The sequence below is a fragment of the Enterobacter soli genome (assembly GCF_964208575.1).
In the GTDB taxonomy this organism is placed as follows: Bacteria; Pseudomonadota; Gammaproteobacteria; order Enterobacterales; family Enterobacteriaceae; genus Enterobacter; species Enterobacter soli_A.
On sequence record NZ_CAXOFU010000016.1, the window covers coordinates 1 to 111071 of the forward strand.

The 111071-nt window shown below is 58.2% G+C and carries 115 protein-coding genes (1 of these 115 running past the window's edge); 55 read left to right on the forward strand and 60 right to left on the reverse strand.

Going from position 1 to position 111071, the window contains the following annotated elements; translation table 11 throughout:
- Positions 1–12: 12 nt before the first annotated feature.
- The 12 genes from phnE to phnP all read left to right on the forward strand — a co-directional run bounded on the left by phnE (position 13) and on the right by phnP (position 8931).
- Positions 13–792, forward strand: coding sequence for a phosphonate ABC transporter, permease protein PhnE (gene phnE, locus AB6V08_RS16065; RefSeq protein ID WP_368543938.1), 780 nt, complete (start codon positions 13–15; stop codon positions 790–792).
- Positions 793–812: 20 nt separating this feature from the next.
- Positions 813–1538 carry a phosphonate metabolism transcriptional regulator PhnF gene (gene phnF, locus AB6V08_RS16070; RefSeq protein ID WP_368543825.1) on the forward strand — a complete coding sequence of 242 codons (726 nt, stop codon included), beginning with the start codon at positions 813–815 and terminating at the stop codon, positions 1536–1538.
- Positions 1539–1991, forward strand: a complete 453-nt coding sequence (gene phnG, locus AB6V08_RS16075) for a phosphonate C-P lyase system protein PhnG (protein WP_368543826.1) — start codon at positions 1539–1541, stop codon at positions 1989–1991.
- Entirely contained in the window at positions 1988–2572 is a 585-nt protein-coding gene (gene phnH / locus AB6V08_RS16080) for a phosphonate C-P lyase system protein PhnH (protein WP_368543827.1), read from the forward strand. Before phnG ends, phnH begins: the two co-directional genes overlap by 4 nt.
- Positions 2572–3636, forward strand: coding sequence for a carbon-phosphorus lyase complex subunit PhnI (locus AB6V08_RS16085; protein ID WP_368543828.1), 1065 nt, complete (start codon positions 2572–2574; stop codon positions 3634–3636). Before phnH ends, AB6V08_RS16085 begins: the two co-directional genes overlap by 1 nt.
- On the forward strand, positions 3629–4474 hold the full coding sequence (gene phnJ, locus AB6V08_RS16090; RefSeq protein ID WP_368543829.1) for an alpha-D-ribose 1-methylphosphonate 5-phosphate C-P-lyase PhnJ: 846 nt from the start codon (positions 3629–3631) through the stop codon (positions 4472–4474). Before AB6V08_RS16085 ends, phnJ begins: the two co-directional genes overlap by 8 nt.
- Entirely contained in the window at positions 4471–5226 is a 756-nt protein-coding gene (gene phnK / locus AB6V08_RS16095) for a phosphonate C-P lyase system protein PhnK (RefSeq protein ID WP_368543830.1), read from the forward strand. The genes phnJ and phnK overlap by 4 nt, the downstream gene beginning before the upstream one ends.
- A 148-nt stretch (positions 5227–5374) precedes the next feature.
- Entirely contained in the window at positions 5375–6055 is a 681-nt protein-coding gene (gene phnL, locus AB6V08_RS16100; RefSeq protein ID WP_368543831.1) for a phosphonate C-P lyase system protein PhnL, read from the forward strand.
- Positions 6052–7188 carry an alpha-D-ribose 1-methylphosphonate 5-triphosphate diphosphatase gene (phnM, locus tag AB6V08_RS16105; RefSeq protein WP_368543832.1) on the forward strand — a complete coding sequence of 379 codons (1137 nt, stop codon included), beginning with the start codon at positions 6052–6054 and terminating at the stop codon, positions 7186–7188. The genes phnL and phnM overlap by 4 nt, the downstream gene beginning before the upstream one ends.
- Positions 7185–7736 (forward strand): ribose 1,5-bisphosphokinase, encoded by a 552-nt coding sequence (phnN, locus tag AB6V08_RS16110; protein ID WP_368543939.1) that lies wholly within the window; start codon positions 7185–7187, stop codon positions 7734–7736. The genes phnM and phnN overlap by 4 nt, the downstream gene beginning before the upstream one ends.
- A complete protein-coding gene (gene phnO, locus AB6V08_RS16115; protein ID WP_368543833.1) occupies positions 7729–8163 on the forward strand; it encodes an aminoalkylphosphonate N-acetyltransferase in 435 nt (144 codons plus the stop codon). Before phnN ends, phnO begins: the two co-directional genes overlap by 8 nt.
- Before the next feature lie 9 nt (positions 8164–8172).
- Positions 8173–8931, forward strand: a complete 759-nt coding sequence (gene phnP / locus AB6V08_RS16120) for a phosphonate metabolism protein PhnP (RefSeq protein ID WP_368543835.1) — start codon at positions 8173–8175, stop codon at positions 8929–8931.
- 45 nt (positions 8932–8976) lie between these two features.
- Here phnP and yjdP read toward each other — a convergent pair whose 3' ends face one another.
- Together yjdP and rpiB are read right to left on the reverse strand one after the other, a co-directional pair.
- Positions 8977–9303, reverse strand: a complete 327-nt coding sequence (yjdP, locus tag AB6V08_RS16125; protein ID WP_368543836.1) for a DDRRRQL repeat protein YjdP — start codon at positions 9301–9303, stop codon at positions 8977–8979.
- A gap of 69 nt (positions 9304–9372) precedes the next feature.
- On the reverse strand, positions 9373–9822 hold the full coding sequence (rpiB, locus tag AB6V08_RS16130; protein ID WP_368543837.1) for a bifunctional allose-6-phosphate isomerase/ribose-5-phosphate isomerase RpiB: 450 nt from the start codon (positions 9820–9822) through the stop codon (positions 9373–9375).
- A gap of 350 nt (positions 9823–10172) precedes the next feature.
- Between rpiB and AB6V08_RS16135 the strand changes: the two genes are divergently transcribed.
- The 6 genes from AB6V08_RS16135 (at position 10173) to alsK (ending at position 16313) form a co-directional block, all read left to right on the forward strand.
- Positions 10173–11063 (forward strand): MurR/RpiR family transcriptional regulator, encoded by an 891-nt coding sequence (locus tag AB6V08_RS16135; protein ID WP_256068064.1) that lies wholly within the window; start codon positions 10173–10175, stop codon positions 11061–11063.
- A gap of 64 nt (positions 11064–11127) precedes the next feature.
- Complete coding sequence (alsB, locus tag AB6V08_RS16140; RefSeq protein ID WP_368543838.1) at positions 11128–12063, forward strand: D-allose transporter substrate-binding protein; 936 nt, start codon at positions 11128–11130, stop codon at positions 12061–12063.
- Between the two features lie 124 nt (positions 12064–12187).
- Positions 12188–13720: a D-allose ABC transporter ATP-binding protein AlsA gene (alsA, locus tag AB6V08_RS16145; RefSeq protein WP_368543839.1), complete on the forward strand. Its 1533-nt coding sequence runs from the start codon at positions 12188–12190 to the stop codon at positions 13718–13720.
- The gene (gene alsC, locus AB6V08_RS16150) at positions 13699–14679 is read left to right on the forward strand and encodes a D-allose ABC transporter permease (RefSeq protein ID WP_368543840.1); all 981 of its coding nucleotides are present in this window, start codon (positions 13699–13701) and stop codon (positions 14677–14679) included. Before alsA ends, alsC begins: the two co-directional genes overlap by 22 nt.
- A 10-nt stretch (positions 14680–14689) precedes the next feature.
- Positions 14690–15385 carry a D-allulose 6-phosphate 3-epimerase gene (gene alsE / locus AB6V08_RS16155; RefSeq protein ID WP_368543841.1) on the forward strand — a complete coding sequence of 232 codons (696 nt, stop codon included), beginning with the start codon at positions 14690–14692 and terminating at the stop codon, positions 15383–15385.
- Positions 15369–16313, forward strand: coding sequence for an allose kinase (gene alsK / locus AB6V08_RS16160; RefSeq protein ID WP_368543842.1), 945 nt, complete (start codon positions 15369–15371; stop codon positions 16311–16313). The genes alsE and alsK overlap by 17 nt, the downstream gene beginning before the upstream one ends.
- Here the strand turns inward: alsK and AB6V08_RS16165 are convergent.
- Entirely contained in the window at positions 16267–18543 is a 2277-nt protein-coding gene (locus AB6V08_RS16165; protein ID WP_368543843.1) for an ATP-binding protein, read from the reverse strand. The genes alsK and AB6V08_RS16165 overlap by 47 nt on opposite strands.
- 192 nt (positions 18544–18735) lie before the next feature.
- Between AB6V08_RS16165 and AB6V08_RS16170 the strand changes: the two genes are divergently transcribed.
- From AB6V08_RS16170 to AB6V08_RS16195, 6 genes are all read left to right on the forward strand, one after another.
- Positions 18736–20250, forward strand: a complete 1515-nt coding sequence (locus AB6V08_RS16170) for a sugar ABC transporter ATP-binding protein (protein ID WP_368543844.1) — start codon at positions 18736–18738, stop codon at positions 20248–20250.
- A 2-nt stretch (positions 20251–20252) separates the two neighbouring features.
- Positions 20253–21248 (forward strand): ABC transporter permease subunit, encoded by a 996-nt coding sequence (locus AB6V08_RS16175; protein WP_368543845.1) that lies wholly within the window; start codon positions 20253–20255, stop codon positions 21246–21248.
- Positions 21249–21278: 30 nt separating this feature from the next.
- A complete protein-coding gene (locus AB6V08_RS16180) occupies positions 21279–22220 on the forward strand; it encodes an ABC transporter substrate-binding protein (RefSeq protein ID WP_368543846.1) in 942 nt (313 codons plus the stop codon).
- A 125-nt stretch (positions 22221–22345) separates the two neighbouring features.
- Positions 22346–23032, forward strand: a complete 687-nt coding sequence (locus AB6V08_RS16185; protein WP_368543847.1) for a D-lyxose/D-mannose isomerase — start codon at positions 22346–22348, stop codon at positions 23030–23032.
- A 10-nt stretch (positions 23033–23042) separates the two neighbouring features.
- Positions 23043–23903, forward strand: a complete 861-nt coding sequence (locus tag AB6V08_RS16190) for a ketose 1,6-bisphosphate aldolase (protein ID WP_368543848.1) — start codon at positions 23043–23045, stop codon at positions 23901–23903.
- Positions 23903–24907, forward strand: coding sequence for a carbohydrate kinase family protein (locus AB6V08_RS16195; RefSeq protein ID WP_368543849.1), 1005 nt, complete (start codon positions 23903–23905; stop codon positions 24905–24907). The genes AB6V08_RS16190 and AB6V08_RS16195 overlap by 1 nt, the downstream gene beginning before the upstream one ends.
- Here the strand turns inward: AB6V08_RS16195 and AB6V08_RS16200 are convergent.
- A complete protein-coding gene (locus AB6V08_RS16200; RefSeq protein ID WP_368543940.1) occupies positions 24904–25635 on the reverse strand; it encodes a response regulator in 732 nt (243 codons plus the stop codon). The genes AB6V08_RS16195 and AB6V08_RS16200 overlap by 4 nt on opposite strands.
- Before the next feature lie 256 nt (positions 25636–25891).
- On the opposite strand from AB6V08_RS16200, the gene fdhF reads away from it, so the two are divergent.
- From fdhF to AB6V08_RS16215, 3 genes are all read left to right on the forward strand, one after another.
- Positions 25892–28039, forward strand: coding sequence for a formate dehydrogenase subunit alpha (gene fdhF / locus AB6V08_RS16205; RefSeq protein WP_368543850.1), 2148 nt, complete (start codon positions 25892–25894; stop codon positions 28037–28039).
- 323 nt (positions 28040–28362) lie between these two features.
- Positions 28363–28515 (forward strand): Hok/Gef family protein, encoded by a 153-nt coding sequence (locus tag AB6V08_RS16210; protein WP_368543851.1) that lies wholly within the window; start codon positions 28363–28365, stop codon positions 28513–28515.
- Positions 28516–28636: 121 nt separating this feature from the next.
- Entirely contained in the window at positions 28637–29311 is a 675-nt protein-coding gene (locus tag AB6V08_RS16215) for a tetratricopeptide repeat protein (RefSeq protein ID WP_368543852.1), read from the forward strand.
- A gap of 80 nt (positions 29312–29391) precedes the next feature.
- Here the strand turns inward: AB6V08_RS16215 and gltP are convergent, their stop codons facing one another.
- Positions 29392–30705, reverse strand: a complete 1314-nt coding sequence (gene gltP, locus AB6V08_RS16220; protein WP_368543853.1) for a glutamate/aspartate:proton symporter GltP — start codon at positions 30703–30705, stop codon at positions 29392–29394.
- Positions 30706–31128: 423 nt separating this feature from the next.
- Here gltP and acs point away from each other — a divergent pair, with 423 nt between their 5' ends.
- From acs to actP, 3 genes are all read left to right on the forward strand, one after another.
- Entirely contained in the window at positions 31129–33087 is a 1959-nt protein-coding gene (gene acs / locus AB6V08_RS16225; protein WP_368543854.1) for an acetate--CoA ligase, read from the forward strand.
- 192 nt (positions 33088–33279) lie between these two features.
- Positions 33280–33594 carry a DUF485 domain-containing protein gene (locus tag AB6V08_RS16230; protein WP_368543855.1) on the forward strand — a complete coding sequence of 105 codons (315 nt, stop codon included), beginning with the start codon at positions 33280–33282 and terminating at the stop codon, positions 33592–33594.
- Positions 33591–35240 carry a cation/acetate symporter ActP gene (actP, locus tag AB6V08_RS16235; RefSeq protein ID WP_368543856.1) on the forward strand — a complete coding sequence of 550 codons (1650 nt, stop codon included), beginning with the start codon at positions 33591–33593 and terminating at the stop codon, positions 35238–35240. Before AB6V08_RS16230 ends, actP begins: the two co-directional genes overlap by 4 nt.
- Before the next feature lie 34 nt (positions 35241–35274).
- On the opposite strand, the gene AB6V08_RS16240 is transcribed toward actP, so the two are convergent.
- On the reverse strand, positions 35275–35964 hold the full coding sequence (locus tag AB6V08_RS16240) for an LrgB family protein (RefSeq protein ID WP_368543857.1): 690 nt from the start codon (positions 35962–35964) through the stop codon (positions 35275–35277).
- Positions 35957–36367 (reverse strand): CidA/LrgA family protein, encoded by a 411-nt coding sequence (locus AB6V08_RS16245; RefSeq protein WP_368543858.1) that lies wholly within the window; start codon positions 36365–36367, stop codon positions 35957–35959. The genes AB6V08_RS16240 and AB6V08_RS16245 overlap by 8 nt, the downstream gene beginning before the upstream one ends.
- A 101-nt stretch (positions 36368–36468) precedes the next feature.
- On the opposite strand from AB6V08_RS16245, the gene AB6V08_RS16250 reads away from it, so the two are divergent.
- The gene (locus tag AB6V08_RS16250; protein WP_368543859.1) at positions 36469–37347 is read left to right on the forward strand and encodes a LysR family transcriptional regulator; all 879 of its coding nucleotides are present in this window, start codon (positions 36469–36471) and stop codon (positions 37345–37347) included.
- Positions 37348–37462: 115 nt separating this feature from the next.
- Here AB6V08_RS16250 and AB6V08_RS16255 read toward each other — a convergent pair whose 3' ends face one another.
- From AB6V08_RS16255 to soxR, 4 genes are all read right to left on the reverse strand, one after another.
- The gene (locus tag AB6V08_RS16255) at positions 37463–39109 is read right to left on the reverse strand and encodes a Na+/H+ antiporter (protein WP_368543860.1); all 1647 of its coding nucleotides are present in this window, start codon (positions 39107–39109) and stop codon (positions 37463–37465) included.
- 150 nt (positions 39110–39259) lie between these two features.
- Positions 39260–40609 (reverse strand): guanine/hypoxanthine transporter GhxP, encoded by a 1350-nt coding sequence (gene ghxP, locus AB6V08_RS16260; RefSeq protein WP_368543861.1) that lies wholly within the window; start codon positions 40607–40609, stop codon positions 39260–39262.
- Between the two features lie 302 nt (positions 40610–40911).
- Positions 40912–41583: a glutathione S-transferase family protein gene (locus tag AB6V08_RS16265; RefSeq protein WP_368543862.1), complete on the reverse strand. Its 672-nt coding sequence runs from the start codon at positions 41581–41583 to the stop codon at positions 40912–40914.
- A 367-nt stretch (positions 41584–41950) separates the two neighbouring features.
- Positions 41951–42409, reverse strand: a complete 459-nt coding sequence (gene soxR / locus AB6V08_RS16270) for a redox-sensitive transcriptional activator SoxR (RefSeq protein WP_368543863.1) — start codon at positions 42407–42409, stop codon at positions 41951–41953.
- Between the two features lie 98 nt (positions 42410–42507).
- On the opposite strand from soxR, the gene soxS reads away from it, so the two are divergent.
- Positions 42508–42834, forward strand: coding sequence for a superoxide response transcriptional regulator SoxS (soxS, locus tag AB6V08_RS16275; protein WP_003860277.1), 327 nt, complete (start codon positions 42508–42510; stop codon positions 42832–42834).
- Here the strand turns inward: soxS and AB6V08_RS16280 are convergent.
- Positions 42831–44408 carry an EAL domain-containing protein gene (locus AB6V08_RS16280; protein ID WP_368543864.1) on the reverse strand — a complete coding sequence of 526 codons (1578 nt, stop codon included), beginning with the start codon at positions 44406–44408 and terminating at the stop codon, positions 42831–42833. The two genes, soxS and AB6V08_RS16280, sit on opposite strands and share 4 nt — an antisense overlap.
- Positions 44409–44747: 339 nt before the next feature.
- Positions 44748–46151: a diguanylate cyclase gene (locus AB6V08_RS16285; RefSeq protein WP_368543865.1), complete on the reverse strand. Its 1404-nt coding sequence runs from the start codon at positions 46149–46151 to the stop codon at positions 44748–44750.
- A gap of 489 nt (positions 46152–46640) precedes the next feature.
- On the opposite strand from AB6V08_RS16285, the gene AB6V08_RS16290 reads away from it, so the two are divergent.
- Positions 46641–46922 carry a YjcB family protein gene (locus AB6V08_RS16290; RefSeq protein ID WP_368543866.1) on the forward strand — a complete coding sequence of 94 codons (282 nt, stop codon included), beginning with the start codon at positions 46641–46643 and terminating at the stop codon, positions 46920–46922.
- A 59-nt stretch (positions 46923–46981) separates the two neighbouring features.
- On the opposite strand, the gene AB6V08_RS16295 is transcribed toward AB6V08_RS16290, so the two are convergent.
- The 12 genes from AB6V08_RS16295 to AB6V08_RS16350 all read right to left on the reverse strand — a co-directional run bounded on the left by AB6V08_RS16295 (position 46982) and on the right by AB6V08_RS16350 (position 56497).
- Positions 46982–47503, reverse strand: a complete 522-nt coding sequence (locus AB6V08_RS16295; protein ID WP_368543867.1) for a hypothetical protein — start codon at positions 47501–47503, stop codon at positions 46982–46984.
- Complete coding sequence (gene parM, locus AB6V08_RS16300; RefSeq protein ID WP_368543868.1) at positions 47496–48545, reverse strand: plasmid segregation protein ParM domain-containing protein; 1050 nt, start codon at positions 48543–48545, stop codon at positions 47496–47498. Before parM ends, AB6V08_RS16295 begins: the two co-directional genes overlap by 8 nt.
- 80 nt (positions 48546–48625) lie before the next feature.
- Entirely contained in the window at positions 48626–49390 is a 765-nt protein-coding gene (locus AB6V08_RS16305) for a C40 family peptidase (protein ID WP_368543869.1), read from the reverse strand.
- A gap of 11 nt (positions 49391–49401) precedes the next feature.
- Positions 49402–50325 (reverse strand): putative lateral flagellar export/assembly protein LafU, encoded by a 924-nt coding sequence (gene lafU / locus AB6V08_RS16310; RefSeq protein ID WP_368543870.1) that lies wholly within the window; start codon positions 50323–50325, stop codon positions 49402–49404.
- The gene (motA, locus tag AB6V08_RS16315) at positions 50325–51188 is read right to left on the reverse strand and encodes a flagellar motor stator protein MotA (protein ID WP_368543871.1); all 864 of its coding nucleotides are present in this window, start codon (positions 51186–51188) and stop codon (positions 50325–50327) included. The genes lafU and motA overlap by 1 nt, the downstream gene beginning before the upstream one ends.
- A gap of 7 nt (positions 51189–51195) precedes the next feature.
- Complete coding sequence (locus AB6V08_RS16320) at positions 51196–51897, reverse strand: FliA/WhiG family RNA polymerase sigma factor (protein ID WP_368543872.1); 702 nt, start codon at positions 51895–51897, stop codon at positions 51196–51198.
- Positions 51898–51910: 13 nt separating this feature from the next.
- Complete coding sequence (locus tag AB6V08_RS16325) at positions 51911–52378, reverse strand: flagellar basal body-associated FliL family protein (protein WP_368543873.1); 468 nt, start codon at positions 52376–52378, stop codon at positions 51911–51913.
- A gap of 11 nt (positions 52379–52389) precedes the next feature.
- Complete coding sequence (locus tag AB6V08_RS16330; RefSeq protein WP_368543874.1) at positions 52390–53436, reverse strand: flagellar hook-length control protein FliK; 1047 nt, start codon at positions 53434–53436, stop codon at positions 52390–52392.
- A complete protein-coding gene (gene fliT / locus AB6V08_RS16335; protein WP_368543875.1) occupies positions 53433–53741 on the reverse strand; it encodes a flagellar protein FliT in 309 nt (102 codons plus the stop codon). The genes AB6V08_RS16330 and fliT overlap by 4 nt, the downstream gene beginning before the upstream one ends.
- Positions 53734–54129, reverse strand: coding sequence for a flagellar export chaperone FliS (gene fliS / locus AB6V08_RS16340; protein ID WP_368543876.1), 396 nt, complete (start codon positions 54127–54129; stop codon positions 53734–53736). The genes fliT and fliS overlap by 8 nt, the downstream gene beginning before the upstream one ends.
- A 16-nt stretch (positions 54130–54145) precedes the next feature.
- Positions 54146–55450, reverse strand: a complete 1305-nt coding sequence (gene fliD, locus AB6V08_RS16345; RefSeq protein ID WP_368543877.1) for a flagellar filament capping protein FliD — start codon at positions 55448–55450, stop codon at positions 54146–54148.
- Between the two features lie 198 nt (positions 55451–55648).
- Positions 55649–56497, reverse strand: coding sequence for a flagellin N-terminal helical domain-containing protein (locus AB6V08_RS16350; protein ID WP_368543878.1), 849 nt, complete (start codon positions 56495–56497; stop codon positions 55649–55651).
- Between the two features lie 697 nt (positions 56498–57194).
- On the opposite strand from AB6V08_RS16350, the gene AB6V08_RS16355 reads away from it, so the two are divergent.
- Positions 57195–58130 carry a transcriptional regulator gene (locus AB6V08_RS16355; RefSeq protein WP_368543879.1) on the forward strand — a complete coding sequence of 312 codons (936 nt, stop codon included), beginning with the start codon at positions 57195–57197 and terminating at the stop codon, positions 58128–58130.
- Positions 58108–58572, forward strand: coding sequence for a hypothetical protein (locus AB6V08_RS16360; protein ID WP_368543880.1), 465 nt, complete (start codon positions 58108–58110; stop codon positions 58570–58572). The genes AB6V08_RS16355 and AB6V08_RS16360 overlap by 23 nt, the downstream gene beginning before the upstream one ends.
- A 36-nt stretch (positions 58573–58608) precedes the next feature.
- Here AB6V08_RS16360 and AB6V08_RS16365 read toward each other — a convergent pair whose 3' ends face one another.
- From AB6V08_RS16365 to flgB, 12 genes are read right to left on the reverse strand one after another with little or no spacing between them, the layout of a single operon-like run.
- Positions 58609–59613 (reverse strand): hypothetical protein, encoded by a 1005-nt coding sequence (locus tag AB6V08_RS16365; protein WP_368543881.1) that lies wholly within the window; start codon positions 59611–59613, stop codon positions 58609–58611.
- Positions 59614–59618: 5 nt separating this feature from the next.
- Positions 59619–60539 (reverse strand): flagellar hook-associated protein FlgL, encoded by a 921-nt coding sequence (flgL, locus tag AB6V08_RS16370; RefSeq protein ID WP_368543882.1) that lies wholly within the window; start codon positions 60537–60539, stop codon positions 59619–59621.
- Between the two features lie 21 nt (positions 60540–60560).
- Entirely contained in the window at positions 60561–61931 is a 1371-nt protein-coding gene (gene flgK / locus AB6V08_RS16375) for a flagellar hook-associated protein FlgK (RefSeq protein WP_368543883.1), read from the reverse strand.
- Positions 61932–61934: 3 nt separating this feature from the next.
- Positions 61935–62327 (reverse strand): rod-binding protein, encoded by a 393-nt coding sequence (locus AB6V08_RS16380; RefSeq protein WP_368543884.1) that lies wholly within the window; start codon positions 62325–62327, stop codon positions 61935–61937.
- 9 nt (positions 62328–62336) lie between these two features.
- Complete coding sequence (locus AB6V08_RS16385) at positions 62337–63428, reverse strand: flagellar basal body P-ring protein FlgI (RefSeq protein WP_368543885.1); 1092 nt, start codon at positions 63426–63428, stop codon at positions 62337–62339.
- An 11-nt stretch (positions 63429–63439) separates the two neighbouring features.
- Entirely contained in the window at positions 63440–64105 is a 666-nt protein-coding gene (flgH, locus tag AB6V08_RS16390; protein WP_368543886.1) for a flagellar basal body L-ring protein FlgH, read from the reverse strand.
- A gap of 24 nt (positions 64106–64129) precedes the next feature.
- Positions 64130–64915: a flagellar basal-body rod protein FlgG gene (gene flgG, locus AB6V08_RS16395; RefSeq protein WP_368543887.1), complete on the reverse strand. Its 786-nt coding sequence runs from the start codon at positions 64913–64915 to the stop codon at positions 64130–64132.
- 17 nt (positions 64916–64932) lie between these two features.
- Entirely contained in the window at positions 64933–65664 is a 732-nt protein-coding gene (locus AB6V08_RS16400) for a flagellar basal body rod protein FlgF (protein ID WP_368543888.1), read from the reverse strand.
- On the reverse strand, positions 65664–66851 hold the full coding sequence (gene flgE, locus AB6V08_RS16405) for a flagellar hook protein FlgE (protein ID WP_368543889.1): 1188 nt from the start codon (positions 66849–66851) through the stop codon (positions 65664–65666). The genes AB6V08_RS16400 and flgE overlap by 1 nt, the downstream gene beginning before the upstream one ends.
- Before the next feature lie 12 nt (positions 66852–66863).
- Positions 66864–67559, reverse strand: coding sequence for a flagellar hook assembly protein FlgD (flgD, locus tag AB6V08_RS16410; protein WP_368543890.1), 696 nt, complete (start codon positions 67557–67559; stop codon positions 66864–66866).
- A gap of 3 nt (positions 67560–67562) precedes the next feature.
- Positions 67563–67988, reverse strand: coding sequence for a flagellar basal body rod protein FlgC (gene flgC, locus AB6V08_RS16415; RefSeq protein ID WP_368543891.1), 426 nt, complete (start codon positions 67986–67988; stop codon positions 67563–67565).
- A gap of 19 nt (positions 67989–68007) precedes the next feature.
- Positions 68008–68358 carry a hypothetical protein gene (flgB, locus tag AB6V08_RS16420; protein ID WP_006177433.1) on the reverse strand — a complete coding sequence of 117 codons (351 nt, stop codon included), beginning with the start codon at positions 68356–68358 and terminating at the stop codon, positions 68008–68010.
- Positions 68359–68445: 87 nt separating this feature from the next.
- Here flgB and flgA point away from each other — a divergent pair, with 87 nt between their 5' ends.
- The 5 genes from flgA to AB6V08_RS16445 all read left to right on the forward strand — a co-directional run bounded on the left by flgA (position 68446) and on the right by AB6V08_RS16445 (position 71592).
- Positions 68446–69231, forward strand: a complete 786-nt coding sequence (gene flgA, locus AB6V08_RS16425) for a flagellar basal body P-ring formation chaperone FlgA (RefSeq protein ID WP_368543892.1) — start codon at positions 68446–68448, stop codon at positions 69229–69231.
- A gap of 131 nt (positions 69232–69362) precedes the next feature.
- A complete protein-coding gene (flgM, locus tag AB6V08_RS16430; protein ID WP_368543893.1) occupies positions 69363–69635 on the forward strand; it encodes a flagellar biosynthesis anti-sigma factor FlgM in 273 nt (90 codons plus the stop codon).
- A gap of 2 nt (positions 69636–69637) precedes the next feature.
- A complete protein-coding gene (gene flgN, locus AB6V08_RS16435) occupies positions 69638–70075 on the forward strand; it encodes a flagellar export chaperone FlgN (RefSeq protein WP_368543894.1) in 438 nt (145 codons plus the stop codon).
- A 75-nt stretch (positions 70076–70150) separates the two neighbouring features.
- Positions 70151–71179, forward strand: a complete 1029-nt coding sequence (locus AB6V08_RS16440) for a CDP-glycerol glycerophosphotransferase family protein (protein WP_368543895.1) — start codon at positions 70151–70153, stop codon at positions 71177–71179.
- A gap of 20 nt (positions 71180–71199) precedes the next feature.
- Positions 71200–71592: an adenylyltransferase/cytidyltransferase family protein gene (locus AB6V08_RS16445; protein ID WP_368543896.1), complete on the forward strand. Its 393-nt coding sequence runs from the start codon at positions 71200–71202 to the stop codon at positions 71590–71592.
- A 32-nt stretch (positions 71593–71624) separates the two neighbouring features.
- Here the strand turns inward: AB6V08_RS16445 and AB6V08_RS16450 are convergent, their stop codons facing one another.
- The 9 genes from AB6V08_RS16450 to AB6V08_RS16490 are packed head-to-tail and all read right to left on the reverse strand — an operon-like array spanning position 71625 to position 80599.
- The gene (locus AB6V08_RS16450) at positions 71625–72563 is read right to left on the reverse strand and encodes a hypothetical protein (RefSeq protein ID WP_368543897.1); all 939 of its coding nucleotides are present in this window, start codon (positions 72561–72563) and stop codon (positions 71625–71627) included.
- A 31-nt stretch (positions 72564–72594) separates the two neighbouring features.
- Positions 72595–73971, reverse strand: a complete 1377-nt coding sequence (locus AB6V08_RS16455) for a glycosyltransferase family 2 protein (RefSeq protein WP_368543898.1) — start codon at positions 73969–73971, stop codon at positions 72595–72597.
- 4 nt (positions 73972–73975) lie between these two features.
- Entirely contained in the window at positions 73976–74419 is a 444-nt protein-coding gene (fliJ, locus tag AB6V08_RS16460) for a flagellar export protein FliJ (protein ID WP_368543899.1), read from the reverse strand.
- 6 nt (positions 74420–74425) lie between these two features.
- Positions 74426–75745, reverse strand: coding sequence for a flagellar protein export ATPase FliI (fliI, locus tag AB6V08_RS16465; RefSeq protein WP_368543900.1), 1320 nt, complete (start codon positions 75743–75745; stop codon positions 74426–74428).
- Entirely contained in the window at positions 75738–76484 is a 747-nt protein-coding gene (gene fliH / locus AB6V08_RS16470) for a flagellar assembly protein FliH (RefSeq protein WP_368543901.1), read from the reverse strand. Before fliH ends, fliI begins: the two co-directional genes overlap by 8 nt.
- Before the next feature lie 3 nt (positions 76485–76487).
- On the reverse strand, positions 76488–77522 hold the full coding sequence (locus AB6V08_RS16475) for a flagellar motor switch protein FliG (RefSeq protein ID WP_368543902.1): 1035 nt from the start codon (positions 77520–77522) through the stop codon (positions 76488–76490).
- Positions 77497–79161: a flagellar basal-body MS-ring/collar protein FliF gene (fliF, locus tag AB6V08_RS16480; RefSeq protein WP_368543903.1), complete on the reverse strand. Its 1665-nt coding sequence runs from the start codon at positions 79159–79161 to the stop codon at positions 77497–77499. Before fliF ends, AB6V08_RS16475 begins: the two co-directional genes overlap by 26 nt.
- A gap of 10 nt (positions 79162–79171) precedes the next feature.
- A complete protein-coding gene (fliE, locus tag AB6V08_RS16485) occupies positions 79172–79546 on the reverse strand; it encodes a flagellar hook-basal body complex protein FliE (RefSeq protein ID WP_368543904.1) in 375 nt (124 codons plus the stop codon).
- Between the two features lie 21 nt (positions 79547–79567).
- Positions 79568–80599, reverse strand: coding sequence for a sigma-54 interaction domain-containing protein (locus AB6V08_RS16490; protein WP_368543905.1), 1032 nt, complete (start codon positions 80597–80599; stop codon positions 79568–79570).
- Positions 80600–81077: 478 nt separating this feature from the next.
- On the opposite strand from AB6V08_RS16490, the gene AB6V08_RS16495 reads away from it, so the two are divergent.
- Genes AB6V08_RS16495 through AB6V08_RS16525 form a run of 7 tightly spaced genes read left to right on the forward strand, consistent with a single transcriptional unit; the run spans position 81078 to position 87376 of the window.
- Complete coding sequence (locus AB6V08_RS16495) at positions 81078–81959, forward strand: FliM/FliN family flagellar motor switch protein (protein ID WP_368543906.1); 882 nt, start codon at positions 81078–81080, stop codon at positions 81957–81959.
- Positions 81952–82353, forward strand: coding sequence for a FliM/FliN family flagellar motor switch protein (locus tag AB6V08_RS16500; RefSeq protein WP_368543907.1), 402 nt, complete (start codon positions 81952–81954; stop codon positions 82351–82353). Before AB6V08_RS16495 ends, AB6V08_RS16500 begins: the two co-directional genes overlap by 8 nt.
- The gene (fliP, locus tag AB6V08_RS16505) at positions 82350–83102 is read left to right on the forward strand and encodes a flagellar type III secretion system pore protein FliP (RefSeq protein WP_368543908.1); all 753 of its coding nucleotides are present in this window, start codon (positions 82350–82352) and stop codon (positions 83100–83102) included. The genes AB6V08_RS16500 and fliP overlap by 4 nt, the downstream gene beginning before the upstream one ends.
- A 2-nt stretch (positions 83103–83104) precedes the next feature.
- A complete protein-coding gene (gene fliQ / locus AB6V08_RS16510; RefSeq protein WP_095442794.1) occupies positions 83105–83377 on the forward strand; it encodes a flagellar biosynthesis protein FliQ in 273 nt (90 codons plus the stop codon).
- Between the two features lie 6 nt (positions 83378–83383).
- The gene (gene fliR, locus AB6V08_RS16515) at positions 83384–84157 is read left to right on the forward strand and encodes a flagellar biosynthetic protein FliR (RefSeq protein WP_368543909.1); all 774 of its coding nucleotides are present in this window, start codon (positions 83384–83386) and stop codon (positions 84155–84157) included.
- A complete protein-coding gene (gene flhB, locus AB6V08_RS16520) occupies positions 84157–85293 on the forward strand; it encodes a flagellar biosynthesis protein FlhB (RefSeq protein WP_368543910.1) in 1137 nt (378 codons plus the stop codon). The genes fliR and flhB overlap by 1 nt, the downstream gene beginning before the upstream one ends.
- Positions 85280–87376 (forward strand): flagellar biosynthesis protein FlhA, encoded by a 2097-nt coding sequence (locus tag AB6V08_RS16525; protein ID WP_368543911.1) that lies wholly within the window; start codon positions 85280–85282, stop codon positions 87374–87376. The genes flhB and AB6V08_RS16525 overlap by 14 nt, the downstream gene beginning before the upstream one ends.
- A gap of 11 nt (positions 87377–87387) precedes the next feature.
- Here the strand turns inward: AB6V08_RS16525 and AB6V08_RS16530 are convergent, their stop codons facing one another.
- Positions 87388–88389 carry a lysozyme inhibitor LprI family protein gene (locus AB6V08_RS16530; protein ID WP_439649891.1) on the reverse strand — a complete coding sequence of 334 codons (1002 nt, stop codon included), beginning with the start codon at positions 88387–88389 and terminating at the stop codon, positions 87388–87390.
- A 162-nt stretch (positions 88390–88551) separates the two neighbouring features.
- Between AB6V08_RS16530 and AB6V08_RS16535 the strand changes: the two genes are divergently transcribed.
- The 4 genes from AB6V08_RS16535 (at position 88552) to AB6V08_RS16550 (ending at position 92607) form a co-directional block, all read left to right on the forward strand.
- Positions 88552–88800: a hypothetical protein gene (locus tag AB6V08_RS16535; RefSeq protein WP_368543913.1), complete on the forward strand. Its 249-nt coding sequence runs from the start codon at positions 88552–88554 to the stop codon at positions 88798–88800.
- A 676-nt stretch (positions 88801–89476) separates the two neighbouring features.
- On the forward strand, positions 89477–90763 hold the full coding sequence (locus AB6V08_RS16540) for a diguanylate cyclase (RefSeq protein ID WP_368543914.1): 1287 nt from the start codon (positions 89477–89479) through the stop codon (positions 90761–90763).
- A gap of 86 nt (positions 90764–90849) precedes the next feature.
- Positions 90850–91611: an EAL domain-containing protein gene (locus AB6V08_RS16545; protein ID WP_368543915.1), complete on the forward strand. Its 762-nt coding sequence runs from the start codon at positions 90850–90852 to the stop codon at positions 91609–91611.
- Between the two features lie 75 nt (positions 91612–91686).
- On the forward strand, positions 91687–92607 hold the full coding sequence (locus AB6V08_RS16550; protein ID WP_368543916.1) for an EAL domain-containing protein: 921 nt from the start codon (positions 91687–91689) through the stop codon (positions 92605–92607).
- A gap of 51 nt (positions 92608–92658) precedes the next feature.
- Here the strand turns inward: AB6V08_RS16550 and ssb1 are convergent, their stop codons facing one another.
- Positions 92659–93189, reverse strand: coding sequence for a single-stranded DNA-binding protein SSB1 (ssb1, locus tag AB6V08_RS16555; protein ID WP_368543917.1), 531 nt, complete (start codon positions 93187–93189; stop codon positions 92659–92661).
- Between the two features lie 251 nt (positions 93190–93440).
- Here ssb1 and uvrA point away from each other — a divergent pair, with 251 nt between their 5' ends.
- Positions 93441–96263: an excinuclease ABC subunit UvrA gene (gene uvrA / locus AB6V08_RS16560; protein ID WP_368543918.1), complete on the forward strand. Its 2823-nt coding sequence runs from the start codon at positions 93441–93443 to the stop codon at positions 96261–96263.
- Positions 96264–96266: 3 nt separating this feature from the next.
- Here the strand turns inward: uvrA and AB6V08_RS16565 are convergent, their stop codons facing one another.
- The 5 genes from AB6V08_RS16565 to dnaB form a co-directional block, all read right to left on the reverse strand.
- The gene (locus AB6V08_RS16565; RefSeq protein WP_368543919.1) at positions 96267–96620 is read right to left on the reverse strand and encodes an MmcQ/YjbR family DNA-binding protein; all 354 of its coding nucleotides are present in this window, start codon (positions 96618–96620) and stop codon (positions 96267–96269) included.
- Between the two features lie 115 nt (positions 96621–96735).
- The gene (gene aphA / locus AB6V08_RS16570) at positions 96736–97449 is read right to left on the reverse strand and encodes an acid phosphatase AphA (protein ID WP_368543920.1); all 714 of its coding nucleotides are present in this window, start codon (positions 97447–97449) and stop codon (positions 96736–96738) included.
- 623 nt (positions 97450–98072) lie between these two features.
- Positions 98073–99266 (reverse strand): aromatic amino acid transaminase, encoded by a 1194-nt coding sequence (gene tyrB / locus AB6V08_RS16575; protein ID WP_368543921.1) that lies wholly within the window; start codon positions 99264–99266, stop codon positions 98073–98075.
- A gap of 117 nt (positions 99267–99383) precedes the next feature.
- Complete coding sequence (gene alr, locus AB6V08_RS16580; RefSeq protein WP_368543922.1) at positions 99384–100463, reverse strand: alanine racemase; 1080 nt, start codon at positions 100461–100463, stop codon at positions 99384–99386.
- Positions 100464–100472: 9 nt separating this feature from the next.
- On the reverse strand, positions 100473–101885 hold the full coding sequence (gene dnaB / locus AB6V08_RS16585; RefSeq protein ID WP_003860298.1) for a replicative DNA helicase: 1413 nt from the start codon (positions 101883–101885) through the stop codon (positions 100473–100475).
- Positions 101886–101950: 65 nt separating this feature from the next.
- On the opposite strand from dnaB, the gene AB6V08_RS16590 reads away from it, so the two are divergent.
- The gene (locus AB6V08_RS16590; protein WP_368543923.1) at positions 101951–102934 is read left to right on the forward strand and encodes a quinone oxidoreductase; all 984 of its coding nucleotides are present in this window, start codon (positions 101951–101953) and stop codon (positions 102932–102934) included.
- A 218-nt stretch (positions 102935–103152) separates the two neighbouring features.
- Here the strand turns inward: AB6V08_RS16590 and dusA are convergent, their stop codons facing one another.
- The 3 genes from dusA to AB6V08_RS16605 form a co-directional block, all read right to left on the reverse strand.
- A complete protein-coding gene (gene dusA / locus AB6V08_RS16595; protein ID WP_368543924.1) occupies positions 103153–104148 on the reverse strand; it encodes a tRNA dihydrouridine(20/20a) synthase DusA in 996 nt (331 codons plus the stop codon).
- A gap of 82 nt (positions 104149–104230) precedes the next feature.
- On the reverse strand, positions 104231–105496 hold the full coding sequence (locus AB6V08_RS16600) for a conjugal transfer protein TraF (protein WP_439649892.1): 1266 nt from the start codon (positions 105494–105496) through the stop codon (positions 104231–104233).
- A 215-nt stretch (positions 105497–105711) separates the two neighbouring features.
- Positions 105712–106200, reverse strand: coding sequence for a cupin domain-containing protein (locus AB6V08_RS16605; RefSeq protein ID WP_368543926.1), 489 nt, complete (start codon positions 106198–106200; stop codon positions 105712–105714).
- A gap of 114 nt (positions 106201–106314) precedes the next feature.
- Here AB6V08_RS16605 and zur point away from each other — a divergent pair, with 114 nt between their 5' ends.
- On the forward strand, positions 106315–106830 hold the full coding sequence (gene zur, locus AB6V08_RS16610; RefSeq protein ID WP_368543927.1) for a zinc uptake transcriptional repressor Zur: 516 nt from the start codon (positions 106315–106317) through the stop codon (positions 106828–106830).
- Positions 106831–106899: 69 nt separating this feature from the next.
- Here the strand turns inward: zur and AB6V08_RS16615 are convergent, their stop codons facing one another.
- The 4 genes from AB6V08_RS16615 to AB6V08_RS16630 form a co-directional block, all read right to left on the reverse strand.
- On the reverse strand, positions 106900–107109 hold the full coding sequence (locus AB6V08_RS16615; RefSeq protein ID WP_368543928.1) for a CsbD family protein: 210 nt from the start codon (positions 107107–107109) through the stop codon (positions 106900–106902).
- 118 nt (positions 107110–107227) lie between these two features.
- Positions 107228–108565, reverse strand: coding sequence for an MATE family efflux transporter DinF (gene dinF / locus AB6V08_RS16620; protein WP_368543929.1), 1338 nt, complete (start codon positions 108563–108565; stop codon positions 107228–107230).
- A gap of 64 nt (positions 108566–108629) precedes the next feature.
- Positions 108630–109238 carry a transcriptional repressor LexA gene (gene lexA / locus AB6V08_RS16625; RefSeq protein WP_368543930.1) on the reverse strand — a complete coding sequence of 203 codons (609 nt, stop codon included), beginning with the start codon at positions 109236–109238 and terminating at the stop codon, positions 108630–108632.
- A gap of 108 nt (positions 109239–109346) precedes the next feature.
- Positions 109347–109715, reverse strand: coding sequence for a diacylglycerol kinase (locus AB6V08_RS16630; RefSeq protein ID WP_368543931.1), 369 nt, complete (start codon positions 109713–109715; stop codon positions 109347–109349).
- Positions 109716–109869: 154 nt separating this feature from the next.
- Between AB6V08_RS16630 and plsB the strand changes: the two genes are divergently transcribed.
- Positions 109870–111071, forward strand: partial view of a glycerol-3-phosphate 1-O-acyltransferase PlsB gene (gene plsB, locus AB6V08_RS16635; protein WP_368543932.1) — the 5' end (the start) only. Its footprint extends 1219 nt past the window's final position; the window shows 1202 of its 2421 coding nt (coding positions 1–1202); it begins with the start codon at positions 109870–109872; its stop codon lies off the right edge, out of view.

Below are 111071 nucleotides of genomic sequence, written 5' to 3' on the forward strand. Positions count from 1 at the left end.
AAAGGAGCAAACATGCAAACCATCACCATCCCACCGCCGAAACGCAGCTGGTTCTCGCTCATAAGCTGGGCCATCCTGCTGGCGGTGCTTGTTATCTCCTGGAAGGGCGCGGAAATGGATCCGCTGCTGCTCTTCAAAGACTCCGGCAACATGGCGACCTTCGCCGCCGACTTCTTCCCGCCGGACTTCAGCCAGTGGCAGGACTACCTCGGCGAAATGGCGATCACCCTGCAAATCGCCGTCTGGGGCACCGCGCTGGCCGTCATTCTCTCCATTCCCTTTGGCCTGATGAGCGCCGAAAACATCGTGCCGTGGTGGGTCTATCAGCCGATGCGCCGCCTGATGGACGCCTGCCGCGCCATCAACGAAATGGTCTTCGCCATGCTGTTCGTGGTGGCGGTCGGTCTCGGGCCGTTCGCGGGGGTGATGGCGCTGTTCATCCACACCACCGGCGTACTCTCCAAGCTGCTCTCCGAGGCGGTAGAAGCCATCGAGCCCGGCCCGGTGGAAGGCATTCGCGCAACCGGGGCCAACAAAATCGAAGAGATCCTCTACGGCGTGCTACCCCAGGTGATGCCGCTTTTAATCTCCTACTCCCTGTACCGCTTTGAGTCCAACGTCCGCTCCGCGACGGTGGTCGGCATGGTCGGCGCGGGCGGCATCGGCGTCACCCTGTGGGAAGCGATTCGCGGCTTCCAGTTCCAGCAAACCTGCGCATTGATGGTGCTGATTATCATCACCGTGAGCCTGCTGGATTTCCTCTCTCAACGCTTGCGTAAGCACTTCATCTGAGAAGCGAGGCTTTGATTGATATGCACTTATCCAGACATCCGACCAGTTACCCGACCCGCTGGCAGGAGATTGCGGCAAAGCTCGAAGTGGAGCTGCGCACGCACTACCGCTGCGGCGATTACCTGCCCGCCGAGCAGCAACTTGCCGACCGCTATGAAGTGAACCGCCACACCCTGCGCCGCGCCATCGATCAGCTGGTCGAGCGCGGCTGGGTGCAGCGCCGTCAGGGCGTGGGCGTGCTGGTGCTGATGCGCCCGTTCGACTACCCGCTCAACGCCCAGGCGCGCTTTAGCCAGAACCTGCTCGACCAGGGCAGCCACCCGACCAGCGAAAAGCTGCTGTCGGTGCTGCGCCCGGCCTCCGGCCACGTGGCGGACGCGCTGGGCGTGCAGGAGGGCGATAACGTGGTGCACCTGCGCACCCTGCGCCGGGTCAACGGCGTGGCGGTATGCCAGATAGACCACTACTTCGCCGACCTGAACCTCTGGCCGGTGCTGCAAAACTTCGCCAGCGGCTCGCTGCACGACTTTTTGTTCGCCGCCACCGGGATCGCGCTTAAGCGTACCCAGACGCGCATCAGCGCCCGCCGCGCGCAGGCCAAAGAGAGCAAGGTGCTGGAAATCCCCAACATGGCGCCGCTGCTCTGCGTGCGCACCCTTAACCACCGTGACGGCGAGATCAACGCAACGGAGTACTCCGTCAGCCTGACCCGCGCCGACATGATTGAATTCACCATGGAGCACTGAATGCACTTCGATACCTCCACCCGCCAGCGCTGGATGCGCGTGCTTGCCCACAGCCAGCCCGACGCCCTGCGCGGACGCATGGCGGCGCTCAGCCTGGCGCCAGAGTACGAGGCCATCCGCGCCCCGGAGATTGGTCTGGTTCAGCTTCAGGCGCGCATGGGCGGCACGGGCGAACGCTTCTTCGCGGGCGATGCCACCCTCACCCGCGCGGTTGTCCGCTTAGCCAGCGGCACGCTCGGCTACGGCTACGTACTGGGGCGCGATAAAGCCCACGCCGAACGCTGCGCGGCAATCGACGCCCTGTTGCAGGAACAGCCTCACTTCCAGTCACTAATGGAAACCCTGATTGCCCCGCTGGAAGCCGACCGCGCCGCACGCATTGCCGCGCGTCAGGCTGAGGTAAACACCAGCCGGGTCGACTTCTTTACGCTCGTTCGCGGAGATAACGCATGACGCTTCAACCCGCTTTTCCCCTGGCCGTCCAGGATGCCCAGCACAGTTTTCGTCGCCTGCTGAAGGCGATGAGCGAGCCGGGCGTGATTGTCTCGCTGCACCAGCTTCCGCAGGGCTGGCTGCCGCTCAACCTGGCGACCACCAGCGTGCTGCTGACCCTTGCCGACACCGACACCCCGGTGTGGCTCTCCGCCGCGCTGGCAAACGACATTGCCCGTCAGAACCTGCGCTTTCACACCAGCGCCCCGCTGGTCGAGCAGCCGCAGCAGGCAGTGTTTGCAGTGGCGGACGAAAACATCAGCCTGGAGCAGCTTAACGCCCTGAGCGAAGGCACCGCCGTCGCCCCGGAGACCAGCGCCACGCTGATTGTGCAGGTTTCCAGCCTGAGCGGGGGCCGCATGCTGCGCCTCACGGGGGCGGGTATTGCCGACGAGCGCATGGTCGCGCCCCGGCTGCCGGAGTGCATCATTCACGAGTTGACCGAGCGCCCGCACCCGTTCCCGCTCGGCATCGATCTGATCCTCACCTGCGGCGAGCGCCTGCTTGCCATCCCGCGAACCACCCACGTGGAGGTGTGCTGATGTACGTAGCCGTAAAAGGGGGCGAAAAGGCGATTGCCGCCGCCCATGCCCTTCAGGAGCACAGACGACGGGGCGATGCGCAGCTTCCCGAGCTGAGCGTTGCCCAGATTGAACAGCAGCTGAGCCTGGCCGTCGACCGGGTGATGACCGAGGGCGGCGTGGCCGACCGCGAGCTGGCGGCGCTGGCGCTCCGGCAGGCCAGCGGGGATAACGTCGAGGCCATCTTCCTGCTGCGCGCCTACCGCACCACCCTCGCGAAGCTGGCGGTGAGCGAGCCGCTCAATACCGCAGAGATGCGCCTGGAGCGCCGCATTTCCGCGGTCTACAAGGATATCCCCGGCGGCCAGCTGCTTGGCCCGACCTACGATTACACCCACCGCCTGCTGGATTTCACCCTGCTGGCGAACGGCGAAACCCCGCCCCTTGCGACGTCCGACGCCCCGCAGGAGGCCGCCCCCCACGTCTTTAGCCTGCTGGCGAATCAGGGGCTGGCGAAAGCCGAAGAGGACGCCGGACGCGCGCCGGACGACATCACCCGCACGCCGCCGGTCTACCCCTGCTCCCGCTCCTCCCGTTTACAGCAGCTGATCCGCGGCGACGAGGGCTATCTGCTGGCGCTGGCCTACTCCACCCAGCGCGGCTACGGGCGCAACCATCCCTTTGCGGCGGAGATCCGCAGCGGCTATATCGAGGTGGAAATTGTGCCGGAAGAGCTGGGTTTTGCGGTCAACGTCGGGGAACTCCTCGTAACCGAGTGCGAAATGGTCAACGGCTTCGTTGCCCCGGAAAATGACGCTCCGCACTTTACCCGCGGATACGGCCTGACATTTGGCATGAGCGAGCGCAAGGCGATGGCGATGGCGCTGGTCGACCGCGCATTGCAGGCCCCGGACTACGGCGAGCACATCGCCGGCCCGGCGCAGGACGAAGAGTTCGTGCTGGCCCACGCGGATAACGTGGAGGCCGCGGGCTTTGTCTCGCACCTCAAGCTGCCGCACTACGTCGATTTCCAGGCCGAACTGGAACTGCTGAAACGCCTGCAACGGGAGCGCGAAAATGGCTAACTTAAGCGGCTACAACTTTGCCTATCTGGACGAGCAGACCAAACGCATGATCCGCCGCGCGATCCTGAAAGCGGTGGCGATACCGGGCTATCAGGTGCCGTTCGGCGGCCGCGAGATGCCGATGCCCTACGGCTGGGGCACCGGCGGGATCCAGATCACCGCCAGCGTTATCGGCGAGTCCGACGTGCTGAAGGTAATCGACCAGGGCGCGGACGACACCACCAACGCGGTCTCTATCCGCAACTTCTTTAAGCGCGTGACGGGCGTCAACACCACTGAAAAAACCGAAGATGCGACGCTGATCCAGACCCGCCACCGCATCCCTGAAACGCCGCTCGCCGAAGATCAGATTTTGATTTTCCAGGTGCCGATCCCGGAGCCGCTGCGCTTTATCGAGCCGCGCGAAACCGAGACCCGCACCCTGCACGCCCTGGAGGAGTACGGCATCATGCAGGTGAAGCTGTATGAAGATATCGCCCGCTTCGGCCATATCGCCACCACCTACGCCTACCCGGTGAAAGTCAACGGGCGCTACGTGATGGATCCTTCCCCCATCCCGAAATTCGATAACCCGAAAATGGACATGATGCCCGCGCTTCAGCTGTTCGGCGCCGGGCGCGAGAAGCGCATCTACTCGGTGCCGCCGTACACGCGCGTCGAAAGCCTGGATTTCGACGATCACCCGTTTACGGTGCAGGAGTGGGACGAGCCGTGCGCCATCTGCGGCTCCAGACACAGCTATCTGGACGAAGTGGTGCTGGATGATTCGGGCAAACGGATGTTTGTCTGCTCCGATACCGACTTCTGCCGCCAACAGAGCGAGGCGAAAAGCCAATGAAACCGCTGCTTTCGGTTAATAACCTGACCCACCTTTATGCGCCGGGCAAAGGCTTTAGCGACGTGTCGTTCGAGCTGTGGCCGGGGGAAGTGCTCGGGATTGTCGGCGAGTCCGGCTCCGGCAAAACCACCCTGCTGAAGTCCATTTCGGCGCGCCTTGCGCCGCAAAACGGCGAGATCCGCTACGAAGACCAGTCGCTGTACGCCATGAGCGAGGCCGAGCGCCGCCGCCTGCTGCGCACCGAGTGGGGCGTGGTGCATCAGCATCCGATGGACGGCCTGCGCCGCCAGGTGTCGGCGGGCGGGAACATCGGCGAACGGCTGATGGCCACCGGAGCGCGCCACTACGGCAGCATCCGCGCCACGGCGCAGCGCTGGCTGGAAGAGGTGGAAATCCCCGCCTCACGCATCGACGACCTGCCCACCACCTTCTCCGGCGGGATGCAGCAGCGTCTGCAAATCGCCCGCAATCTGGTGACCCATCCGAAGCTGGTGTTTATGGACGAGCCGACCGGGGGGCTGGACGTGTCGGTGCAGGCGCGCCTGCTCGACCTGCTGCGCGGCCTGGTGGTGGAGCTGAACCTGGCGGTGGTGATTGTCACCCACGATCTGGGCGTCGCGCGCCTGCTGGCGGATCGTCTGCTGGTGATGAAGAGCGGCGAGGTGGTGGAAAGTGGGCTGACCGACCGGGTGCTCGACGATCCGCATCATCCCTACACCCAACTGCTGGTGTCGTCCGTATTGCAGAACTGAGGTGGCCGGTGCCGGGTGGCGCTGCGCTTACCCGGCCTACGAACGCCGCATCTTTATGTCGGGCCGCCACCCGGTAAAACGAACAACGCACCCTGTAGGCCGGGTAAGGCAACGCCGCCACCCGGCAAGAAAACGCCACGAGGCCAACATGATCCGCGTACAAAACGTCAGTAAAACCTTTGTGCTCCACCAGCAAAACGGCGTAAGGCTGCCGGTGCTGCAAAACGCCTCTCTCGAGGTCGACAGCGGCGAATGCGTGGTGCTTCACGGGCATTCCGGCAGCGGAAAATCCACCCTGCTGCGGTCCCTCTACGCCAACTACCTGCCGGACGAAGGCCACATCCACATCCGCCACCGCGACGAATGGGTCGATCTGTTGCAGGCGCCGGCGCGCAAAGTGCTGGACGTTCGCCGCTCGACCATCGGCTGGGTCAGCCAGTTTCTGCGGGTGATCCCGCGGGTATCCGCCCTGGACGTGGTGATGCAGCCGCTGCTGGATCTCGGCGTGCCGCGTCAAACCTGCGCCGCCAAAGCCGCCAGCCTGCTGACGCGCCTGAACGTGCCGGAGCGCCTGTGGCACCTTGCGCCGTCCACCTTTTCCGGCGGCGAGCAGCAGCGCGTGAACATCGCCCGCGGCTTTATCGTCGATTACCCGATCTTACTGCTCGACGAGCCCACCGCCTCGCTGGACAGCAAAAACAGCGCCGCGGTGGTTGAGCTGATCGAACAGGCCAAAGCCCGCGGCGCGGCGATCGTGGGGATCTTCCACGACGAAACCGTGCGCAGCCGCGTGGCGGACAGACTGCATTCAATGGGGACACACGCATGATCGTCAATAACGTAAAGCTGGTGCTGGAAAACGAAGTGGTTGGCGGCTCGATTGAGATTCAGGATGGAACGATCCGCGCCTATGCCGAAACCCAGAGCCGCTCCCCAGAAGCGATGGACGGCGAAGGCGGCTGGCTGCTGCCGGGGCTGATCGAGCTGCACACCGATAACCTGGATAAATTCTTCACCCCGCGCCCGAAGGTCGACTGGCCCGCCCATTCCGCGATGAGCAGCCACGACGCGCTGATGGTCGCCAGCGGCATTACCACGGTGCTGGACGCGGTGGCGATTGGAGACGTGCGCGACGGCGGCGACCGCTTAGAGAATCTGGAGAAGATGATCAACGCCGTGGAGGACACGCAAAAACGCGGGCTGAACCGCGCCGAGCACCGCCTTCACCTGCGCTGCGAGCTGCCCCACCACACTACCCTGCCGCTGTTTGAAAAGCTGGTCGGGCGCGAGCCGGTCACCCTGGTGTCGCTGATGGATCACTCGCCGGGGCAGCGCCAGTTCGCCAATATCGAGAAGTATCGCGAATACTATCAGGGCAAATATTCCCTCACCCACGACGAGATGGCGCGCTACGAAGAGGAGCAGCTGGCGCTGGCGGCGCGATGGTCGCAGCCGAACCGCCTCGCCATCGCGGCGATGTGCCGGGACCGCAGGATCGCCCTCGCCAGCCACGACGACGCCACGCACGACCACGTGCGGGAATCGCACCAGCTTGGCAGCGCGATCGCCGAATTTCCCACCACGTTTGAAGCGGCGGAAGCCTCGCGACGTCACGGCATGAGCGTGCTGATGGGTGCGCCCAACATCGTGCGCGGCGGCTCCCACTCCGGCAACGTGGCGGCGAGCAAACTGGCCTCTCTGGGCCTGCTGGATATTCTCTCGTCCGATTATTACCCCGCCAGCCTGCTGGATGCGGCGTTTCGCGTAGCGGACGACGAGGGCAACGATTTCACCCTCGCGCCGGCGATTCGCCTGGTGACGAAGAACCCGGCGGATGCGCTGCGCCTGGCGGATCGCGGGGTGATTGCCGAAGGGAAGCGGGCGGACCTGGTGCTGGCGCATCGCAAAGGCGCGCATGTTCATATTGACCACGTGTGGCGACAGGGAAAACGGGTGTTCTGATGGGACGAGTGATCTGGTTAATGGGGCCTTCGGGCTCCGGTAAAGACAGCCTGCTGTCGGCGCTGCGCCAGCGGGAACACGCGCAGCTGCTGGTGGCGCATCGCTATATTACCCGCCCGGCGAACGCCGGCAGCGAGAACCATATTGCCCTCAGCGAGCAGGAGTTTTTCACCCGCGCCGGGCAGAACCTGCTGGCGCTCAGCTGGCACGCGAACGGCTTTTACTACGGCGTGGGCATTGAGATAGACCTGTGGCTGCACGCCGGTTTTGACGTGCTGGTTAACGGCTCCCGCGCCCATCTGGCGCAGGCGCAGGCGCGGTATGCATCGGCGCTGCTGCCGGTCTGTTTGCAGGTCTCCCCCGAGGTGCTGCGCAGCCGCCTGCAAAGCCGGGGACGGGAAAACGCCGTTGAGATCGAGCAGCGGCTGGCGCGCGCCGCGCGCTATACCCCTTCGGCGTGCCACGTCCTCAACAATGACGGAAGTTTGCTACAGTCAGTCGATAACTTTTTATCGCTTATCCGCCAGAAGGAGAAACAGCATGCCTGACTGCCAGCTTCGCCCCGCCACCGCCGATGACGCGCAGGCCGTCTACGCCCTGATCTGCGAGCTTAAGCAGGCAGAATTCGATCCTCAGGCGTTTCACGCCGGATACCTTGCCAATTTGCAGGATCATAATATGCGCTACCAGCTCGCGGAGCTGGACGGCCAGGCAATCGGTATGATTGGCCTGCACATGCAGTTTCATCTGCATCACGCCCGCTGGATCGGTGAGATCCAGGAGCTGGTGGTAATGCCCCAGGCGCGCGGGCTGAAAATTGGCAGCCGGCTGCTGGCCTGGGCAGAGGATATCGCCCGCCAGGCGGGTGCAGAGCTGACGGAGCTGTCCACCAGCGTAAAGCGCGTCGACGCGCACCGTTTTTACGTTCGTGAAGGGTATACGCAGAGCCATTTCCGATTCACCAAACCGCTGTAGAGGTGCGCTATGAGTCTGACTATCACGCTGACGGGAACCGGGGGCGCCCAGCTGGTGCCGGTGTTTGGCTGCGACTGCGCCGCCTGTCGCCGGGCGCGTTTGCAGGAGACGCATCGCCGCCGCCCCTGCGGTGGGGTAGTGAAATTCAACGACGCGGTGACGCTGCTGGACGCGGGCAGCCCGCGCCTGGTCGACGACTGGGCGGCGGGCAGCTTCCGGCAGTTTTTACTCACCCACTACCATATGGATCACGTCCAGGGCCTGTTCCCGCTGCGCTGGGGCGTGGGAGCGACCATCCCGGTCTACGGCCCGCCGGACGAGGCAGGCTGCGACGACCTTTTCAAACATCCCGGCATTCTGGATTTCAGCCATACGGTCGAGCCGTTTGTGATGTTTGAGCTTCAGGGACTGCGGGTGACGCCGCTGCCGCTAAACCACTCAAAGCTGACCTTCGGTTATCTGCTGGAGAGCGCCCACAGCCGCGTGGCGTGGCTGTCTGATACCGCCGGGCTGCCGGACAAAACCGTAACGTTTTTGCTCAACAATCACCCGCAGGTGATGGTCATCGACTGTAGCCATCCCCCGCGCGACGAAACGCCGCGCAATCACTGCGATTTGAACACGGTAGTTGCGTTAAACGCGGTGATTGGCTGCCCGCAGGTGATTCTGACCCACATCAGCCACCAGTTTGACGTGTGGATGATGGATAACCCGCTGCCGAAGGGGATTGAGGCAGGCTACGACGGGATGGTGCTGGTGCTGGATTAGTTTTCGCCCTCTCCCTTTGGAAGGGCTGAGGGCAACAGGCCGCACTTAACCTCGGTCGTAATCATCCTCTAACCGGCGCTCGTCATCTTCCAGCTGACGCCGGTCCTCATCAAGCTGGCGCTGACGCTCGTCCAACCGCTGACGCCTGTCGTCAAGCTGTCTGCGCCGCTCGTCGTACTGACGGCTGTCCGTGCGGCGATTATCGTTGTAGCGATCGTCATCATCGTTATTTCGGCTAGTGCTGCCGGGGTTATAGGCGTCGTTGATCGCCTGCTGAATGTTACCAATGGCATCATCAATAATATCGGCATGCGCCAGCTGGCTGGTTAAGGACAGCAGGCAAAATAACAGCGCGGTAGAGTAACGTTTCATAGAGCCAGTCTCGCAGGTGAGCTGGCTTTACGGTAATTAACGGGCGGGGGGAGGAGTAGCGGAGGAATCTCAAATTCTGGCGTGTTCAATCGCCCCTATCGCCTCCACCCGCGTCTGGTGCCGTCCCCCTTCAAACGCCGCATCCAGCCACGCATCAACGATCATTTTTGCCAGCTCCAGACCGACCACGCGCGAGCCAAAGGCCAGTATGTTGGTGTCATTGTGCTGGCGGGAAAGCTGCGCCGAGTAAGGTTCGCTACAGACGACCGCGCGAATGCCGGGAAATTTGTTGGCGGTGATGGAGATCCCCACCCCCGTGCCGCAGATCAAAATGCCGCTCTCCGCTTCTCCCGCGATAACGGCCTGCGCCACCGCGCTGGCGAAATGCGGGTAATCGGTTCGCTCTGGCGACCAGGTGCCTTTATCCACCACCTCAATTCCCCGGGCGCGCAGGTGCGCCAGAATGTCCTCTTTCAGGATAAAACCAACGTGGTCGCAGCCAAACGCAATCCTTCTCATATATGCCTCTCAGTGGGTTAACTTTACGAACTCGATGAGAGTTGTGATTTAAGACCGGTTTGTTGTGCAATAAAACCACAAAACTATCGAGTTCTGTGCGTGTTCTACACCCGTGCTTTTCCCTTTTCAAGCGCATCATTAGGAAAATCGTCCCGCTTCACGCAAAGCCCACAAAGAGTAACATATGATAATCACTTGATTTATAGTGATATTTAAAATAAACCCCAACGCAAAACTTCACAACACCAAAAACTTTATGAATTTATAATTATTGTGAAGTTGCCAGCATATTTCCCAGGATGAATGTGGTGATATAGTGTCGTCTTCATTTTTATGGACAAAAGAGAGCGATGAGCCAGTCAGAATTTGAAAAAGAGCTGCCTAACGGCATCGGCCTGGCGCCGTACCTGCGCATGAAGCAGGAGGGGATGACCGACAACGAAAGCCGCATCGTCGACTGGCTGCTTCAGCCGGGCAATCTGCGCGGCACCCCGGCGATCAAAGACGTGGCCGAGGCGCTGACGGTTTCAGAGGCGATGATTGTCAAAGTTGCGAAACTGCTGGGATTCAGCGGCTTTCGCAATCTGCGCGCCGCGCTGGTGGACTATTTTTCCCAGTCTGAACAGGTACTGCCTGCCGAACTTGCTTTCGATGAAGCGCCACAGGACGTGGTCAACAAGGTGTTTAACATTACGCTGCGCACCATTATGGAAGGCCAGTCGATTGTGAACGTCGATGAAATTCACCGTGCGGCACGCTTTTTCGCCCAGGCGAATCAGCGCGACCTGTACGGCGTGGGGGGATCGAACGCCATTTGTGCCGATATCCAGCACAAGTTTTTGCGCATCGGCGTGCGCTGCCAGTCCTATCAGGACGCGCACATTATGATGATGTCTGCATCGCTGCTGAAAGAGGGCGATGTGGTGCTGGTGGTCTCGCATTCCGGGCGCACCAGCGATGTTAAATCGGCCGTTGAGCTGGCAAAAAAGAACGGTGCAAAAATTATCTGTATTACCCATAGCTACCATTCGCCTATTGCCAAACTGGCTGATTATATTATTTGTTCGCCAGCACCAGAGACTCCCTTATTAGGGAGAAACGCCTCCGCGCGTATATTACAATTAACATTATTAGATGCTTTATTTGTTTCCGTGGCCCAGCAGAATATTGAACAGGCCACATTAAATATGCAAAAAACCGGCGCTATTGTGGATTTCTTCTCCCCTGGCGCACTGAAGTAAAAATAAAAGGTTGATCCCACATTCGTGGGATCAACAAAATGTACCCTACATTGAGAACACTGCTATGAATAAATATCTGAAATATTTCAGCGGCGCCGCTATGGGCTTAATGTTATCCACCAGTGCGTTTGCTGCAGCGGAATATGCAGTCGTATTAAAAACGCTCTCGAATCCATTCTGGGTGGATATGAAGAAAGGGATTGAAGATGAAGCGAAAACGCTCGGCGTGAGCGTAGATATTTTTGCCTCACCGTCCGAAGGGGATTTCCAGTCGCAATTACAGCTTTTCGAAGATTTGAGTAATAAAAAATATAAGGGCATCGCGTTTGCCCCGCTCTCCTCCGTCAACCTGGTCATGCCCGTCGCGCGCGCCTGGCAAAAGGGGATTTACCTCGTCAACCTCGATGAAAAAATCGATATGGATAACCTGAAAAAAGCGGGCGGCAACGTGGAAGGATTTGTGACCACGGATAACGTCGCCGTAGGCGCTAAAGGGGCGGATTTTATTATCGATAAGCTCGGTGCCGAAGGCGGTGAAGTGGCGATTATCGAAGGCAAAGCCGGGAACGCATCCGGTGAAGCCCGCCGTAACGGTGCGACGGAAGCCTTCAAAAAGGCCAGCCACATCAAGCTGGTTGCCAGCCAGCCGGCCGACTGGGATCGCATTAAGGCGCTGGATGTGGCAACGAACGTATTGCAACGTAACCCGAACCTGAAGGCCTTCTACTGCGCCAACGATACGATGGCAATGGGCGTAGCGCAGGCGGTGGCCAATGCGGGCAAGCTCGGCAAAGTGCTGGTGGTGGGCACCGACGGTATTCCGGAGGCGCGCAAGATGGTCGAAGCCGGGCAGATGACCGCCACGGTAGCGCAGAACCCGGCGGATATTGGCGCGACGGGCCTGAAGCTGATGGTGGATGCGGCGAAAACCGGGAAGGTGATCCCGCTGGAAAAAGCACCGGAATTCAAGCTGGTGGATTCGATTCTGGTGACGAAATAATACCGACTCGGTGCGGCCTGGTGCCCTCACCCCAGCCCTCTCCCACGGGTTTGGCTCGGTGCGGCCTGATGCCCTCACCCCGGCCCTCTCCCACGGGGAGAGGGAGTATTAATAAGGAGTTAACATGGTCACGCCATATATATCAATGGCGGGGATCGGCAAATCCTTTGGTCCGGTTCACGCATTAAAATCGGTTGATTTAACTATATATCCCCACGAGATCCACGCTTTATTAGGGGAAAATGGTGCCGGTAAATCAACCTTAATGAAAGTATTGTCGGGAATACATGAACCGACCAAAGGCACCATTACTATTAAAGAAACAAAATACGACAAACTCGATCATAAACTGGCGGCCCAGCTCGGCATTGGCATTATTTATCAGGAACTCAGCGTAATTGATGAATTAACCGTGCTGGAGAATCTCTATATTGGCCGCCACCTGACGAAAAAAGCGTTCGGCGTCAATATTATCGACTGGAAAGAGATGCGTATTCGCGCAGCGATGATGTTATTGCGCATCGGCCTGAAAGTGGATTTAGATGAAAAAGTGGCAAATTTATCTATCAGCCACAAACAGATGCTCGAAATAGCCAAAACCCTGATGCTCGACGCCAAAGTGATCATCATGGATGAACCCACCTCCTCCCTCACCAATAAAGAGGTGGATTACCTGTTCCTGATCATGAACCAGCTGCGCAAAGAGGGAACAGCGATTGTCTATATCTCTCATAAGCTTGCGGAGATTCGCCGCATCTGCGACCGCTACACGGTCATGAAAGACGGCAGCAGCGTGTGCAGCGGCATGGTGAGTGACGTCTCAAACGACGACATTGTGCGCCTGATGGTGGGCCGCGAGCTGCAAAACCGCTTTAACGCCATGAAAGAGAGCACCGGTAACGTCGAGCGCGACACGGTGTTTGAGGTGAAAAACGTCACCAGCCGGGACAAGAAAAAGGTCCGCGATATTTCATTCAGCGTGAACCGGGGTGAAATCCTCGGCTTCGCCGGGCTGGTGGGCTCTGGCCGTACCGAGCTGATGGACTGCCTGTTCGGCGTGGATAAACGCAGCAGCGGTGAAATCCGTCTTAACGGCAAAACCATCTCCCCGCGCTCGCCGCTGGATGCGCTGAAAAAGGGCATGGCCTACATCACCGAGAGCCGCCGGGAAAACGGCTTTTTCCCGAACTTCTCTATCGCCCAGAACATGGCGGTCAGCCAGAGTCTGAAAAACGGCGGCTACAAAGGGGCGATGGGGCTGTTCCGGGAAAGCGAGGAGCGCAAAACCGCCGAAGCCCAGCGGCAGCTTCTGGCGCTGAAATGCCATAGCGTCGAGCAAAACATCACCGAGCTTTCCGGCGGCAATCAGCAAAAGGTGCTGATTTCCAAATGGCTGTGTTGTAACCCGGAGGTCATCATTTTTGATGAGCCCACCCGCGGCATCGACGTCGGCGCCAAAGCCGAAATCTACAAGGTGATGCGCGGTCTTGCCGACGAGGGCAAGGTCATCCTGATGGTGTCATCCGAACTTCCTGAAATTATCGCCGTCTGCGACCGCATTGCCGTGTTCTGCGAAGGGCGACTCACGCAAATCCTGACCAATCGCGACAACATGAGCGAAGAGGAGATCATGGCATGGGCATTACCACAAGAGTGAAAGGCGATATGGCCGAGAAGAAGCCGTTTAACTTCGCGCTGTTCTGGGACAAGTACGGCACCTTTTTCATCCTCGCGATCATCGTGGCCATCTTCGGCACGCTGTCGTCTGAATATTTCCTGACCACCAACAATATCACCCAGATTTTTGTGCAAAGCTCGGTGACGGTGTTAATCGGGATGGGCGAATTTTTTGCGATTCTGGTGGCGGGCATTGACCTCTCCGTTGGCGCGATCCTTGCCCTCTCCGGCATGGTGACCGCCAAGCTGATGCTGGCGGGCGTCGATCCCTTCCTCGCGGCGCTGATTGGCGGCGTGCTGGTGGGCGGCGCGCTCGGGGCCATCAACGGCTGCCTGGTGAACTGGACAGGGCTGCACCCGTTCATTATTACTCTCGGCACCAACGCTATTTTCCGCGGGATTACGCTGGTGATCTCCGACGCCAACTCGGTGTACGGCTTCTCGTTCGAGTTTGTGAACTTCTTTGCCGCGAGCGTGTTGGGCGTCCCCGTGCCGGTGATCTTCTCGCTGATTGTGGCGGTGATCCTGTGGTTCCTCACCACCCGGATGCGGCTCGGGCGCAATATCTACGCCCTCGGCGGCAACAAGAACTCGGCGTTCTACTCCGGTATCGACGTGAAGTTCCACATTCTGGTGGTGTTTATCATCTCCGGCGTATGTGCCGGACTGGCGGGCGTGGTCTCTACCGCGCGTCTGGGGGCGGCGGAGCCGCTCGCCGGAATGGGCTTTGAAACCTACGCCATCGCCAGCGCCATTATCGGCGGCACCAGCTTCTTCGGCGGCAAGGGCCGCATCTTCTCGGTCGTCATTGGCGGGTTAATTATCGGCACCATCAATAACGGACTTAACATTCTCCAGGTTCAGACCTATTACCAGCTGGTGGTGATGGGCGGGTTGATTATCGCCGCTGTCGCCCTCGATAGACTGATCAGTAAGTAAGGAATTCACCATGAAAATCTCTCCCTCTTTGATGTGTATGGATCTGCTGAAATTCAAAGAACAGATCGAATTCATTGACCAGCACGCGGACTACTTCCATATCGACATCATGGATGGCCACTTTGTCCCGAACCTGACGCTGTCGCCGTTTTTTGTCGGCCAGGTGAAAAAGCTGGCGACCAAGCCGCTGGACTGCCACCTGATGGTGACCCGCCCGCAGGATTACATCAGCCAGCTGGCGCAGGCGGGGGCCGATTTCATCACCCTGCACCCGGAAACCATCAACGGCCAGGCGTTCCGGCTGATTGAAGAAATCCGCCGCCACGGCATGAAGGTCGGCCTGATCCTCAACCCGGAAACCCCGGTTGAGGCGATGAAATACTATATTCACAAAGCCGACAAAATTACCGTTATGACCGTTGATCCGGGCTTTGCCGGGCAGCCGTTCATTCCGGAAATGCTGGATAAAATTGCTGAGCTGAAGGCCTGGCGCGAGCGCGAAGGGCTGAGCTATGAAATTGAGATCGACGGCTCCTGCAATCAGGCCACCTATCGTAAGCTGATGGCCGCAGGGGCAGACGTATTTATCGTCGGCACCTCTGGCCTGTTCAATAACGCAGAGAATATCGACGAGGCGTGGCAGCAGATGGCGCGGCAGATCCTGTCGGCCAGAGACGAGGTAATGCCCCATGCAAAAACAGCCTGACGTGGTCGCCGGAGTGGATATGGGGGCGACCCATATTCGCTTCTGCCTGCAACGCGAAGACGGCACCGTGCTGCACTGCGAAAAACAGCGCACGGCAGACGTGATTGCGCCCGGCGTGGTGCAGGGCGTGGCGGCGCTGATTAACGACCAGCTTCGGCGCTTTCAGGTGCGTTGTCGCGGGCTGGTGATGGGCTTTCCGGCGCTGGTGGGCAAAGACAAGCGCACCATTATCTCGACGCCCAACCTGCCGCTTCAGGCCAGCGCGCTGTGCGGTCTGGCAGATCGTCTGGAGGCCGCCCTGAGCTGCCCGGTGGAGTTTTCCCGCGACGTTAACCTGCAGCTCTCGTTTGACGTGGTGCAGCAGCATCTTCAGCAGCAGCAGGTGCTGGCGGCCTATCTGGGCACGGGAATGGGCTTTGCCATCTGGCTGAACGGCGCGCCCTGGACCGGGGCGCACGGCGTGGCGGGGGAGCTGGGGCATATTCCGCAGGGGGAGATGTCTCTTCGCTGCGGGTGCGGCAACGCCGGATGTCTGGAAACCGTCTGCTCCGGCATCGCCCTCAAGCAGTGGTATGAGCAGCGGCCGCGGGATTACGCGATGGGCGACATCTTTACCGCCGCCCGCGACGAACCCTTTGTGCAGCACCTGCTCGCCCATGCCGCGCGCGCCATCGCCACCAGCGTCAACCTCTTCGACCCGGATGCGGTCATTCTCGGCGGCGGGGTTATGGATATGCCCGATTTTCCGCGCGACGCGCTGATCGCGCAGATTAAACAGCATCTTCGCCGTCCGCTGCCCTATGACGCGGTGCGCTTTATCGCCGCATCGTCGTCGTCCTTTAACGGGGCGCAGGGCGCGGCGGCGCTGGCCCGCCGGCAGTTTATGTCATCACCTTCCGTAGCGCCTGCGCCAGCTGTACACGGCTGAACGGCTTGCGCAGGAGCGGGACGTCCGGCAGCTGCGGGTTGTGCGCCGGACGCAGATCCTGCCCGCTCACCAGCAGCACCGGAAGCTGCGGGTAGCGGGTGCGCACGTGGTTAATCACCTCCGCGCCGCTTAAGCTGCCCGGCAGCATTAAGTCGCTGATCAGCATACCGATATCCGGCGAGGCGTCGAGCATGTTCAGCGCCTGCTCGCCGCTTTCGGCCTCAAGGGTCAGGTAGCCAAGCTGGTGCAGCTGCTCGCACAGGGTCTGCCGCACGTCGGCCTCGTCCTCCAGCACCAGCACCAGCCGCTCGCTCTGGGCGGCATCGTCGGGGGCGTCGGTTTCCGGCCTGGAAACCGGGGCCTGGGTCGAGCGCGGCAGCTGCAGGCGCACGGTGGTTCCCTGCCCCGGCGCGCTTTCTACCTCCACGCGCCCGCCGGACTGGCGCACAAAGCCGTAGACCATCGACAGCCCTAACCCGCTGCCGCTCCCGGTCTGCTTGGTGGTGAAGAACGGCTCAAAGACCCGGGACTTCACCTCCTGAGACATCCCGCCGCCGCGATCAATCACCTCCAGGGCGACCATATCCTGCCTGCGCCCGTCGCTGCGGGTGACGCGCTGGTTCCAGGTGCGGATTTTAATCACCCCGCTCTGCCCCTCCATCGCGTCACGGGCGTTCATCACCAGGTTGATAATGGCGTTCTCCAGCTGGCTTACGTCGATCCACGCGGGCCACGCCGGGGACTGGGCTTCGATCTCCAGCGTAATGGTGGCGGGCAGGGAGTGGCACATCAGCTCGCCGAGGTTTTCCAGCAGCGGCTTCATCTCGACGGCGTGCGGGTTCAGGGACTGCTTGCGGGAAAACGCCAGCAGCCGCTGGGTCAGCAAGGCTCCGCGTTCGGCGGCCTTCAGCGCCCGGGTGATGCGGGGCGCGTCCTTCGAGGCGGACTCGGTGAGCTCCAGGCTGCCGATAATCACCGCCAGCAGGTTGTTAAAATCATGGGCCAGCCCGCCGGTCAATTGCCCCACGGCCTTCATCTTCTGGCTGTGCAGCAGCGCCTCCTCCAGCCCCTGCCGCTCGATGCGGTCGATCTCCATCTGCGAGGTTTTTTGTTTCAGCAGGCGGGTGGTGTGCTCCAGCGACGCGGTATTGCGGGCAAAAACGTTAAAGGCGCGCGCCAGCTCGCCCAGCTCGTCGCGCCGCTGCAGGGCGGGCACGGAGACATCCTGCTCGCCGTGGGCGAGGCGCGACATCGCCCGGGAGATGGCCGTCAGGTTGGAGCCGAGATTGCGGTAGATATACCAGCAGGCGCAGCCGGTGATGATCAGCGCCAGCAGCGCGAACACGCTGATAAACACGCTTATCGAGCGCAGCTCCTGGTGGCTCTGGGCGGTGCGCAGGGTGGAGGCCTGCGCCACCTGCGCCACGTACTGATTGATGTCGCTGTTCAGAATCGCCACCAGCGCCTTGATGTGGAACATATACCAGCTGATGGACAGGTCGCTCTCCTCCAGCCGCTTCGACAGCGGGGCGAGCTTGCGCAGCTCGGCGCTAAAGTCCGGCAGCACGACGTCCACCACCGGCTGGGTGGCGCTGCGGGGCAAGGCCGCCGTCACCGCATCGAGCTGCTGCACCGTGGCGCGCGGCGACGGGGTGTCGATGGCGGCGGCGATCAGCCGGTCCATTTCCGTTAGCTGCCGCGCGTCCGGCACGTTGCTGCCGTAGCGGCGGTTGATGTCCTGCAAATGCCGAAGATAGCTCTGGCTCTGGTAGAGCGCGCTGAGCAGCGCGTTGCGCTCCAGATGGCGTTGCTGACCGCGCTCCAGCATTCCCGTCACGCTCTGCTGTAGCTCATTGCTGCGACGAATGATCCGCGCCACCAGCGCGGGCTCCTGCTGCGCCAGCGGGGCATCGGCCAGCCGTTCGAGGGACTGGCGCAGCGCCGTCTGGGTTTGCTTGAGCCGCTCGGCCTCGCCTTTGTACTCCAGCGCCCCCACCACCTGGGAGAGCCGCACCGCCGCCGTGGCGACGTTCGCGGTGTCGCGCGCGAGGTTCATGCTGCCGGTCATGTCGTTCAGGGTCTGCTGCTGCACCTGCTCCTGGATCCGGCTGGCGTGGCGAAAGCCGAGCACCGCCACGCCGCTGACCATTAACGTCACCGCCACCACCAGCAGATTGAAGATCAGCAGGCGACCGCGGGCGCTGGCGAAGAAGGGCGGACGTGATGGCATGACTGTCGCTCCTGTGCGGTTTTTTATGTCCCCTCACCCTAACCCTCTCCCCAAAGGGGAGAGGGAATAAAAGCGGGGAAATGTGACGACGGTTAGCTATTTATAACTATGACAAATATGAACGGCTTCTGACATTTTGCATTTACGAAGCTGTGATGAAGTGCGGATATCGACATTCACAGGAGATCCGCCATGAGCAGCACCCCGGTTTTAGAGATGCGCAGCATTGCCAAAACCTTTGGCAATTTCCACGCGCTCAAGGGCGTGAATTTGACGGTCTTCCCCGGTGAGATCCACGCGCTGATGGGGGAAAACGGCGCGGGGAAAAGCACACTGATGAAGATCCTCGCGGGGGCCTATACCGCCACCAGCGGCGAGATCCTGATTGACGGCCAGCCGTTTCACATCAGAGGGCCGAAAGACGCGCTGGCGGCGGGCATTACCCTGATTTATCAGGAGATGCAGCTTGCCCCGAACCTGACCGTCGCAGAGAACATCTTTCTCGGCAGCGAGCTGTCGCGCAGCGGGCTGGTGCAGCGTAAAGAGATGGCGGCCCAGGCCCAGGCGGTGATCGACCGGCTTGGCGCCCACTTCACCGCCACCGATCGGGTGATGAAGCTGACCATCGCCGAGCAGCAGCAGGTTGAGATTGCCCGCGCGCTGCACCGCAACAGCCGCATTCTGGTGATGGACGAACCCACCGCCGCCCTCTCCTCCCGGGAAACCCACCGCCTGTTCGAGCTGATTTTGCGCCTGCGCGACGAGGGGATGGCGATTATCTACATCAGCCACCGCATGGCGGAAGTGTATGAACTCTCCGACCGCGTCAGCGTCCTGCGCGACGGGCAGTACGTCGGCAGCCTGACCCGCGACAGGCTGAACGCCTCCGAACTGGTCAGGATGATGGTGGGCCGCCCGCTCAGCGACCTGTTCAACAAAGAGCGCGACATCCCCCTCGGCAGCCCGCGCCTCAACGTCCATCACCTCACCGACGGCAAAAAAGTGCTGCCCTGCAGCCTGCAGGTGCGCTCCGGCGAAATCGTCGGGCTGGCGGGTCTGGTGGGCGCCGGGCGCTCCGAGCTGGCGCAGCTGATCTTCGGCGTGCGCAAGGCCACGGGCGGGATGATCGAAGTGGACGGCGAGCCGGTGGTGATCCACTCCCCGCGCGCCGCCATCGATAACGGCATCGGGTTTCTCACCGAGAACCGCAAGGAGCAGGGGCTGTTTTTAGAGCTGGCGGCGCAGGAGAACATCACCATGGCGACGCTTGAGCGCGACGCCACCTTCGGCATGTTGAACCGCAAAAAGGCGCAGTCGATTTCCGACGACGCCATCGCCCTGCTCAATATCCGCGTGCCCCACTCCCAGGTGCGCGCGGGCGGGCTCTCCGGCGGCAATCAGCAGAAGCTGCTGATCTCCCGCTGGGTGGCGATTGGCCCGCGCATTCTGATCCTGGACGAACCGACGCGCGGCGTGGACGTGGGCGCGAAAAGCGAGATCTACCGCATCATGAACCAGATGGCGCGCAAGGGGGTGGCGATTCTGATGATCTCCAGCGAGCTGCCGGAAGTGGTGGGGATGAGCGACCGGGTGTACGTGATGCGCGAAGGCAGCATCGCGGGGGAACTGCTCGGGTGCGATATCACCCAGGAAAACATTATGACGCTGGCAACCGGCGTGAACGACTCACATCATCAGGCGGTGTAACCATGACAACTCCAACCCATCCGCAGCAGGTGGCGAAATCCGCCTCCGCGAAAAAAATGCTGATGAGCGATCTGATGCAAACGGTCGGTATTTTGCCGATTTTAATCCTGATTGTGGCGGTATTTGGCTTTATCGCGCCGAACTTCTTCACCGAAAGCAATCTGCTCAACATTACCCGCCAGGCGTCGATCAACATCGTGCTGGCGGCGGGGATGACCTTCATCATTTTAACCGGGGGCATCGACCTCTCGGTGGGCTCGATTCTGGGCACCACGGCGGTGGCGGCGATGGTGGTGTCGCTCATTCCGGAGTTCGCCATGCTGTCGATCCCGGCGGCGCTGATGCTCGGCCTGGTGCTCGGGCTGTTCAACGGCGCGCTGGTGGCCTTTGCCGGGCTGCCGCCGTTTATCGTTACGCTCGGCACCTACACCGCCCTGCGCGGCGCGGCCTACCTGCTGGCAGACGGCACCACGGTGATTAACTCCAACATCAGCTTCGAGTGGATCGGCAACAACTACCTCGGCCCGGTGCCGTGGCTGGTGGTGATCGCCCTGGCGGTGATTGCGGTGTGCTGGTTCATCCTGCGCCGCACCACGCTAGGGGTTCACATCTACGCGGTGGGCGGCAACATGCAGGCGGCGCGCTTAACGGGCATCAAAGTGTGGCTGGTGCTGCTGTTCGTCTACGGCATGAGCGGGCTGCTCTCCGGGCTGGGCGGGGTGATGAGCGCCTCGCGGCTTTACAGCGCCAACGGCAACCTCGGCATGGGCTACGAGCTGGATGCCATTGCGGCGGTGATCCTCGGCGGCACCAGCTTTGTCGGCGGGATCGGCACGATCACCGGCACGCTGGTCGGCGCGCTGATCATCGCCACCCTCAACAACGGCATGACCCTGATGGGCGTGTCCTACTTCTGGCAGCTGGTGATCAAAGGGGCGGTGATCATCATTGCGGTGCTGATCGACAAATACCGTACCCGACACCATCAAAGTGCATAACAACAATACCCTACGAGTGAGGAAGACAAGATGCGTTTTAAACCCTTAGTGACCGCGCTCTGTGCTGGCGCGCTGCTTGCCGCAACGCCGTTTGCGCAGGCGAAAGATCTGAAATCCATCGGCGTGACGGTGGGTGACCTGGCGAACCCGTTCTTCGTGCAGATAACCAAAGGTGCCGAGCTGGAGGCGCGCAAGCTGGCGGGCGATAGCGTCAAGGTGACGCTGGTCTCCAGCGGTTACGATCTGGGCCAGCAGGTGGCGCAGATTGACAACTTTATCGCTGCGAAGGTGGACATGATCATCCTCAACGCCGCGGACTCCAAAGGGATCGGCCCGGCGGTAAAACGCGCGAAAGAGGCGGGGATCGTGGTGGTGGCGGTTGACGTGGCGGCAGAAGGCGCCGATGCGACCATCACCTCCGATAACACCCAGGCGGGAGAGATGGCCTGTAAGTACATAACCGACCGCCTGAAAGGCAAAGGCAACGTGGTGATCATCAACGGGCCGCCGGTCTCTGCGGTGCAAAACCGCGTCGAGGGCTGTCAGACCGAGTTCAAGCGCCACCCGGATATCAAGGTGCTCTCTGACAACCAGAACGCCAAAGGCAGCCGCGAAGGCGGGCTGGAGGTGATGACCTCGCTGCTGGCGGCCAATCCGAAGATCGACGGCGTGTTCGCGATTAACGATCCGACGGCGATCGGCGCCGATCTGGCGGCGAAACAGGCACAGCGCAACGAGTTCTTTATCGTCGGCGTGGACGGCTCGCCGGACGGCGAGGAGGCCCTGAAGCGTGAAAACTCCCTGTTTGTGGCGACCCCGGCGCAGGATCCGCAGGTGATGGCGGCAAAAGCGGTGGAAATCGGCTATGACATTTTGCAGGGCAAGCCGGCCCCGAAAGCGCCCGTGCTGATCCCGGTGACGATGATCGATAAAAAGAACGTCGGGACCTATAAGGGGTGGACGGTTAAGTAACGGTTGTGCGGCCTGATGCCCTCACCCTAACCCTCTCCCACGGGGAGAGGGAACTTATTCCCCCTCTCCCTTGAGGGAGAGGGCCGGGGTGAGGGGGGGGTGGCAAAATAATCGAAGGAGTCCCCATGAAACGCTCCGACATCAACGAAATCCTCGGCCATACCCGGCAGTTCTTCTCCATGCACGACGTTCACCTGCCGCCGTTTGCCAGCTTCCCGCCGACAACATGGCAGCAGCTAGACCGGGCGGCGTGGCAGGAGGTGTTTGACCTCAAGCTCGGCTGGGACGTGACGGCGTTTGGCGGCAATCATTTCGCCGAACAGGGGCTAACCCTGTTTACCCTGCGCAACGGCTCCCCCAACGGCGTGCCCTATGAGAAGTGCTACGCCGAGAAAATCATGCACGTGCGCGACGGGCAGGTCACGCCGATGCATTTCCACTGGCGCAAGCGCGAAGACATTATCAACCGCGGCGGCGGGAACCTGATTATTGAGCTGTGGAACGCGGGGGCGCACGAAGAGACCGAAAACACCGATGTGACCGTCACCGTTGACGGCTGCCGACAAACCCACGCCCCCGGCAGCCAGCTGCGCCTGTCACCCGGGGAGAGCATCTGCCTGACGCCCGGCCTGTACCACAGCTTCTGGGGCGAGCGCGGCTTTGGCGACGTGCTGGTGGGGGAAGTGTCATCGGTGAATGACGACGAGCACGACAACCACTTTTTGCAGCCCGTTGCCCGCTATAACAACATCGAAGAAGACGAACCGGCGGTGCTGGTGCTGTGCAACGAGTACAACCTGTTTCGGATATAAGGAGTGAATGATGCCATTGATTTCTCTTGCCGAGGGTCTTGAGCACGCCCGGGAACACCGCTACGCGCTGGGGGCGTTTAACGTGCTCGACTCCCACTTCCTGCGCGCGCTGTTTGCCGCCGCGAAGCAGGAGCGTTCGCCGTTTATCATCAACATCGCCGAAGTGCACTTTAAGTACGTGTCGCTCGATTCCCTGGTCGAAGCCGTTAAATTCGAAGCTGCCCGGCACGCTATTCCGGTGGTGCTGAACCTCGATCACGGGCTGCACTTCGAGGCCGTGGTGCGCGCCCTGCGCCTGGGCTTTAGCTCGGTGATGTTCGACGGCTCGACGCTGAGCTACGAGGAAAACATCCGCCAGACGCGGGAAGTGGTCAAGATGTGCCACGCGGCGGGCGTGTCCGTTGAGGCCGAGCTGGGCGCGGTAGGCGGTGACGAGGGCGGCGCGCTGTACGGTCACGCCGATGAAGCCTTCTTTACCGACCCGCGGCTGGCCCGGGAGTTTGTCGACTTAACCGGGATCGACGCGCTGGCCGTGGCGATAGGCAATGCCCACGGCAAATACAAAGGCGAGCCGAAGCTCGACTTCCCGCGCCTGGACGCCATTCGCCAGCAGACCGGGCTGCCGCTGGTGCTGCACGGCGGCTCCGGCATTAGCGATGCCGATTTCCGCCGCGCCATCGAGCTGGGCATTCACAAAATCAACTTCTACACCGGGATGTCCCAGGCGGCGCTGGCCGCCGTCGAGCAGCGAATGGCGCATCGTCAGCCGCTGTACGATGAGTTTGCCGAGCTGCTGCTGGGCATCGAAGAGGCGATTACCGACACGGTTGCCGGGCAGATGCGCATCTTCGGCAGCGCGGGGCAGGCATAATGGAACGCAAAGGGATCGTCGCCGCAGGCAATATGCTGGTGGATCACGTTCACCAGATAGTCCAGTGGCCGGAGCGCGGCTGGCTGGCGGAAATCACCCAGAGCGAGCGCTCCACGGGCGGAGCGCCGCTCAACGTGCTGCTGACGCTGGCAAAAATGCACGTTGGCCTGCCGCTGCAGGCGGTGGGGCTGATTGGCGAAGACGGCGACGGGGATTACATTCTGGCGATGCTCGACCAGTACCACGTCAACCGCCAGCGCGTGCAGCGCACCAGCTTTGCCCCCACCTCCATGTCGCAGGTGATGACCGATCCGAGCGGGCAGCGCACCTTCTTCCACTCGCCGGGGGCGAACCGGCTGCTGGATCTCCCGGCCTTTGACCGCCTCGACGGCTCACTCAAAATTTTTCATCTGGGCTATCTGCTGCTGCTCGACAGCCTGGACATGCCGGACGAGGAATTCGGCACCCGCAGCGCCCGGCTGCTGGCGCAGATGCGCGAGCAGGGATATGAAACCTCTCTGGATCTGGTCTCCCGCAAGGGCGACCCGCGCTATCAGCCGCTGGTGCTCCCTGCCCTGCGCCATCTGGATTATCTGGTGATTAACGAGCTGGAGGCCGGCGAGTTCAGCGGGCTGGCGATGCGCGACGAGCATGACGCGCCGCACGTCGCCAATATCGCCGACGCCGCGTCGCAGCTGCTGGCGGCGGGCGTCCGGCAGCGCGTGGTGATCCACTGTCCGGAAGGCGCGTGGGGCGTCACGCCGGGGGACGCCGGGCGCTGGATCCCGTCGTGGATGCTGGAGCAAGGCGACATTATCGGCAGCGTGGGCGCGGGGGATGCCTTCTGCGCGGGCTTTTTGTACGGCTGCCACGAGTCTCTGCCGCTTTCCGACAGCATCTACCTGGCGCACGCCTGCGCCCGGGCAAGCCTGCTGGCGGCGAACGCCATCGACGGCGCAAAAACGCTGGACGAGCTGCAGCGGTTTATTAAAGAGAATACCTAGGCGGCTTTTTCGCTGTGGGAGACGTCGGTGGCAAAGACGTAGCCCAGCCCGCGAATGGTTTTGATAAGCATCGGCTGGTGCGGGTTGGCCTCGATTTTACGCCGCAGCCGCATGATCAGTACGTCGATGGTGCGGTCAAACACCTCGGCGCTTTCGCTGTGGGTCAGCTCAAGCAGCTGCTCCCGGCTCAGCACCCGACGGGCGTTTTGCGTCAGCGCCAGCAGCAGGCCATATTCGCCCTGGGTTAGCGGCACGGCGTTGCGCTGGGGATCGGTCAGTTCACAGCGGGTGGTGTCCAGCGTCCAGCCGTTAAAGGCAATGCCCGGCACGCGCGGCGCGGCGGCCTCCGTCGCCAGCACCCCGGTTCGGCGCAGCACGGCCTTCACCCGGGCCACCACCACGCGAGGGTTGAACGGCTTGCCGATGTAATCGTCAGCGCCCATCTCCAGCCCGACCACCACGTCGGACTCGCTGCCCAGCCCGGTCAGCATCACCACCGGCAGCTCGGGGCGCTGCTTTTGCACCTGCAACAGCACCTGTAGCCCGTTGATATCCGGCAGCATCATGTCCAGCAGCACCAGCGCGATGTGGGGTTCCTGCTGCACCAGCCGCAGCGCGTCCTGGCCGTTGTGGCAGACCCATACCGTAAAGACGTGCTCGTTGAGCACATCCTGGAGCAGTTCGCAGACTGCGGTATCGTCATCAACCACCAGAATCGCCGGTTTCATCGCATCGTCCATCAGAGGAGTCACAGTAAGTCTGATCCATTCTGCAAACGGCTCCAGCCAATTCCATTTATTCGTGACGGAATTTCAATGCAGGTCACATCCCCTGCCTCGTCGACACGTCAATTTTGACGATTGCCTGCTTTTCGTCAGGGTTTTGCGGGCATATAGACCGTAAAGTCTGGGCATACCCACAATAAAAACATGGCATAGAAGCTGCATAATGGGTGTGAAAAACTGATTAACTGGAGCGAAAGCGATGAAAAAAGTCGTCACGGTCTGCCCTTATTGTGCCTCGGGTTGCAAGATCAACCTGGTGGTCGATAACGGCAAAATCGTCCGGGCGGAAGCCGCGCAGGGGAAAACCAACCAGGGCACGCTGTGCCTGAAGGGTTACTACGGCTGGGATTTTATTAACGATACCCAAATCCTGACCCCGCGTCTGAAAACCCCGATGATCCGCCGCGAGCGCGGTGGCAAACTGGAATCCGTTTCCTGGGACGAGGCGCTGGACTACGTCGCCACGCGCCTGAGCGCCATCAAGGCCAAGTATGGCCCGGATGCGATCCAAACTACCGGCTCCTCACGCGGTACGGGTAACGAAACCAACTACATCATGCAAAAATTCGCGCGCGCCGTTATTGGAACCAATAACGTCGACTGCTGCGCTCGCGTTTGACACGGCCCATCGGTTGCAGGTCTGCACCAGTCGGTCGGTAACGGCGCAATGAGTAACGCGATTAACGAGATTGATAACACCGATCTGGTGTTTATTTTCGGCTATAACCCGGCGGATTCTCACCCTATCGTCGCGAATCACGTGATTCGTGCCAAACAGAACGGGGCGAAAATCATCGTCTGCGATCCCCGTAAAATCGAAACCGCGCGCATTGCGGATATGCACATCGCGCTGAAAAACGGCTCGAATATCGCGCTGTTGAACGCGATGGGCCACGTCATTATTGAGGAAAACCTCTACGACAGCGCCTTTGTCGCCACGCGCACGGAAGGCTTTGAAGAGTATAAGAAAATCGTCGAAGGCTATACGCCGGAGTCGGTTGAAGCGATCACCGGCGTGAGCGCGCAGGAGATCCGCCAGGCCGCGCGGATGTACGCGGGGGCGAAGACCGCCGCCATTCTGTGGGGCATGGGCGTGACCCAGTTCTATCAGGGCGTAGAAACCGTGCGTTCCCTGACGAGTCTGGCGATGCTGACGGGCAACCTTGGCAAAGCGCACGTCGGCGTGAACCCGGTGCGTGGCCAGAACAACGTGCAGGGCGCGTGCGACATGGGCGCGCTGCCGGATACCTATCCGGGCTACCAGTACGTTAAGTTCCCGGAAAACCGCGCCAAGTTCGCGAAGGCCTGGGGTGTTGAGAGCCTGCCGGAACATACCGGCTATCGCATCAGCGAGCTGCCGCACCGTGCGGCGCATGGCGAAGTGCGCGCGGCGTACATCATGGGTGAAGATCCGCTGCAAACCGACGCCGAGCTGTCTGCGGTGCGTAAAGGCTTTGAGGATCTGGAGCTGGTGATTGTCCAGGATATCTTTATGACCAAAACCGCGGCGGCGGCGGATGTGATTTTACCGTCAACGTCATGGGGCGAGCATGAGGGTGTTTATACGGCGGCAGACCGCGGCTTCCAGCGCTTCTTTAAGGCGGTAGAGCCGAAGTGGGATCTGAAAACGGACTGGCAGATTATCAGCGAAATCGCCACCCGCATGGGCTACCCGATGCACTACAACAACACCCAGGAGATCTGGGACGAGCTGCGCGGCTTGTGCCCTGACTTCTTCGGCGCGACCTATGAAAAAATGGGCGAGCTGGGGTATATCCAGTGGCCGTGCCGCGACGAGTCAGAGGCCGACCAGGGGACGTCGTATCTCTTCAAAGAGAAGTTCGACACCCCGAACGGGCTGGCGCAGTTCTTCACCTGCGACTGGGTCGCCCCTATCGATAAGCTCACCGATGAGTATCCGATGGTGCTTTCCACCGTGCGTGAAGTGGGCCACTACTCCTGTCGTTCGATGACCGGCAACTGCGCGGCGCTGGCAGCGCTGGCGGATGAGCCGGGCTATGCGCAAATCAACACCGCCGACGCTCAGCGCCTCGGCATTGAGGATGAAGCGCTGGTGTGGGTGAACTCACGCAAAGGCCGGATCATCACCCGGGCGCAGGTCAGCGACAGGCCCAACAAAGGGGCGGTCTATATGACCTACCAGTGGTGGATTGGCGCCTGTAACGAGCTGGTGACGGAGAACTTAAGCCCGATAACCAAAACGCCGGAATATAAATATTGCGCCGTGCGCGTGGAGCCTATCGCCGATCAATATGCTGCCGAGCAGTACGTGATCGACGAATATAACAAGCTGAAGGCCCGACTGCGTGAAAGCGCAATGGGCTGAAGCTGTTAATTAAACGCTGAATAAATGGGGTGAGATATTCACCCCATTTTTATTTGCGACTTAGCCATTAATAAAACCGATAAATATTACGGAAGACGCCTCGCAAAAATAATGTAATTCGCGAGAAAAAGAATTACATCTTTGCATTTTAATTCATAGAGATAAGATGTGCGGCGGGTGCTTAAGACTTTCTGTCTTAAGCATTATTGAGAGACAGAAAGTGAAAAGCCCCGGGGAATTTTCATTTACCCGAGGCTACTCTCTCAAAAACCCAACAAGCTGAGAGTAGCCTCTTATTCTTTTTTACACAAGGAGTAAAAGGCATGACGCCATTAAAAACTGCGTTAGGCATTGTCTTTATTATTTGCCTGACCATAGTGATCTTCACCTTTATTAATCGCGGCAGACTCTGCGAGTTCACAATAAAGAGTGGAAATCATGAGGTGGCGGCTAAACTGGCCTGCCTGGCAGGCTAACCTCATCGGGCGGAGCATCTGCTCCGCCCGGCTTGCAGGATGCTGAGGTCTTAATGCACCCATTTTTTTCTGCTGTCACCGCGATTATACTGCGCGGCATGTACCCAGATGATAAGAATCCATGAAACCTATTTTCCTGTTGTTGTTCCTTTTTACTGCGCTCGCCAGGGCTGATGAGATTGGCAGTCAATATAAAGAGCAGGCAGAAGCGGGTGATGCCCACGCCCAGTATTATCTTGCCGATACGTATTTCAGCTCCGGCGACAGCAAGCAGGCCACCCTGTGGGCCGAGAAAGCGGCAAAAGGCGGCGATATCGACGCGGTGGCGCTGCTGTCACAGATCCAGTTTACCCAGGGCGACTACGCCCGGGCCAAGGCGCTGGCTCAGCAGGCGACGATTGCCGGCAGCAAGCGCGGCGCGATTATGCTGGCCCGCGTGCTGGTTAACACCCAGGCGGGGAAGACCGACTACCCGCAGGCCATCAGGCTGCTGCAAACGGCAACCGAAGACATCGACAGCGACTCGGCGGTGGACGCCCAGATGCTGCTGGGTCTGATTTACGCCAACGGCGTGGAGATCCCGCAGGACGATGCCCAGGCCGCCTCGTGGTTTAAGCGCAGTTCATCGATTTCGCGCACCGGCTATGCCGAATACTGGGCGGGCATGCTGTTCCAGCAGGGTGAGAAAGGCTTCATCACGCCAAATAAACAGAAGGCGCTGTACTGGTTAAATCTGAGCTGTACCGAAGGGTTTGATACGGGATGCGAGGAGTTTGATGCGTTGAGCGGAGAATAACGTGCCGGGTGGCGGCTTCGCCTTACCCGGCCTACAAAACCCGTAGGCCCGGTAAGCGCAGCGCCACCGGGCTTAGGATGTTACTGGTCAGCCGTCTTATCGAAGCGACCCAGCACTTCGCGTTCATACGCCAGCGCTTTTTTGCGGTCGAACTGGTGCTCCCACTTCGCGATAACCAGCACCGCCAGCGCGTTACCCACCACGTTCAGCGCGGTACGCGCCATGTCGAGGATACGGTCAACGCCGGCAATAAACGCCAGCCCTTCCAGCGGAATACCCACGCTGCCCAGCGTCGCCAGCAGTACCACAAAGGAGACGCCCGGCACGCCCGCGATACCTTTTGACGTCACCATCAGCGTCAGAACCAGTACGATTTCCTGCCACAGCGACAGGTCGATACCGTAGAGCTGCGCGATAAAGATCGCCGCAATACTCTGGTACAGCGTCGAGCCATCGAGGTTAAAGGAGTAACCGGTCGGCACCACAAAGCTGGTAATCGAAGCCGGTGCGCCGTAGGCCTCCATTTTCTCGATAATACGCGGCAGCACGCTCTCGGAGCTTGCGGTGGAGTACGCCAGAATCAGCTCGTCCTTCAGGATGCGGATCAAAATCCAGATACTCAGCCCGCAGAGGCGCGCCACGATGCCCAGTACCACCAGCGCGAAGAACAGGATCGCGAAGTGAACCAGAATAACCAGCTTCGCCAGCGGCCACAGGGAGGCAAAACCAAAGTTCGCCACGGTCACGGCGATCAGCGCAAACACACCCACCGGAGCGTAGCGCATCACCATGTGGGTCACTTTGAACATGGTTTCAGAGATAGAGCGGAACACGGTCACCAGCGGTTCACGGTGCGTGGCCGGCAGGGAAGAGAGCCCCAGACCAAACAGTACCGAGAAGAAGATGATTGGCAGCATTTCGCCTTTCGCCATCGACGCCACGATGTTCGTCGGCACCAGCGACAGGATGGTACCCATCAGGCCGTGCGCATGGCTTTGTACGTCAGCGGTTGTGCTTTGGTATTTCGAAATATCCACGGTCGCCAGCTGGGACATGTCGATGCCCGCCCCCGGCTGGAACACGTTCGCCATGGTGATGCCCAGGATAATGGCAATCGTCGTGATCACTTCGAAATAGATGATGGTCTTCGCGCCAATACGGCCGAGCTGCTTGGCATCGCCAACGCCGGCAATACCGACCACCAGCGTGGAGATAACAATCGGGACCACAATCATCTTGATCAGATGAATAAAGATGTCACCCGCCGGGGAGAGCAGATTGGCGATCAGCCACTCGCGGTCGTCGCTGTGATAGTGGAGATAGCTTCCCAGCAGGATACCCAGCACCAGAGCCAGCAGGATTTGCCAGGCCAGGCTGATTTTAATGTTTTTCATAGAAACTGACTTCCTCAATGAAGCCCTCATTTCACCTGAACTGCATGAATATGAAGACATACTGAAAGGGTATGAATTGTGTTGCGTCGGTTTATGGGATTTTTTAACGCGGCGTATGAGTATCATTTGCACGGCATACTGCGCAAGCCTTAAAGAACGGGGCCTTTAACTGCAAAAAGGGGTTATGACGCGAGTTTGTAATAATTCTTATAAATAACCTTTTGTTATAAAAACGCTTTTTTCCACATAAATGTGAATGATCCGCTGGCTAAATTATTTCCCTTCAAAGTTTCATTCGCTCATTTTTCAACCTGTTCAGACAATGCGTGATCTGCCGCCCAAATAATAAACAAAGCTTGTAAAGCCCCTACTATTAACGTTTTTGCGACATATTATTAACATCTTACAAGGAGAAAAAAAGCCATGAGCCAAATACACAAACATGATATTCCCGCAAATATTGCGGAACGTTGCCTGATCACCCCGGAGCAGTACAGCGAGAAGTATCAGCAATCCATTTCCAGCCCTGACGCCTTCTGGGGCGAGCAGGGCCATATCCTTGACTGGATCAAACCCTATCAGAAGGTCAAGAACACCTCCTTCGCCCCGGGCAATGTCTCTATCAAATGGTATGAAGACGGCACCCTGAACCTGGCGGCAAACTGTCTGGACCGCCATCTGGCCGAGCGCGGCGATGAAACGGCGATTATCTGGGAAGGCGATGACGCCTCGCAGAGCAAACGCATCACCTATAAAGCGCTGCACCGCGACGTGTGCCGCTTCGCCAACGTCCTGCTGGAACAGGGCATCAAGAAAGGCGACGTCGTGGCGATTTATATGCCGATGGTGCCGGAAGCGGCGGTGGCGATGCTGGCCTGCGCGCGCATCGGGGCTATCCACTCCGTTATCTTCGGCGGCTTCTCACCGGAAGCGGTGGCCGGGCGTATTGTCGATTCTAACTCTAAGCTGGTGATCACCGCTGACGAAGGCGTGCGCGCCGGGCGCGGTATTCCGCTGAAGAAAAACGTCGACGACGCGCTGAAAAACCCGAACGTGAAAACCATCACCAGCGTCATCGTCCTGAAGCGTACCGGCGGCAAGATCGACTGGAACGAAGGGCGCGACCTGTGGTGGAGCGACCTGATTGAAAACGCCAGCGACCAGCACCAGCCGGAAGAGATGAACGCGGAAGATCCGCTGTTTATCCTCTACACCTCCGGCTCCACCGGCAAGCCAAAAGGGGTGCTGCACACCACCGGCGGCTATCTGGTGTACGCGGCGACCACCTTTAAGTACGTCTTCGACTACCACCCGGGCGATATCTACTGGTGTACCGCCGACGTGGGCTGGGTCACCGGACACAGCTACCTGCTCTACGGGCCGCTGGCCTGCGGCGCCACCACGCTGATGTTCGAGGGCGTTCCAAACTGGCCAACCCCTGCGCGCATGTGTCAGGTAGTGGATAAGCACAAGGTAAATATTCTCTATACCGCGCCAACGGCAATCCGCGCCCTGATGGCGGAAGGCGACAAGGCGATTGAAGGCACCGACCGTTCGTCCCTGCGTATTCTTGGCTCCGTCGGCGAGCCGATTAACCCGGAAGCCTGGGAGTGGTACTGGAAGAAGATCGGCAACGAAAAATGCCCGGTGATGGATACCTGGTGGCAGACCGAAACCGGCGGCTTCATGATCACCCCAATGCCGGGCGCGACCCAGCTGAAAGCCGGATCGGCTACGCGTCCGTTCTTCGGCGTGCAGCCTGCGCTGGTGGATAACGAAGGCAATCCGCTGGACGGCGCGACCGAGGGCAACCTGGTGATCGTCGACTCCTGGCCGGGTCAGGCGCGCACGCTGTTTGGCGATCATGAGCGCTTCGAGCAGACCTATTTCTCCACCTTCAAAAACATGTATTTCAGCGGTGACGGCGCGCGTCGCGACGAAGACGGCTATTACTGGATAACAGGGCGCGTGGACGACGTGCTCAACGTGTCCGGCCACCGTCTGGGCACGGCGGAGATTGAGTCCGCGCTGGTGTCGCATCCGAAGATTGCCGAAGCGGCCGTGGTGGGGATCCCGCACAACATCAAAGGCCAGGCGATTTACGCTTACGTCACGCTGAACCACGGCGAGGAGCCTTCGCCAGAGCTGTACGCCGACGTGCGCAACTGGGTGCGTAAAGAGATTGGCCCGCTGGCCACGCCGGACGTGCTGCACTGGACCGACTCCCTGCCGAAAACCCGTTCCGGCAAGATTATGCGCCGCATCCTGCGCAAAATCGCGGCAGGCGACACCAGCAACCTCGGCGATACCTCAACGCTCGCCGATCCTGGCGTGGTGGAAAAACTGCTCGAAGAGAAGCAGGCCATCGCGATGCCATCGTAATTCCCTCACCCTACCCCTCTCCCAATATGGGAGAGGGAATAAAAACAACCCTCCCCAAAGGATTTCGCGTTGCAGGAAGGCGGCAAGCGAGAACATCCCCAGGAGCATAGTTAACTATGTGACTGGGGTGGTCGAGTGCGGCCAACGCACCTGCGGCGTGAAAGACGAAGGGGACCTCTGGAGAACTCTGTGATGAATAACGATATTTGTCAGCAGATTGAGAATAGTGCGCACTACAGGGAGCTCGTCGAAAAACGGCAACGGTTTGCCTTCTTACTTTCCATCATCATGCTGATTATCTACGTCGGCTTTATTCTGCTGATCGCCTTTGCCCCGCACTGGCTCGGCACGCCCCTGCACGCGGGCACCAGCGTAACCCGCGGCATTCCGATTGGTATCGGCGTGATCGTGATTTCGTTCCTGCTGACGGGCGTCTACGTCTGGCGCGCCAACGGTGAATTCGATCGTCTTAACAAAGCGGTTCTGCGTGAGGTAAAAGCATCATGAAGCGAGTCCTGACGGCGCTTGCCGCCACACTTCCCTTTGCCGCCCACGCTGCCGACGCCATTACCGGCGAGGTGCAGCGCCAGCCAACCAACTGGCAGGCGATCGTTATGTTCCTGATTTTCGTGCTGCTGACGCTGTACATCACCTACTGGGCGTCGAAGCGCGTGCGTTCACGCAGTGATTACTATACAGCGGGCGGCAACATTACCGGCTTCCAGAACGGCCTGGCGATTGCGGGCGACTTTATGTCGGCGGCGTCATTCCTCGGGATTTCTGCGCTGGTGTATACCTCCGGCTACGACGGCCTGATTTATTCCCTCGGCTTCCTGGTCGGCTGGCCGATCATCCTGTTCCTGATTGCCGAGCGCTTGCGCAACCTCGGGCGCTTCACCTTCGCCGACGTGGCGTCCTACCGCCTGAAGCAGGGGCCTATTCGTATCCTCTCCGCCTGCGGTTCGCTGGTGGTGGTGGCGCTGTATCTGATTGCGCAGATGGTCGGCGCGGGCAAGCTTATCGAGCTGCTGTTTGGCCTGAACTACCACGTTGCGGTGGTGCTGGTCGGCGTGCTGATGGTGATGTACGTGCTGTTTGGCGGGATGCTCGCCACCACCTGGGTGCAAATCATCAAGGCGGTACTGCTGCTGTTCGGCGCAAGCTTCATGGCCTTTATGGTCATGAAACACGTGGGCTTCAGCTTCAACAACCTGTTCACCGAAGCGATGGCGGTTCACCCGAAAGGGGAAGCGATCATGAGCCCGGGCGGGCTGGTGAAAGACCCGATATCCGCGCTCTCCCTGGGGCTGGGCCTGATGTTTGGTACAGCGGGCCTGCCGCACATCCTGATGCGTTTCTTCACCGTCAGCGATGCGCGTGAAGCGCGTAAGAGCGTTTTCTACGCCACCGGCTTTATGGGTTATTTCTACATCCTGACCTTTATCATCGGCTTTGGCGCGATCATGCTGGTGGGGGCGAACCCGGCGTTTAAGGATGCCGCGGGCGCGCTGATTGGCGGTAATAACATGGCGGCGGTGCATCTGGCTGACGCGGTGGGCGGCAACCTGTTCCTCGGCTTTATCTCCGCCGTGGCCTTCGCGACCATTCTTGCGGTAGTAGCCGGACTGACCCTGGCGGGGGCCTCTGCGGTATCGCACGACCTGTACGCCAACGTGTTCCGCAAAGGGGCGACCGAGCGCGATGAGCTGAAAGTGTCGAAAATCACCGTGCTGGTGCTGGGCGTGGTGGCGATCCTGCTCGGCATTCTGTTCGAGAAGCAGAACATCGCCTTCATGGTAGGGCTGGCGTTCTCGATTGCCGCGAGCTGTAACTTCCCGATCATCCTGCTGTCGATGTACTGGTCTAAGCTGACCACCCGCGGCGCAATGATTGGCGGCTGGCTCGGCCTGCTGACGGCGGTGATTCTGATGATCCTCGGCCCGACCATCTGGGTGCAGATCCTCGGTCACGAAAGCGCCATCTTCCCGTATGAGTACCCGGCGCTGTTCTCTATCGCCGTGGCGTTTATCGGTATCTGGGTCTTCTCGGCCACCGACAACTCGCCGGAAGGCAACCTGGAACGCGAGAAATTCCGCGCCCAGTTTATCCGTTCACAAACCGGCCTCGGCGTAGAGCAGGGCCGCGCGCACTAACCTGCACTTCTCCCCGGTCGTCTGGCCGGGGAGTTCAGAACATCACCCGCGCCACCAGCGGCGCAATCAATACCATCACTACACCAGAGAGCATCATCACCAGGCTTGCGACAACGCCTTCCTGCTGGCCGAGCTCGTAGGAGCGCGCGGTTCCCGCCCCGTGCGAGGCCGCACCAAACCCGGCGCCCTTTGCCATCCCTTCGCGGATAGACAGGCGCAGGAACAGCATATCCCCCACCGCCATGCCAAATACCCCGGTGACGACCACGAACAGCGCCACCAGATCCGGCTGCCCGCCGAGGGGTTTTGCCGCCGCCAGCGCGAACGGCGTGGTGACCGAGCGCACGGCAAGGCTGCGCTGAATTTCGTCCGACAGGGTAAACAGCCGCGCCAGCCAGACGGAGCTGCACACCGCCACCACCGTGGCGGTCACTACGCCCGCGCTCAGCGACATCCAGTGGCGTTTGATGATCGCGAGGTTGTCGTACACCGGCACGGCAAAGGCGATGGTCGCCGGGCCGAGCAGCCACAGCAGCCAGTGGGATTCGCCGATGTAGTTCTGCCAGGAGATATGCCCGAAGACCAGCATCAGCACCAGCAGGATCGGCGTGAACACCAGCGGCATGAGCGGCAGCGCGTGGAAGCGGCGGTACAGGCGTTTGTTGGCGAAGTAGATAGCCAGCGTGGCGATCAGGCACAGCACGCTGATCTGAAAGTTAGTCATGCTTCTGCCTGCTGATTTCAAAGCGATAGACTTTATCCACCACCCAGGCGGTGGCGCCCAGCACCATCAGCGTGCTGAGGGCGATAACGGCAAAGATGCGCCAGCCGTCCACCATCAGCAGCTGCGCGTAGTTCACCACCGCCACCACCGCCGGAACGAAGAACAGCAGCATTTCCGCCAGCAGCCAGCGCGCGCCCGCGCGTACCCAGCTCAGCGGGATAATCCGGCAAAGAATGAGCGTCAGCATCAGAACCATCCCCACCAGGTTGGCGGGCAGCGGCAGGTGGAGCCAGCCGACAAGGTATTCCGCGAAAACAAAAAGAGCGGCATAGAGCAGTACCTGAACCGGTACCTGAAGCCGTTGCACAACGACAGGCGTAACACGGCTTAACGCCACGGCCATGAGGATTTCCTCAAAAATGAGATGGAGCGCCAGTATAGTGACCGCACGTAATGGACTGAAATGAATTAAAATCATCGAATGCATAGTTTCGAGGAATAATCATGGACATAAGAACGCTGCGCTATTTTGTCGAAGTGGTTCGTCAGCAGAGTTTTACCCGCGCAGCGGAAAAGTTGTTTGTGACCCAACCTACCATCAGCAAGATGCTGAAAAACCTCGAAGATGAGCTGAACTGCACCCTGCTAATCCGCGACGGACGCAAGCTGCTTTTGACCGATACCGGACGCGTGGTGTTCGAGCGCGGGCTGGCCATTCTTGCGGAGTTCCGCCAGCTCGAAGCCGAGCTTGGAGACATTAACCATCTGAATAAAGGCATCCTGCGCCTCGGCATTCCGCCGATGGTGGGCATGATGATGGCCGGGCCCATCAGCCTGTTCCGTCAGCGTTACCCCGGCGTGGAGCTGAAGATTTCCGAATTCGGCGGTTTAACCGTGCAGCAGGCGGTGATGAACGGCGAGCTGGACGTGGCGATGACCGCCCTGCCGGTGGAGGAAGAGAGCGGGCTGGCCACGCTGCCGCTGTTTAGCCATCCGCTGTACGTGCTGGTGCCGCGCTCCGGCGACTGGCTGCGCATCGATTCAATCAGGCCAGAGCTGCTCGGCGAGCACCCGCTGCTTATCTATAACGAGGATTTTGCCCTGAGCCGCCAGCTGATGGCGCTGTTCAATCAGCACAGCGTCAAGCCGCGCATCGCGGTGCGCAGCGGCCAGTGGGATTTTCTCGCGGCGATGGTGCAGGCGGGCGTCGGGATTGCGATTTTGCCGCAGCCGATCTGCGAGCGTCTGGATAAGAACACGCTGCGCTGGATCCCGCTGGAGAGCGATTTGCACTGGCAGCTTGGGATGATTTGGCGCGAAGGGGTCTATCTGTCGCACAGCGCGCAGGCGTGGTTGCAGTGTTGTGAGGGGTTTTGGGTCTAGTCTGAATAGCCGGGTGGCGGCTTTGCCTTACCCGGCCTACAAGACTAGGGGCGAGGGGCTCGATCGGTTCCCTCTCCCCTAGGGGGAGAGGGCGAGGGTGAGGGGCAAAAGCCCACTACTGATTCTCGATTAACAACGCTTCCAGCAGATCCAGATCATGCAGCAGCTTTTGCAGCGTTTCGTTGCTGATTTGACGCGTGGCGCGCAGATGGTACAGCTCCGCACGCTCCGAGCGCAGCGCCGCCAGGCGGAAGCGGCGCTCCAGGTTCTCTTCCTGCAATGAGCTTTCCACGTCGTTACGCCCGTCCGCGCGGCGGCGTAAATTACCGATAACGCGGGAACTGACCTCCGTCAGCAGCTGGTTGTCGATGTTCTCTTCGGCGTCGGCGGCAAGGCGTTCCTCCATTTTCTGGATCGCCACAATCGCCACTTCTGCCGTCGCCGCACGGGCAATACGCTCCTCTTTATGCTGCTGGGAAGAGTCGCCCATATCGATGTGCTGGAGCAGGATTGGCAGCATCACCACGCCCACGAACAGCGAGAACAGGATCACGCCCGCGGCCAGGAACACCAGCTCGTAGCGCGCCGGGAAGACGTCTCCGGTCGGCAGCAGCAGCGGAATCGAGAGCACACCGGCGAGGGTGATCGCCCCGCGAACCCCGGCGAAGGAGGCAATCAGCAGCTCGCGCGTGGTCCAGGAGCCAAACTCCATCGGCTTTTTGGTCAGGAAGCGCTTGCTGAATTTCTTCATCGTCCACAGCCAGCCGAAACGCACCAGCATCAGCGCGATATAAATCAGCACGATATCGGTGAACAGCATCCAGGTTTCCACGTTCGGGTCGGCTTCTGCCGCCACCAGGGAAGACTCCAGAATGCCCGGCAGCTGCAGGCCCAACAGCAGGAAGACCATGCCGTTAAACACGAATTCAAGCATCGCCCAGGTGCTGTTGGCGCGCAGACGCATCGCCAGCGGCGCGCGGCGCATTACGCCCGCGCGGGTGATGGTCATCCCTGCCGCTACCGCCGCGAGGATGCCCGACACGCCAATGTGTTCGGCAATCAGGTAGGACGCGAACGGCAGCAGGAACAGCAACACGATCTGCGTGGCGGGCTCATCGCCGCCCCAGCGGCTTAGGAAGCCCAGCGAGCGGCCGTACAGCCAGCTGACCACAAAGCCCGCCAGGATGCCGCCAATCGCCACCTTGAAGAACTCAAAGGTCGCGCCGCCCACGGTAAAGACCATCGTCCCCATCGCCACCGCGACGGCGAACTTCAGGGCCACCAGGCCGGAGGCGTCGTTCATCAGCGCCTCGCCTTGCAGGATGCCCATAATTTTCTTCGGAATGCGCCCTTCTCCCACAATGCCGGACAGCGCCACGGCATCGGTCGGCGACAGTACCGCCGCCAGCGCAAAGGCCGGAATGAGCGGAATGCCCGGCACCGTCCAGTAGATCAGGAAGCCAATCCCGACCACCGTCACCACCACCAGCGCCAGCGCGAGGCCGAAGATCTCTCGCCCGTGTTCGAGGAATTCGCGGGTCGGGGTTTTCCAGCCGTCAGCGAACAGCAGCGGCGGAATGAAGAGGACAAGGAACAGCTCCGGGTCGAACTCGACGTGCAAACCAAACGTCGGCCAGGCCAGCAGCGCACCGATGGCAATTTGCATTAATGGCAGGGGTAACTGAAAGGGCAGCACGCGAGTGACTACCCCGGACAGCGAGACCACTAAGGTCATGATGAGTATTGTGAAAAAGATTTCCATGCGTTCCCTGTTTGCAATGATTCTTGTGTACAACGGAAGGCGTCGTGCCTTAATTCTAGCCCCATGAGAGTAACGCAAATGACAACGGCTTGTGTTCTGAAAATAAAAACGGGCGGCATTTAGCCACCCGTTTTCGCATCAATCGACAATTTAAATTGCCCAGCCGCCCGCGTAGAAGGCGACCAGCGCCACGGCAATCACCACCGTGCCGATGTTCAGCTTGCGCCATTCGCCGGAGACCACGCGGCCAATCACCAGAGAGGCGAAGCCAATCATGATGCCGGTTACGATGTTGCAGGTCAGCACGATGAACACCGCGGTGATCAGGCCTGACATGGCGTCAACGAAGTCCGCGAAGTCGATTTTCGCCACGTTGCTCAGCATCAGCAGGCCGACGTACATCAGCGCAGGCGCCGTCGCGTACACCGGTACAAGGTACGAAAGCGGAGAAAGGAACAGGATCAGCAGGAACAGCACGCCCACGGTAATGGCCGTCAGACCGGTTTTACCGCCTGCCGCCGTACCCGCGGCGGATTCAATGTACACCGCCGCCGGCGCTGCACCCACCAGGCCAGAGAAGACGCTGCTCAGGGAGTCGGTGGTCAGCGCTTTGCCGCCGTCGATAATCTGGCCGTCTTTATCCAGCAGGTTCGCCTGTCCGGCGACCGCACGGATGGTGCCGGTGGCATCAAACACCGCCGTCATCACCAGCGCCAGCACGCTTGGCAGCACAATCGGGTTCAGCGCGCCCACGATGTCCAGGCTGCCAATCAGGGAGTTGCCTTTGTCATCGCTCAAGGATGGCATGGCGAAGATGCCGGAGAAGTGAACGTTCGGATCGAAAATCAGGCCGACAATCGAAATACCGATGATGGTCAGCAGAATGCCGCCCGGTACCTTCAGTTTTTCCAGACCGATAATCACCGCCAGACCAATCAGCGACATAATCACCGGGAAGCTGGCGAAGTGGCCCAGCGCAACCGGCAGGCCGTCCAGCGGGTTCTTGATAACCAGACCCACGCCGTTCGCGGCGATCAGCAGCAGGAACAGGCCGATACCGATGCCCGTGCCGTGCGCCACGCCCTGCGGCAGGTTGCGTAAAATCCAGCTACGAATGCCGGTAGCGGAAATAATGGTAAACAGCACGCCCATCAGGAACACCGCGCCGAGCGCAACCGGCACGCTGATCTGCTGACCCAGCACCAGGCTGAATGCAGTAAACGCGGTAAGCGAAATGGCGCAGCCGATAGCCAGCGGCAGGTTCGCCCACAGGCCCATAACGATGGAGCCGACGCCGGCAACCAGACAGGTCGCCACGAAGACGGCCGCAGGCGGGAAGCCCGCTTTGCCCAACATGCCCGGCACCACGATGACGGAGTAAACCATCGCCAGAAACGTTGTCAGACCGGCAACCACTTCCTGACGCACGGTGCTGCCGCGAGCAGAAATTTTAAACATGGCGTCGAGTGAACCGCCATTACGCGCAGATGGCGTAGACATAGAAAACATCCCCTGAGAATTTTTTATAGAGCGTTTTTGTAAGACGTGGTGGAGACTCCACTGCCAGCGAAACGTCATATCCCTGTGCTGCGTTTGCGACGAATAGGGGCGTCACAAAAAAAGCAAACGTTTAGCTCCGCGCTTACAAAACGGGTGGTCAATTTAAGGCAAACGATTATCTAGCCTAATCGCCGCCCTTTTCAACTGAACTTTATCGTTTATCGCTAAAATTCGCTTATGACGATGAAGAAATAACCAGAGGATGCGCAAACGTTATCGTCTGTGCGCAATTTGGTAACATTTTACCCCTCGCCCGGGATCGTCAGCGGTCCACCCTGTTCCAGGGTTCTTTGCCAGGCGGAACGGTTCTCCACCCTTTTCTTCCACGCCTGGGTATGCGGCAGATTATCGATGCCGCCGCGCGCCAGCAGGGCAAAAATCGGGAAGCTCATCTGGATATCGGCCATGCTGAGGGATTCCCCGGCGAACCAGCTGTTTTGCGCAAGGTGCGATTCAATAAAGCGCGCGTGGGTTTCCAGCTGGCGGTTGAGATAGGCTTTTTGCACCCCCTGCCCGATGGCCTTGCCCAGGGTGCGCATACCAAAGGGGACGGGAGGTTTACCCAAGCTGCTAAACACCAGCTTCATCAGCAGCAGCGGCATCAGCGAGCCTTCGGCATAGTGCAGCCAGAAGCGGTATTGCACCTTGTGGGCCGGGTCCAGCGGCTTAAGCTGCGATTCGCCGTCGTAGGTTTCCTGAAGGTATTCCAGAATCGCCCCCGATTCGGCAAGAATCAGCCCGTTGTCTTCAATTACCGGGGATTTGCCAAGCGGATGCACTTTTTTGAGAGACTCAGGAGCAAGCATGGTCTTCTCGCGCTGGTAGCGAACAATCTCATAGGGCAGGGCTAGCTCTTCCAGCGCCCAAATCACGCGATGCGAGCGCGACTGGTTCAGGTGGTGAAGGACGATCATGGTTTTCTCCTGTTATTCATACTTTCTAACTATAGAAAATCGAACAACATCGCGAAAAAAATTTGGCGAAAAACCCTGCGTCTGCGCTGGCGAAAAATGCGCCCTTGCATAGAATTAAAGTGTCAGCACAATCCGGAACCTCCCCAACATGCTCGACACGAGGGGTGCTGATGTCGGGGGAAACCCTCCTGTGAACCAGCGGGATAGAGAGAAAGACAAAGACCGGGAAAAACTAAAGCGCCCTTCGTGGCGCTTTAGTTCTTTATTATGCTTTTTATTGGGTGACGCTTCGCTTACCCGGCCTACGTTCTCGGTTTTGTAGGCCGGGTAAGGCGCAGCCGCCACCCGGCAAACCGGCCGCACATACTCAATCCTCCTCCAGCAGCCGCGCCCCCGTCCCCTGCTCGCCGAGCCTGTCGCCCGGGTTACGCAGCGGGCAATCGCTGCGCGACAAACAGCCGCAGCCGATACAGCCGTCCAGCTCGTCGCGCAGCGCCACCAGGGTATGAATACGGCGGTCTAACTCATCCCGCCACTGGGAGGAGAGCTGCTTCCACTCTTTCGCGCTCAGGGTATGCCCCTCGGGTAAAACCCCGAACGCATCGCCGATGGTGGCCAGGGGGATTCCGATTCGTTGCGCAATTTTGATAATCGCCACGTAGCGGAGCACGTCGCGCGTGTAGCGACGTTGGTTTCCGCCGTTACGGATGCTTTTAATTAACCCTTTGCTTTCATAGAAGTGGAGCGCGGATACCGCCACGCCGCTTCGCTTCGCCACTTCACCGGGGGTTAACAGCGCTTTTATTCGCGGCAATCTCTTTTCCATAAAACCTCTTTACCTCAAGTTAACTTGAGGAATTATACTCCCCCGCAGAGAAAACGACGAATCAACAGAGATAGTTGTATCTACAGAGGGGCAACCTTATGTCGCATCAGCAAATTATTCAGACGCTTATTGAATGGATTGATGAACATATCGACCAACCGTTGAACATTGATGTGGTCGCTAAGAAGTCGGGCTATTCGAAATGGTATTTACAGAGAATGTTCCGCACCGTCATGCATCAGACGCTCGGGGATTACATTCGCCAGCGCAGGCTGCTGCTGGCGGCGCAGGCGCTACGCTCCACGCAGCGGCCCATTTTTGATATCGCCATGGATCTGGGCTATGTGTCGCAGCAGACCTTCTCCCGCGTGTTCCGCCGCGAGTTCGATCGCACCCCAAGCGATTACCGCCACCAGCTAAACTAGTGTGTATTTTGCAAAGGTTGCTGCTGCCAGGTCATAAACTCCTGGGGCGGCATCGCTTTGGCGAAGTGCCATCCCTGACAGTATTCCACGCCGCGCTTTAGCAGCCAGCTGACCTGCTCTGCCGTTTCAACCCCTTCGGCAATGGTTTTCAACCGCAGGCTTTGCGCCATCTCAATGATGTGTTCCGCAATCAGGTGGCTGGTGCTGTTGGTGGTTAAGGTGTCGATAAAGGATTTATCGATTTTCAGGATATCCACGTTCAGGGAGTAAAGGTTGTGCAGGTTGGAATACCCGGTTCCAAAGTCGTCGATGGCCACTTCATAGCCGGCCTGGCGGAACGCCTGAATCACCGGCGTGGTTTTCGGCACGTCGATGAACCCGCGCTCCGTGACTTCAATTTTGATCTGCTGGGCGCGCACCGAGTGGAAGCGAGCCTTGTCGGAGATCAGCGCAATCAGGCGCGACGAGTGGAAATCCGCTGCCGACAGGTTAATCGAAATATAGAGATGCGGATGCGCCGCGAGGAAAACGCCCAGATCGTTGAACACCTCCTCCACCACGTAATCGGTGATGCGCTCGATCATTCCCTCTTTTTCCGCCAGCGGGATAAACTCCACCGGGCTCATCACCTGCTGCCCGTTGAACCCCGGCCAGCGCAACAGCGCCTCTGCCCCTACGCACCGGTTGTTCTTAATATCGATAATCGGCTGATAGTGAACGCACAGCTGCCGCTTGTTGAGCGCGCGATGCAGCAGCCGTCCCGGCGAGTTAAATTCCCGGTGGGTGCGTGACCAGACCAGCAGAATAATAATGCTGCAAATCATGCCCAGCGGCAGGGTCAGGGTCGCCTGGTGATAAAGCGTTTCGTAGAAACGTTTATTTGAGGTGGAGACGATAGCGGCAATAGGACGTTTATCAGAATTCACAATCGTATAAAAACGATCATCTTTTTGAAATGTCGATTCCTTATGTCGAATCATCGAATTTAATAAGGAAACATTGGCCTGAGCGCTGACGGAAAAAAAGGCATTGGTCACGGTGTCATATACACCCCAGGCCAGGGAATGATCTGCCGACATAACCTCACTGTATGACAGTGGATTAACCACCACGACATAATTTCCACGCTGCATATACGTCATTTTATAGCCGGTAAAAAATGGCGTATCGCGATAATAATAGATAGCAACGTCAGGCTTGCGTTTGTAATTGGCAGGCGGAATTAAGTAAGGCTGTTCCGGGGTAAAAACCGTTGAGCAGAGAAATTGCTGGCCCTGCGCGTAAATTAAATCGGCAACGAACAGACGCCCGCGCATTACGTTCAACATATATTGACGATGCGCCGGGGTGCAGAGCTCGCCCTGGTACTTTTCAGCGGCGTCGCGCGCTAAATCAACTTGTTGAATTACAAGCTCTGTTTTATCTAACGCCAGTTCAGCAAAGGTGCGTAGCTGGGCACTTGTTTCACTGACGGCTCTTAACTGGGCAAACCATAGCGCAAGCATCACCGGCAGCAAAACTACCATGATGATCCCTACCACCCTCAGCATCTTGCGCTGCGCGCTACGATTCATTTCCCGCCCTATATCCCTGCATTTTGTACGCCTGTAGTAATGAAGGCCGGATGCTTTGATAAACAGGTGATTACGTTGCATGAATCATGCGAAGTTAGCAACTGACTTTTGGTATTAAAAATCCTAATTTTCGTTATGACGATAATATTCTCCCGTAAGCTAAACTGAAAGTATTCGTTCCGTTTCAATTAAGGAAAATAATTATCTAGCCAGGCGGGGAGGTTTTAAGATAACACAACAGCGGATCGGTGATTAAGCCAAACTATTGGCAGCATGAAAAAAGTACAACAGGGTCATGAAATTTCATGCCGCTTGCTAATGAGTACATTCTCAATTGATTTATAAATAATCAGAAGCCAGAACGGTTTTTCCTCTTCCGGTACGTTTCGCGTCATATAAAGCTTTATCGGCGCGGGTCAGTAACGCCGAGGTATCGCGCTGGCCCCGGCACACTTCCACCGCCCCCGCGCTAAACGCCAGCTCCAGCTTTTTATCGCCCACCACCAGCGGTTTCGCCTTCAGGGCCTGGCGCAGCCGGGTAGCTAGCCGCGTGGCGGCTTCGCCGTCGGCGCGCGCCAGCAGCAGTAAAAACTCCTCGCCCCCGACCCGCCCGAGCGCGGCGTGCTCCGGGCTGACCTCCCGGATCCGGTCGCAGAAATGGACCAGGGCGGCATCGCCCGTCTGATGCCCCCACTCGTCGTTGATCTGCTTGAAATAGTCCAGGTCGAACATCAGGACGCAGAAGTGGCTGTCGGCATCCTGCCGCGAGCTGGCCGCCAGCGCCGTTTTGAGCCGCTGCAATATTGCCGAGCGGTTAAGGCAGCCGGTGAGATCGTCCGTCGTGGCCTTCACCGCCAGCTGCTGTTCCGCCTTTTTACGCTCGGTGATGTCCAGCCCGATATTCAGGATCGAGCCGTCCGGCAGCAGGATGTTTGACCACAGGATGGTGAGCTGCGTGCCGTCTTTGCGCAGCGGATGCCATTCGTACATGTCCTTGAGCGGCGAAATATGCACCGACTCCCGCACCCGTCGGCGCTCCTCGGGGTCCGGGTAGAACAGCATCAGCGGATCGGAATGGGCAATGATTTCCGCCATGCTCCAGCCGAACACCTTTTCGCATTCCGCATTCCACAGCACGCAGCGGTTGTGTTTATCGAACGAGTTCATCAGCACCGGGGCGCGTTCAAACAGGGTCTTATACTGCGTGACCACCCGCTGCATCTCGTGCGCCGTTTTTTCCCGGGTGACGATCTCTTCGAAATAGTCTTTCAGCCTCTCAACCAGCACCACCACGATATTCTTGAGGATCGGCAGGGCGTGAAGCCGTTCATCAAAGGCTAAAAAGAAATACCCGCTGCAGCGCCAGTCGCGGGAGGAGAGTTTGCATAGCACCCCGCTTTGCAGCTGCGCGTGGCCGGGATGCTGAGGCGGAAACAGCGTACGGCCAATGTGCTCCTTCCAGTAGACCACCCGCCACGACCGGTGGTGTCGCGCCAGCAGGGTACTGGCAAGGAAATCCGTCACTTCAAACGCGTGGCAGGCGACGTCCCCTGCGCACACCACGCGCTGGAGGCCGTCATTGTCATCAACGCTGACCCAGGCGAGGGAGGCGCCCAGCGCCTTATTAATGGTTTCCAGCATTTCTGATAACGAACTTCGGGAATTCAGCTGTGGGATGAGCTTAGCCAGAGCGTGAAGCGCCTGCATACTGTCGTTGACAATCTCGCGTCGTTTTTCTTTCATCATTTTTTTCGCAGAGTATTAAATGATAAACCGACCGCAGCGCGTATTTGCATTCAGGAGTTAAGAATAACTGAATAAAAATTCAGTTTAATTAAATAACAGAGCGTGTGTAATTAAATCGATACAATTATCGAAAAAAAACCAGAAAATTCAAAAACCTGAATTATTCGCTGCGAGTACATTTATTTGTCCACTCAAGCATAATCCATAGGTTTTATACTGTAAATGTTATACAACTTCAGAAATATTGCAGAGGTTTAGCTATCTCAATGAATTTGCTGAAAACGGAGCGTAAAAAGCGCGCCTTAGCCTGCAAAGATATATTTTCGCCCAGAACTCAGAAGCATTTCCCGCACCTATATTTCCCCTCTTTTTCATCAACCTGACGCTGGCTAATAAAAGAACAAGTGTGATATAGTTCACACATATTCTGTAACGCAAAACACTGTTTCATTGCAGTTCGTCTGCTTTTTCGAGGATAGGTTTTTTATGGCAACCATTACTACCAGCATGGTTCTCCTGCGCTGGCCGTTATTGAGCGCGGTGTTGATGTTCTTAGCCAGCACGCTGAATATTCAATTTCGTAAATCCGACTACGCCGGCCTGGCGGTGATCAGCACCCTTCTGGGGCTTGGCGCAGCGTGTTGGTTCGCCATGGGCCTGCTTGGCATTACCCTGCTGGATATGGCCGCCGTCTGGGAAAACCTGAAGGTGGTGATGGTGGAAGCCATGAGCCATACTCCGCCAGACTGGCCGATGGTGATTACCTGATTAGCCCTGCCGCAGCGAGCCGGGTGGCGGCAACGCCTGACCCGGCTGGCGACACGGCCTCAGAAAATCCCTTTTTGCCGGACTTTTTGCATTTTCTCCACCGGCGCATCGACCTGACTCACTTCGACATTATCCCGCTCTGGCGCAGCCGCGCTGGTGCTTTTCGCCGTCATGCGCAGCTGCTGCAGGGCAAGCTTTTGCTGCTCCATCAGCGGCCGGAGCGCGGCGATCTCTTCGCGTATATTTTGCAGCGCCGCCAGCTCCGCTGATGGCTCATCAGACGGCGCCTGCGGCTGCGGCTGAAGCTCGGCCAGCAGCGTTTCCAGGGTGACGTTTTCCCGCCCAAGAGACTCCGCCACGTGGCGACAGCGCGCCGGATCCAGCATAAACAGCTGAAGCCCCGCCAGGTAAACGTCGCGGTGAAACGCGCGGATCTCCATATTCGAATCATCCACGCTGGCAGATTGCCCCACCGACTGGTGCCACTTCTGCAGCTGCTGCATCGCACGCAAATCCGCGTGCGACTGCTCCGGCGTCAGATGAAGAGACAGATTAACCCGGCGGATCTGCCCCTTACGCATCCTCGCCCACCTCAGCCATTACGGGCTCTGCCACGTTTTCCGCCCCGGCGTCGGAGTGGTAGAGGCAGATTTCGCGGGACAGGGCGCTTTGCGGGTTATCAATGCTCACCACGCGATCCCCGAGGGTCGCGTAAACCTCGCGGATCGCCCCTTCAATCAGGTGCGCTCCCCCGCCGACCAGGTAGACGCGGTTCGGGTTTTTGGCGAATTTCTTCGCTTCGTATGCCACCTGATCGCCCAGCTCCTGGATCTTGATCGCGATTTTTTCCAGGATCTCCTCGATCCGCGACTCGTCGTTGATCACGCTCTTAACGAAATCGAGATCGTGACGGCGCTTGATCAGCTCGTTCGCCACCAGGTAGCTCGAGTCGCTGTCCGCCGCAGCCAGCAGCTTGCGCGTGGCATCGGTAACCATCGCCACGCCGATTTCGTTGTTGCCGTAAATGGCCGAAACATCGTCGAACTCGCCGACAATCACGCCCATATCCAGGGTTGTTCCGCCGCAGTCAATCACCAGCGATTTGGTGAATTCGTTGACGTTCGAGTTGAGCAGGTGCGAAAGCGCCGCCGGAAGGCTTTCCGGCATCACCTGCACATCCACAATGCGGAACAGCTCGCCTTTGTTGAGCGTAATATCGCGCATCAGGTTTTTGCGCTTGGCTTCAATACGCTCTTCGTTACGCTGGCAGTCATCCGGGTTGTAGAACTGGGTGATCGGCAAGGTGACGATCACTTCCACGTCGCAGGGGGCGACGCCGGTTTGCAGCAGCGCATGGTGTACCGCCAGCAGGTTTAAATCGTCGTATTGATAGTCGATATGGGTAGTGGAGAGCGCCTTATCGGAGGTGGCATCGTAGGTGTATTTGGTGGTGCCGATGGTGTAGTTATGCACCGCCTGGCCGCGCAGCAGGGCGGCGCTCTTCCAGTCTTTGCGGAAGGAGTTCGGGGACACGACGGTTTTCAGCGTGCCGTTCTCAATCCAGCTGATTTTTACGTTGGTGGAGCCATCGTCAATGGCGAATTTTCTACGCATCTGGTTCATGAAAAGTTTCTCAGTCAATCTTGAATTAAGGGGCCATCCCTGGCGGCGCATACCTTGAGGGGGTATTCAGCGTCAGGCCGTTAGAGCACGGCCTCTTCAGTTAATATCCGGCGGGCACCCAGGTAGTGGTCCTGCCAGAAGGCGTCAGAAAGCTGGCTGACGCGGATATTCAGCCCGGTACGCGGCGCTTCGATAAACTCACCGTCACCGATGTACACGCCCACGTGGTCGGCACCCGGGCGCTGGTTAATGTTGAAAAACACCAGGTCGCCGCGGCGTAATTTTTCCTGGCGCACGGGGCGCAGCGTTCGGTCGTGGAACATGCCGTTGGCGGTGCGCGGCAGGTTGCGGCTCAGCACCGGGTTAAAGGCGTAAAAAACCAGACCGCTGCAGTCGAACCCCTGCTCGGGGGTTTGTCCGCCCCAGACGTAAGGTTTGCCGAGCTGCCGTTTCAGCTGGACGATCACCTGCTTCAACGAGGCCTGCACGCGCGGGCTGAGCTTCTCTCCCGGCAGCGGCTCCCAGATCATGTCGGTCGACAGCCGCCCCGGCTGCCAGCGCTTGTGCATAGCCAGCCATTCGCGGTTTTCCTCCCGCTCCAGGCGACGTTTTTCACTTTCGCGGCGCTTCTGTTCCGGGGTCGGGGCGACCACGCTCACGCGCGTCTGGGTTTTCTTCAGCAGCAGCGCCTTGTTGCGCATCCTGGCCTTTGCCGCCTTTGCCTTTTCCGCTTCGGTTTTGGTCTGGCTGCGGGGCGCCGCCTCAGCGGGGGCGCTCGCCCCCAGCGTCAGGCCGACGAGCAGCGCCAGGCAGGCCAGTTTCTGAAAATGGATAAAAGTGAACATCGAAAAACCGTTTATTGATTCCGGGAGAGTCTGTCGGCTATCGGCTTAATCACCTTTTCACCGTGCTGACCAAAGAACTGATACAACGATTCGCTGGCCGACTGCGTGAGCACCATGATCTCAATGCGGCGATTCGAGGAGCTCAGCGGATGCTCGGGATCGATAAGCATCTGATCCGCCATCCCGCTGACCTGCAGCACTTTGTTTTGATCCAGCCCGGCGTTGGTGAGCACCCTGCGCGCCTGCATGGCTCGCTCCCCCGACAGGTTCCAGTTGTTGTAGAGATCCTGATCGCGAAAACGCGTCGAATCCGTGTGCCCGGTGATGATGATCTTGTTGTCGATCTTATTCAGGGCGGGCGCGAACTCCGTTAACAGCCGCTTGAAAAACGGCGTCAGGATCGCGCTGCTGCGCTGGAACATCTCTCGCTTTTGATCGTCGGTGATCAGAATGCGCAACCCTTGCGGCACAATCTCAATTTTCAGGTTTGACTGTGCATCATAGGCTGAGGTGATCTTCATGATGATGCGGGCAAGATCTTCAATTTCGTTCTGCGAGCGCGACGTCACGTCGTCCAGACTCTCGCCCTTCGCCAGCGCCTCGGCGTTCACAGAGGCTTTCTGCTGCGCCTTTTTCGCGGCGTCGGTATCACGCTTCTCCGTCACGGCGATCTTGCCGCCCACGCCGTGAGGCTGGGTGATGGGTGACAGCGTTTGCCCGTCAAAGATCGACTGGCCGTTGAGCTGGGAGACAATCTCTTTACGCTCCTCTTCCGTTACCGACCCCATGATCCACAGCACCATAAACAGCGCCATCATCGCCAGCGTAAAGTCGGCGAACGCCACCTTCCACGCGCCGCCGTGAAAGGCATCATGGCTTTTGCGCGAGGAGCGTTTGATGATCGTGGTATGTTCTTTTGCGCGACTGCCCCGCATCAGGATTCACCCGTCATCTGGTTAACCCAGCCGTCGAGGGTGGCGAAGGTTGGCTTCGAATCCAGCGGCAGCATTTTGCGCCCGGCGTCCACCGCCAGCAGCGTCGGTTTTCCGGCAACGTGGTTCACCAGCACGGTACGCACGCACTCGATGACCGCCATCAGCTTTTTGGTGCGCTGCTCCATGGCGTTCGCCACCGGATCCATCAGGCAATAGCAGAAGAACACGCCGAGGAACGTCCCCACCAGCGCCGCCGCAACCTTAACGCCGATCACCGCAATGGAGCCGTCGATGGATTGCATGGTGATGATGATCCCGAGTACCGCCGCACAGATGCCAAAGCCCGGCATCGCTTCCGCCGTACGCTGCAGCGAGCGGGAAGGCTGAAGAAGGTTCTCTTCCATCGCCACCAGCTCCTGCTCCAGGATACCTTCCAGCTCGTGCTCGTTGATTTTGCCCATCGCCATCAGACGGAAGTTATCCGCGATAAAGGTGATGATGGCTTTGTTTTGCAGGATTAACGGGTACTTCTGGAAAAGCGGGCTGCTTTCCGGAACTTCGATATGCTCGTCCAGCACCTTCAGACCACCGTCCTGAACCAGCTCAAGCAGTTCATACAGCAGCATCAGCAGCTGGCGCTGGTACTCGTCGGTATATTCGTTTTTACGCATAATGCCGCAAAACTGACGGTACATTTCCGCCAGCACCGGTTTAGGGTTGGCAAGCACCATCGCGCCCAGGCCCGCCCCGAGAATAATCACGATCTCACCGGGCTGCCAGAACGAAGCCAGACGCCCACCGGACATAAGAAAACCGCCTACCACGCAGGCGAAAATAATGAAAATACCGAGAAACTTTTGCATATACCTTTCACTTCTGGAAAAAACACTGGATCTTCTGAGCGATCTTTTTATTGAGCTGACAGACGCGCGCCTCGGTAAGATCGAGGACTAACGCAATCTCTTTTAAACTCATTTCCTGCTGGTAATAGAGCGTGAGAATCATCTTTTCACGCTCATCAAGGCTTGCCAGCGCAGCCCTTAACGTGCCGCTGGTGACCATTTCGTCCTCCAGCGAGCGGGTATTCAGGGTGCCGTTCAGGGCATCTCCGCCCAACAAATCATCAAGGCTTTCCAGCGTCTTCGCGCAGTCCAGCAGTAAATACTCGTGGTACTCCTCGGCGGTGATGGAAAGGTGCTTGCTGAGCTCGTCAAAGTCTGGCGTTTTGCCCAGCCTGCGCGTCAGCTCCCGGATCGCGTCGTTAATTTTGTGGCTTTTCTGGCGCAGCCGACGCGGGCGCCAGTCCAGCTCCCGCAGCTCGTCTAACACCGCGCCGCGAATACGCTGCGCGGCATAGGCGCCAAACTGCTCGTCGGGATGACCGTAGCGGCGCAGAGAGGTTAAAAGCCCCATCAGAGCAATCTGCTCCATGTCCTCTTTTCCCATCACGCTGCTCGTTTGCCACGCAAGCTGTTTCACGATCCGATGCACCAGCGGCAGATACGCGTTGATATAGCGCGCTTCATCCGCCGGGGTCAGGGAGTCGTCAGCAATAAAATCCATCATGTCCATCTACTGCCGCGACTTACTGGAAGACCATTTTGCTGATAATCACGTCTTTAAACGGCATCCGCGTGTTGAGGCTCTCGAAGCGCTGGGCGTAAGCCTCCATCAGCTTGTCGCGCAGCAACTCCACGCTCATGTCGCGCACCGCGTCGTACTCCATCGACGACAGCAGGTTGACCGTCGCGCCGCGAATGGCCGGGGACATCTCCTCCGCACGCTGGGCATCGCTGGCAGAATTAGCGGCCAGCGCCAGCTCCAGCAGCAGGTAACGTTCGGCATCGCGATGGCTCTTCAGCGTAATAACGACGTTCTTGATCTCCACAAACTCCACTGAGCTCTCTTCTGAAGATGAAAACAGGCTGCTGAAGGCTAAGCGCTTTCCCTCGTCCTGACTCAGCATATGCGTGCCAAAAACGGTCAGCGCGGCGGCAACAATGGCGGCGATAAGGGCAATTACCAGCCCTAATGAAAATGTCTTAATGGTCATAGTGGGTCTGTTTACACCGTAAGTAATACTGAATCGTCTTTGGTAAAGGTTGCCTGAGTCTCCTCGGCGGCAATCTCTGCGCCTGCGGCCGGGCTCTCCTGCGCGGCAAGCATCTGCTGCTCTTTGTGCCCCTGCTGCGATTGCCCCGACTGGGAAGAGACCTGCACGTTCACCTGAACAAAGTTCTGCTCCGTCAGGCTCTGGCGAAGCTCATTGCTTATTTGCTGCAGCGCGCGGTAGGTTTCGCCGTTGCTGGCGCTGATATGCACCTGCATCCTGCCGTTTTCGATTTGCAGCGAGATGTCCACTTTGCCCATCTCCGGCGGGTCCAGGCGGATGGTCGCGTGCTGAACCTGATTTCTGACCTGAAGCTGCAGGCGGTCGTTGAGCGCGCCGTGCAGCTGCTGCGCCCACTTCGCCTCGTCGGCGTCCATTTTTATCGGCGGCAGGTTAACCGCCTGTTTTTCTACCGCGTGGGTAAAGGTCTGCCCGGCGGCGGTCTGTCCGGCTACCGGAATGAGCGACATCACCGGCTTTGCCAGATCCGGCACCGTCGGTTTCACCGCGTCAGCGATGGGCTCTGGCGTCACGTTCGCCACGGCTGGCTGGGCCTGCACGCCGAGCGGCGTCGCGTTTACCGGCTGCCCCACCGTCATGTTCTGTAGCGTCAGGGCGTCGCCCCCTCGCGGGGTGCTGGCTGAGGTGGCATTAAGCGTTTTGACCGGCATCTGGCTTGCCGCGAGCAGCGCGTCCAGCAGCTGCTGGGGAGAGCCAATCAGGTCTTCAACGCGCGGGCTGGCGTTACGCTGGTGCGTTTTATGCTCGTCGTCGTCCGCGGCGGCCTTGACGTCCGCCAGCACCATTGCGGTATCGCGCTGCTGTTCGCCGCCCATCAGGGCGTTGATGATGCCAAGCAGCGCATCGTTAAAGGCGGGCTGCGCCTGCGTGCCGGTGTCCAGCACCTGCGGCACGTCGCCTGCCGCAGGCTGAGCCAGTGGCGCGTCATCGGCGCCAGGGGCAACCGGCAGCGAGGTCAGTTGAGAAAGCAGCAGATTCATTGGCCCATGTCCTCTGCCCCGGCAAACTGGGCATACGCCGTAGCCCCTTCCTGGTTGCGGCGGGTGCGTGCAATCTGCTTTTCCAGCTCGTCGCTTTGCGTCTGGCAGTATTCGCTTACCCGGGCGTGCGCCTGGCGCAGCGCCTCAAGGGCGTCGCGTTTTTCTGCCGTCAGCGTTTGTCCCTTTAGCGAGGTCAGCAGTGCGGCGATCCGGGCATCAACGTCCTGCACGGCCGGCCAGTCGTGCTGACTGGCCGAGTGCTCCAGGGAACGCGCCAGAAAACGCATAACCTGAATATCATCCATTCTGCTGCCCCATCTTCTCCCAGCCGTCCTGCAGGTTACGCAGAACCACTTCCACCTCTTCCACGCTGGTGACGGAGAGCTTATGGCTGGCATCGTAAAGACGATAAACGCAGTAGTCGTAGAGATTGGCGAGGCTCAGCGCCAGTTCGCCGCCCTTTTCAAAGTCCAGCGAGCTGGTCAGCGCGTTCAGGATATCGATGCACTTGTTGATGCTCTGGACTTTGCGATCGTAACGACGCGCCGCGATATGGCTCTTTGCGCGCACCAGTTCATCCATCAGGCCGTTAAACAACATCAGCACCAGCTGATGCGGATTGGCGGCGGCGGCCTGGATAGCCAGGTCGGATTGCTGATAGTGGCCGTAGCCCTGCTGTTCGTTCCCGTACATAAAAGCGGTGATTTCCTTAAGCTAAACCAAACATACTCATGGTGTTGTTCATCTGCGCCAGCGCCTGCTGCAGCTGGGTAAACTGCTTCAGATAGCGGTTGTAAGAGGCCTCATAGCGCGTATTCATTGCATCGGTTTTGGTGTCGATGTCGTTCTGCTGGCGGGTCAGGATGTCCTGACGGCCTTTCAGTAAGCCATTGCTGGAGTTGAGATAACGGTCGAGGGACTTGTCCATCGCCGTCAGCATCCCCTCCTTGCCGTTAAACAGATCGTTCAGCTTCTGCGGATCGGCTTTGATCGCCTCGTCGAGCTTTTTGCTGTCAATTTGCAGCTTGCCTTCGCGGTCGGCGGTGATGCCGAAATCGGACATCCGCTTGTCGCCAAACATCTGACGCATGACGTCATTCAGCTCGCGATCCAGCGACGACATGGTGGAATCGCCGGCCAGCGCGCCGCGGCTCTCATCGTCCCCGTTACCGCTCTTGGTCAGCTTGGTCAGGGTGTCCTGCAAGGTGTTGTAGGCGTCGACGAAGGTTTGCAGCTGCTCTTTGGTTCCCGAGCTGTCCGTTCCCACCGAAATGGTCAGCGGTTTGTCTTTTTCCGTCACCGACGTCAGCTCGATGGTCACCCCGTCGATGAGCTTATCCAGCGTGTTCGAACTGTTGGTGAAGGTCATTTGACCCATTCTGATCACCGAGTCCGACGCCTCTGAGATAGTCTGCGGATTTGAGAGATCTAACCCGTTCGGGCTGGTCACCGAGATGGTGTTTTTCAGCCCGCTCTCGTCGCTGCTCAGCATCAGGGTCACTTCACCGTCGGTGCGGATCAGCGATGCCGTCACGCCCGGGTTATCTTCATTCCCGTTAATCGCTTTTGTCAGATCGCTCAGGCTTTCCAGATCGGTCACGTCGACGCTGATGGTCTTAGCGTCTGCGCCCGAGCCGAGGGTGATGTCCATCGTGCCGGACGCATTTTTGATCGCGTCATCCGTCATCTGGCCGTAGCCAATCTGGTGGGCGGACGCCAGCGAATCGACCTCGATGTTGTAAGTCCCTTTCAGCGCGCTGGAGTTGGCGGTAACGTTGGCGATCCCTTCCCGGTTCATGCTGACGAGATTTTTCAGCATGCCTTCGTTGGTTTTATTCAGCCCGCTCATCGCCGTGCGGAAATCGGTCAGCGCCGTTTTCAGCGCATCGAGCGCGCTCTTTTGCGCATTCATCGTTGTTGTTTTGGTCTTCAGCTGGTTTTGCAAAGAGGCAATGTCATACGTCGCCAGCTGCTGAGCCAGAGTCTGCGGATCGATACTGCTAAAATCGGCCATCGTGTTGTTCTCCGTTCGCCCTGTCGCTAAACCATGACTGTATTAAGCAAACTGCGTGCCAAGTTTTATATGATTTAAAATCAACAGGTTAGATTAGTGAAGGAAGGCAGCCTTCCCCTGAAGGGGAAATACAGGAAGGGGAAAAGCCGCAAACAAAAACACCGCCTTACAGCGGTGTTTTATTAACGGTGCGGTGGATTAGCCCAGCAGGGACATCACCATACCGGACATGCTGTTGGACTGTTTCAGCATGGACATGCTGGTTTGTGCCAGCATCTGGTTACGGGTCATGCTTGACGCTTCAGACGCGAAGTCAGCATCGCGGATGTTGCCCAGCGCCAGGTCGGTGTTGTCTTTCATGTTCGCCAGGTTAGCCGCGGTGTGGCCCAGACGGTTGATGTTCGCACCCAGCTTGGAGCGCAGCGTACCAACCTGAGAAATTGCGCCTTCGATGCTGGTGATCATGCTCTGCGCACCGGAAACGGTGGTCAGCGCGCCGGAAGCAGTCAGCGCACCCAGGCCGCTTGCGCCCTGAACCGCAGTCAGGTCTGCACTGACGTTCAGAGTCAGGCTTTCACCTTCAGATGCACCGATCTGGAAGTTCATCTCTTTAGTGAATTTACCGCCGCTTGCGAACAGGCTCTCACCCGCGTATTTGGTGTTACCCATGATGTTGTTCAGTTCGCTGTTCAGCTCGTCCATTTCAGACTGCAGCGCTGCACGATCTTCAGTACCGTTGGTGTCGTTCGCTGCCTGAGTGGCGAGGTCTTTCATGCGGTACATGATGTTGCTCACTTCGTCGAACGCGCCTTCCGCAGTCTGCAGCAGTGCAGTCGCGTCAGAGATGTTGCGCTGAGCAACGGCCATACCGTTGGTCTGACCCTGAAGACGGGTTGCAATCTGCAGGCCAGCCGCATCGTCAGCCGCAGAGTTGATGCGTTTACCGGTACCCAGACGTTCCATCGCAGTGGATAACATGCTGTTAGATTTGTTCAGGGCGTTAACGGAAGCCATGGAAGAGGCGTTAGTAAAAATTGAAAGTGCCATTTTAGAATTCTCCTTATGAACCTGTCTGTCAGGTTCTTCTCTCTGGTACTCAGGTAAAACGACACACCCTCGCCAGGAATTAAATCGACGATCGAAAAAAAATTATTTTTCTTCTCTAAACGGGTACATAGCCGAAATATTTCTCATTCCCATAAGAGGATGCGAAATAACATTAAAAAAAGAAGGGAATATAAAGCGACACAGACGAAGCGATACTTAAATGTACATTACATTTTCTTACGTTTTTTATTTCAGTAATGGAAAAAAACGGATTCCAGAGGATTCGCCAGAAAACATATTATTTACATGCCAGCGTTAATTGTTAATAAATCGATCAATGCGCTACGCCATTTAACTTTTGCTGATGAACATTAATACTCTTCCAAATTATTCGTTTAATAATTTGTTGCATATCACACTTTTATCGCGTAAAAATGTGCCACGGAAGCGAAACTTCCTAAACACGCCTAAGAAAAGGCCTGGTTTGCCGGGTAAAACTTCCTCTGCATACAGACGGTTTTTTGCGTTTCATCCCCCGGAATTTCCTTTTCTTTGCACAACTTCCGCAGGCAAGCGGCAATTCTCAGTGAATTTTAAACGGATTTAATCATTAATTTACGTTAAGCATTTCGTGCATTTAATGCGCAGTGCCGGGCAAATTAAATTCTTCAGGAGTGGGTAGCAACCATCACTTGCCATGAATAAAATTTATTATGCGGTAAATAACTGGTTAATTGATTTACCCTCAGGCTCGATCATCAGCCTTGTTTCCGGTGAACGTAAGCGACTCGGCGAGTACCAATTAAAATTACTTGAAGTCCTGGCGGCAAATGCCGGACAAATACTCACCCGCGAAGAATTGACGACCCTTGTCTGGGAACGCCGGGTGATAGGCAATAATAGCCTGCCTAACGCCATCCATGCCCTGCGCACCGCGCTGGAAGACGATGGTAAAAAACAGAAAATAATCAAAACGATCCCGAAAAAGGGCTACCTGCTGGAGCAAGCCTGGTGCCGCTGCGTGGAGCACGAAAGCGATGAGCTGGATCCCGCCGCCCGAGCAGCCCTCCCCGAGGAAGAAGAAGAGAAAGCAGAGGAAACGACGCTCCCTGTGGAGCTGCCGCCAGCGGAACAGCCCGAGCCGGAAGCCTGCGTTATTCCCGACGTCCGGGTCGTGCCGCCCGCCCGTCCGCCGTTTCCGCAGCGGCTGATTGGCCTGCTGGCGCTGATCGCCGTGGTGATTGCCAGCGCGATTGCAGGCTGGCATTACGCGAACTCGCAGGGGTCAAGGCTGGTGGCTACCGAGCAGGAGGCGGGGGTTTACAGCAATATCCGCATCTACGAAATCTCAGAAGCGAACCGGCTGGCGATGAACAAAGAGGATTTCTACAGCAAGATCAAAGATACGCTGTACGCCGTGAATCAGCAGATCAAATCCCAGTCCACCACCATGACGGTGTATTACCAGAGCGTCGATCAGACGCTGAATTACACCTTCGCCCTGAGAAGCAAATGTGCCAAAAAGCAGCTGGTCATGGCGATTTACCACTGGCGCATTAACCCGACACAGTTGAACAACCTGATACTGCGAGAAACGAGGAGGAAAATCAGTGAGATGGAAGTTTGTTCTTAACTGGAAATGGCTGTTGTCATACCTGCTGGTTGCCGCCACCGTCTTTTCCGGCGTCCGGTTACTTACCCCAGCCGCAAAGCAGCAAACGGATGTGGAAGGCTTCCTGCAGCTCGGGTTTTACGATCTGATGTCACGGCGAAAAGAGATTTACGATTCGCACATGCAAACCGTCAACAACGCCATTTTGACGACCATCACCAACCCGAACGATAACCGGTTCGTGCTGAAGGGGAAGTTTAGCGAAATCAACGAGCAAAACAGCAAGCGCTTCTTCACCTATACGCCTATCTACTACAGCACGGCGCAGAAAGGGCTGATGATTGATGGCCTGGTGGATATGCTGATGCACGTGGATTTCTGGATGCAGCCCGTTTACGTCGGTAACCAGCCGTTGGTTGTCGGGCAAAGCGGGGCCATTTTCCTTTACCCGCTGCGTAACTGAGGGTTTATCGCCCGCCGGACAGGCGCGGGCGAGATCTTATCCCAGCAAATTCTTCACCGTCGTCAGGGAGATATTCCCCTGCGCCGCCAGGGCCTGCGACAGCAGGCCGTACTGCCTGCCGCTGTTTGCCAGCGCATCCCCGAGGGCGCGGGACGTTTCCAGCGCTTCACGCGGATTATAGGCGGTAGACATATCCTGAATGCGCGCCGACACGCGCTCCTGATGCTGGTGCAGCTTGCTCCGCTCGCGGGTGATTTGCTCCAGCGTCTGCTGCAGTTTTCCGCTCGCCCCGCGCTCCCACTGGCTGCTCAGCTGGCTGATATCGTCTTCGCGGCTCGCCTCCGCCTTTGGCGCCAGCAGCGTAAAGGCGTCCGCCGGGAACTGCTGCCCTTCGCCGCGCACGCTCAGGTGCTGGCTGACCTGCGCCCAGCGGGACTCATCAACCTGAAAAACCGCACTCCCGTCATCGCCTAACGACGCGTGAATGCCCAGCCGACCCAGCCCGACGTTGAGGTGCATCAGCGCCTGCCGCGGCGTCGCCTGCGCCGGAATGGCTACCGCCGCCAGCTCCCGCTTGCTGCCCCCGAGCGCAAACACCAGGGTTTCACCCGGCGTCTGTTCCAGCAGGTTTTCTATGCCGGGCAGCGTAAAGCTCACCTTGCTCTTTTGCTGTAACGTCACGTTGAAGTTGCGGTCGACCGTCCCGCCGGACAGCGTATTGCGCTGCTGCAGCAGGGCGTTGACCGCCGCCGCCGGACGCTCGGTGCTTCCGCGCATCGCCTGATGGCGCAGCACCAGCAGCTGGTTTTCCGTTTCGGAGAGGTAATTCTCGGCCTTCTGCACCGCGGTAAGCTGCTGGTTCAGCTGAACGTTGTAGCGCAGCGGGCGGCGGGAGAGGAGCGCAGATTCCGGGAATACCGCCGCGCTTCGGCGTACCTGTTCAGGCGACTCCGCACGCGCGACGGCGGTGGCCGCCCCCGGCGTGGTTCTGACCGGGGAGGGCGTCGTGGTTAACGAGTTTGTCTTTAAACCGACTTGCATAGCGATTACAACATGCTGAAGAGCGAGAGCTGGCTGATCATGCTGTACGCTTTGTTGGTGATCTGCACCGAGTTGGTGTAGAGCTGAAGGTTAATGCTGGTCGTCGCCCAGTCGGTATCCGACAGGTCGCGCACCACCTGCTCGTTCGCGGTGCTGACGTCGGTATGCGCATCGCCGAGCATCGTCAGGCGATTCTGACGCCCGCCCAGATCGGTCAACAGCCCGCCGACGTTATCGCGCGCCTTGCCGGAGAGCGCCAGCATCTCGTCGATATCGTCCTTGTAGTCATTCACGGTCAGCGAAGGGTCCTGCATTTTGTCGCTCAGGGCTTTGAGCTTGTTCAGCATCTCCAGATCGTCACCGCTGCCGGAAAACGCCCCGACCACGTTGGTGTTTTCCGTGACGCTCACGCCGTTCGCCACCGTGGTTTCGCGCGTGCCGCTGTTGCCCTGGTAGACATATTTACCCTGCGCCTCGTCCCAGACCACCGGTTTGGTGTCGGTTTTGGTGCCGGAGAAAAGATAGCCCCCGCTTTCGTTCTGGGCGTTCATCGAGGCCACCAGCGAGTCGAGCATTGACGACAGCTCGGCGCCAAAGCCGTCCATGTCCTGATCGCTCAGCACCCCACCGTTTGCCGCCGACAGCAGCTTGTCGTTGAGAGACAGAAGCTGGTTGCTCATGGCGGTAACGTGCGCCTCCTGACCGGAAAGCGAGCCGCTCAGCCCGGTGATATTGCTCTGGTACTGCTTGATCGCCGACTGCTCGCGGTTCAGCTGCACCAGACGGGTGGCGGCAACGGGATCGTCAGACGGGACGTTGATCCGCTTCTGGGTGGCCATTTGCTCCATCAGCTTGCTGATGCGCGTACCGTTCGCGCCAAGCTGCGCCATCATGGCATCGGAATTATAAAGACTGCTGATTCGCATAGGTAAGTTCCTTAACGCCGGTTAAAACAGGCCTAACAGGTCGTTGAAAATTTGGTTTCCGGTGGCAATGACCTTGACGTTGGACTGATACGCCTGCATGTAGACCTGCAGGTTAATCGCCTCTTCGTCCTGGTTTACCGCGCTGAGATTGTTCCGCTGAAGCTGCGCCTGGTCATAAACTCCCTGCGCGGCTTCCAGCTCGCTCTGGGCTTTTTTGCTGGCGATACCGACGTTAGAAATGATTGCCGCCGCGCCTTCGTTGAGGCTCATGTTGCCCATTCCACCGATATCGACCTTGGTGTTTTTCAGCGCGATCAGCGCCTGCAGGTTGTCGCCGTTCCCCTGCTCGTCAGGCGAGCCCGACAGCGCCAGGTCATCCGGCTTGAGATCGTTAACCTGTAAAATGCCCTTCGGGTTGGTCAAATCGAAGGTAAACAGCGGCTTGCCCGGGTTGCCGTTCTTATCAAAGCCCTGCGCCAGCTGGTCGTTGAACAGCGTGGCGACGGCTTCCGCCATCCCCTGCACGGAGGCCTGCATGTCGGCCAGATCCCCGGTTTCATAATCGTACAGCGCGCCAAGCTGCCCGCCCGTAGACGGGTTCAGTGAGAAGGTGGTGTTGGAGAAGTTCAGGCTGAGCACCGGATTGCCTTCGCCATCCAGGCTGCTTTTCAACTCCCCGGCCACTTTACCGCTCACCAGCGGCTGCCCGTTTTTCATGGAAACGGAGTAGCTGCCGCTGCTGTCCTCGGTCACTTTGACGTCGGTATAGGCGCTGAGCTGCTTGACCAGCTCATCACGCTGGTCGCGCAGCACGTTGCTGTTACCGCCCGTGGAGTCCATCTCCATGATCTTTTTGTTGTAGTCGGCAATGCCGGACGTCAGGCTGTTGATCTGCCCGACCATGGTGTCGCGCTGGTTGGCAATCGAGCTTTTCTGGCTGTTGATGAAGTCGTTCATGTTATTGAAGCGGGTGGCCAGAGAGTCCGCCTGGTTCAGCAGCTGCTGGCGCTGGGCTTCGTTTTCCGGCTTTTCCGTCAGGGCGCTCAGCGCCGCAAAGAAATCATCCAGCCCGGTTCCCAGGCTGGTTGAGTCGGTGCCGATCACCTTCTCCAGCGAGCCGAGGTACTGGTTATTGATGCCGTAGTAGTTGGCTTTGCTGTTGCTCTGCCACACCTGGTTGGTCAGGTACTGGTCGGAAATGCGGCGAATGCTGTCGACCTGTACCCCCGCACCGGCGGACAGGCCGCCCTCGCCCATTGTCACCACCGAGCTTTGAATAATGCCCTGGCGGCTGTAACCCGGCGTCAGAACGTTCGAGATGTTCATGGAGGTGACGCTCATCCCGAACTGGGCCGCCTGCAGGCCGCTCCAGGCAATGTTGATCATATTCATCGGTTACTCCTGCCCACGGCGCATTACCGGTACGACGGGGGGTGTTAATTGCTGAGGATGTTCCTGTAAAGCGACCCTTTCCGCCCCGTTCTTAAGCCCGGCGCTCTCCTGCGGGCCAAGCTGGGTGATAATCATCCGGGCAATCCCCGTGCTCTGCTGCGAGGCCAGCTGCGAGGCGAGTTTGTCGTCGTAAAACTCCTGCATCATGCGCTGCTGCTTGCTGTCGAACGGGTTATCGTCCACCAGCGCCTGGGAGGCTTTACGCATCTGTTTCATCAGCGAGCGCAGGAACAGGGCTTCGAACTGCTCGGCGGCCTGCTCCAGATTTTGCGGTTTGACCTGCCCGGTCATGTCGCCAGGCAAGGTGGTCATATCCCGAGAAATGGCGTTTAACATTTCGGCTCCTTAAATCACCACCAGCTCGGCATCCAGCGCGCCGGCTTCGTGCAGTGCCTGCAGGATCGCCATGGTGTCGTCAGGCGACGCGCCGAGGCTGTTGAGGGTGTTCACGATGCTGCGCAGGCTGGTTCCGGCCGCGACCGTCACCATCTGCCCGCGGCCGCGGTTAACGCTGACGTCGCTTTCCGGAGTGACCACGGTCTGACCCGGACTAAATGCCCCCGGCTGGCTGACGTTGGACGACTCGCGAATGGTCACCGTCAGGTTGCCGTGGGAGACCGCCGCCGCATGAACGACAACGCCATCGCCAATCACCACCGTGCCGGTACGGGCGTTAAACACCACGCGCGGCGGCTGCTTGCCGGCGTTGATCTGCACGTCTTCCAGCATCGACATAAACGCCACGCGCTCCCCCGCCGACTGCGGGGCGTTGACCACCACGTTGGTGGCGCTTTGCGCCGTGGCGGTGCCGGAGCCAAACGCGTTGTTCAGCGCCATCGCCACGCTGTTCGAGGTTTTAAAGCTCGGACGCTTGAGGTTCAAAATCACCTGGCTGTTCTGCTGGAAGTCGGAAGGGATCTCCCGCTCAACCGAGCCGCCGTTCGGCACGCGCCCCACGGTCGGGGTGTTGATGGTGATGCTGGAGCCGCTGTTGCCTTCGGCCTTCATGCCGCCCACCACCACGTTACCCTGCGCCAGGGCATAGACTTCGCCATCCGCCCCGCGCAGCTGGGTCAGCAGCAACGTTCCGCCGCGCAGGCTTTTCGCATCGCCAATGGACGACACGGTGACGTCGATAGCCTGACCCCGCGCGTAGCCCGGCGGCAGCGTGGCGCTGATCGCCACGGCGGCCACGTTTTTCACCTTCGGATCAATTTTGGTCGGCAGCTGCACGCCAAACTGGCGCAGCATGTTGGTCACCGACTGGCTGGTGAACTTCACCTGGTTTTTATCGCCCGTTCCGTCGAGGCCCACCACGAGGCTGTAGCCCACGAGCTGGTTGCCGCGCACCCCCTGGATATCCACGACGTTACCCAGGCGTTCCGCCATCGCGCCGGTCGTCCACAGCAGCATCAGAAAAAGCATGATTTTTCGCATGACGGACTCCGTTAGATTGGGAACAGCGGGTGGTTAAAGAAGCGGGTCAGCCAGCCTGCGGAGTTGGCATCGCTGAGCGCGCCGCGTCCGGCGTAGGAGATACGCGCGTTGGCAATCCGCTGGGAAGAGATGGAGTTGTCACGCTCGATATCTTCGGCACGCACCAGCCCGGTAACGCGCATGTACTCATCCCCCTGGTTGAGGGTCAGCCACTTCTCGCCGCGCACGGCCAGCACGCCGTTCGGCAACACCTTATAGACCGCAACGGTGATGGCACCACGCAGGCTGTTTTGCTGCTGCGAGGTGGCATTACCGTTGAAGTTGCGGTTGCCGTCTATCGAGCCCGCCAGCTTGTCCACCGAGTGACCAAAGGCCTCCGGAATGCCGATAGAGACATCGTTTTTCTTGCCGAAATTGGTTCGCGCCTGCTTGCTGGCCTGCGTGGACTCGTCCAGCTTGATGGTCAGGATATCGCCCACCCGGTAGGCGCGACGATCCTGCGTCAGCGACCAGTTGTAGTTGGCGTTGTAAAGACCGCCGCCCTTCGTTTCCGCTGGCGGCATGGCAAAATCTTCCGGCGGCGCATAGGCCGCGTCGTCTTTATGTACCAGCAGAGCCGGGCTTTCACACCCGGCCAGCAGCAGTACAAAAAAGCCGATAACACACTGCTTTTTCATTTTTCGTTCACTTCACTTCACGCGTTACATCTGCTGCGTGACAAACTTCATCATGTCGTCCGCGGCTGAGACCATTTTGGCGTTCATCTCATAGGCGCGCTGGACGGTAATCATATCGACCATCTCTTCCACCACCTGAACGTTGGAGCCTTCAAGCGACCCCTGCTCAAGCTGACCGAAGGCCTCTTCACCGGCGACGCCTTCCACCGCTTCGCCGCTGGCGGCGGTTTCGCGGTACAGGTTGCCGCCAATGGCCTCAAGGCCGGCCGGATTGACGAAATTGACCAGGGTGATCTGCCCCAGCTCAACCGGTTCGGTTTCACCGGCGACGGTGGCGGTCACGGTGCCGTCTTTGCCAATCTGGATGTCTTTGACGTTATCCGGCAGCTCAATCTGCGGCACCAGCGGCAGCCCCTGCGCGTTGGTCAGCAGACCGTCCGGGTTCTTCTGGAAATTCCCGGCGCGGGTATAGGCGATATCCCCGTCGGTGGTTTCCACCTGGAAGAAGCCCTGCCCGGTAATCGCCACGTCCAGCTTCTGCCCGGTGTTCTGAATATTGCCGGTAGAGAACTCTTTCTGGGTGCCGACAATCTTCACCCCGGTACCAAACTGAATGCCGGTCGGCGAGATGTTGTTCTGGTCAAGCTGACCGCCCGGCGTGCGCTGATTCTGATAGAACAGATCGGCGAACATCACGCGATCGCGCTTAAACCCGGTGGTATTGACGTTCGCCAGGTTGTTGGAGATGGCGCTCATCTTCGCGTCTTGCGCGGCAAGGCCGGTTTTACTGATCCATAAAGCGGGATTCATCGTTATTCCTTACTCAATCAGGTATTACGCAACAAACGGTTGCCCGCCGTGGCCAGGTCTTCCGCGGCTTTCATCATCTTGATTTGCGCCTCAAACTGCCGGTTCAGCGCAATGCTCGACACCATCTCGTTGATGGCGGAGACGTTGGAGCTTTCAAGATGCCCCGACACCAGCTCGACCTCTTCCGTGCGCGGGTTGTTGGGCGCGTTGGTGACCAAAAACCCGGCGCTGTTTTTGCTGAGCTGGGAGGCGGGAATGTCCACCAGCTTGATGCGATCGACCTCCATCGGCGCCGCCACGTTGCCGTCGTCCGGGACGATGGAGATCACCCCGTCATCGGCAATGGTGATTGCCGAAAACGGCGGCAGCACGATGGGGCCGTTATCGCCCGACACGGGCAACCCGTCGATGGTCAAATCCCCGTCCGGGCCGACCTCAATCTGGCCGTTGCGGGTGTAAACCTCGCGGTTGCCACTCTCCAGCGTAATCAGACCGCTGCCTTTGATGGCAACGTCCAGATCGCGTCCGGTATCGCGCGTGGCGCCGGGGGTTAAGTCCACGCCGCCCTGCTGCTGCTGCACCAGGAAGCGGGAGGCATAACCCTCCCCCGCGATCTGCTGCGACATGGCGTTATCCAGATCGTGACGGAACCCCTGGGTGTTCACGTTTGCCAGGTTATTGGCGTGGATCTGCTGCTGGGAGAGGCTGCGCGACGCGCCGCTCACGGCGGTATAAATCAGGTGATCCATTACACCGCCTGGAACAGCGCGGTCATCATGCTGTCGTTGGTGCTGATCACTTTGGTGTTCGCCTGGTAGTTACGCTGCGCCGTCATCAGCCCAACCAGCTCGGCGGTCAGGTCAACGTTAGAGCCTTCCAGGGTGTTGGAGCTCAGCGCCCCCAGCAGGCCCGTGCCCGGCGTGCCGGTCAGCGGTGCGCCCGAGCTGGCGGTTTGCGTCCAGGTGGTGCCGTTTTCAGACGAGAGGCCGTTCGGGTTCGCGAAGGTCGCGAGAACCACCTGCCCCTGGAGCAGTCGTTCACCGTTAGAGAAGGTGGCGTAAACGCTGCCGTCTTTGTCGATAGTCTGGCCGGTGCGTTCGCCGGAGGCATAGCCATTGCCGTTTTTCTTACTGACCGCGAAATCGGAGCCAAACTGGGTGGTGCCGTTGTAGTTCAACGCGATATCAATCGTGTTTGCGCCCGTGACGTCCGCGGAGATGTTGATCGCGCCGTTAGGCGACTGCAACACGCCCTGCTCGGTGAAGGTCAGCGTCTGGGTGGTATCCAGCTTTTGATCGTCCATGTAGTAATGAACTTCCCACGCGTTATCCCCGGTCTTCACGAAGTACTGCTTCAGGGTGTGTTCACGGCCCAGCGAGTCATACACCTGGGTGGCGTCGGTGTGGTTGTAGGAGGACTCGTCCGCCGGATCGAAGGTGGTGGTTTTTGGCAGCTCTTCGTTCGCGTTCAGGTTTGCCGCAAAGTCCAGGGTGCTGGTCGCTTTCGCCGGGATAGAGCCACTGCTGATGGTCAGGTTACCCACCGTACCGGTCTGGATCGCGCCGTTAGCGCCGACCGGATAGCCCTGGAGATACATGCCCTGATTGTTAATCAGGTTGCCGAGGCTGTCGGTACGCATGTAGCCCGCGCGGGTATACGCCGTGGCGCCCGCGCTGTCGCGCATGACGAAAAAGCCGTCGCCGTTGATCGCCAGATCGAGGCTGTTGGCAGAGGAAAAGATGCTTCCGCTTTTGGAAATACTCTGGGCGACGCCGGTGACGCCTACGCCCAGCGGCTGGCCTTCCGCATACATAGAGGCAAACTCTGCGCGGCCAGACTTGAAGCCCACGGTGCCGGAGTTGGCAATGTTGTTGGAAATCGCGCCCAGCTGCTGGTTAATGGCATTCAAGCCCGAGATTGCAATATCAAAGCTCATAGTTGTTCCTGATTAACTCATTAGTCCCTTTGGGGTTTTGTCACTCGACTGCCCAAACTGCGTAATATTGTTGTAAGCCACTTCACCAATGCCGTTGATGTTCAGCACCGTCGAGCTGCCGTCGAGAGGAATACGCACGTTGTTCACCACGCCGCCCACTTCAATCGGCACGCTGCTGTCCTCAACGTCGGTGACCACGGACAGGGTGTATTTACCCTCTTTTAAGCCCAGCGCTTCCGGATCGATGGTGAAATCCACCGTCCCTTTTTCCTGCTTGCCGAGTTCGATTTTGGTCTCGTTACCGCTTTCATCCTTCACCACAACGGTGACGGTGTTGGCGGCGTGATCCAGCGTCAGGCGTCCGTCAATGCTGGTGGCGCCATCGGTTTCTACCGTGTCGGTCTGCACCATCACTTTTTGTCCCACCAGGTTGCCCGTGGAGAGGGTCTGGAGGTTGTCCATCAGCACGGCGTTGTTCGCCATCAGCTGGGACATGGTCTCCATCGACTGCACCTGGGTCAGCTGCGCGAGCTGGCTGACGTACTCCGTGCCGTCGGTCGGGTTGAGCGGATCCTGGTTCTGGATCTGCGCCACCAGAAGCTGCATAAACAGGTTGTTCATGCCCGCCGCGGTGTTGTCATTGGCCGATACGCTGCCGCTGTCGTAGGTGGTCGTGCCGGACTGGGTGGAAACTCCATTCACACTCATGAATTACGCCTCTCCAAGACGCAGCAGGCTTTGCTGCATGCTTTTTACATTGTTAAGAACGTCCACGTTGGTTTCGAAGTTGCGCGACGCGGACATCATGTCGGCCATCTCCTCCACCACGTTGACGTCCGGATACCAGACGTAGCCGTCGGCGTTTGCCATCGGGTGGTGTGGCTCATAGCGCTGAACCGCACTCCCCGTAGAGACCACGTCCAGCACCTGTACGCGGGCACCGCTCAGCGCTTTGTCGCTCATGAGCTGGTCGTTCTGGTACACCGCGGCAAAAACCGGACGGCGCGCTTTGTAAACATTCCCCTCGTCCACCGCCGGGGTTTCGGCATTGGCGAGGTTACTGGCGATGGTGTTCAGACGGACGGTTTGCGCCGTCATCGCTGAACCCGATACGCGATAAATATCGCTAAAAGCCATTTTTATTCACCTGATTCAATTACTTACCTTCAATTGCTTTTTTCAGGCCGGTGAATTTCATATTTAAAAACGCCAGGCTCATCTGGTAGTCCTGCACGTTTTTTGAAAACTCCGCCTGCTCCACATCCAGCGCGACGGTGTTGCCGTCCGATGAGGGTTGGTAAGGCACGCGATACATCTCCTGCGGCGCAGAGCCGGGAAAGAAATCCCGCTGCGAACGTTGCATCTCCGCGGCAAAATCAATATCTTTAGCCTGGAAATTGGGGGTATCGACGTTAGCCAGATTTGCTGAAAGCAGTTCCGCCCTGGAAAGTCGAAGTGCTACAGCCTGCGGATGAACGCCCAATGCCTTATCAAAAGTAATACTCACAGCTCACTCCTTTCTGATGATGGACACCTGCGATAGTCCGTGTTGCTACAGCATTTAAAGCAACTATCGTGCCAGGTTTATAACATCATGAATTTCATAAGCTTTTCATTAATGTCGCGCCGGAAAGGGAAAGGTTTTTTCCGCACGGTCATTCCGCCGCTGCTGCTTGCCGCGTGTGCCTTACCGGCCCTCGCCCAGCCGGCCCCCACCACCGCGCGCAAACAGGTTTACGCCCGCGTTCAACAGCAGGCCGCCGACGCCATTCGCCAGGAGGCGGAACGCAACCGCTGGGAGGACTACCAGGCGAAGCTGAACCTGTTTATTCCCTCAGAGATTTCGCAGTACGCCCCCTGCACCACGCCGCTCAGCGTGAGTATGCCGGGCGGCGAGCACCTGGATTTGCGGCGACTGCGCTTTGACGTGCGCTGCGAGAGCGGAAGCGGCTGGGACGTTGCGGTCACGGTGAAACCCGATATCTATTTGCAGGTGCTGATGGCGAAACAGACCCTGGAGCGCGGACACGTGCTGGCGGCAGGCGATCTCACGCGCCGGAAGTTCAATATCAGCAATCTGCGCGGCGGATACCTCACCCGCCCGGACGACGCGGTGGGGCTCACCGTAAAGCGCCGCGTCCGCGAGCTTCAGCCCATCAGCCAGAGCCAGCTTGATTCCCCGGTGATGGTCGAGCGCGGCCAGCGCGTGCTGATGGTTGCCGTGCAGGATGGCGTAGAGGCGCGCACCATGGGCATCGCCAGCAAAAAGGGGCGCAAAGGCGAGATGATTAAGGTCAAAAACGAAAGCAGCGAACGCGAGGTCACCGCGAGGGTGGTGGATATGGGCGTGGTCAGAACCGGCTATGTCTCCGCCCGATAAAAATATGGCGTACCGCTTAAGTTTTCGCGCTAACGCGCCGCTTTACCCCGGTAAGGCGTCAGGAAAGGCGATTTCCGCTGTGAACGTCCTGGCGAAAACGATCAATAAAAAACCGAAGATGGAGTAGCGCGATGAAAGTGACATCCACCCAGTATGCAATGACCAGCGCAGTGAATCAGGCCAGCGCCACGACCCCGACGCGCGTCGCAGATGCTGATGAGATGAAAACCACCCGAACCGCCGCCATCGACCCCGTTCTTGGCGATGCCCAGACTCAGCTGGCCGCGCTGCCAGAGGTGGATATGGCCCGCGTCAACAGCATGAAAGAAGCCATTGCGCAGGGCAAAATCAGCATCGATATCGATTCGCTGGCCGGCGCAATCGAGAAATATTATCAGAGGTAACAATGAGTAACGCCGCACAGTGCGTAAAAATGCTGGTTCAGGGCATGGTGGAAGATCGCGACACCTACACCAGTCTGAAGACCCTCCTTGCCGACCAGCGTCAGTGGCTGATCGCGCGCGATGCCGCGCAGCTTGACGTGGTCAACCCGCAGCTGATGGCGCATTACGAGAAGCTCTCCCACAACAGCAAGCAGCGCTATCAGCTGCTGACCCGTCTGGGTATCCCTGTCGGATCTGCTGGCCTGCGCACCCTCTTTTCCCGCCTTCCGGCTCAGCATCAGAGCCAGCTCAACGCGCTCTGGACGTCCCTTGAACAGGTGGCGGCAGAATGTAACGCCCTCAACGACAGCAATATTGCCGTTCTGACGATGCAGCAGGAGATCCTGCAAAACCTGTTGAATATTAGCGAGCCGGAAAACTGGCTTTATGAGCAAAGTTAAGCAGGTGTGCGGCTTAGGAAATGAAGTGACGGGTCTTTAAAAATGAGCAATCAAACGCGCTGTATCGGTTTCCTAATGGAGACCTCTTTTCACTACGAAGTTTATATCAACATTATCACTTCACTTCTTCACCGAGATATTCCGTGCGACATCATTATCAATGACGTCATTGAAGCGGAATATGTCAACAATATGATGGATTTCCTGGGAACGGTTAACGTTCCTGGGCTGCGCTTTATGCTGCTGTCTTCCGTCGTCAAACATGGAAAAGTGTATAGCTGCCTGGTGACGCCCTACTACCTTCCCTACGCTGAGAAGATTGCCTCTATTCATGTCCGCACGGTCTACGGTCTGGCGAAAAATGAATGGAACCATGCGGCGTGGAATACGAAATACGATTACATTTTGTGCTACAGCCATTACACGGCAAACGCGCTGAACCTGGCTTCGCGCGTTAAGGTGGTGGGAAACCCTCGCTTCGACGCCTGGCACAGCAAAACCTGGCCGCGTGAATTACCGTCCCACATCGCGCTCGACCCGGAAAAACCGACCCTGCTCTATGCCCCCACCTACGGCGAGCTAAGCTCTTTGCCCCACTGGGCAGAAAAGCTCGGTCGGCTGAGCAACGAATACAACATTATCTGCAAGTTACATCACGGCACGCTGTACAGAAAAGAAGAGCAGCCAGGCCTGAAAGCCGCCCGACGCCATTTAAAGAATATCGTTACGGATAATGCGTCAACCTTCGCGCTTCTTGACCGCGCTGACTACGTAATAAGCGACAACAGCGGTTTTATTTTCGATGCGATTAATGCGGAAAAGCGCGTTATTTTGCTGCGCTGGGACGCGATGGACGATCTGCTGATAAAAAACCGGTCGTTCAGCACCCTTGAAAGCCCCGAGCAGCAGATCCGAAAACTCCTTCCTGACGCGCGGGATATGGCCGATCTTCGCCTGTTCCTTTCCGGAGAATACCCGTGGCATGAAAAGGCCGCTGAACTGGATTACATCAGAACGGAATATTGCGATGCCTTTAACGACGGGAACGCCGGTAAACGCGCCGCGGATATTATTGATGAGGCAACGTCGGCACTGTCGGCCTGATTCTGATAGCAGAAAAAATAATGAAAACGATAATTACCTTTGGCACGTTTGACGTCTTTCACGTCGGCCATCTCAATATATTGCGGCGCGCTAAAATGCTGGGAGACCGGCTGGTTGTCGGCATCTCCTCAGACGCGCTGAATATGAAGAAAAAGGCGCGCCTCCCGGTCTATCTTCAGAATGAGCGCATGGAAATAATTGAGGCGTTACGGTGCGTGGATGAGGTTTTCGTCGAAGAGTCGCTGGAGCTTAAGGCCGACTATATCCGGCAGTTCAACGCGCAGACGCTGGTGATGGGCGATGACTGGAGAGGAAAGTTTGACCACCTTGCCCCGCTGTGCGAGGTGGTTTATCTCACCCGAACGCCCACCATTTCCACCACGTCCATTATCGAAACCATCAAGATACGCTAGATATTAAAAAAGGCGGCCCGGGCCGCCTTTCGTCAGATTAACGACAGTCCGCACAGCAGGGTGTAGTCGGCGGTATCCTCCCGACGATCCCCCTGTACCGCCTGCTGCTGCCAGCCATACCACGCGCTGAACAGGCTGATAAAATCGTCCTCCCTCAGCGCCGCGTTATCCTCCAGCCACATCGCGCACAGCATTTTCAGCTGGAAGAACTGACGCGTGAGGGACTTCAGCGCTTCACCGTAGTGGGCAAAGGCGCTGCCGGGGAAGAACTCGCCGTACAGGCGGTAGATCAGCAGATTGCGCAGGATGTGCGGCTGTTCCTCCAGTAGCAGGATGGGTTTCGCCTCCAGCTCGCGCAGGCGATCCTGGAGTCTTGCAGGCTCCATCACCGCCAGTTCGCTGAGTTTGAGCATGAACATCATCTTCTGCATCGGCGGCAGGTTCAGATTCAGGCGCATCGCCCCCATCTCGCCCAGGGCCTCCACGCGGTTCACTTCGATCGGCGGCAGCATGGTGAACTGTTCGTTCAGCACCCCGCCCTCGGCGAGCAGTGAAAGCTGTTCGCCCATAGTGACAAGCTCCTGAGGCTCGCACTGCTTTTCATCCACGTAGCGCTGGGCTTTGCTGAGCAACACGCCGATGGCATACAGGCTGCTTTGCAGGGTCAGCGCCGGATGAACCGCCATATTGATGCACTGCTGGTTCAGGGTTTCGTTCCACAGGTCGGCTCCGCGCCCGGCGGCCGACTCCGCTTCCCCGGCGTGCAGCACAAACGCCTGCGGGTTGAGCAGAATTTCGCGCGCCGCGCTGGCGCAGGCGGCGTTCAGGCTGTCGCGCTGCTGATTGCCGAGGGTCGCCTGGGTTTTCGGCCAGCCGTCCGACGCCTCCTGGCAGGCGGGGCAGTCACAGGCCTCTTCACGCGCGTTAAAGCGCATCACGTATTCAGGTTGATAATGTTCAATCATTTCCATACACCTGCTCCAGCCGCTGCAGTGGCGGCGTTCATCGTTGAAAATTTTTACGGAAAAACCAGTGGGTGCAATCGATGGCTTTGCCACTGGCGGGGTCTTGTATCTCGGGTAAAAAGGCGAAGCTCGGCTGCAGGCCCAGCCAGCAGTGGGCCTGCATTTGCGCGGGCCAGCAGGCGTCAAGGCTTTGCGCCTGGCGGTAGTGTTCCAGCAGCGTGGGAATATAGGCCCCGTTCACCGCGTAGGCGCAGCCGCATCCCCCGTCCAGCACGCGCACCACGCCGGGCAGCGAGTTAAGAGGAGCGATGCTGTTGTAACGCGCGCCCAGCAGAACCACCTGCCAGTCGATATGCGGCAGGCGGGTCAGCAGCCGGTTGACGGTTTTGAGGGAGATCTCTTTGCGCACATACTTCACCGACGCGTCCAGCAGCAGCACGCTTTTCCACCGCTCGCGCTGCGCCTGCTCCAGCACCCGGCAGTGGCGTTCAAGCTCGCCGTGCTGCGGGTCGACCGCACAGGGCACCAGCTGTTCCTGGCGCATACCCAGCGCCGTCAGCGCCTGCATCTGCGCGCTGAGCGCGTCGGCGTGGTGCGGGTCGTAAAGCACCGCCACCTTGTCAAACGCCTGCCACTCAACGGAGGTGCTCAGCGGCGCCTGGCTCAGGCGGCGGTAGTGGTTCAGCAGGCTACGGTCGCTCACGAAATCCTCCAGCGTCAGATCGACGGGAGTAGAGGAGCCGAGCACGAAATCTTTATCGTAGGTATTGGCGCTGTGGGAGATACAGAGGATCGCCTGACGGGGATCGATCTGGCGGACGGGCGCGGTAAAGTTATTCAGAAACGCCTGCTCCTCGGCCAGCGTCGCCGCGTCTTCATAGCGATGGTTTTTGAGGAAGTTGCGATGGTAGCCGAACGTGCCGTTCAGCGCGTGGCGTTCACCGAAGGCGTGGGTCTGGTAGATTTTATCGAGATGGCTGTACCAGATATAAATGGTATCGCTGCCGGAAAACAGGGCGTTGCTTTCCTGCATCGCCGCCACCTGCATACTGATTTTATTCGGCGAATAGTAATCGTCATCATCGAAGCAGATGATGTACTCCCCCTTCGCCATCTCGTTGAGCATGTTGCGCTTTTTGCCCAGATCCAGACGCTCCGGGCTGTGGACGTAGCGCACCGTACACACCGCCGGATCGACCATCATCGCGATCACGTCTTCGTTGCTGGTTTCAGAGTCATCCAGAATGATCAGCTCGCGCTTGTCGGCCGGATAGTCCTGATACTGGAAGATGTAGAGCAGATAGGGCAAAAACGCCCGGCGGTTCCAGGTGGGGCACACCACGCTGACAAACGGCGTGGCGTGCGCTTTTTTCTGCTGCTGGCGCTTCAGCAGGGTCTGCATCAGATTCGTCATGGTCTTATCGCTGCCGCTGGGCCTGCTGCTGGCGAAGCCAGCACTGGGCCGACATCGCATCCGTATTTTTTTGATCGCGACGCTCGTTCGCCAGGCGCTGCGCGTCCCGGCGCTCCGCCAGCACCAGCTCCAGGCTTTTCTCCTTGCGGGACTCCGCCAGCAGGTTTCCCCGCAGCTTCTGCGCCTCGACGTTCGCCAGCGCCTGCTCCTGCTTTTGCCAGTCGATCACGCGCTGGATCTGGCGCTTATAGACCGACTGATTGCAGAGCAGGGTCGCGCCGCCGGAAAAGGTCTCCGCCGGGCCGGTAACCAGGCTGCTCAGGGCGTGGATATTCTTTTCCAGCCGCTGGCACAGCTGCTGCTGGGAAGCCAGCCGGGCGCTGAGATCCGTTACCGCGCGGTTGCGCATCTGGTGAAGTTGTTCGAGCGTGGTAATGATTTTTTTCATGGTTCATCATCCTGCCTGAGCCAGTACGTTCAGATCGGCAATGGTCTTATCGAGGGGCGCCGCGTCCTGCACTTCCTGCTGCAAAAAGCGGGTTATCGCCGGAGAGAGGTTGACCGCCTTGTCCGCGAGCGGATCGGCACCCGCCACGTAGCCTCCCAGCGGGATCAGCGGCTTAATGCTTTGATATTCCGCATAGAGCTGCTTAAGGGTGCGGGCAGAGCGCTGATGGTCGCGCTGGGTCACCTGGCTCATGCAGCGGCTGATGGACTGCCCGATATCGATGGCCGGATAGTGCCCGGCCTCCGCCAGGTGGCGCGACAGGACGATATGCCCGTCCAGCACCGCACGGGCGCAGTCCACGATCGGATCCTGCTGGTCGTCGCCCTCTGCCAGCACGGTATAAATGGCGGTCATCGAGCCGCAGCTTTCGCTGTTGCCCGCGCTCTCCACAAGCTTAGGGATCAGCCCAAACGCCGAGGGCGGATAGCCTTTGGTGGCGGGCGGTTCACCCAGCGACAGGGCGATTTCACGCTGCGCCATGGCGTAACGCGTCAGCGAGTCCACCAGCAGCAGCACGTCTTTGCCTTTGTCGCGGTAGTAGCTGGCGATGGTGTGGCAAAGCTCCGTCGCCTTAATGCGCATCAGCGGCGATTCATCCGCCGGGGCGGCGACAATCACCGATTTGCGGCGTCCGGCCTCGCCCAGCGAATGGTCGATAAACTCTTTCACTTCGCGCCCGCGCTCGCCGATCAGCCCCACCACCACCACTTCGGCCTGGGTGTAGCGGGTGATCATGCCGAGCAGCACGCTTTTCCCCACGCCGCTTCCCGCCATCAGCCCCACGCGCTGGCCTTTGCCGATGGTGAGCAGGCCGTTAATCGCCCTGACGCCAACGTCGAGCGGCGCTTCAACGGGCTGGCGCTTGAGTGGGTGAACCTGCGGCAGCTGCTGCGGCAGCACCGTGTCGCCGCTGAGCTTGCCTTTATCGTCAATCGGCTCACCCAGCCCGTTCACCACGCGGCCCAGCCACTGGTCGCCAATCAGCACGCCGCTCTGCTTATCTACCGGGAAAACGCGCGCCCCCGCCATCAGTCCGGCAGGCTGCTTGAAGGGCATTAAAAAGGTCACATCGCGATCGAACCCCACGACCTGGGCCTCAATCAGTTCGCCCTCGCCCCCTTCGACCTGGCAAAGCTGCCCCACGGCCAGGCGACAGCCCACGCACTCCAGCAGAATCCCCGTCACGCGCACCAGTCGGCCCGCCACCCGCGCGAGGTTAATGTTTTCCAGCGAGCGTAAGACCTGCTCGAAATCGGTATCACTCATCGTGAGATTCCGGCAGAAGGTTCGCTTTTAGCGCGTCCATACACTGATCGAGCCGGTGCTGACAGCCCACGTCCATTTCGGTGGTGTTGGTGATCACGCGGCACTCGCCGGGCGGAAGATCCGGATCGGCGGTCAGCCCCCAGAGCGACACCTTTTCCGGCTCCGCTTCGCTAATGCGGCGGTGTTCATCGCTGTTCAGCATCACTTTAACCTGCTCCGGCTGCTGCGGCAGCGCGCTGAGCGCCTCTTCCACCAGGGTCAGGATCTGCGTTGGATGCAGGGTAAGCTCGCAGCGGATCACCTGGCGGGTGACCTTCTCAACCAGCTGTAAAAGCTCTTCGCGGCGGCGCTGCTCGTAGTTCGCCATGAAGGTTTCCATCGACGCGATAATGCTGTCCAGCGGATGCGCGGCTTCCAGAAACTGCTGGCGCGCCTGCACTTTGCCCTCGGAGCGCCCTTTGCGCACGCCCTCGTCAAAGCCGAGCCGCAGCCCTTCCTGGTAGCCTTCGCTTTTGCCCTCTTCCAGCCCCTGCGCAAAACCGCTGTTCAGCCCGTCCTGAAAGCCCTGCTGAAACTGCGCCTGTAGCGCCGCGTCGTCCATCACCGGATGCTGTTCATCCGGCCGATGCTGCGCCTGATGGCGCTTGCGCAGCGGCGGGAACTTATGCAGGCGGGGTTTGATGACCGCCTGACGGCTGGAGGTCAGCGCGCTTAAGGGTAAGCTCTGTTTTTTGTACATGGGTTACTCCATGGTCTGCTCGGCAAAGAGCTGAACCTGAATTTCGCCCTCCTCCGCCAGCTGACGCACCGTCGCCATAATCTCTTTGCGCACGTGCTCAATGCGGCTCACCGGCACAGGGCCGAGGCGCGTGGTGGTGGATTGCAGCAGGGTCACCTGACGTTTTGGCATGACGTTGAAGATAGCCTGGCGCAGCACCGGCTCGGTGCCCTTAAGCGCAATCGCCCACTCTTCGATGGAGATTTCCTCCATCAGACGCTGCAGGGTGGCAGGCGTCTGACGGCTGAGGATGAAGAATTCGTACATCTCTTGTTCCAGCTCGTCCACCACGTCCGCATCGCGCTCGCGAAGCTGCTCCAGCAGCTGCTGCTGGTTGCCCGGAATACGGTTAACGATGTTGGCGGCATGCTTAATGCCGACCACCTTCGAGCCGTGCTCGGACAGCACCGCCACGCCGCGCTCAATCAGGCGGTCCAGTTCATCAATCACGTCGCGGTTAACGTCATCCAGACGCGCGATGCGCCAGACGATCTCGTCCTGCCGCTCCTGGGAGAGCGCGCTGAGCACGCCCGCGGCCACGTCGGGCGGCAGGAAGGCGAGGAACACGGCCTGAAGCTGGAGGTGCTCCTGCTCGATCAGGGCCGCCAGCTGCGGCACGTCCACCCACTGCAGGCGCGCCATGCGGTGGCGGATTTCGTCCCCGTAGATACCGTTAATCACGCTGCTGGCGATTTCGCCCCCCAGCGCTTTCTCCAGAATGCCGCGAAGGTAGCTGCGCGACGCGCCGTTGATCCCGCTCTGCTCGCGGTAATCGTCGAAGAAGTTGTTCATCGCGTGGCGCGCCTGGTCAACCTTCACGCCGTGCAGACGCGCCATGGTGTCGCTGAGCAGGATCACCTCGTCGCGGTTCATCTTCTGCATCACTTTCGCCGCGGCCTCTTCGCCGACGCTGAGCAACAGAATGGCTGCCTGCTCCAGCCGGCTGCGCCCCGTTTTCACGTTACCTTTACCGCTATGATTTGCTGTCAGTTCGCTCATTGCTGTTGATCCATTGTTTCAGTACTTCGGCCATACGTTCAGTTTCGTTTTCGGCCAGCATTTGCAGGTATTCCACCTTGGTTTCCAGGCCGGAACTTTGCGGCGGCAGCTCGGTATCCTGATTGAATCCAGGCCCCGGCAGCCCGGTCAGGCCGGCTTCGGTGGTGACCAGATTGCTCTCTGCCGCGTCGTTATCCTCCAGGGCGACAAGCTCCACCGGATCGCGACGACCGTAGCGCTGGGCCAGCGGGCGCAGACCGAACAGCAGGGTGAGCAGAATCAGCATGCCGATGCCGCCGTTTTGCCCCCAGTACTGAATATTCGGGTCTTGCCACCACTTCAGCTCCGGCAGGCCGTCCACCGTTCTTTCAACAAAGGCCAGCCTGTCGAGGGTCAGCGAGTCGCCGCGCGCTTTTTCGATCCCGGCGGCATCTTCCACCAGACGGGTCAGGGCGGTGAGCTGCTCGGGGGTCATGCTGGCCAGCATCGGCGCGGCCTGGTTCAACGCTACCGCCACGCGCAGTTTTTCGAGCTTGTAGCCCGGATGGCGGATATGGCGGATATCGCGATCGAAGGCGTATTTACGCTGCTCCTGGCTGCGGCTGGAGAGCGAAGACGGATTGCTGGTTTGCGTCTGGGTCGTCGCCTGGTTCGCCGCCATCGGCGGGGTCACCGGCTGCGCGGGCTGGTTGACGGGACGGTTGCTCAGGGAGCCGGGGATCCCGATCGCCAGTTCGTTGGTGGTATTTTCCCGCGAGATATTTTCATCGCTGATTTGCGGCTCTTTGCCCAGGCGCTCCTGGGTCTCTTCCACGCTGCTCATGTCCACGCTTGGCGTGACGCTAATGCGGAAATTCTCGCTGCCAAAGAGCGGCGTCAGCAGCCCGGCAATGTTGTTGATGGTTTCATGCTTGATGCGCTCGATGACGTCGCGTCCCTGACGGATGCTCGCCATGTTGATGCCGTTCTGCTGCCCGTTGTCCGACAGCAAATTCCCGGCCTGATCCACCACCCGCACGCTGGCCGCATCCATACCCGGCACGCTACCCGCCACCAGCTGGACGATGGCCGCCACCTGCTGTTCGTCCAGGTGTTTGCCATAGTTGAGCTGCAGCATGACCGAGGCGCTGCTCTGCGGCTTGTTGGTCATCACAAAGGAGCTGGACTCGCTCAGGCCGAGGTGAACGCGGGCGTTCTCAACCGGATCCAGCGCCATAATGCTGCGCGCCAGCTCGCCTTCCAGGCTGCGCTTGTAGCGGACGTTCTGCACAAACTGGCTGCTGCCGAGCATCTCTTCTTTGTCCATCAGCTCGTAGCCGTCCGGCATCACGGCGGTGATGCCTTTCGCCGCCAGCGCCATGCGCGCCCGGGGTAATTTGTCCTCCGGGATGAGGATCTGGCCGTTGTCAGGGTTGATGCGGTAGGCGATGGACTCGGCGCCCAGCACCTCAACCACCTGCGCCACCGGCAGCTTTTCCTGGCTACCGTACAGCGCCACGTAGCCCTGGTTGCTGCGCCAGAGGGAAAATACGATGGCCCCCGTCAGCAGCACGGCGCCCGCCGCAATCAGCCACTGCGGTTTCAGGCGGCTTTGCGGGAGAGGCAAGGCGGAAAACTTATCTTTTAACTTTGTCAGCACGAGGGAAACCTTACAGCGGAGTATTCATCACTTCGTCGAGCGCAGTGGTGAGTTTGTTACGCACCTGCACCATGGCGGAAAACGCCACGCTGGCTTTTTGCGATTCGATCATGGCGCCGGCCAGGTCGTCGCTCTGACCCAGCTCAATGGCGCGTTGTTTTGCTCCTGCGGCGTGCTGCATGGCATCGACGTTGTCGATAGCGCTATTCAGAACCTGCGAAAAGGAGGGTTGGTTCGCCCCGGTGACGCCGGGAAGCGCGCTTCCCGGCGCAATCACTGCGGTCGACTGTAGCGAGCCTGAAGCGGCAACGGCGGCCGCGTTATGCATTTTGTCCAGCATGGCCTGCTGGCTGGCCTGCATCCCAATGGCGGTAATTTTGTCCATAGCGTTATTCTCTGACGTGCGTTACGAGTAGCATTCGATATCGATACCTTCCTCGCGCATGGAGGCGAGTCGGTAGCGTAAAGCACGCGGTGTGATCCCCAGGAAAGCGGCCGTTTTGGACTTATTGCCGTGGTGGCGCTTAAGTAGCTCAATGATGTACTGATACTCAGCCATCCGGCCGTGGTGTTTAACGTTGTCTATCGCAGCGGGTGCCGCCTGGTTTTCGCGGTAGGCGGGCATCAGATCGACCGCCGAAACCGGGGGCTGCGCGGGCGTGACGGGCAGACCGAAGTCCTTCGCGGCGATCTCTTCCCCGTTGCTCAAAATCATGCCGCGCTGGATAACGTTCTCCAGCTCGCGCACGTTGCCCGGCCAGTCGTAGGCCAGCAGCGCGCGGCGGGCGTCGTCGCTTAAGCGGATATTGCCTTTGTGGAACGCCTTATATTTCGCGATAAAGCGTAACGCCATCGGAATAATGTCCGGGCGGCGCTCGCGCAGTGGAGTAATATGGATCGGCACCACGGAAATACGATAAAAGAGATCCTGACGGAAACGCCCTTCGGCAATTTCCTGCTGTAAATCTTTATTGGTTGAGGCCACCAGACGAATATCCAGCGGGATTTTTTTATGGCTGCCCAGACGCTCGACTTCCTGCTCCTGCAACACGCGCAATAATTTCGCCTGCAGCGCCAGCGGCATATCGCCAATTTCATCCAGCAGCAGCGTGCCGCCGTTAGCCTGTTCGAATTTACCGGCAACGCCGGTTACCGCCCCCGTAAATGCGCCTTTTTCGTAGCCGAATAAAATAGCCTCGAGCATACTTTCAGGAATGGCGGCGCAATTCACCCCAACGTAGGGTGCATCGCTGCCCAGTGCGTTTTCGTGGATGTAACGCGAAACACACTCTTTGCCTGTACCTGTCTCACCTGTAATAAGTACCGATACATTATATTTAGCAACACGGCGTGCTAATGAAAATACATTTACGCTTTCAGGCGCGCTGGCCACAAATCCATTTTCATTACGGACTTCATGTTCAATAACAATACTCATAACAACTCACCAACATTTAAGCTAATTGTTAGCTGAAGCGCATACGGGCCCGACACGCCATTGCTGGCGCATGTATAAAGGCAAGTATTCGATATGGACAATGCGAATTAACCGCGTGTTTTAATAACACAGGAATTCATGACTTTCGCGCATTATAGCGAGGCGTTAAGAATTGTCTTGTTTTTAATGGGTATTAAAATCTTAACCCATATATTTCAATGAGTTATGAAAAATATTAATGGTTATTAATCGTCCTGAAATAACGAATTAATAATACTCAGCGTCTTGATTACGCGCGTTAAACAGCGTCTAATTCCTATCCCTAATAAAACCCTCCGCGCCAGGGATTTATGAACAGGTAAACCAACTCACTTGCAAAGCGACACGGTTAAACAAAACTTAAATATTTTTTTGCCGGTGTGCAAATTTCTTCTCAATGGTGAAATTTGCTGACGGCTATCGTTATGCGGAAGACCCTATGTCAGCAGCTCCTCAGAGAATAAAAATCTACCAGCGTCAGGCGCTCCCCGATATGGTAAAGCTCGACGTGAGCAAGCTTGGGCGTCCCTGGCATAAATTGCCGAAGTTAATGAATGACAGCTTCGATATATTCGACGCGCGTCTGAGCATTTATTTTATTAAAAAACTGCGGGTTAACGTTGCTTTGAAATCGATGAGCTTTGCCATCGACCAGAATTATAAAAATACGCAACTGTTTACCACGCCCTTCGGCTCAATTGCGTTCAGCATTGAGCGAGAATTACTTTTACAGATCCTCCACGATTATTACGGCCTGGGAAAAGAGAGCCGTAATAAGTCGCTGGATGTGAATCAGCCGGTCACGAAAACCGAAGACCGCCTGAAAAATAAAATCGGTCTGGATCTGACCCGTCTGCTGATTGATAACGAGATTTTCGGTCAGGACATTGAGATTAAAAGCGATAACACCACGGTGATTAACCAGTGGGCGTGGTGCGTCACCTTCACGCTTGAGGGATATGACGAGGGCAGCTTTACCCTGCTCTTTGATAACGCCCACGTCGACCTGATGCTGGCGGCCTTGCGCTCACCCGAACGCGGGCAGCCCGGCAGCCCGCAGACGTCGCCCACGAAGTCCCAGATTGAACGCCTGTTTTACAGCATGCCGCTGAAGTTCAACGGCCATGTGACCAGCCTCAATCTGACCGTGGCCCAGCTCGCGAAGATCAGGCCCGGCGACATTATCCCGGTAAAGATTAACGAAACCATTCCGGTTTATATCGGTAAAGAACAGATTTTTGACGCCAAAATCGCTGAAGATCGCGGCAAGTTATTACTCTGTGAATTTAATGACAGAACCATCGAGAAGCATTATGAGTGATCAGCAACAAGACCTGAGCCAGTCCCTGGATTTTGGCGACCTTAATCTCGGCGAGATGCCGCGTGAAGAGACCGTAGAGGGCAATATCCGTCTCGATTTGCAGGCGGAACCCGAGTCCGCTTCCGGCATTGACGACCTGCGCAAAATGGCGCTGTTTAGCCGCATTCCGGTCACTCTTACGCTGGAAGTGGCCTCCGTTGAGGTCTCGCTTGCGGATCTGCTTAACGTCGGACACGACTCGGTGATTGAGCTCGACAAGATGGCGGGCGAGCCGCTGGACATCAAGGTGAACGGCATCCTGTTTGGCAAGGCGGAAGCCGTGGTGCTTAACGACAAGTACGGCCTGCGCATTCTGGAGTTCAACAGCAAAGAGCTGGGCGAGCTGACGCCATGATCTCCCGCCTGCGTACCGCGCTGCCCTGGCTTCTGCTGGGCGGTTTGCTTTTCTCCCCGCAGCTGCTGGCTGCCAACGGCGACATCACGCTGTTCAGCTCGGCCACCACCGACGGCGGTCAGGATTACAACGTCAAAATTGAAATCCTGATCCTGATGACCCTGCTGGGCCTGCTGCCGGTGATGCTGATGATGATGACCTGCTTTACGCGCTTCATCATCGTGCTGGCGATTTTGCGCCAGGCGCTGGGCCTCCAGCAAAGCCCGCCCAACAAAATCCTGACGGGTATCGCCCTGGCGCTTACCCTGCTGGTGATGCGCCCGGTGTGGACCACCATCTACCAGGACGCCATCGTGCCGTTTCAGAATGACGAAATCACGATGAAAGAGGCCTTTGGCAAAGCCGAAGTGCCGCTGAAGCACTTCATGCTGGCGCAAACCAGCAATAAGGCGATGTCGCAGATGATGACCATTGCGGGCGTAACCGGTGAGCCGAAAGAGCAGGACTTAACCGTTGTGACCCCGGCGTACCTGCTGAGCGAGCTGAAAACCGCGTTCCAGATAGGCTTTATGATCTACATTCCGTTCCTGGTCATCGACCTGATTGTCGCCAGTATCCTTATGGCGATGGGGATGATGATGCTGTCACCGCTGATTGTCTCGCTGCCGTTTAAGCTGATGCTGTTTGTGCTGTGCGACGGCTGGACGCTGATCGTCGGTACGCTGACCTCCAGCGTGCAGGGGCTATAGCCATGGTGACGATGGATATCGCCGGGGACATCATGGCCACCGGCATCAAGCTGGTGCTGGTGATCTCTGCCGTTGCGATTGTGCCGAGCCTGATCGTCGGCCTGTGCGTGAGTATCTTCCAGGCCACGACGCAAATTAACGAACAAACGCTGAGCTTTCTGCCCCGCCTTCTGGTGACGCTGGCAGTGTTAATTATTGGCGGTAAGTGGATGCTTACCCAGCTGGTGGATTTCACCGTCAATATTTTCCAGCAGGCGGCGGCGCTGGTGGGCTAGCGGGCGATGGGTATCGACATTCACGCGCTGATTAACCCGCTGCTGGCGTTAGTCTTCCCGTTCTTTCGCATTCTGGCGTTTCTGCACTTTTGTCCGGTGCTGGATAACCGCGCCTTCAGCCGACGGATCAAAACCGTGCTGGCGCTGGCGCTGGCCGTCATCATCACGCCGATGCTGCCTGAAAAGGTGCTGCCGGACGGGCTGATGTCGATGCGCACCGTGCTGCTCATCGGGGAACAGCTGCTGTGGGGAATGCTGTTCGGCATGGCGATGCAGCTGGTGTTTGTCGCCCTGCAAACGGCGGGACACATACTGTCGATGAATATGGGTCTCGGCATGGCGATGATGAACGACCCGGTGAACGGCACCTCGACGACGGTGATTTCCCAGATGATCTACACCTTCTGCGGACTGCTCTTTTTTGTTATGGACGGGCATCTGCTGGTGGTCACCATTCTCTACAAGGGCTTTGTCTGGTGGCCCATCGGCCAGGCCATTAACCAACCGACCCTGCTGCTGATTGTGCAAAGCCTGGGGTGGATCATGTCCTCCGCCACGCTTATCGCCATCCCGACCACCTTTGTGATGATGATTGTGCAGGGCGGTTTTGGACTGCTCAACCGCGTCTCCCCGACCCTGAACCTGTTCTCACTGGGCTTTCCCATCAGCATGCTCTTTGGCCTGCTTTGTATCTCAATGATGATAACCAACATTCCCGATCACTATCTCAACCTGACCAACGAGATCCTCGCCAGGCTTGAAGCCGTAAGGAGCCGCTGATGTCCTCCTCCGGTGGCGATAAAAGCGAAAAACCCACGGCGCAAAAGCTGCGCAAGGCGCGCGAAAAGGGTGATTTACCGCGATCCAAAGACCTCACGATGGCCGTGGGGCTGCTGGCGTCGTTCATCACCATTGGCAGCTTTTTTCCCTACTACCGGCAGCTGGTGGGCGAGTCGTTTGAGTCGGTGTCCATGATGGCCGGACGCCTGGACGACAACGGCGCCCTGAGCCAGTTTATGATGCTCAACGTGTGGATCCTTATCCGCTTTATCGCCACGCTGGCACCGATCCCCCTCGCCTGCGTGGTGGCGAGCCTGATCCCCGGCGGCTGGATTTTTACCGTTTCCAAGCTCAAGCCGGACTTCAAAAAGCTGAGCCCCATCAGCGGCGTAAAGCGGATGTTCTCCAGCAGCCACTATGTTGATGTCGGCAAAATGATGCTCAAGTGCGGCATCATTCTGGCGGTGCTCTACAGCATGGTTCACAGCTCGCTGAACCCGCTGCTGCACCTACAGCGCCTGAACCTGAACCAGGCCATCCACCAGGGGTTTGGCATTCTGCATCACGTGCTGGTCTATTTCATTGCCGTTATCGTTATTTTCGCCCTGCTGGACGTGCCGCTCGCCAAATTCATGTTCACCAAAAAAATGCGTATGACCAAGCAGGAGGTGAAAGACGAGTACAAAAATAACGACGGGAACCCTCAGATTAAGGGGCGTATTCGCCAGCTTCAGCGCCAGATGGCGATGGGGCAAATCAGCCGCACGGTGCCTGACGCGGACGTGATCATCACCAACCCGACCCACTACGCCGTGGCGCTGAAATACGACCCGAAAAAGGCCGAAGCGCCCTATATCGTCGCCAAAGGCATGGACGATATCGCCCTGCACATTCGCGACGTGGCAAGGCACCACCAGATTGAAATCGTGGAATTTCCGCCGCTGGCGCGCGCGGTGTATCACACCACCCGCGTGAATCAGCAAATTCCCGCCCAGCTTTTTCGCGCCATTGCGCATGTGCTGACCTACGTCATGCAGCTTAAATCCTGGCGCACCGGCCAGCTTGAACAGAAACCCAGCCTGAACAGGCAGATAACCATTCCGAAAGAGGTCTTAAAAGCCGATGGCGAACAGTAAGTTACAGCAGACGCTTGCCATACTCCGTAAAGGACACGTAGGCGTTCCGATATTGCTCCTGAGCGTGCTGGCGATGGTGATGTTGCCACTGTCGCCGCTGATGCTGGATATCCTATTTACCTTCAACATTGTGCTGGCGGTGGTGGTATTGCTCGTCGCGGTGAACATGCAGCGTCCGCTGGATTTTGCCGTCTTCCCGACGCTGCTGCTGATCACCACGCTGATGCGACTCACCCTGAACGTCGCCTCCACCCGCGTGGTGTTGCTGCACGGTCATGAAGGTGAAGGCGCGGCGGGTAAGGTTATCGAGGCGTTCGGCCAGGTGGTGATCGGCGGTGATTTCGTCGTCGGCTTCGTGGTCTTTATCATCCTGATGATCATCAACTTTGTGGTGGTCACCAAGGGTGCCGAGCGTATCTCCGAGGTGTCCGCCCGCTTTACGCTGGATGCGCTGCCGGGTAAACAGATGGCGATTGACGCCGATCTGAACGCCGGGCTTATCAACCAGAACCAGGCGAGAAACCGCCGTAAAGAGGTCAGCAAAGAGGCTGATTTCTACGGCGCGATGGACGGTGCCTCGAAGTTTGTGCGCGGGGATGCCATCGCCGGGATCATGGTGCTGGTCATTAACGTTATCGGCGGGATCTGTATTGGTATCTTCAAATACAATCTCGACGCCAGCCACGCCTTCCAGCAGTACGTGCTGCTGACCATCGGTGACGGCCTGGCCGCGCAAATCCCGTCCCTGCTGCTGGCGACCGCGGCGGCGATTATCGTGACCCGCGTCAGCGACGGCGATGACGTCAGCGACGAGATCAAAACCCAGCTGCTGGCGAAGCCGCAGGTGCTGTACACCGCCGCGTTCGTGATGTTTATTCTGGCGATTGTGCCGGGTATGCCGCACATCGCCTTCCTGTGCTTCACCGCGCTGCTGCTGTTTGCCGCCTGGCGTCAGAGCAAGGTGGTAAAACCCGCGGAGGAAGAAACGGATTTCGACGCCATCAGCGAGGCGCTGTCACCGGAGGCGACGCCGGGCATCAACTGGGAAAGCATCCCGCTGGTGGAGCCAATTGGGCTTAATCTGGGGTACAAGCTGGTGACGCTGATTGATACGGCGAAAGGCAGCCCGCTCTCGCAGCGCATCCGCGGGGTGAGGCAGGTGGTGTCGGAGCAGTGCGGCGTGCTGCTGCCTGAAATCCGCATCCGGGAAAACTTCCGCCTGAAACCGGCCCAGTACGCGATCTACATCAACGGCATACGCACCGCGCTTGGCGAAGTGTACGCCGAGAAATTGATGGCGATACCGGGCGCGGAGCTGTACGGCGAAATCGACGGCGTGCTGGATACCGATCCCGCCTACGGCATGGCGATCGTCTGGATCGACCAGGAGCAAAAAGCGAAAGCGCTGAATCTGGGGTATCAGGTGGTGGACTGCGCCAGCGTGGTCGCCACGCACGTTAATAAAGTGGCCCGCGAGCACCTGCCGGAGCTGTTTAATTACGACGACATCACCCATCTGCACGCCCGACTGGCGTCCCAGGCGCCTAAGCTGGCGGAGGATTTAACCAACGCCCTGAACTTCAGCCTGCTGCTGCGGGTTTACCGCCAGCTTTTGCTGGAGCAGGTGTCGCTGAAGGATATCGTGACCATCGCCTCCACGCTGCTGGAAAGCTCTGCGGTCACCAAGGATCCGATTCTGCTGACCGCGGACGTGCGCTACGCCCTGCGTCGGGCAATCATCCACGCCATCAATGGCGACAGGCAAAAGCTGGCGGCCTACACCATTGATAACGCGCTGGAGAATATTCTGCTCGCCGCGCTCAATCAGTCGCAGCAGGCAGGGAAAGTGGCGCTGGACAGCTTTGCCGTCGATCCGAACATCCTGACCCAGCTGCAAAATACCATGCCGGTGATTCAGGAGCAGATGAAAGCGAAAGGGATGCCGCCGCTGCTGCTGGTCACGCCGCAGCTCAGGCCGCTGATTTCGCGCTATGGTCGACTGTTTGCCAGCAACCTGCACGTGCTGTCGTACAACGAAGTGCCGGACGACAGCGATTTAACCATTGTGGGAACGCTGGCGTAGCGCCAGCGGGATCAGTTATCCAGGAACCGTAATTTCCAGGCGGCCAGCGTGCGCGGCATTTTGCGCTGGTCGCTGCCGTCGGTGCTGTAGTAGTGCAGCTCCAGCCCGCCGCCTTTCGCCGGGGAGATCCTTCCCGCCCAGATTTCACCTTTTGGCGTGTACATGATGATGGCCGTTCTGCTGTTCGCGGCGCCCTGTACCCACATGGACAGCACGCGCGCCCCGATATTATCGATATCGTTCTGGTAGATATAAACGTTCGCGCTGTTCACGAAGCTCTGGTAGTCGTCGCCCACCAGCTGACGGAATTTGTCATCCAGCGCCGCGTCCGGGAATATCCCCAGCGACAGCAGCGTCGGCTTCGGGCGCGGGTCGGTTTCAGAGCGCTTATAAGCGCCATCCAGAAATACCCCCGCAGGCATGGATAACCGGCAGCCCCAGTCCGAGTTGCTGTAGACCTGCAACGAGCCGTCATTTTTTGGGATCATCAGCAGCTTGCAGTTACTGGTTTCAGAAACGTTATCCACCACCAGCATTCCATAGTACCTGCGCGCTTCGGCGGTAAATTCGTCCCGGTTCAGGCCGGCCCAGGCGCGGATGTCGAGCGTCGCGCTCCACTGGGCGTTACGGCTGAACTGGATCACCCCGCCGCTCATATTCGGCGCCAGCATGTTCCACCATTTACCTTCCCATTTGAAATCGCGGTTGGTGTCAGACAGCGCGCTGATCCCCGCATAGTAAGCGCGTTCGATGCAGGTATCGGAGGTGCACTTCTCCAGCAGCTTTTCCCATTCGTCGTATTTTTTGTTACTGCCTTCCACGCCGTCATTCTGGAGCGCCTGGTGATACACCACGATCAGCGTGCTATCCAGCCAGTGCAGGTTGTCGTTATTGCAGATGGTATTTTCCAGAGGCGTTACCGCCCGCTGGCAATTCACCGCAAAAGCGCTACCGCTGAAAAATAACACCAGTAAAAACAAGCTACTAAAAATACGAGACGTCATTTTGTTCAACTTTCATCCAAATGGGCGGCTATTGTGGCGAATGAAAACATTCAATGCAATATAAACATTAAACATAGCGTTAATCAGAAAATAATGATGTTAATTTGTTAAGTTAATTTTTAATTTTGTCGCAAATAAGAAAAGGAATGTAATGAAATTGGAAGTGTGAGTATGAAAATTGATACCAGCAATCTTACCGTCATCACCGCGTCGGCGGATATTTCACAGGCTGAATCAACCCGCCGTCCATTAGGGATCAGGCGCAACAGCGGGTGTATTAGCCCGCAAAGCGGCTACTGGCAGATGACCCATCCGGCGATTAAACATGTCGTCAACGTTAAAAAAGGCGAACCGCTGCCGTGGCAAAATGGCTATCCGGTTAACTGGACGCTCATTGGATACGATTTAAAAAATGAATAAGTGAACCTTATTTTCCGCGACGGGAAATAAGACTTCCGTTATCAACAGGAAATACTATTTCCCTCGCCAGCGAATCTTCACCATCTTATTTTCCTTCGTAAATATCGTCCTAAACGCTAACGCGCCCTTTCATGTCAAATCCATTAATCTACTGTTTTAAATGTATTTTTTATCTTCAATTTTACTAACAGATCGTTTTCGCCAATCAATATCAACGTATTGATCGATATAACAAGGCGTTTGTCCTGGTATTTCCTGATATTGGTTTTAGCGATCAATAACTATTATTCGATCGACTTTGACAATCAAAATGGGTGACGATAGACTATTATTTAGCAAGGCACCTTCCTGTCTAAAAGCATAATTATCACCGTTACTGCGCTGGCTAATTTCATTTTTAACATTTCATCCATCTACACATTATTGATTACCTCTCGGGTGATATACGCTGAGAGTTTCGGAGTCGTCTGTGATCGAAAGTTTCAACTTCAGAAGACCGCTCAACATATGTTTCGCGGTACTGGCCGTAACATTTCTTTTGTTGGGTGTTCTGATAGTCCATTCGCAATGGACGCAAACCGAGGATATCTATAAAAAACAGAATCGCCTCTATATCAATAATGTGGCCTCCTCGCTGGATAAATACCTGCACGGATATGAGAACAGCGTAAGGGAAATGGCGCGTATTGCTGCCGACCAGCATAAATTTGACGTGGCCACCGAGCGCGATCGCTCGTTAAGAAACTGGTTGATCGAGCGCCTGCGCATCATGCCGGACGGGATCTCCATCGTTCATGCCGATCATCACGGGAATTTCATTCGCCTGCCCTACGTCGAGGGTGCCGCCCGGTGGGATCCCCGTAAAGAGCCCTGGTTCACCATCTCCATTGAAGACTCCGATGAAGCCCATCTCAGCATTACCAAAGACGTTTTTGCCAACGATGAGCAGGTGATTACCCTCTCCCTGCCCATCATTAACAGCTCGGACGGATCTAACAGCGGCGTGCTGGCGCTGAATCTGGATATCGATAAAAGCATCGACATCCTGAACAATGCGTTCCCGCCCATGAAAAGCCGGACTTTCGTCATGACCCGCGAAGGCGAAATGGTGCTGAACCCGGGCTACCCCATTGAGCCGGTAAAGCTGAAGGCGCTCGCCCAGCTGGCGCGGGAGTACCGGGGTAATTTTTCTCTGGATTCACACTATTACGCCTACCGCTCGATCGCCTCGCAGTCCTGGCTGGTGGTGCATGAGGTGGAAGAAAAGGAGCTCAACAACCTGGTCTGGGCGCAATGCATCAACATTTTTTGGGGAATGCTCTTTACCCTGGTGGTGCTGTTTTTCTGCTGGTGGGCCACCCGCGCGGCGCTGAACACCATTTTCATGCGTATCGCCACCAGCATCCGGGCCGGAACCGTTAAGCCGGCCGCCGTCGAGGAGCTGATTTTCGAAGAGATCCACAGCTCGCAGCAGCGCCAGGAAAAAATCGCCCATGAGGCGCTCACCGATGGCCTGACGGGGCTGAAAAACCGGCGCGCGTTTGATGCCGACGCCGCGCGGTTCAACGGTAAGCCCAATACCTGGCTCGCCATGATTGATATCGATGATTTCAAAACGATTAACGATACCTGGGGCCATCCCGTTGGCGACGTGGTGCTGAAAACCATCGCCGACTTAGGGCTACGCCTGCGCGGGTTGGAAAACATCACCCTCTACCGCTACGGCGGCGAAGAGCTTGCCGTGCTCTTTGACGGCATTTCACCTGAAAAAGCGCAAAGCTATCTCGAAAAGTGGCGAATAACGGTGAACACCCGAAACTTCCGCGAAAACAAGCTGAAGGTGTCCTTCAGCGCGGGGCTGTCCAGAATGGGGGGCGCCGCTCTGCCTGAAGTGATTGCCCGGGCGGACAAGCTCTTATATCAGGCGAAAAAAAGCGGAAAAAACAAGGTTATCGCCAGCTGAGTGCAATGCACTCATTTCTGCCGCCCGCTTAAGCCGGGCGGCGTTTGTGTCGTTTTAGGTTTTAGGGTTCTGGCTACGAGGCGGGCATGGAAAAAAGTACACATTTTGTGGTGCAGTGTGTCGAAAAAAATAAACTCGATGCGGGCATCGATTTTGTCATTCAACCTATTTTCGATCTCTCGCGATTCGTCTGCATCGGCGGCGAAGTGCTGGTGCGCGGAACCCATCGCCGCCACGTGGTGCCGCCCCACTTCTTTATCGGCGAGCTGGAAAAGAACGGCGGAATAGTCTCGATGGGCGACTACATCCTCGCGCAGGCTTTTCGCTACATCGCCAGCCAGACGCCGGAAGCCCGCGTGACGCAGCTTTTCACCTTTAATATCTCCTGGGTGCAGCTTCAGGATCCCGGTTTCGCCGCCCGCGCGTTAGCCCTGCTCGCGAACTTTGCCCTCACGCCGCGGCATATCGTGTTTGAGGTCACCGACAGCGATCTGCCCGACGACGTGGTCAGCCAGAATCTGAGCGCGCTGAGCGATGCGGGGATCAATATCGCCTGGGACGGCATCGACTGCCTGGAGAAGCTCCAGTCCCGGCTGGCGCTCTACATGCCCGACTACGTGAAGCTGGACAGAGCCTGTCTCGCGTCCGACAGGCTTGAACACACCTTCGCGATGCTTGAACACCTGAAACAGTGGGATATCGACGTCATCATCGAAGGGATTGAAAACTATACCCACGTTTCGACCATGCTCCGCCACGGCGTGCAGTACGGGCAGGGGTTCCTGTTTTCGCGTCCGGTCAGTAAAGAGGCCTTCCACCAGCAGTATCTGCAGCCAGAACGCGCATAAGGCTTAATGACTATGTACCGCAAACACCTCCTGCGGAAAAAGAAGAACCGGATCCTCGCAGCAGGGTTTGCGTTTATGCTGGCGTTGCTTGTGACCTCGTCGCTGGTCTGGGAGCTGCGGCACATGAGCGCCAGCGCGCTTTCCCGGGTCTCGTTAGCGATGGGCGTAAGCATGGTTTTGCTCGTCCCATTGGCCGCCGCCGCCCTCACCTGGCTGCTCACCGCCCGTCGGCACTCCCTCTACTCCCAGCTGGCGCGCGCCATTCGCCAGCATAAGATCCACCCTCACTACCAGCCTTTGATCTGCGCGCAGAGCAACACCGTATCCGGCGCGGAGGTGCTGGCGCGCTGGCAGCACGACGAGCTGGGCTTTGTGCCGCCGGACGTGTTTATTCCGGTGGCCGAAAGCACCGGGCTTATCATCAATCTGACGGAAAGCCTTCTTGAGCAGGTAGTACACGACCTGCAGCAGGGCATTGCCTCTTTTCCGCCGGGGTTTAAGCTCAACCTGAATATCAGCCATGCTCACGTGGTGGACGACAGTTTTTCGCAGTTTGTGGATTACTGGGCGCTGGTCTTTGATGCCCTGGAGATCACCCTGGTCTTTGAGTTCACCGAGCGCGATAACATCGATATTAACGACGATATCGTTGAGAAAATCGCGCACATCAAACGCAGGGGGATCAAGATTGCGCTGGATGATTTTGGAACCGGCTTTTCTAATCTGGCGTTTATCAGCAACCTGAGCCCCGACAGCATCAAGATCGACCGCATGTTTGTTCGCCAGATCGCAGAGAACGCCTCTACGCCGCTCATTGACTGCGTGATTGATATGGCCAGGCGGATGAACATCCTCACCACCGCGGAAGGGGTTGAGCATGGCTATCAGGTTGAGTACCTGAGAGAGAATCACATTGACTGCCTGCAGGGGTATTTTTTCTCGAAGCCGCTCTGCTTTAGCGAATTCACCGGATTTATTCAGCGCTACCCACGCTGAAAAAACAAAAAGCCCCGAAAGGGGCTTTTTTTAGGTCTGTCGCGACAGGGCTTAGAACGGGATATCGTCGTCAAAGTCCATTGGCGGCTCGTTAGATGGCGCCGGAGCAGACTGCTGCTGCGGACGAGACTGCGCGCCGCCGCTGAACTGGTTGCCGCCATGAGGCTGCTGAGGCTGACCCCAACCGCCCTGCTGCTGCTGTTGGCCGCCACCTGCTGGTGCGCCACCGCCTGCACGGCCACCCAGCATCTGCATGGTGCCGCCGACGTTTACCACAACCTCAGTGGTGTATTTCTCAGCGCCGGACTGATCGGTCCATTTGCGGGTACGCAGCTGGCCTTCGATATAGACCTGAGAACCTTTACGCAGATACTCACCGGCCACTTCCGCCAGTTTGCCGAACAGCACAACGCGGTGCCATTCAGTCTGCTCTTTCATTTCGCCGGTCGCTTTATCACGCCAGGATTCGGAAGTAGCCAGCGTAATGTTGGCAACTGCGCCACCACTCGGCATGTAGCGTACTTCCGGGTCCTGGCCCAGATTACCGACGAGAATCACCTTGTTTACGCCTCTGCTGGCCATGTTCGTGTCTCCTGAATACGTTTCTTAATAGTGTAAACGCGCGAGTGTACCATTTCCACGCGGCAATTTGCATAGTTGCGTGGCTGGTTCAGAAATCTCTCGCGGACTCGACATTGTTACACAGTGAATCAGAAAATGCATTCCAATACTGTATATTCAAACAGGTCAAATTGTGTCATAATTAGCCGTTTCTGACAGCCGTTTGTCCTTCAAACAAACCAGGCAATCCGTGTTCCAACCGGGAAAGGTGAATGGATAAGATCGAAGTTCGGGGCGCCCGCACCCACAATCTCAAGAATATCAACCTCATAATCCCTCGCGACAAGCTCATTGTCGTGACCGGGCTTTCGGGTTCTGGCAAATCCTCACTGGCTTTCGACACTTTGTATGCCGAAGGACAGCGTCGTTACGTTGAATCGCTCTCCGCGTACGCGCGTCAATTCCTGTCGCTGATGGAAAAACCGGATGTCGACCACATCGAAGGGTTGTCACCTGCAATCTCCATTGAGCAGAAATCCACCTCGCACAACCCGCGCTCAACGGTCGGTACTATTACCGAAATTCATGACTACCTGCGTCTGCTGTATGCCCGCGTGGGCGAGCCGCGCTGCCCGGACCACGACGTCCCGCTGGCGGCGCAAACCGTGAGCCAGATGGTCGATAACGTGCTGTCGCAGCCGGAAGGCAAGCGCCTGATGCTCCTTGCGCCCATCATTAAAGAGCGTAAGGGCGAGCACACCAAAACGCTGGAAAACCTGGCAAGCCAGGGGTATATCCGCGCCCGTATTGACGGCGAAGTGTGCGACCTGTCGGATCCGCCCAAGCTTGAGCTGCAAAAGAAACACACCATCGAAGTGGTGATTGACCGCTTCAAGGTGCGTGACGATCTCGCCACGCGTCTGGCGGAATCCTTTGAAACCGCGCTGGAGCTGTCTGGCGGTACGGCGGTGGTGTCCGATATGGACGACCCGAAAGCGGAAGAGCTGCTCTTCTCCGCCAACTTCGCCTGCCCGATTTGCGGCTACAGCATGCGCGAGCTGGAACCGCGCCTGTTCTCGTTCAACAACCCGGCCGGCGCGTGTCCAACCTGCGACGGCCTTGGCGTGCAGCAGTATTTCGACCCGGATCGCGTGATCCAAAACCCGGAGCTGTCGCTGGCCGGCGGCGCCATTCGCGGCTGGGACAAGCGTAACTTCTACTACTTCCAGATGCTGAAATCGCTGGCAGAGCACTACAAGTTCGACGTTGAAGCGCCGTGGGCAAGCCTGAGCGCAAACGTCCATAAAGTGATCCTGTTCGGTTCCGGCAAAGAGAACATCGAGTTCAAATACATGAACGATCGTGGCGATACCTCCGTGCGCCGCCATCCGTTCGAAGGCGTTCTGCACAACATGGAGCGCCGCTACAAAGAGACCGAATCCAGCGCGGTACGCGAAGAGCTGGCGAAGTTTATCAGCAACCGCTCCTGCGCCACCTGCGAAGGCACCCGCCTGCGCCGCGAAGCGCGCCACGTGTTTGTTGAAAACACGGCGCTGCCGACCATCTCAGACATGAGCATTGGTCACGCGATGGACTTCTTCAACAACCTGAAGCTGTCCGGCCAGCGCGCCAAAATCGCTGAGAAAGTGCTGAAAGAGATTGGCGATCGCCTGAAGTTCCTCGTGAACGTCGGCCTGAACTACCTGACCCTTTCCCGCTCGGCTGAAACGCTTTCCGGCGGTGAAGCCCAGCGTATCCGTCTGGCAAGCCAGATCGGCGCCGGGTTAGTGGGCGTGATGTACGTGCTGGATGAGCCGTCCATCGGCCTGCACCAGCGCGATAACGAGCGCCTGCTCGGCACGCTGATCCACCTGCGCAACCTCGGTAACACCGTGATTGTGGTTGAGCACGACGAAGACGCGATTCGCGCGGCAGACCACGTGATCGACATCGGGCCGGGCGCGGGCGTTCACGGCGGTCAGGTGGTGGCGGAAGGTACGCTGAAAGACATTATGGCGGTGCCGGAGTCCCTCACCGGGCAGTTCATGAGCGGCAAGCGCAAAATTGACGTGCCAAAACAGCGCGTGGCGGCGAACCCGGAAAAAGTGCTCAAGCTGACCGGGGCGCGCGGCAACAACCTGAAAGACGTGACCCTGACGCTGCCTGTCGGCCTGTTCACCTGCGTGACGGGGGTTTCCGGTTCCGGTAAATCCACGCTGATTAACGACACGCTGTTCCCGATTGCGCAGACCGCGCTTAACGGTGCAACGCTTGCCGAACCGGCGCCGTACCGCGATATTCAGGGCCTGGAGCATTTCGACAAGGTTATCGATATCGACCAAAGCCCGATTGGACGGACTCCGCGCTCCAACCCGGCGACCTATACCGGCGTATTCACGCCCGTGCGTGAACTCTTTGCTGGCGTACCGGAATCGCGCTCGCGCGGATATACCCCTGGACGTTTCAGCTTTAACGTGCGCGGCGGTCGCTGCGAAGCCTGTCAGGGCGATGGCGTGATCAAGGTTGAAATGCACTTCCTGCCGGATATCTACGTGCCGTGCGACCAGTGCAAAGGCAAACGCTATAACCGCGAAACGCTGGAGATCAAATACAAGGGCAAGACCATCCACGAAGTGCTGGATATGACCATCGAAGAAGCGCGTGAGTTCTTTGATGCCGTTCCTGCGCTGGCGCGTAAGCTGCAAACGCTGATGGACGTGGGTTTGACCTACATCCGTCTGGGCCAGTCAGCCACCACGCTGTCCGGCGGTGAAGCCCAGCGCGTGAAGCTGGCGCGCGAGCTGTCCAAACGCGGCACCGGCCAGACGCTGTACATCCTCGACGAGCCGACCACCGGTCTGCACTTTGCGGATATTCAGCAGTTGCTGGAGGTTCTGCATCAGCTGCGCGATCAGGGCAACACCATCGTGGTGATTGAGCACAACCTCGACGTGATTAAAACCGCGGACTGGATTGTGGATCTCGGCCCGGAAGGCGGTAGCGGCGGCGGTGAAATTCTCGTTTCCGGCACGCCAGAGACCGTTGCAGAGTGCGAAGCGTCGCACACCGCGCGCTTCCTCAAACCGTTGCTGTAAGGCTCACACGGAGAGCTGCTGTCGGGTCGTTTCAGGCAGCAGCTCAACCGCCTGCTGATAAGACGCATCCACCAGATAGTAAATTTGCGAACCGGGCAGCGAACCGTCGAGCCAGACGGTGCTCCAGTGCGCCTTATTGAGATGCTGGCTTGGGCGAACGTCATCATGCTGCTGGCGTAACAGCTCCGCCAGTTCCGGGCTGGTTTTCAGCGACGCCGCCGGGCGACCTTCCACCTCTTTAACCATCGCAAACAGCACGTCCCCGACCTTAATCTGGGTGGCTTTCCAGTCGCTGTGGACGCTTTGCTCTGCGCCAGGTTTACTCATGCAGTATTGAAGTATCTCCGAGATTGTCATCTTTGCTCCCCTTGGATGGGTTTAATGCTAACTGAGTGCCTGCCCCTTTAAGTGTGCAGCAAGACGACAAAAGGTAAACCCGGCAGGCCTGATTTGTTCAAAAAATCAGCATACCTCAGTATTCAGAATTCACAATCACCTCTTCGCCAAACGCCCCGGCCATTGGCAGCGGTCGATAGGTCGAATTCGAGGCGCGTAACACCCTGATCCCCCGGGCGCCGACGTCACGGGCTGCGGTGATATCGTTATCCGAATCGCCGTAGAACACTTTGATATTTTTCTGTTCAAGCCATTGGGTTTTGGTGTTCTGCCCGGGCTCGTCACCCGCGAAAATCACCGGGTTCATGCTGGTCGCCGGAATTAAAAAATCATCCTGCAGGGTTTTAGAGACCGTTTCGGTTTTGGTCTGGCTGCGCCCGGTCACGAAGTAGATGCTGTCGCCGCGCTTAACGTGCATGGCAATGAGCGAGCGGGCCACCTCTTTCGGGATGCTGAACTCGTCCCAGCCGTTGTTCATTTTCTCCCAGAATTCCGGGTTCTTCAGATAGGCTTCGCTGTCCGGCGAATAGGTTTTTTTGCCGCGCCAGAAGCCGGGGCTGGAGAACAGCACGGTGTCGTCGATATCAAAGCCTACCGCCATTGGCGGGCGGCCCATCAGGCTGTTTTCGATTTGTGCCACGGAAACCCAGTGAATGGGGGCTTGCTCGGCGAGAATGGCGGCGGTGGTGCCGGTATACAGCGGCGTGGGCGCGGAGGCGCGCGCAACGACGGCGCTGTTAAGCGAGAACAATAAGCAGGCGGCGCTGAGCGCCAGTGTGATCTTGCGCATATTTTCCCCTGAATATTCAGTTTGTTATCGTTTTATTTTTAACAAATGGTCAAAAAACTACCCGACCATACCCCCTGAGGGGTTCGAATGAAAGGAGTTTTTACTTATGGATTTGAATAAAAAGAAGAAGATCACAAAGCGTGGAGGGGGTTTTAGGGGCGGTAAAAGGCATTACACCACGCCGCCTGATGCCCTCACCCCGCCCCTCTCCCACAAGGAGAGGGAGGCCCGGTGATATTGTTACCCTAAAGCGATGAGAATTTGACATGAAAATAAACCTCTTACAGCGACACTCTGTCCGGCCGAAAATCGCCGAAGCGTTTCCGTAAGGCCGGGGCGAGGCGCAGGGACGCGCCGAGAGGGCATAGCCTGCATGGATGCAGGCTGGTGCCCGACCCGAAAGCCTGAAGGAATAAGCTGAGGGAATCGCGAAGCGACGATTTTCTTGCCGGGAGCCTGGGTGGTCAGGGAGGCGGCGGCGAGCCTCCCTGACACGTTCACAGGTCGTGTGGTAACAGAGAAGCAGGGAACGTAAGGTGAACGGAACGACCACCACAGCCGTATATTCCCCTCACCCTGGCCCTCTCCCCATAGGGGAGAGGGAATCATCAGTAAGCAAGCACTTACATCACCGCTGCAAACGCCTGCGCCACGCGCTGAACGTTACTGGCGTTCAGGCCTGCCACACACATACGTCCGCTGGCAATCAGGTAAACGCCGAACTCTTCACGCAGACGATCGACCTGCGCCGCGCTCAGCCCGGTGTAGCTGAACATCCCGCGCTGCTTGAGGAGATAGTCAAAGTTATGCCCCGGCACCGCCTCTTTCAGCACGTTCACCAGCGCCTGGCGCATCGACAGAATACGCTTACGCATGGCTTCCACTTCCGCAAGCCAGGTGGCCTTCAGCGCGTCATCACCGAGAACCGTTGCCACCACCTGCGCACCAAACGCCGGCGGGCTGGAGTAAATGCGGCGAACCGTGGCTTTCAGCTGGCCCAGCACGCGGCTGGCGGCTTCTGCGTCTTCGCACACCACGGACAGGCCGCCTACGCGCTCGCCGTACAGCGAGAAGATTTTAGAGAAGGAGTTGCTCACCAGCGCGGGCAGCCCGGCGCTCGCAATCGCGCGGATGGCGTAAGCGTCGTCTTCCATGCCTGCACCAAAGCCCTGATAGGCGATGTCGAGGAACGGGATCAGATTGCGCGCTTTCAGCACCTCGATAACCGCGTCCCACTGAGAATGGGTCAGGTCTGCGCCGGTTGGGTTATGGCAGCAAGGGTGCAGCAGCACGATGCTGCGCTCCGGCAGGGTGTTCAGTTTTTCCAGCAGCGCGTCAACGCGCACGCCGTTCGTTTCATTGTCGAACCACGGGTAGGTCGACACCTTAAATCCCGCGCCTTCAAAGATGGCAACGTGGTTTTCCCACGTCGGATCGCTGACCCACACGCCGGAATCCGGGAAGTATTTTTTCAGGAAATCTGCGCCCACCTTCAGCGCGCCCGAACCGCCCAGCGTCTGGATGGTTGCCACGCGTTTTTGCGCGAGCACCGCGTGATCGGCGCCAAACAGCAGCGGCGCGATGGTGTTGCGGTAGGTGTTTAACCCTTCCATCGGCAAATAAAGTGAAGCACCGTGCGGCGCCGCGTTCAGGCGTGCTTCGGCTTCGGCAACGGCCTGCAGCTGAGGAATGATGCCGTCCTCATTGTAATAAAGGCCAATGCTCAGGTTCACTTTGTCGCTGCGGGGATCTTCTTTGAAACGCTCCATTAAGGAGAGAATGGGGTCGCCGGCGTAGGCGTCAACTTTCTGAAACACGCGATGGTTCTCCGGATATCGATGAGGCAGGGAATTCAACAATAAACCGGATGTGGGAGAAGATCGAGGGATGTTAATGAACTGGAGTGAGAATCACGATCTCACTCCAGAAAAGGGTCAGTCGACGTACTTCATCGCTACCCGCGAGGTCAGGCGCGTAATAAGTTCGTAAGCACTTACTTTTGTGATCTCCGCGATGCGCTCAACGGGTAAACCTTCGCCCCACATCACCACGTCGTCACCCGCTTTGTCCTGCGCCTCTGGCCCCAGGTCAACGCAAATCATGTCCATCGCCACGCGACCAACAATCTTCACTTCGCGCCCGTTGACCAGCACCGGCGTGCCGGACGGCGCCGCGCGCGGATAGCCGTCGCCGTAGCCCATCGCCACCACGCCCAGGCGGGTATCGCGCTCGCTGACCCAGGTGCCGCCGTAGCCCACAGGCTCGCCCGCCCTGTGCTCGCGCACGGCAATCAGGTTAGACACCAGGGACATCACCGGCTGGAAGCCAAAATCCGGCCCCCAGGGTTTGTTTTCCAGCGGCGATACGCCGTACAGGATAATGCCCGGACGCGCCCAGTCGAAGTGCGACTGCGGCCAGAGCAAAATGCCGCCGGAGGCCGCGATAGAGCGCATCCCCGGCTTGCCTTCGCAGAAGGTATTGAAAATATCGAGCTGCTGCTCGGTTGCGCCGCACTCGGGCTCGTCGGCGCGAGCAAAATGGCTGACGATGTTCACCGGCTGGCGCACGTTTTTGCACCGGCACAGACGCTGATAGAACGCCTCGGCCTTCTCCGGACGCACGCCCAGACGGTGCATTCCGGTATCGAGCTTCATCCAGACGGTGACCGGCTCGCTCAGGTCGGCGGTTTCGAGTGCCGCAAGCTGCTCTTCGTTATGCACCGCGGTATGAAGGTGCTGGTCAGCGATGGTCGGCAGATCGGCGGCTTCGAAAAATCCTTCGAGTAACAAAATGGGCTGCGTAATGCCGCCAGCGCGAAGGTGCAGCGCTTCTTCAAGACGGGCGACGCCAAAGGCGTCGGCATCGGGGAGCGTTCGCGCGGTCTCGAGAAGACCGTGTCCGTAAGCGTTCGCTTTCACGACTGCAACGAGCTTGCTGGCGGGCGCCAGTTCACGCAGACGTTGCAGGTTGTGTCGCAGAGCGCGGCGGTTAATGACTACAGTTGCCGCTTGCATGGGAATTCCTTATTCGTCGTCATACTGCGGTCCCGCGTAGTTATCAAAGCGCGACCATTGTCCGTTAAAGGTCAGACGCACCGTACCGATGGGGCCGTTACGTTGCTTACCGATAATGATTTCGGCGATCCCTTTCAGATCGCTGTTCTCGTGATAAACCTCATCACGGTAGATGAACATGATTAAGTCAGCATCCTGCTCGATGGAGCCGGACTCACGCAGGTCGGAGTTGACCGGGCGTTTGTCCGCACGCTGTTCCAGGGAGCGGTTAAGCTGGGACAGCGCCACCACCGGCACGTGCAGCTCTTTGGCTAACGCCTTGAGCGAGCGGGAAATTTCGGCGATTTCCAGGGTACGGTTGTCGGAAAGCGACGGCACGCGCATCAGCTGGAGGTAGTCGATCATGATCAGGCCGATGCCGCCGTGTTCGCGGGCAATACGGCGCGCGCGGGAGCGCACTTCCGTTGGCGTCAGGCCAGAGGAGTCGTCGATATAGATGTTACGTTTTTCCAGCAGAATGCCCATGGTGCCGGAGATCCGCGCCCAGTCTTCGTCATCAAGCTGGCCGGTACGGATGCGGGTCTGATCCACGCGGGAGAGCGACGCCAGAGAACGCATCATGATCTGCTCGGAGGGCATCTCAAGACTGAAAATCAATACCGGCTTATCCTGCAACATCGCCGCGTTTTCGACGAGGTTCATCGCAAATGTCGTTTTACCCATCGACGGACGCGCCGCGACGATAATCAGGTCAGACGGCTGCAGGCCCGCGGTTTTCTTGTTGAGATCGTCATAGCCGGTGTTCACACCCGTCACGCCGTCGTGCGGCTGCTGGAAAAGCTGTTCAATACGCGCGACGGTGGCGTCGAGCACGTCGGCGATGTTTTTCGGGCCTTCGTCTTTATTCGCGCGGCTTTCGGCGATTTTAAACACGCGGGATTCGGCGAGGTCGAGCAGGTCTTCGCTGGTGCGCCCCTGCGGATCGAAGCCGGCTTCAGCGATCTCGTTCGCAACGGAGATCATCTCGCGCACAACGGCGCGTTCGCGCACGATGTCGGCGTAAGCGCTGATGTTCGCCGCACTTGGCGTATTTTTTGATAACTCTGCCAGATAGGCAAACCCGCCGACGCTGTCCAGCTGCCCCAGGCGCTCCAGCGATTCCGCGAGCGTGATGAGGTCAATCGGGCTGCCGGACTCCTGCAAACGCGCCATTTCGGTAAAGATATGGCGGTGCGGGCGGGTGTAGAAATCTTCGGCCACCACGCGCTCGGCGACGTCGTCCCAGCGTTCGTTGTCCAGCATTAAACCGCCCAACACCGACTGTTCCGCTTCAATCGAGTGCGGCGGGACTTTTAACCCGGCTACCTGATAATCACGTTCGCGGGGTTCAGTCTGTTTGTTGAAGGGTTTGTTTCCTGCCATAGTGAATGGAGTTACCGAGATAAAGAGTGGGTCGAAAGATTACCACATTTTCTTATGGAGGAAGCATGGCAACGCGTATTGAATTTCACAAGCATGGTGGCCCTGACGTACTCAAAGCAGTGGAGTTTTCCCCCGCTGCGCCTGGTGAAAACGAGATCCAGGTTGAAAACAAAGCCATCGGGATTAACTACATCGACACCTACATCCGCGGCGGCCTTTATCCACCTCCGTCAATGCCAAGCGGCCTGGGAACCGAGGCGGCAGGCGTGGTCATCAAAGTCGGGAGCGCCGTTAAGCATATTAAAGAGGGCGATCGCGTGGTCTATGCGCAGTCGCCGCTCGGGGCGTACAGCACGGTTCATAACGTCCCTGCCGACAAAGCCGCCCTGCTCCCCAATGCCATCTCCTTCGAGCAGGCCGCGGCCTCGTTCCTGAAAGGGTTAACGGTTTACTACCTGCTGCGCAAAACCTACGAGATCAAACCCGACGAGCAGTTCCTGTTCCATGCGGCCGCAGGTGGCGTGGGGCTGATTGCCTGCCAGTGGGCGAAAGCCCTGGGCGCGAAGCTGATCGGCACCGTGGGCAGCGCACAGAAGGCCCAGCGGGCGCTCGACGCGGGCGCGTGGCAGGTCATCAACTACCGGGAAGAGAGCATCGTTGAGCGGTTAAAAGAGATCACCGGCGGCAAAAAGGTGCGCGTGGTTTACGACTCGGTGGGCAAAGACACCTGGGAAGCGTCGCTGGATTGTTTGCAGCGTCGCGGGCTGATGGTGAGCTTTGGTAACGCCTCCGGCGCCGTCACGGGCGTGAATCTCGGCATCCTTAACCAGAAAGGCTCGCTGTACGTGACGCGCCCGTCTTTGCAGGGTTACATCACCAACCGGGAAGAGCTTGAGGAAGCCAGCAACGAGCTGTTTTCGCTTATCGCGAGCGGCGTGATTAAGGTGGACGTGGCGGATTCGCAGAAATATGCGCTTACCGATGCGCAGCGCGCGCACGAGGTGCTGGAGAGCCGGGCGACGCAGGGCTCGAGCCTGCTGATCCCCTAAAAAGAAATTGGGCTTCCCGTAGGAAGCCCTTTCTTTTTTTAGTTCGGCTGTATGTAGGGTACAGCTCGATGAATTCTTTAGCGGCAGCCATAGTGACAGATTCGATAAGTAAATCCTATTCCGTTCTAAGCAATGCTGCCGGAAAAGTTGCAGGTATGTGACGAACCCCTCAATACCTGAGTAACCCGCGCGGTTATTGCGCTGATAATTTTGGAATTTTACCGCTTATCGACAACCAGACGCAGCGCGTGTTCCAGCACCTCGATATCCGCACCCGCTTTATGCGCGTTTTCGCTGAGGTAACGACGCCACTGGCGCGCCCCCGGAATGCCCTGGAAAAGGCCGAGCATGTGGCGGGTAATGTGGCCCAGATAGGTGCCGTTGCTCAGCTCGCGCTCGATGTACGGGTACATGGCGCGCACCACGGCAACCGGATCGGTATCCGCGCCTTCCACGCCGAAGATTTCACGGTCGACCGTCGCCAGAATACCCGGATTTTGATACGCCTCGCGCCCCACCATCACGCCGTCCATATGTTCGAGATGCGCTTTGGCCTCGTCGAGGGATTTTATTCCGCCGTTAATCGACATGGTCAGGTGCGGGAAATCGCGCTTGAGCTGGTACACGCGCGGGTAGTCCAGCGGTGGAATTTCGCGGTTCTCTTTTGGGCTCAGACCCGATAGCCAGGCTTTACGCGCGTGGATGATAAACATCTCGCACTCGCCCTTTCCGGCTACCGTATTAATGAAATCGCACAGGAATTCGTAGCTATCCTGATCGTCGATGCCGATGCGGGTTTTCACCGTGACCGGAATAGACACTACATCGCGCATCGCTTTAATGCAGTCCGCCACGAGCTGCGCGTTGCCCATCAGGCAGGCGCCGAACATGCCGTTTTGCACGCGATCGGAAGGACAGCCGACGTTAAGGTTGATCTCGTCATACCCGCGCGCCTCCGCCAGCTTCGCGCAGTGCGCAAGCGCCGCCGGATCGCTGCCGCCGAGCTGTAATGCAACCGGATGCTCTTCTTCGCTGTAAGCCAGATAGTCACCCTTTCCGTGGATAATCGCGCCGGTGGTCACCATTTCGGTGTACAGCAACGTGTGGCGGGAGAGCTGACGCAGGAAGTAGCGGCAGTGTCTGTCCGTCCAGTCGAGCATCGGGGCGATGGAGAAACGGTGTGCGGCGAAAGCGGTCTGAAGTTCTGACGACATGGCGAATTTTTAAGCATCTGGTGGAAATGGGGCGCTACTATAGCACAAAGAAAAGCCGGAGGCGCAGCGCCTCCGGTTCTCTTTAAAACGTCATACTCAGCTGTGCCCCGGCACCCCAGGTTTCGTCTTCCCCGTACAGGCCCATCAGGTCAACATGCACCGTGCTAAACGGCGCGAAGCCCAGACCGCCGGTAAAGACATTGCTGTCGTTGCCTTTCATATCAGCGCGGAAACCGGCGCGAACGGCGAGCCAGCTCAGCGGGGTGATTTCGGCACCTACGCCAGCGTACTGCGAGGTGTCTTCGCTCTTAAAGCCTTTGGTTTCCGTCAGATCGCCATCGGCGGTCAGGGTCACCAGATCGTTGTGCCACGCGGCACCCGCGGTGACCAGCGGACGGATTTGGTAAGTATCTTTATAGCTCACCACCTCACCGGTGCGCCCGTTGCGGATGCGAACGTCTTTGGTATCGATATCGCGCGACATCAGGTTTTGCCCGCTCAGGCCCACCGTCCAGTTTTCACCGAAATCGGCGGCAATACCCGCATCAACGTTGAAACCGGTGTCGTCGGTACGGTAGCGGCTGTCGTTCCACTTATTGCTGTCGTAGTCGTAAATAGAGGTGGTGTAGTTGTAGACCCAGGTTTTTTGCAGCTTTGGCGTGACCCCGAGGGACACCGGCACGCCGCCGAGATCGAACTGACGGGCAACCGCAATACCGTAGTCAGAAACAATCGCTGCCCGGCCAGACGCCGTGGAGTTGAGGTTTTTGGTGATTTGGTCGGTGCCGTTCAACGCTGCATCCAGCGCGACGCCTGCCGCCACGGCATCGCTCTTTTGGATGCCGCGCAGGTAGTCGATATCCTGCTGATCGATAGAAGAACTGACGCGCCCGTGGGCGTAGCCTTTCGCCATAAAGGCGACGGAAAGCACGTCGTTTGGAATACTGACGGCGATACCCGCACCGGCCGTCGCGCGTGCGGTTTTACCCTTAAGGTAGTCCAGTTCGTCGGCGAGATCTTTCGCCGCGCCCTGGAACTGGTTGATAGAGCCTAGCGGATTCGTAATGATCTCCGCAGGCGTCAAATCGTCAATCACGTTCTGATAGTGATTGATTTTGTCGTTAATGGTGTCGATTTCGTCCTGAAGATTATCTTTGTCCGTAATTTGCGCCCCGACCGACGGCAAAATCACCGTCACGTCATCGTCAGGCTTGGCTTTTGCCAGCAGCGCCGGGTTGATAAGCGCCCCGCTGCCGTAGCTGCCTGATGCCACGCCCGTTCCTCCCATGGCGTCGCTACGCGATTCTGTCCAGGTATTGGCTGCTCCCGCCTGATTTGCCATAAACATGGAGACAGCAATGCTAACCACCGAAAATTTAAAATGTTTTTTCACAGTATGCTCGTCTTATAGTCTGTTATGAAATAACCCCTGTCTGTTATCACCCAAACAGGAACGAACTATTGCTGTGAATAAGTACAAAAAGACCCGCTATTTCCTTAAGTTAAATCGCCACCGGGCCTGTTGTTATTTGTGACGGCCCTCAATATTTATAGAAGAGGAAATTATTTTCGCCCAGGTTTTCCATCGTGCGGGCCAAAAAACTGCGGCGGATGGTCTACCCAGCGGTCTTCACGCGTGGCGGCATAGTCCGGATTCAGCGGATAATAGATGCGGTTTTGCTTCTTGTTGGCCTCACCCACCACCAGTAAACGCACCTCTTCATCGGTGTTGTTGATAAAGGTATGGCAGACACCCGTTCCGGCCGGAAAACCGACGCTATCCCCCGGCTCCAGCTTCCACAGATAGCCGTTAATCCAGGCTTCTGGATAGCCTTCCAGCACGTAGATAAACTCCTCTTCGTCGCTCTCGGCATGAGGGTACGACGTGCGGCGCCCGGGCGGCAGGCGCTCGTGATGGATCCCGATGCGCCCCAGCCCCAGCGTTCGCGCCAGCGGCGCGCCGATGGAAAATAGCTCAGGGCTGTCTGGATAGGTGGAATCATCGGCGCCTTCTACGTCGCGCCAGTGTCGAATACAGTCAGGTCTTTTCATGGTTTATTCCCCGGATTGTGATGGGTCAGGTATAGCACACCTGGCGGTTCTCGGTGTTTTTAACAGAACATGATAAAGTGAGGGTTTTCCATCCTAATTCATTCGAGGTGCTAAATGGATAAGACCACAACGCAAGAGCTGCTGGCGCAAGCTGAAAAGCTGTGCGCGCAACGCAATGTGCGCCTGACCCCGCAGCGCCTTGAGGTATTGCGTCTGATGAGCCTGCAGCAAGGGGCTATCAGCGCATACGATCTGCTCGACCTGCTGCGCGAAAGCGAGCCCCAGGCTAAACCGCCTACCGTTTACCGTGCGCTGGATTTCCTGCTCGAGCAGGGCTTTGTGCATAAGGTGGAGTCAACAAACAGCTACGTGCTGTGCCATCTGTTTGACCAGCCGACCCACACGTCAGCGATGTTTATCTGCGACCGCTGCGGCGTGGTGAAGGAAGAGGGTGCGGAAGGTGTTGAAGACATTATGCACACGCTGGCGGCCAGGATGGGCTTCGCTTTGCGTCACAACGTGATTGAAGCACACGGCCTCTGTTCCGCGTGCGTTGAGGTAGAAGCCTGCAGCCATCACGACGATTGCCAGCACGATCACTCTATCCTCGTGAAGAAAAAGCCGCGCTAGGGGCAAAAGAAAAGGCGGCTCATGGCCGCCCTCGGGGAGTACATCCTTATACGCACGGGTAGTACTGTATTACCAGCGATAGTCGTTACGGGTTTCCCAGTCTTTCACTTCGCTTTCCGCTTTATCCTTCTCGTAACCGTAACGTTCCTGGATCTTACCGACCAGCTGGTCGCGCTTACCTTCGATAACGGTCATATCGTCATCGGTGAGTTTACCCCACTGTTCTTTCGCTTTACCTTTGAACTGCTTCCAGTTGCCGCTGATTTCGTCTTTGTTCATCATCGTGTCCTCTGTTAAGCGTAATGTCGTAGCGTCCGTGACGTTCTTTTCTGCTGGACGTGATAATTATTGTAGTTAAGGATTCGGCAGCCATTTTCATATTCAGAATCTTTAACCATTACGACAGATCGCGCTGGGACGGAAACCAGGTGTTATGCCGCCAGTGACGGCGCCAGATAAACGCCAGCGACAGGCCGCGCAGGGAGAGGAATACCGCCAGCGCCAGCCACAGTCCGTGATTCCCCAGATAGGGCAGCGTCAGCAGCGTAAGGCCAAAACCGGCGGCCGCAACCGCCATGCTGTTACGCATCTCCGCCCCGCGCGTTGCGCCGATGAACATCCCGTCCAGCAGATAGCACCAGACGCCCACCACCGGCAGAATCACCTGCCAGACGATGTAGTGGCTCGCCAGCTCCCGCAGCTCGGGCAGTGAGGTAAGCAGCGCAATAATATGCTCGCCGAAAAAGGCATAAATAACGGCAAACACCAGCGCCACCAGCCCCGACTGACGGCAGGCCGCGCGCCAGACCTCGCGCAGCTGGCCGCTTTCACGCGCGCCAAAAGCCTGCCCGGAGTGGGCTTCGACGGCATAGGCAAAGCCGTCCAGCGCGTAGGCGGTGAAGGTGAGCAGCGTCATCAGCACCGCGTTAACTGCCACGATCTCAGGGCCAAGACGCGCGCCAAAGACCGTCAGCGCGCCAAAACAGAGCTGGAGCAGCAGCGAGCGCAGCATGATGTCGCGATTGAGCGCCAGCAGCTTACGGATATTGCCACGCCAGGCATCCTTAAGCAGGGACAGCGATATCCCGCGCATCTTCAGAACCCGCCAGACCATCCACAGCCCGATGATCAGCGTGCCGTATTCCGCAATCGCCGTAGCCAGCGCCGCGCCCCGCACGTTCATGTGCAGCCCCATCACCAGCCACAGGTCGAGCACAATGTTGAGGACGTTGCCCACCACCAGCAGGATCACCGGCGCGCGGGCGTACTGAACCCCCAGCAGCCAGCCGAGCAGCACCAGGTTGGCAAGCGATGCCGGTGCGCTGAGCCAGCGAATTTCGAGGAAGCGTCTTGCCTGCTCCAGCACCGCTTCGCTGCCGCCCACGACGTGCAGCGCCAGGTCGATCAGAGGCGTGCGGAGCAGCACGATAAGCATGCCTGCGCCCAGGGCCATAATAAGCGGCTGCACCAGTGCGCGCGCCAGACGCAGCGGATCTTTTGCGCCATACGCCTGTGCCGTGAGGCCCGTGGTGCTCATGCGCAAAAAGAGCAGCAGCATAAAGAGGAAGCTGGTAGCCGTTGCGCCAATGGCAACGCCCCCCAGATAGACCGGCGAGTCCAGATGACCAATCACGGCGGTATCAACCAGTCCCAGCAGCGGAACGGTGATATTGGAAAAAATCATCGGCAACGCAAGACGCCACAACGCCTTATCAGAAGCAGTCAGCAATGACATGAAAACATACCGGGGCAGGAAAATAAGTCAGGCCGCGCGGAAAGCGCAGCCTGTCAGGAAGAGATTAGAGCCATTCGCCGTTGCGGATGACGCCGACGGCCAGCCCTTCAATGGAGAAGCTCTGCTCGCGCAAATCCACCACGATTGGAGAGAACTCGTTGTTCTCCGGCAGCAGTTGCACGGTGTTGCCCTGCTTTTTCAGGCGCTTAACGGTCACTTCGTCGTCAATACGCGCGACCACAACCTGGCCGTTGCGCACTTCCTGGGTTTTGTGAACTGCGAGCAAGTCGCCGTCGAGAATACCGATGTCTTTCATGGACATACCGCTGACGCGCAGCAGGAAATCGGCACTGGGTTTGAACATACCAGGATCAACCTGATAATGGCCTTCAATGTGCTGCTGTGCGAGGAGAGGTTCACCTGCCGCCACACGGCCAATCAGTGGAATACCCGTCTCTTCTTCCACCAGCAAACGAATGCCGCGTGATGCTCCGGACACAATCTCAATAACGCCTTTACGCGCCAGCGCTTTGAGGTGCTCTTCGGCAGCATTTGGAGAACGGAACCCCAGACGCTGCGCGATTTCCGCACGCGTAGGTGGCATACCCGTCTGGCCGATGTGATCCCGAATGAGATCAAACACCTCTTGCTGCCTAGTCGTTAACGCTTTCATTCCGCCCCCTGGGTGTATATACAGTTATGCTGTGAGTATATACAGTCAAAGGCGATTTTGGAATCAAAAACTGCACAAAAAACCAGGGAGTTATCGATTCCTGAAGGCTTATCGGAAATGTGACCAGAGGAGCGTGCCCCAGGTGATTAATGCGGTAATAATCGCCAGCAGCACGGCGGCGGATCCCATGTCTTTTGCACGACCAGAAAGCTCGTGGAAGTCGGAGCCAATACGGTCAACGACGGCCTCAATAGCGCTATTGAGAATTTCCACTATCATCACCAACAGCACAGAACCAATCAGAAGCACGCGGGTGATGGCGTCTACATCAAGGAAAGAGGCGATAATCACCGCGACAATGGCGGCAACGGCTTCCTGACGAAACGCGGCTTCATTGACCCACGCGGCACGGAAACCTTTCCATGAATAACCGGCAGCTTTGATGATTCGGGTTAACCCAGTGGTATTATTGGCCATTAAAAGAACCTTTTATGAGAAAAAGCGTCAGTAACTATAGCGGCTGCGCGTTTCGCTGCTGCCTGAAGTATGACGGGTAACAACAGAAATTTTGCGCGCTTTCTGTTATCCTTGCGCCGCATTTGCATTATTAACCAGAGGCTTTACATCGTTTATGTCCGGCTGGCCACGAATTTACTACAAATTACTTAATTTACCATTAAGCGTCCTGGTAAAAAGCAAGTCTATCCCAGCAGAACCCGCGCTGGAATTAGGGCTCGATACTTCTCGCCCTATTATGTACGTTTTGCCTTATAACTCGAAGGCAGACTTGCTGACGCTTCGCGCCCAATGTCTGGCGCATGAGCTTCCTGACCCGCTTGAACCGCTCGAAATCGACGGAACGTTGCTGCCGCGCTATGTGTTTATCCACGGCGGGCCACGCGTGTTTACCTATTACACGCCGAAAGAAGAGTCTATCAAGCTGTTTCATGACTACCTCGACCTGCACCGCAGCAATCCCAATCTGGATGTGCAGATGGTGCCGGTATCGGTGATGTTTGGTCGCCGTCCGGGCCGTGAAAAAGGCGAAGAGAATCCGCCGCTGCGTATGCTTAACGGCATTCAGAAGTTCTTCGCGGTATCCTGGCTGGGTCGCGATAGCTTTGTGCGTTTCTCTCCTTCCGTTTCCCTGCGCCGCATGGCGGACGAACACGGCACGGATAAAATCATCGCGCAAAAGCTGGCGCGCGTTGCGCGTATGCACTTTGCCCGCCAGCGTCTGGCTGCCGTAGGGCCGCGTCTGCCTGCGCGTCAGGATCTCTTCAACAAGCTTCTGGCCTCCAAAGCCATTGCCCGCGCCGTTGAAGACGAAGCGCGCAGCAAGAAGATTTCGCATGAGAAAGCGCAGCAGAACGCCATCGCGCTGATGGAAGAGATTGCCGCGAACTTCTCCTACGAGATGATTCGCCTTTCTGATCGTATTCTCGGCTTCACGTGGAACCGCCTCTATCAGGGGATTAACGTTCACAACGCCGAGCGCGTTCGCCAGCTGGCGCACGACGGTCACGAAATTGTCTATGTGCCGTGCCACCGCAGCCACATGGACTACCTGCTGCTCTCTTACGTGCTCTATCATCAGGGCCTGGTACCGCCGCATATCGCCGCCGGTATTAACCTGAACTTCTGGCCAGCAGGGCCAATTTTCCGCCGTCTGGGTGCGTTCTTTATTCGTCGTACCTTTAAAGGCAACAAGCTTTACTCCACCGTGTTCCGTGAATATCTCGGCGAGCTGTTCAGCCGCGGCTATTCCGTTGAGTACTTCGTCGAAGGCGGACGTTCCCGTACCGGGCGACTGCTCGATCCGAAGACCGGCAC

Bases quoted from the DNA above. Each gene is read 5' to 3' on its own strand.
- flgE (WP_368543889.1), bottom strand. From the start codon at position 66,851: ATGAGCTTTGATATTGCAATCTCGGGCTTGAATGCCATTAACCAGCAG.
- AB6V08_RS16450 (WP_368543897.1), bottom strand. From the start codon at position 72,563: ATGGAAATGATTGAACATTATCAACCTGAATACGTGATGCGCTTTAAC.
- alsC (WP_368543840.1), top strand. From the start codon at position 13,699: ATGGGCATTACCACAAGAGTGAAAGGCGATATGGCCGAGAAGAAGCCG.
- lafU (WP_368543870.1), bottom strand. From the start codon at position 50,325: ATGCGGGGCAGTCGCGCAAAAGAACATACCACGATCATCAAACGCTCC.
- fliH (WP_368543901.1), bottom strand. From the start codon at position 76,484: ATGTACAAAAAACAGAGCTTACCCTTAAGCGCGCTGACCTCCAGCCGT.
- flhB (WP_368543910.1), top strand. From the start codon at position 84,157: ATGTCCTCCTCCGGTGGCGATAAAAGCGAAAAACCCACGGCGCAAAAG.
- phnF (WP_368543825.1), top strand. From the start codon at position 813: ATGCACTTATCCAGACATCCGACCAGTTACCCGACCCGCTGGCAGGAG.
- AB6V08_RS16365 (WP_368543881.1), bottom strand. From the start codon at position 59,613: ATGCAAGTCGGTTTAAAGACAAACTCGTTAACCACGACGCCCTCCCCG.
- AB6V08_RS16565 (WP_368543919.1), bottom strand. From the start codon at position 96,620: ATGACAATCTCGGAGATACTTCAATACTGCATGAGTAAACCTGGCGCA.
- phnE (WP_368543938.1), top strand. From the start codon at position 13: ATGCAAACCATCACCATCCCACCGCCGAAACGCAGCTGGTTCTCGCTC.
- phnL (WP_368543831.1), top strand. From the start codon at position 5,375: ATGATCCGCGTACAAAACGTCAGTAAAACCTTTGTGCTCCACCAGCAA.
- AB6V08_RS16475 (WP_368543902.1), bottom strand. From the start codon at position 77,522: ATGAGCGAACTGACAGCAAATCATAGCGGTAAAGGTAACGTGAAAACG.
- AB6V08_RS16305 (WP_368543869.1), bottom strand. From the start codon at position 49,390: ATGTTCACTTTTATCCATTTTCAGAAACTGGCCTGCCTGGCGCTGCTC.
- AB6V08_RS16440 (WP_368543895.1), top strand. From the start codon at position 70,151: ATGGAGACCTCTTTTCACTACGAAGTTTATATCAACATTATCACTTCA.
- AB6V08_RS16325 (WP_368543873.1), bottom strand. From the start codon at position 52,378: ATGACCATTAAGACATTTTCATTAGGGCTGGTAATTGCCCTTATCGCC.
- AB6V08_RS16615 (WP_368543928.1), bottom strand. From the start codon at position 107,109: ATGAACAAAGACGAAATCAGCGGCAACTGGAAGCAGTTCAAAGGTAAA.
- AB6V08_RS16295 (WP_368543867.1), bottom strand. From the start codon at position 47,503: ATGCGTAAGGGGCAGATCCGCCGGGTTAATCTGTCTCTTCATCTGACG.
- soxR (WP_368543863.1), bottom strand. From the start codon at position 42,409: ATGGAAAAGAGATTGCCGCGAATAAAAGCGCTGTTAACCCCCGGTGAA.
- uvrA (WP_368543918.1), top strand. From the start codon at position 93,441: ATGGATAAGATCGAAGTTCGGGGCGCCCGCACCCACAATCTCAAGAAT.
- soxS (WP_003860277.1), top strand. From the start codon at position 42,508: ATGTCGCATCAGCAAATTATTCAGACGCTTATTGAATGGATTGATGAA.
- AB6V08_RS16500 (WP_368543907.1), top strand. From the start codon at position 81,952: ATGAGTGATCAGCAACAAGACCTGAGCCAGTCCCTGGATTTTGGCGAC.
- alsA (WP_368543839.1), top strand. From the start codon at position 12,188: ATGGTCACGCCATATATATCAATGGCGGGGATCGGCAAATCCTTTGGT.
- flgL (WP_368543882.1), bottom strand. From the start codon at position 60,539: ATGCGAATCAGCAGTCTTTATAATTCCGATGCCATGATGGCGCAGCTT.
- AB6V08_RS16535 (WP_368543913.1), top strand. From the start codon at position 88,552: ATGAAAATTGATACCAGCAATCTTACCGTCATCACCGCGTCGGCGGAT.
- AB6V08_RS16385 (WP_368543885.1), bottom strand. From the start codon at position 63,428: ATGCGAAAAATCATGCTTTTTCTGATGCTGCTGTGGACGACCGGCGCG.
- flgD (WP_368543890.1), bottom strand. From the start codon at position 67,559: ATGAGTGTGAATGGAGTTTCCACCCAGTCCGGCACGACCACCTACGAC.
- flgA (WP_368543892.1), top strand. From the start codon at position 68,446: ATGAATTTCATAAGCTTTTCATTAATGTCGCGCCGGAAAGGGAAAGGT.
- flgK (WP_368543883.1), bottom strand. From the start codon at position 61,931: ATGAATATGATCAACATTGCCTGGAGCGGCCTGCAGGCGGCCCAGTTC.
- phnP (WP_368543835.1), top strand. From the start codon at position 8,173: ATGAGTCTGACTATCACGCTGACGGGAACCGGGGGCGCCCAGCTGGTG.
- parM (WP_368543868.1), bottom strand. From the start codon at position 48,545: ATGAACCAGATGCGTAGAAAATTCGCCATTGACGATGGCTCCACCAAC.
- fliS (WP_368543876.1), bottom strand. From the start codon at position 54,129: ATGTACGGGAACGAACAGCAGGGCTACGGCCACTATCAGCAATCCGAC.
- ghxP (WP_368543861.1), bottom strand. From the start codon at position 40,609: ATGTCTACGCCATCTGCGCGTAATGGCGGTTCACTCGACGCCATGTTT.
- AB6V08_RS16165 (WP_368543843.1), bottom strand. From the start codon at position 18,543: ATGCCATCACGTCCGCCCTTCTTCGCCAGCGCCCGCGGTCGCCTGCTG.
- AB6V08_RS16255 (WP_368543860.1), bottom strand. From the start codon at position 39,109: ATGGAAATCTTTTTCACAATACTCATCATGACCTTAGTGGTCTCGCTG.
- motA (WP_368543871.1), bottom strand. From the start codon at position 51,188: ATGCAAAAGTTTCTCGGTATTTTCATTATTTTCGCCTGCGTGGTAGGC.
- fliI (WP_368543900.1), bottom strand. From the start codon at position 75,745: ATGAGTGATACCGATTTCGAGCAGGTCTTACGCTCGCTGGAAAACATT.
- flgC (WP_368543891.1), bottom strand. From the start codon at position 67,988: ATGGCTTTTAGCGATATTTATCGCGTATCGGGTTCAGCGATGACGGCG.
- AB6V08_RS16250 (WP_368543859.1), top strand. From the start codon at position 36,469: ATGGACATAAGAACGCTGCGCTATTTTGTCGAAGTGGTTCGTCAGCAG.
- AB6V08_RS16330 (WP_368543874.1), bottom strand. From the start codon at position 53,436: ATGAATCTGCTGCTTTCTCAACTGACCTCGCTGCCGGTTGCCCCTGGC.
- AB6V08_RS16230 (WP_368543855.1), top strand. From the start codon at position 33,280: ATGAATAACGATATTTGTCAGCAGATTGAGAATAGTGCGCACTACAGG.
- AB6V08_RS16320 (WP_368543872.1), bottom strand. From the start codon at position 51,897: ATGGACATGATGGATTTTATTGCTGACGACTCCCTGACCCCGGCGGAT.
- AB6V08_RS16600 (WP_439649892.1), bottom strand. From the start codon at position 105,496: ATGTTTATGGCAAATCAGGCGGGAGCAGCCAATACCTGGACAGAATCG.
- flgM (WP_368543893.1), top strand. From the start codon at position 69,363: ATGAAAGTGACATCCACCCAGTATGCAATGACCAGCGCAGTGAATCAG.
- fliT (WP_368543875.1), bottom strand. From the start codon at position 53,741: ATGGATGATATTCAGGTTATGCGTTTTCTGGCGCGTTCCCTGGAGCAC.
- dusA (WP_368543924.1), bottom strand. From the start codon at position 104,148: ATGTCGTCAGAACTTCAGACCGCTTTCGCCGCACACCGTTTCTCCATC.
- AB6V08_RS16195 (WP_368543849.1), top strand. From the start codon at position 23,903: ATGGAACGCAAAGGGATCGTCGCCGCAGGCAATATGCTGGTGGATCAC.
- gltP (WP_368543853.1), bottom strand. From the start codon at position 30,705: ATGAAAAACATTAAAATCAGCCTGGCCTGGCAAATCCTGCTGGCTCTG.
- AB6V08_RS16180 (WP_368543846.1), top strand. From the start codon at position 21,279: ATGCGTTTTAAACCCTTAGTGACCGCGCTCTGTGCTGGCGCGCTGCTT.
- AB6V08_RS16240 (WP_368543857.1), bottom strand. From the start codon at position 35,964: ATGACTAACTTTCAGATCAGCGTGCTGTGCCTGATCGCCACGCTGGCT.
- AB6V08_RS16350 (WP_368543878.1), bottom strand. From the start codon at position 56,497: ATGGCACTTTCAATTTTTACTAACGCCTCTTCCATGGCTTCCGTTAAC.
- alsE (WP_368543841.1), top strand. From the start codon at position 14,690: ATGAAAATCTCTCCCTCTTTGATGTGTATGGATCTGCTGAAATTCAAA.
- AB6V08_RS16550 (WP_368543916.1), top strand. From the start codon at position 91,687: ATGCTGGCGTTGCTTGTGACCTCGTCGCTGGTCTGGGAGCTGCGGCAC.
- AB6V08_RS16355 (WP_368543879.1), top strand. From the start codon at position 57,195: ATGAATAAAATTTATTATGCGGTAAATAACTGGTTAATTGATTTACCC.
- AB6V08_RS16545 (WP_368543915.1), top strand. From the start codon at position 90,850: ATGGAAAAAAGTACACATTTTGTGGTGCAGTGTGTCGAAAAAAATAAA.
- AB6V08_RS16630 (WP_368543931.1), bottom strand. From the start codon at position 109,715: ATGGCCAATAATACCACTGGGTTAACCCGAATCATCAAAGCTGCCGGT.
- AB6V08_RS16285 (WP_368543865.1), bottom strand. From the start codon at position 46,151: ATGAAAGAAAAACGACGCGAGATTGTCAACGACAGTATGCAGGCGCTT.
- phnM (WP_368543832.1), top strand. From the start codon at position 6,052: ATGATCGTCAATAACGTAAAGCTGGTGCTGGAAAACGAAGTGGTTGGC.
- yjdP (WP_368543836.1), bottom strand. From the start codon at position 9,303: ATGAAACGTTACTCTACCGCGCTGTTATTTTGCCTGCTGTCCTTAACC.
- fliR (WP_368543909.1), top strand. From the start codon at position 83,384: ATGGGTATCGACATTCACGCGCTGATTAACCCGCTGCTGGCGTTAGTC.
- AB6V08_RS16215 (WP_368543852.1), top strand. From the start codon at position 28,637: ATGAAACCTATTTTCCTGTTGTTGTTCCTTTTTACTGCGCTCGCCAGG.
- alsB (WP_368543838.1), top strand. From the start codon at position 11,128: ATGAATAAATATCTGAAATATTTCAGCGGCGCCGCTATGGGCTTAATG.
- fliP (WP_368543908.1), top strand. From the start codon at position 82,350: ATGATCTCCCGCCTGCGTACCGCGCTGCCCTGGCTTCTGCTGGGCGGT.
- AB6V08_RS16525 (WP_368543911.1), top strand. From the start codon at position 85,280: ATGGCGAACAGTAAGTTACAGCAGACGCTTGCCATACTCCGTAAAGGA.
- AB6V08_RS16185 (WP_368543847.1), top strand. From the start codon at position 22,346: ATGAAACGCTCCGACATCAACGAAATCCTCGGCCATACCCGGCAGTTC.
- phnH (WP_368543827.1), top strand. From the start codon at position 1,988: ATGACGCTTCAACCCGCTTTTCCCCTGGCCGTCCAGGATGCCCAGCAC.
- phnG (WP_368543826.1), top strand. From the start codon at position 1,539: ATGCACTTCGATACCTCCACCCGCCAGCGCTGGATGCGCGTGCTTGCC.
- flgG (WP_368543887.1), bottom strand. From the start codon at position 64,915: ATGAATCCCGCTTTATGGATCAGTAAAACCGGCCTTGCCGCGCAAGAC.
- AB6V08_RS16280 (WP_368543864.1), bottom strand. From the start codon at position 44,408: ATGAATCGTAGCGCGCAGCGCAAGATGCTGAGGGTGGTAGGGATCATC.
- AB6V08_RS16455 (WP_368543898.1), bottom strand. From the start codon at position 73,971: ATGACGAATCTGATGCAGACCCTGCTGAAGCGCCAGCAGCAGAAAAAA.
- lexA (WP_368543930.1), bottom strand. From the start codon at position 109,238: ATGAAAGCGTTAACGACTAGGCAGCAAGAGGTGTTTGATCTCATTCGG.
- fliE (WP_368543904.1), bottom strand. From the start codon at position 79,546: ATGGACAAAATTACCGCCATTGGGATGCAGGCCAGCCAGCAGGCCATG.
- ssb1 (WP_368543917.1), bottom strand. From the start codon at position 93,189: ATGGCCAGCAGAGGCGTAAACAAGGTGATTCTCGTCGGTAATCTGGGC.
- AB6V08_RS16290 (WP_368543866.1), top strand. From the start codon at position 46,641: ATGGCAACCATTACTACCAGCATGGTTCTCCTGCGCTGGCCGTTATTG.
- AB6V08_RS16200 (WP_368543940.1), bottom strand. From the start codon at position 25,635: ATGAAACCGGCGATTCTGGTGGTTGATGACGATACCGCAGTCTGCGAA.
- rpiB (WP_368543837.1), bottom strand. From the start codon at position 9,822: ATGAGAAGGATTGCGTTTGGCTGCGACCACGTTGGTTTTATCCTGAAA.
- dinF (WP_368543929.1), bottom strand. From the start codon at position 108,565: ATGTCATTGCTGACTGCTTCTGATAAGGCGTTGTGGCGTCTTGCGTTG.
- AB6V08_RS16190 (WP_368543848.1), top strand. From the start codon at position 23,043: ATGCCATTGATTTCTCTTGCCGAGGGTCTTGAGCACGCCCGGGAACAC.
- dnaB (WP_003860298.1), bottom strand. From the start codon at position 101,885: ATGGCAGGAAACAAACCCTTCAACAAACAGACTGAACCCCGCGAACGT.
- aphA (WP_368543920.1), bottom strand. From the start codon at position 97,449: ATGCGCAAGATCACACTGGCGCTCAGCGCCGCCTGCTTATTGTTCTCG.
- AB6V08_RS16175 (WP_368543845.1), top strand. From the start codon at position 20,253: ATGACAACTCCAACCCATCCGCAGCAGGTGGCGAAATCCGCCTCCGCG.
- AB6V08_RS16380 (WP_368543884.1), bottom strand. From the start codon at position 62,327: ATGTTAAACGCCATTTCTCGGGATATGACCACCTTGCCTGGCGACATG.
- phnK (WP_368543830.1), top strand. From the start codon at position 4,471: ATGAAACCGCTGCTTTCGGTTAATAACCTGACCCACCTTTATGCGCCG.
- AB6V08_RS16170 (WP_368543844.1), top strand. From the start codon at position 18,736: ATGAGCAGCACCCCGGTTTTAGAGATGCGCAGCATTGCCAAAACCTTT.
- acs (WP_368543854.1), top strand. From the start codon at position 31,129: ATGAGCCAAATACACAAACATGATATTCCCGCAAATATTGCGGAACGT.
- AB6V08_RS16135 (WP_256068064.1), top strand. From the start codon at position 10,173: ATGAGCCAGTCAGAATTTGAAAAAGAGCTGCCTAACGGCATCGGCCTG.
- AB6V08_RS16590 (WP_368543923.1), top strand. From the start codon at position 101,951: ATGGCAACGCGTATTGAATTTCACAAGCATGGTGGCCCTGACGTACTC.
- AB6V08_RS16085 (WP_368543828.1), top strand. From the start codon at position 2,572: ATGTACGTAGCCGTAAAAGGGGGCGAAAAGGCGATTGCCGCCGCCCAT.
- AB6V08_RS16265 (WP_368543862.1), bottom strand. From the start codon at position 41,583: ATGATCGTCCTTCACCACCTGAACCAGTCGCGCTCGCATCGCGTGATT.
- AB6V08_RS16445 (WP_368543896.1), top strand. From the start codon at position 71,200: ATGAAAACGATAATTACCTTTGGCACGTTTGACGTCTTTCACGTCGGC.
- phnJ (WP_368543829.1), top strand. From the start codon at position 3,629: ATGGCTAACTTAAGCGGCTACAACTTTGCCTATCTGGACGAGCAGACC.
- fliD (WP_368543877.1), bottom strand. From the start codon at position 55,450: ATGGCCGATTTTAGCAGTATCGATCCGCAGACTCTGGCTCAGCAGCTG.
- flgH (WP_368543886.1), bottom strand. From the start codon at position 64,105: ATGAAAAAGCAGTGTGTTATCGGCTTTTTTGTACTGCTGCTGGCCGGG.
- AB6V08_RS16210 (WP_368543851.1), top strand. From the start codon at position 28,363: ATGACGCCATTAAAAACTGCGTTAGGCATTGTCTTTATTATTTGCCTG.
- flgN (WP_368543894.1), top strand. From the start codon at position 69,638: ATGAGTAACGCCGCACAGTGCGTAAAAATGCTGGTTCAGGGCATGGTG.
- fliQ (WP_095442794.1), top strand. From the start codon at position 83,105: ATGGTGACGATGGATATCGCCGGGGACATCATGGCCACCGGCATCAAG.
- zur (WP_368543927.1), top strand. From the start codon at position 106,315: ATGGATAAGACCACAACGCAAGAGCTGCTGGCGCAAGCTGAAAAGCTG.
- AB6V08_RS16495 (WP_368543906.1), top strand. From the start codon at position 81,078: ATGTCAGCAGCTCCTCAGAGAATAAAAATCTACCAGCGTCAGGCGCTC.
- AB6V08_RS16490 (WP_368543905.1), bottom strand. From the start codon at position 80,599: ATGAGTATTGTTATTGAACATGAAGTCCGTAATGAAAATGGATTTGTG.
- AB6V08_RS16400 (WP_368543888.1), bottom strand. From the start codon at position 65,664: ATGGATCACCTGATTTATACCGCCGTGAGCGGCGCGTCGCGCAGCCTC.
- AB6V08_RS16245 (WP_368543858.1), bottom strand. From the start codon at position 36,367: ATGGCCGTGGCGTTAAGCCGTGTTACGCCTGTCGTTGTGCAACGGCTT.
- actP (WP_368543856.1), top strand. From the start codon at position 33,591: ATGAAGCGAGTCCTGACGGCGCTTGCCGCCACACTTCCCTTTGCCGCC.
- alsK (WP_368543842.1), top strand. From the start codon at position 15,369: ATGCAAAAACAGCCTGACGTGGTCGCCGGAGTGGATATGGGGGCGACC.
- AB6V08_RS16605 (WP_368543926.1), bottom strand. From the start codon at position 106,200: ATGAAAAGACCTGACTGTATTCGACACTGGCGCGACGTAGAAGGCGCC.
- AB6V08_RS16540 (WP_368543914.1), top strand. From the start codon at position 89,477: ATGGCGCGTATTGCTGCCGACCAGCATAAATTTGACGTGGCCACCGAG.
- phnO (WP_368543833.1), top strand. From the start codon at position 7,729: ATGCCTGACTGCCAGCTTCGCCCCGCCACCGCCGATGACGCGCAGGCC.
- alr (WP_368543922.1), bottom strand. From the start codon at position 100,463: ATGCAAGCGGCAACTGTAGTCATTAACCGCCGCGCTCTGCGACACAAC.
- fliJ (WP_368543899.1), bottom strand. From the start codon at position 74,419: ATGAAAAAAATCATTACCACGCTCGAACAACTTCACCAGATGCGCAAC.